A 97,967-nucleotide genomic window follows, 5' to 3' on the forward strand; every position below is an offset into this window, starting at 1 on the left:
GGATAGGGGCGGGGTGCGGGCAAGACAAGCCGCTCGCCGTTTCGTGATGCGGACGGGGTCGAAGTCTCGTCGAGCGACTTCGTCTTCTTCTCGCGGCTGCGAGGAGCGATGAGCGACCTTGCAGGAATTTACAATGCGGGGACAAGCAGGGATAAGGCGACGATGATCCTGCTGCGCCCGTTCCTCCTGCTTCTGCTTCTTGTCCTGCCGGTCGCGGCCGAGGACCTGTCGGCCCTGGCCAAGGTGAATCCGCTGCGGTCCGGGATCGTGGCCACGGGCGACGGCGGGCTGGAGCTGAAAGTGGCGCTGAGCCAGCCGGTGCCCTGGCGGTTGCGGCTGATGGACAACCCGCCGCGGCTGGTGATCGACGCGCGCGAGATCGACTGGCGCGGGGTCGAGGCGCTGGCGGTGGTGCGGCCCGGCGTCTCGCTCCGGGCCGGGGCCTTCCGGCCGGGCTGGTCACGGCTGGTGCTTGAACTCGCGGGGCCGCTGAAGGTCGTGAGGGCCGAGATGGTGACGGGCGAGGAGCCACGGATCGACCTGGCGCTGGTGCCCACCGATCCCGCCAGCTTCGCGCTTGAGACCGCGCGGCCGGACCTGCCGGACTGGGCCCTGCCCGAGGCGACCGATCTGGTGCCCCCGCTGCCCGCAGGCGGCGGGCCGCTGGTTGTGGTGCTCGATCCCGGCCATGGCGGGATCGATCCGGGGGCCGAGCGCGAGGATCACAGCGAGGCCGCCCTGATGCTGACCTTCGCGCGCGAGCTGAAGGAGGCCTTGGTCCGCGACGGGCGCTTCCGTGTCGTGCTGACGCGCGAGGAGGATGTCTTCGTGCCCCTGGAAACCCGCACCTCCATCGCGCGCGAGGCGGGGGCGGATGTGTTCCTGTCGCTCCACGCCGATGCCCTGGCCGAGGGCGATGCGCAGGGGGCGACCGTCTATACGCTGGCGGAGGACGCCTCGGACGAGGCCTCGGCGGCGCTGGCGGAACGGCATGACCGCGACGACCTTCTTGCGGGCGTCGACCTCAGCGATCAGGACGACGTGGTGGCCGAGGTGCTGATGGACATGGCCCGGACCGAGACCCAGCCCCGTGCCGAGCGGCTGGCCGATGCCATCGTGGCTGCGGTCAAGGGGGTGGAGATCAGGATGCACCGCCACCCGCACCAGTCAGGGGGATTTTCGGTGCTGAAGTCCCCTGACATTCCCTCTGTGCTTCTGGAAGTGGGGTTCCTGTCCTCGGACCGGGACTACCGGCGGCTGGCCGACCCGGCCTGGCGGGCCAGGCTGGCCGGGGCACTGGTTCAGGCGCTGGGGACCTGGGCGGGGGAAGACGCGTCCCTGCGTGCGGCAGCGCCCTGACACCCGCGAAAGCCTGCCTGAACAGGAATTCGTGAAGGCCGAAGCCGGGGCCAAGGTTTTGACGCGGGGCCGCGTCTGGTATACTGCGGGGGCGCAAGCGAAAAGGGGCTGCGGGTGCTGAGGTTTGTCGGAAACGTTCTCGGGGGCCTCTTCTCGGCGGTGACGCTGGGGCTGATCTTCGCCGCCCTGACGCTGGGCGGCATCTTCTACATGTATTCCCGCGACCTGCCCAGCCACGAGAACCTGGCGCAATACACGCCCGCCACGATCAGCCGGATCTACTCCGGCGAGGGGCGGATCATCGACGAATTCGCCCAGGAGCGGCGGCTTTTCGTCGCGTCGGAGGACATTCCCGACCTGGTGAAGCAGGCCTTCATCAGCGCCGAGGACAAGAACTTCTACCACCACCACGGCTATGACACCCGCGGCATGGTCGCCGCCCTGATCGAGGCGGTGAAGTCGCGCGGCGAAAGCATGCGGGGGGCCTCGACCATCACCCAGCAGGTGATGAAGAACTTCCTTCTGGACGGCAGCCGGTCGGTCGAGCGGAAGATCAAGGAGATCATCCTGGCCACCCGGCTGGAACAGACGCTGTCCAAGGACAAGATCCTGGAACTGTATCTGAACGAGATTTTCCTGGGCAAGAATTCCTACGGCGTGGCGGCGGCGGCGCAGACCTATTTCAACAAGCCGCTCACCGACCTTGCCCCGCACGAGGCGGCGATGCTGGCGGCGATGCCGCAGGCGCCGGGCAAGTATGATCCGGTGACGAACAAGGAACGGGTGACCGAGCGGCGGAACTACGTGCTGCGCGAGATGTGGCAGAACGGCTATATCGACGAGGCGACCTATCTGTCGGAGAAGGAGATGCCGCTGCGCTCGGTGCAGAACGGCGATTTCGAGGCCTTCCGCGACGCGCTGCCGCCCCGCGACTATTTCACCGACGAGATTCGCCGCCAGCTCTCCGGTGTCTTCGGCGAGGAGGAATTCTTCTCGGGCGGCTTGACCATCCGCGCCACGGTGGACCCCGACCTGCAGAAGGCCGCCGCCGAGGCGCTGCGCAAGGGGCTGGAGCAATATGACCGCAACGCGGGCGTCTGGCGCGGCACCGGCAAGGTGCTTCCGGCCGAGGTCCTTGCCTCGGAAGAGGGCTGGCGCGCGGCGCTGGCCAAGGTCGAGGTGCCGCGGGACGTGCCCAGCTGGTTTCCGGCGGTGGTGCTGGACGTGGGCGAGAAGGATGCCCGCATCGGCATCGAAGGGGTGATGGACGACGAGGACGGCCATTTCATCCCGGCCGAAGACGTCACCTGGGCAAGGAAGCGCCAGGCGGACGGGACACTGGCCAAGAAGGCCAAGGTGGCCGGCGACCTCGTCTCGGTCGGCGATGTGGTGCTGGTCCGCGCCGTCACGAACGATGACGGCACCTTCAAGCGCTGGTCGCTGCGCCAGGTGCCGGAAGTGCAGGGCGCCTTCATGGCGATGGACGTGAACACCGGTCGGGTCCTCGCGATGCAGGGCGGGTTCAGCTACCAGGATTCGGTCTTCAACCGCACCACCCAGGCCACCCGCCAGCCGGGGTCGAGCTTCAAGCCCTTCGTCTATGCTGCCGCGCTGGACAGCGGGTTTACCCCCGCCACCATCGTCGTCGACGCGCCGATCGAGATCGAGACCCCCCAGGGCCTCTGGACGCCGAAGAATGCCTCGAACCGGTTCTACGGGCCGACGCCCTTGCGCACCGGGATCGAGCAGTCGCGCAACCTGATGACCGTGCGGATCGCGCAGGAAATCGGGATGCAGACCGTCGCGGGCTATGCCGAACGCTTCGGGGTTTATGACCGGATGGGCCCGTTCCTGGCCAATGCGCTTGGTGCGCAGGAGACCACTTTGTTCAAGATGGTCGCGGCCTATGCCATGTTCGCCAACGGCGGCGAGCGGGTGGAGCCCACGCTGGTCGACCGGGTGCAGGACCGCTTCGGCAAGACCATCTACCGGCATGACCAGCGTGTCTGCGAGGATTGCGCCCAGCCCGAGCTTGCGCCGGGCGAGGGGGTGCGGATCGACTCCAACCGCGAGCGCGTCATGAACGCGATCACCGCCTACCAGCTGACCAGCATGATGGAAGGCGTGGTCAAGCGCGGCTCGGCAAGCCGGTTGCGCCTGCCGGTGCCGATCGCGGGCAAGACCGGGACGACGAACGACGCCAAGGACGTCTGGTTCATCGGCTATTCCTCCAACATCGTGGCGGGCTGCTACATCGGCTACGACCAGCCGAAGACCTTGGGCGAAAGTGCCTTCGGCGGCACCCTTTGCGTTCCGGTCTTCCAGGACTTCATGGAGGATGCGATCAAGAAATACGGCGGGGGCGCGTTCAAGGTTCCCCCCGGCGGCTATTTCCGCAAGATCGACCGCTTCACCGGCCAGCCGCTGCCCGATGATGCCTCGGGTGACAATGTGATCGCCGAGTACTTCCGCGAGGGCGAGGATGCGCTGATCGGCCTCGGTCTGGTGGTCGACGGTGGCTTCGCGATGGGCGAGAACCTGCCGCTCTTCGCCTATGGCGAGGGCGAGGGCGACGTGGACCAGGGCAAGACCGTCACCAACTCGGAAGGCGAGCGGGTGATCGTGCCGAAGAAGGCCGACTTCGGCACGGTGTCGTCGGGCGGGCTGTATTAGGGTCAGTCTTGAATTGTCCGGTGATTTGCCGTACATTTCCCGGCGCAGGAGAGACACCATGACCCAGACCACCCGCTCCGAACGGATCGAAGCCCGCACCACGCCCGACACACTGGCCATCGTCCGACGCGCGGCTGAAATCCAGGGCCGTTCGATCAGCGAGTTCGTCGTATCGGCGGCAGAAGAGGCGGCGCGCAAGGCTCTGGAAGAGGTCCATGTTCTGCATCTGTCTGCCGCAGACCAGCGGCTGTTTGTCGAATTGCTGCTGAACCCGCCGCCTCCCAACGAGGCCATGCTGCGCGCATTTGAGCATCATCGCCGCCTGATCGGTCCGGTTTGACCGCCGACCCCTTCCTTATCCTGCCGCTCGACGGACGGGCGCGGGGCGGGTTCGACTGTACCAGCGATCCGCTTACCCGCTATTTCCACACCCAGGTCACGCAGGACATCCGGCGGCGGATCGCGGCCTGCTTCATTGCAGTGCATCAGGCCTCAGGTGCCATTGCCGGATTCTATACCCTGTCGGCGACAGACATCCCGCTGACCGATGTTCCCGCCGATCTGACCCGGCGACTGCCGCGCTATCCAACGCTTCCAGCAGCAAGACTGGGGCGGCTGGCCGTGGATCGCCGCTTCACCGGGCAAAAGCTCGGCGCGGCGCTTCTCGCCAATGCGGTTGTGCGCGCGGCAGTCAGCGAGGTGGCGGTCTTTGCGATGATCGTCGATGCCAAGGATACCGCAGCCGAGGCATTCTATCGCCGTCACGGATTTGTGGCCTACGGCTCGGCACCGCACCGGTTGATCGCCCCGCTTTCGGCGCTGTTGCCGCCCGGCTAAGAACCGCCCCGCACCCTTGCCCGTGCGCGGCCTTCGCTTTATGACCGCGCCCGAGAACCCATCAGGACCGACCCATGCGCGCCGAAACCCAAGGCAATGTCGATGCCATCGAAAAGACCCTGAAGCTTCTGGCGCAGCGGATGGATTGGGAGACCGCGCCGCACCGGCTGGAAGAATTCGATGCGATGATCGAATCCCCGGACCTGTGGAACGATCCGGCCAAGGCGCAGAAGCTGATGCGCGACCGCCAGTCGCTGATGGATGCGGTAGCGGGCTACAAGCTCCTGTCGGGGGGCCTGAAGGACAACGTCGAGCTGATCGAGCTGGGCGAGATGGAAGGCGATGCCGAGATCGTCTCCGAGGCCGAGAAGGCGCTCGCCGACCTGGTCAAGGTCGCCGAGGAGAAGGAACTCGAGGCACTGCTCGACGGCGAGGCCGATGGCAACGACACCTTCCTGGAGATCAACGCAGGCGCGGGCGGCACGGAAAGCTGCGACTGGGCCTCGATGCTGGCGCGGATGTATGTCCGCTGGGCCGAAAAGCGCGGCTTCACGGTCGAATTGCAGTCGGAAAGCGAAGGCGACGGCGCGGGGATCAAGTCGGCGTCGTACAAGATCAGCGGCAAGAACGCCTATGGCTGGCTGAAGACAGAGGCCGGGGTGCACCGTCTTGTCCGCATCTCGCCCTATGACAGCGCGGCGCGGCGGCATACCAGCTTCTGCTCGGTCTGGGTCTATCCGGTCGTTGACGACAACATCGAGATCGAGGTGCAGGACAAGGACATCCGCATCGACACCTTCCGGTCCTCGGGCGCGGGCGGCCAGCACGTCAACAAGACCGACTCCGCCGTGCGGATCACCCACTTCCCCTCCGGGATCGTGGTCACGTCCAGCTTGAAATCGCAGCACCAGAACCGCGACATCGCGATGAAGGCGCTGAAGTCGCGGCTCTACCAGCAGGAACTGGACAAGCGGAACGCCGCGATCAACGAGGCGCATGAGAACAAGGGCGATGCGGGCTGGGGCAACCAGATCCGCTCCTATGTCCTGCAGCCCTACCAGATGGTGAAGGACCTGCGGACGGGGCACGAGACAAGTGACACGCAGGGCACGCTGGACGGCGATCTCGACGGGTTCATGTCGGCGACGCTGGCCTTGAACGCCAGCGGCAAGAAGCGCGGCGAGATCGCGGACGTCGACTGACCTCGTCGAAGGGCGTTCTGGACAGCCCTTCGTCCACAAGTATGCTTGGGGGCAACATTGGACCCTCCATATGCGCTGCTTCCTGTTTCTCCTCTTCGCCTGCGCTGCCCCCGCCACCGCGCAGGAGGTTCTGGTCGACACCTGCGCCGTGGATGCGGCGATTGCCTGCCCGGTCGAGGTCGTTCTCTCCGGGCTTGGAATGATCGACGGCGATCCGGTCGTTACCGGGCCAGACCGCCTGACCTTCGTTGCACTTGATCGGGACAAAACCGAGCAGGCTTTCGCAGTGGATGTCTCGCTGACCGACGGTCGCGTCCTGAGTAAGATTCCGCTGGGTCAGGCTCGGGAAAATACCATGTCTTTCTACTGGCTGGTTGCCCAAAGGGCGCAGGGATTCCTGGTGTTCGTCCTGGAAAATGAGCGTGATCGCGTCCTAGTCTTCTATGACGCGAACGGTGTTCCCCAATCAAGAATGCCTGAAATCCGACCGAAGGGCTGGCCCTACGAGCTGACGATGGCCAGCGCGCTCATGCTGCTTGGCTATCAGAATATCCTGAAGTTCGACGGCGAGGCGCTGCAGGGCCGTGTTGGTCGCTTTGATCTGCGGCTGACCGCCTCTGACAGCAGGCTGGAGGTCGTCGAACAAGGTGCAATCGATGACGGACAGACCTTCGAGGATTACCTGAGCGGACGCCTGGCACCGCAGATCGCAGAAGTGGGTGCTGAAACCGTGCATGTCGAAGGTCAGTTGTCGGTTGTCACGACCCGTGAGTCACGGAAGTCTCCCTCACGCCTTTTCCTGCGGAGGGAAGACGGGAGCGAAGTTGCCATCGAACAGACGACAGAGCTGGATCCGAAGAACCGTCCCAACTACTTCATGGCCAGACTTTCCCCGGACGGTCGATATGTTGCGGTGGGGCGGTACGTCAAGAAGAATGGCGGTCTGTTCATTCTGGATACGACCACTGGTGAAGCCCTGTTTCGGGCACGTGTCCGATCGTGCTGGTCATCAGGCCTGCGCTGGCTTCCGGAGGGGCGGCTTGCCCTACTATGCTTTATCCGTGACGGCATCCATGTCGTCGTCTTCGACCCCCATCTGCCGCGCTAGCCTGCAAAACCCTTGCCTGACGCTTATCGTCCCGCTTAACAATCAGGCATGACCGTCACCCATCCGCCCGCCGCGCCCGAGATCAATGAGGTCGATGCCTCGGACCTGCGGGCAAGCCTGGCGCTCGGCTGGCAGGATTTCCGCCGCGCGCCGCTGCTCGGCCTCGCATTCTCGGCGGTCTATGTGCTGGGCGGCTGGCTGATCGCCTGGGCGATGATGGCCAAGGGCCAGGTCTGGTGGACGCTGCCCGCCAGCGCCGGGTTTCCGATCCTCGGCCCCTTCATCGCCTGCGGCTTCTACGAGATTTCCCGGCGGCTGGAGGCGGGGGAACCGCTGGTCGCCCGCGAGGTCTTTGGGGTGATCTTCCGCCAGAAGGACCGCCAGATCCCGGCCATCGCGGCGGTGATCGTGGTCTATTTCCTGTTCTGGAACTTCCTATCGCACATGATCTTCGCCCTCTTCCTCGGCAATGCGGTGATGACCAACGTCTCCTCCTCGCTCGCGGTGTTCCTGTCGCCGCAGGGGCTGGCGATGCTGGCCTTCGGCACCTTGGTGGGGGCCGCTTTCGCGACGCTGCTCTTCTGCCTGACGGTGGTCAGCCTGCCGATGCTTCTGGACCGCGAGGTGGATTTCGTCACCGCCATGCTGACCAGCTTCGCCCTGGTGCGGGAGAACCCTCTGGTGATGCTCGGATGGGGGGCGCTGATCGCGGCCTGCCTGTTCCTGGGGATGCTGCCGGGGTTCCTGGGCCTGTTCCTCGTGCTGCCGCTCTTCGGCCATGCGAGTTGGCACCTCTACCGCCGCGCGATCACCTGACGGGGCGGGCGACCAGCAGGGCCAGCACCGCAGCCAGCGCGGCCATCAGGCTTGCGGTCAGCGCGACCGCGCCGAAAGCGGCGCCGGTCGCGGCCAGATGCGCGGGGGTGTCGCCGGTGATGCCGAAGCCGGGGGCGCCGGTGCCATAGGCCGTCGCCGCGATCCGGCCCTGCAAGGCGATGGCGATCAGCCCCGCTACCCGCGCCACCGCATTGTTGACGCCCGAGGCCGCGCCCTGTTCGCCATCCTCCGCCCCCTGCATCGCCGCCGCCGTCAGCGGCGCGACGACCAGACCCAGCCCCAGTCCCGCCAGCGCCGTACAGGGCACCACATGGCTCCAGAACGCCCCGAGCGGCGCAAAGACCCAAAGCCCGGCATAGGCCGCAGCCACCAGCGCCGAGCCGGTGGCCATCAGGGGACCCGCGCCCCAGCGGTCGGCCATCCGGCCCGCCGGGGCGGACAGAACCCCGATCAGGATCGAGATCGGCAGGAAGGCCGCCGTCACCTCCAGCGGTGTCACCTTCCAGGCCGAAACCGCCGTCATCGGCAGGTAGAACATCACCCCGTTCAGCGCGAAGTAGAGGACGAAAGTCACCAGGTTCGTCACCGCGAACACCCGGTTTCGGAACAGGCCCAGCCGCAGCATCGGGGCGGGGGCCAGGCTTTCCCAGATCAGGAAACCGGCAAGACTGGCAAGCGCCGCAAGCGCGACCCAGGCCGGGGCCGTCGCCTCGGTCAGCACCCAGGCCATCAGGCCCAGCCCCAGCGTTGCAAGGCCCGCACCGGGCAGGTCGACCCTGACCCCGGGCTTGCCGATGTCACCCGGCGTGCGGCCCCGGATCAGCCACAGCGCGGCAAGGCCCAGGGGCAGGTTCAGCGCGAAGACCAGCCGCCAGCCGATCTCGCCGCCCCAGGTGACGAACATGCCGCCCAGGACCGGCCCCAGCGCGGTGGTCAGGGTCGAGGCCGCGGCCCAGAGCCCCAGCGCCCGGCCGCGCTCGGCGCGCGGATAGGCGCGCGAGACCATCGCCATCGACCCCGGCACCATCAGTGCCGCGCCGACCCCCTTCACCGCGCGGGCGGCGATCATCTGTTCGGGCGTCAGCGCCGCCGCGCAGGCCAGTGACCCGCCGACGAAGATCAGGATTCCCAGCGAGAAGATCCGCGCGATCCCGAAACGGTCGCCCGCCGCCCCCCCGACCAGCACCAGCGCGGACAGCGACAAGAGGTAGGCCGCGTTGATCCACTGTGCCTCTTGCAGGCTCGCCCCCAGCGCCGCGCGCATCGCGGGGGTGGCGATGGAAGTCACCGACGAGTCGATGAACCCCATCGACGAGGCCAGGATCGCGGCCCAGAGGATGATCCGCCGATCAGCCTCGGCACAGAAGGAAACGGGCACCGGAGTGCCCTCCGATGCCCGCAGGATGGTCATGTCGGGACAGGCTTATTCGGCGTCGCCAGCGGCGGCCGGTGCGTCCAGCCGCACCGTCCCGGCCGGGCGGCCATTGGCCAGCGGATCTTCCTGACGCTGCACCGAACCCTCGAAATGCGCGCCGGACTCGATGGCGATGGTCTTGTGGATGATGTCGCCCTCGACCCGCGCGGTCGAGGTCAGGCGGACCTTGAGGCCCCGCACCCGACCGATCACCCGGCCGTTGACCACGATGTCGTCGGCAACGATCTCGCCCCGGATGGTGGCGCTTTCGCCGACGGTCAGAAGATGCGCGCGGATATCGCCTTCAACGGTGCCCTCGACCTGGATGTCGCCCGTGGTGCGCAGGTTGCCGACCACCGTCAGGTCGGACGACAGGACCGAGGCCCCTGCCTTGCCTTTCGGGGCAGAGGGGGTGAAATCCATGCTGGGCTTGGTCATCGGGCTCTCCGGGGCTTTGGGCTTCTCGGCCTCGGCCTTGGGGCCCGGCTCGTTGATGCGGCTCTTAGAAAACATTCTTCGCTGCCTTTATGAAGGTCATCGGATTGATTGCGGCCCCGCCGAGACGAATCTCGTAGTGGAGATGCGTGCCAGTGGACCGGCCTGAGTTGCCCATATCACCGATCCGGTCGCCGCGCGATACCCTTTGTCCGACCTCGACGCGGATCCCGGACAGGTGGCCGTAGCGGGTCTCGACACCGAACTCGTGCTGGATCTTTATCAGCCGGCCATAGCCGTTTTCCCAGCCGGCATAGGTGACGGTGCCGTCGGCTGTGGCGTAGATCGGCGTGCCATAGGCGCCCGCCATGTCCTGCCCCTCATGCCGACGCGAGCTGCCGTTGAACGGGTCGTTGCGGTTGCCGAAGCCGCTGGTGTAGCGGACGGCTTCGCGCACCGGCATCGCGAAGGGCAGCCGGAAGGCGGCGATGCGGTACATGTTCATCTTGTCGAGCCCGGTCAGGATCGCGTTCGCGCGCAACTCCTCCGGCGAGGGGGCCGCACCCGAGGTCGAGAAGGTGATCGGCGTCAGCGGCCCGCCCTGGCCCGAATAGCCCTCGCGCACCGCGCCGATCAGGTCGTCGGGCGACATGCCCGCCTCGCGGAACATCTTGTCCAAGGGTTCGACCGAGACGGTCAGCGCCTCTTCCAGCTTGGTGAAGATGGCATCGTTGCGCAGTTCCATCGCTTCCTTGGCGTCGGCGATCAGCTGGGCTTCCTCGCGGGCTTCCTCGGCACTGGCGAGAACGTCGTTGCGCTCCTCCGCTGCATCGCCAAGCGCTCCGGTCAGGAATTCCAGCGTGGCGAGCGTGTCCTGCGCGCGGCCCATCTCGGTCGCGACGCCGGACTGGCTGTTCAACGCCAGCGTCACCCGCTCGGCCTCGCCGCGGGCAGTGTCGCGGTCCTTGATGGTTTCGCGCAGCGTGTCCTGGATCGCCTCGATCCCGGTTTCCAGCTCGCGCCGCCGGTCCTCCGAGGCAAGCAGGCGTTCCTGCATGTCGGAAACCTGGGTCAGCGCGATGTTGAAACGTTCCTGGGCGCGGGCGGCTTCCTCGGCCCGAAGGTCGCGGTCGGCGGACAGCGCATTCAGCCGTTCCTCGTAAAGCGCCTGCTGGCGGACCGATTGTTCGCGCGCCGATCCGGCGCCGATCGAGTCCATCATGATCAGCGCGGTGGCGACGATGGTCCAGGACAGTCCCAGCGTACCGCCGACCAGCGCGATGATCTGGGTGGCGGGCCTGAGGCGGATGAACCGGGTCTCGGTGTCGGATTTCAGGAACAGGCGCTGTTCGGGGAAGTGCCGTTCCAGGCTTTGATGGAACCGATAGGCGAGGCGATTCAGCACGTTGGGGTCATCCGTTCATAGCCTTGGCAGTGGCTTCGCTACGTTGCCCCAAGGCGGCTGGCCCCGGGCTCGGACCTGATTATCCACCCCGTTTCAGGGTCGCAACAATTTTGACCATATCCGGGGTTTTTCCGCGCGGGACATGGAGTTTATCGGCAAGAAACCGCCGATTACCCAGCGTCCTCGGCGAGCGGCCAGTAGAAGTCGGGCGGCAGGCCTGCGTCGGCGCGCTTTTCCTCGTTGAAGGGGGGCTTCAGAGACCCGTGAAAATAGCGGCGGACGCGGGCGTGAAAGACCTCTTTCGGATCGGTCCCGTCGCGCCCGCAAAGCCAGTTGAACCATTTGGAGCCATAGGCGACGTGGGAGACCTCCTCGGCATAGATCACCTCCAGCGCGGCCAAAGCCTGCGTCTCGCCGTGCTTGCGGAAAAGGTCGATCATGCCCGGGGTGACGTCGAGGCCCCGCGCCTCCAGCACCATCGGCACCACGGCGAGGCGGCCAAGCAGGTCCTGCGCGGTGTCTTCCGCCGCGCGCCACATGCCGGCATGGGCGGGCAGGGCGCCGTAATGGCTGCCCATCGCCTCCAGGCAATCGCAGATCAGGTTGAAATGCTTGGCTTCCTCGTCGGCCGCCTTCACCCAGTCGTCGTAGAAGCCCAAGGGCATCGGCTGGTCGGCGAAGCGGGCGATGATGTCCCAGTGCAGGTCGACGGCGTTCAGTTCGATATGCGCGACCGCATGCAGAAGTGCCGTCCGCCCCTCGGGCGAGCCGGGGCGGCGGCGGGGCACATCCCTCGGGTCGAGGAGTTCCGGTCTTTCCGGCCGGGCCGGTTGCAGCGGCGGCTCGGCCCCTCCGATGGGCAGGGGTTGGCCCGCGGCGCGCGCGGCGAACCAGCGGGCGGCATGGGTCCGGCCAAGCGCGGTCTTCGCGCGCCCGTCGGCGGTGGTCAGCACCTCCACCGCCATCTCTGCCAGAGACGGCATCACGCGCCGTCGCCCCGGCCCGCAATTCTTCTGCGAAGAACTGTGAACGGTCGATCTTTCGCAGAAAAATCATGCATCTGCATCACAACGCCTGCGCCGCGGCCAGCACCTCGTCGGCATGGCCCTTCACACTGACCTTGTTCCAGACCCGTGCCACCTTGCCCTCGCCGTCGATCAGAACCGTCGTGCGCTCGATCCCCAAGTAGGTCCGGCCATACATGCTCTTCTCGCCCCAGACCCCGTAATCCTCCGACACATGCCCCGCCTCGTCCGAGGCCAGGATGATCCCCAGCCCATGCTTGCGGCAGAACTTGTCGTGGCTCTTCACGCTGTCCTTGGAAAGCCCGATCACCGTGGTCCCCGCCGCGGTGAAATCGGCCAGGCGGGCGTTGAAATCCTGCGCCTCCAGCGTGCAGCCGGGCGTGTCGTCCTTCGGGTAGAAATACAGCACTACCTTTCCAGGCCGGAGCGCCGAGAGCGTCACGCTCCCGCCTCCGTCGCGCGGAAGGGTGAAATCGGGGGCGGTCTGTCCTGCGGAAATCATGGGCGGCTCCTTGCCTTGCGATGCATTGTGACTATGCATCTGGTTGCCTTCGCGCAAAGATAAAGGCAGGGAAAGCGCAAATCATCCCCCGGTGGGATGAAGGGTATGCAGCGGGGCGCCAGGCGCAGGATGAACGACCAGTCGGCGGGCATGGAAGACGGGCATCTCCCCGTTGCCGCGCCGGGGCGACCCGAGCCCTTGATCCTGACTGATGCAATCGCCCCGGCTCCGACCCGGGCCGAGGCCCGGCGGGTCCGCCGCGGCCGGGGCCGGATCAGCCTGACCGTGATCCTGACGCTGGTCCTCCTGACGCTGGGCTTCGGCTATCTGACGCTGGCCTACACCGGCAAGACCCTGCGCCTGCCGACCTGGACCGTGGCCGAGATCGAGGCGCGGGTGAACGCGGGCCTGGAGGGTGCGCGGCTGCCGAAGGGTGCGGCGGTCTCGCTCGGCGGGGTCGAACTGGCGGTCGACAGCGATTTCGTTCCCCGCTTCCGCATCGAGGACATCCGCCTGATCGAGGACGACGGCCGCTCGCTCCTCGCGCTGCCCGAGGCGCGGGTGGCCTTCGACCCCAGGGCGCTCATGACCGGCAAGATCCGCCCCTCCGACATCCGCCTCTCCGGCGCGCGGCTGGCGGTCCGGCGCGATGTCACCGGCCGTATCGACCTTGGGTTCGAGGGGCGCGGCGTGGGGCCGAAAAGCTCCTCCGAAGTGCTGGCCGCGGTCGAGAGCCTCTTCGCCAGCCCCGCGCTCGCCTCGCTCTCCCGGATCGAGGCCGAGGGGCTGACGCTGGTCCTCACCGATGACCGTGCAGGGCGGACCTGGCGGGTGGGCGACGGACGGTTGGCCATCCAGAACGGAGAATCCGCGATTTCCGCCGAACTGGGGCTCACACTCCTCGACGGGACCGAACCCGCGCAGGCGGTGCTGACCGTCGTCTCCGACAAGGGGGCAGAGACCGCCCGCCTGACCGCAAGGGTCGACAACATCGCCGCGACCGACCTGGCCGCGATGGCCCCGCCGCTCGCCTTCCTCGCCTTCGTCGATGCGCCCATCTCCGGCGCGCTCGATGCCCGGCTGGGCGCGGACGGCAAATTCGCCGGCCTGACCGCCCGGCTTGGCCTCGGTGCCGGCAGCCTCGCGCCGGGCAAGGGGACGCGGCCCATCGCCTTCGACCGGGCCGCGATGGCCCTTTCCTACGACCCCGCGACCGCCCGGATTGCGCTGGCCGACCTTTCCGTCGAAAGTCCTTCGCTGCGGCTGAAGGCCCGCGGCCACGGCGACCTTCTTGCCTCTGGTGGCGGCGCCCTGCCGACCGGGGCCTTGCCCGACAGCATCCTCGCCCAGATCGCCTTCCAGGAGGTGATGGTCGACCCCGAGGGCCTGTTCGAGGAACCGATCCGCTTCGGCCAGGGCGCGCTGGACCTGCGCCTGCGGTTGCAGCCCTTCCGGCTGGACATCGGCCAGCTGGCGCTGATCGAGGGCGACGAACGCCTGCTCCTCTCGGGCCAGGTCGCGGCCGAGGAAGCTGGCTGGGGCGGCGCGCTGGACCTCCGGCTGAACCAGATCGATGCTGAACGCCTGCTGAAGGTCTGGCCGGTGGCCGCCGTGCCCAGAACCCGCCAGTGGTTCGCCGAGAATGTCGGCCAGGGTCGCATGACCGACGTGCAGGCGGCCCTTCGGCTGGAACCCGGCGGGCAGCCGCAGTTCAACCTCGCCTACGAATTCGCTGATACCGAGGTCCGCTTCGTCCGCACCCTTCCGCCGATCCTGAACGGGCGGGGACATGCCACGCTGGACAACAAGACCTATACCGTTGCGCTGGACCAGGGCCATGTCATCGCCCCCGAGGGCGGGCGGATCGAGGCCGACGGGACGGTGTTCCAGATTCTCGACATCACCCAGCGCCCGGCGACGGCCAAGGTCGACCTCGTCACGAAGGCCAGCCTGACCGCCACGCTTTCGCTTCTCGACCAGCCGCCGTTCAGCTTCTTCTCCAAGGCGGGGCAACCCTACAACCTGGGCGACGGGCGGGCCGAGCTGACCGCGAGGATCCTGATGCCGATGAAGCCGAAGATCCCCTTCGAGGAGCTGAGCTTTACCGTCTCCGGCACGATCCGCGACCTGACCTCGCCCGCGCTGGTGCCGGGCCGCATCCTGACCGCGCCCGAGGTGAAGGTCGTGGTCGATACCGACGGCTTGCAGCTGTCCGGCAAGGGGATGCTGGACAAGATGCCCATCGACCTCACCTACCTGCAAGGCTTCGGCCCGGAACAGAAGGGCCGGGCGCGGGTCAACGGGACGGTCATGCTCTCCGACGCGGTGCTGCGTGACTTCGGGGTGGCCCTGCCCTCAGGTTCGGTCAAGGGCGAAGGCCCGGCGGCGATCGACGTGGCGCTGGTCAAGGATGAACCGCCGCAACTGACGCTGACCTCGACCCTGTCGGGACTTGCCCTGCGGCTCGATGCGCTGGGATGGTCGAAACCTGCGAAGACCAGGGGATCGCTGGACCTTGAGGCCCGGCTCTCCTCGCGGCAGCCGGTGGTGGAGCGTCTGGTGCTGAAGGCGCCGGGGCTGGAGGCGCGGGGCAGGATCACCACGCGCGACGGCGGGGGCCTCGATGCCGCCGTCTTCGACCGGGTGGTTGCGGGCAACTGGCTGGATGCGCCCGTCACCCTGACCGGCACCGGCAACGGCGGGATGGACGTGGCATTGACCGGCGGCACGCTCGACATGCGCCGGATGCCGGAGACCAAGGGCGGGCCGGGCGGCGGCGGGCCGATCTCCGTCCGGCTCGACGCCCTGCGCATCTCCGATGGCATCCGCCTGACCGATTTCCGGGGCGAGTTCGGTTCGCGCGGCGGCTTCAACGGGCGTTTCTCGGCCGGGGTGAACGGCAATGCCCTGATCTCCGGGGTCGTGGCGCCGGCGGAAGGCGGCAGCGCCGTCCGCATCACCTCGGAAAACGCAGGCGCGGTGATGGCCGCCGCAGGGATCTTCGACAAGGGCCGGGGCGGCGACCTGGACCTGACGCTCTTCCCGCGCGGACCCGAGGGCGAATACAACGGCAGCGCCAGCTTCACCCGCCTGCGGGTGCAGGGGGCCCCCGCTCTGGCCGAACTGCTGTCGGCGGTCTCGGTCGTGGGTCTTCTGGAACAGATGAACGGCGAGGGGCTGGCCTTCAACAATGGCGATGTCAAGTTCATCCTGACGCCCAAGGCGGTGGAGATCACCCAAGGCTCCGCCGTCGGCGCCTCGCTTGGCATTTCCTTCGCCGGGCTTTACCTGAACGGCTCTGGGCGGATCGACCTTCAGGGGGTGATCTCGCCGATCTATCTCCTGAACGGGGTGGGGCAGGTGTTGACCCGCAAGGGCGAGGGGCTGTTCGGCTTCAACTATCGCGTAACCGGCACGACGGACAATCCGAACGTCTCGGTCAACCCGCTGTCGCTGCTGACCCCCGGCATGTTCCGCGAGATCTTCCGCCAGCGCCCGCCGAACCTGAAGGACGCCGAAGGGGGCGGGGAATGAAGCTCTCCGATTTCGACTTCGACCTGCCCGAGGCGCTGATCGCCACCCGCCCGGCCAAGCCCCGCCCCTCGGCGCGGCTTCTGCTGGCCGAGGGCGACCGGATCAGTGACCGGCGGGTCAGCGATCTGACGGACATCCTGCGCCCGGGCGACCGGCTGGTGCTGAACAACACCAAGGTCCTGCCCGCCCGCCTCTTCGGCACCCGGAGCCGCGGCGACGCTGTCGCCAAGGTGGAGATCACGCTTCTGGAACCCCGCCCGACCGGCTGGCGCGCGCTGGCCAAGCCCCTGCGCAAGGTGCAGGTCGGCGAGGTGATCCGCTTCTCCGACCGCCTCTCTGCGGTGGTGGCTGCGAAGTCTGAAACCGAACTTCTGCTCGCATTCACCCTGACCGGTGCGGATTTCGATGCCGCCCTCGCCGAGGCCGGGGTCATGCCGCTCCCGCCCTATATCGCCGCGAAGCGGGCCGCCGATGACCAGGACCGCACGGACTACCAGACCGTCTTCGCCCGCCACTCCGGCGCCGTCGCGGCGCCCACGGCCTCGCTCCATTTCGACGAAGACCTGCTGCGTGCGCTGGCCGCGAAGGGCGTCGACTTCACCGAAGTCACCCTCCATGTCGGCGCGGGCACCTTCCTGCCGGTCAAGGTCGAGGACGTGACCACCCACCGGATGCATGCCGAATGGGGCCGGGTGACGGCGGCCGCGGCGGAGGAGATCAACGCGACCAGGCGGGCAGGGGGACGGGTGATTCCCGTCGGCACCACCGCGCTGCGGCTGATCGAAAGCGCGGCGGACGAAAATGGGCTCCTGCATCCGTTCGAGGCCGAAACCGATATCTTCATCTATCCCGGCCACCGCTTCCGGGTGACGGATGCCCTGATGACCAACTTCCACCTGCCCAAGTCGACGCTTCTGATGCTGGTTGCGGCGCTTATGGGCAAGGCGCGGATCGACCGCATCTATCAGCATGCTCTGCGCCACGAGTATCGTTTCTTCTCCTACGGCGACGCCTCGCTTCTGATCCCGGAAAGCCCCCGATGCTGAGAGTCCTCTTCCATTCCTGGCCGCTTCTCACCGGGGTCATGCTCCTGATGGTGGGCAACGGGGTGCAGGGCTCGCTCCTCGGCATCCGCGGCACGCTCGAGGCATTCGACACGCTGGAACTGTCGGTCGTCATGTCGGCCTATTTCCTCGGCTTCCTCGTCGGCTCGCGGCTCGCCCCCGGCATGATCCGCCGCGTCGGCCATGTAAGGGTCTTCGCGGCGCTCGGCTCGCTGATCTCGGCGGTGCTGGTGCTCTATCCGATGCTGGTCGAATGGCAGATCTGGGCGCTGATGCGGGTCATCATCGGCTTCGGCTTTGCCGGCATCTACATCACCGCCGAAAGCTGGCTGAACAACACCGCCACGAACGAGACGCGGGGCCAGGCGCTCTCGCTCTACATGATCGTGCAGATGCTGGGCATCGTTGCCAGCCAGGCGCTCCTCGCCGCCGGAGACCCGTTCGGCTACGATATGTTCCTGATCCCCTCGGTCCTCGTCTCGCTGGCTTTCCTGCCACTCCTCCTTGCCGATACGCCCGCGCCGACCTTCGATTCCACCGCCCGCCTCGGCTTCCGCGAGCTGTTCCACATCTCGCCCCTCGGCTGCGTCGGCATGCTGATCTCGGGCGGTGTCTTCTCGGCCATGTTCGGCATGGCCTCGGTCTGGGGCACGCTGAGCCTGCTGTCGGTCAAGCAGATCGCGCTTTTCACCTCGGCGCTCTATGTCGGCGGGCTCGCGTTGCAATATCCGGTGGGCTACCTGTCCGACCGGATGGACCGGCGCAAGATCATGCTCTGGCTCTCCGTCATCGCCGCCCTGGTGCTGGCGGTGGCAACCATCTTCGCCCTGCCGTTCTGGGCGCATCTGATCGTGGCCGCGCTTCTCGGCGGGATCACCTATCCGATGTATTCGCTGCTGATCGCCTATACCAACGACTTCCTCTCCAAGGACCAGATGGCCGCCGCTTCGGCCGGGCTGATCTTCCTGAACGGCTTCGGCGCGATCTTCGGCCCCCTTGTCACCGGCTGGCTGATGGGGGTGGTCGGCACGCGGGGCTTCTTCCTGTTCATGTTCCTGCTCTACACCGCGATGGTGGGCTACACGCTCTGGCGGATGAGCCGCCGCGCCGCTCCGGCGCATACCGGCGGCTTCCGTGGCGTGGCGCCGACTGCCTCGACACTCGCCACCGTTGCCGTGCTGGAAAGCGCGCCCGATCTCGGCCCCTCGCCCGAGCCGCCGAAAGGCTAAAGGTTGCGCCGCAGGGACTTGCCTGTCAGTTTGGCCCAAACAGACAGGGGAGGCCGCGATGTCGGACCCGATCGAGGTTCTGGAATTCTGGCTGCACGAGGTTGGCGCGAAAGGTTGGTATCAGGGCGGGGACGAGATCGACAATCTCTGCCGCGACCGGTTCGCCGACCTCTGGCAGGCAGCGCGTGAGGGGGGGCTCGACCATTGGGTCGACGGCACCGTCGGCACTCTCGCCTATCTGATCCTGACCGACCAGATCCCGCGCAACATCCACCGAAACACCGCGCTCGCCTTCTCGACCGACCCTCTGGCCCTGGCGGCGGCCCGCAAGGCGGTGGAGGCGGGCTGGGACCTGAACGCCCCCGAACCCGAGCGGCAGTTCTTCTACATGCCCTTCGAGCATTCCGAGAACGCCGAGGACCAGGCCCTCGCCATCAAGCTGATGACGGAGCGATTGGCCTCGGACCCAGAACATCTGCTGCACGCCCGCGCGCACCAGGCGGTGATCCTGCGCTATGGCCGCTTCCCCACCCGCAACGCCGCGCTCGGCCGGGATTCGACACCCGAGGAACAGGCCTATCTCGATCAGGGCGGCTATCAGGCGCTGGTCAAGGCGTTGAAGGAAAGCCATGCATCCGGCGCATAGGCCCACGGCAACCCCAACGTTGCTTGAGGTTTCCAGATAGTTTAATGGCAAACTACTTTTTCTGGAGGAGGGAAAGATGGCTGCCCAAAGCTTCGACGTTATCGTGATCGGTGCCGGACCGGGGGGCTATGTCGCCGCCATCCGCGCCAGCCAGCTTGGCCTGAAGGTCGCCATCGTCGAACGCGAGCATCTGGGCGGCATTTGCCTGAACTGGGGCTGCATCCCGACCAAGGCGCTCCTGCGCAGTGCCGAGGTCTTCCACCTGATGCACCGCGCCAAGGATTTCGGCCTCAAGGCCGACGGGATCGGTTTCGACCTGCCTGCCGTGGTCGCGCGGTCGCGTGGCGTGGCCAAGCAGCTGTCGGGCGGCATCGGCCATCTGATGAAGAAGAACAAGGTCTCTGTCTTCATGGGCGCGGCGACGCTTCCGAAGAAGGGTACGGTCAGCGTCAAGACCGACAAGGGAACCGAAGAACTGGCCGCGAAGTCGATCATCCTCGCCACGGGCGCGCGCGCGCGGGAACTGCCGGGGCTGGAAGCCGACGGCGATCTGGTTTGGTCCTACAAGCATGCGCTGGTCGCGACCCGGATGCCGAAGAAGCTCTTGGTGATCGGCTCCGGCGCGATTGGCATCGAATTCGCCAGCTTCTTCAACACTCTGGGTGCCGATACGACGGTGGTCGAGGTGATGGACCGCATCCTCCCGGTGGAGGACGCCGAGATCAGCGCTTTCGCGAAAAAGGCTTTCATCAAGCAGGGGATGAAGATTCTTGAAAAGGCTGCGGTCAAGAAGCTGGACCGAAAGCCGGGGCAGGGCGTCACCGCTCATATCGAGCAGGACGGCAAGACCACCACGCAGGACTTCGACACGGTGATTTCCGCGGTGGGCATCGTCGGCAACGTTGAAAACCTCGGGCTGGAAGCGCTCGGCGTGAAGATCGACCGCACCCATGTGTTGACCGACGAATTCTGCCGCACGGGGGTCGACGGCCTTTACGCCATCGGCGACATCGCGGGTGCGCCGTGGCTGGCCCACAAGGCCTCGCACGAGGGGGTGATGGTTGCAGAGCTGATCGCGGGCGGGCATCCGCATCCGATCAAGCCGAATTCTATCGCGGGTTGCACCTATTGTCAGCCGCAGGTCGCCAGCGTCGGCCTCACCGAGGCCAGGGCGAAAGAGGCGGGCTATCAGATCAAGGTCGGCCGCTTCCCCTTCATCGGCAACGGCAAGGCCATCGCCCTGGGGGAACCCGAGGGCATGGTGAAAACCGTTTTCGACGCCAAGACGGGGGAGCTTCTGGGCGCCCACATGATCGGCGCGGAAGTGACCGAGCTGATCCAGGGTTACGTTGTCGGCCGCACGCTGGAGACCACGGAAGAGGACCTGATGAACACCGTCTTCCCGCACCCGACCCTCTCCGAGATGATGCACGAAGCCGTGCTCGACGCCTACGGACGCGCGCTCCACATCTGATGCGCTGGCTGAACCGGGTCGTGATGCAGACGGCCAGCCGGGACTGGATTGACAGTCTCGGCCCCGAGCGGCTGGACGTGGTCGAGCTTTCGGGGAAGTGGGGCGAAAGCTTCCGGTTCCGCAGCTATCGCAGCCTGCAGTTCCGCAAGTTCGACCCCTGTCTTGGACCGCTGAGGGACGAGGCCGGAAAGGTCGTCCGCTTCGACCTGATCCTCGCCAACCAGGTGTGGGAGCATGTCGACCGCCCCCATGCCGCCACCCGCAACATCTGGCGGATGCTGCGCCCCGGAGGCTGGTTCTGGCTCGCCGTACCGTTCTTTGTGCCCTACCACGGCGCGCCGGTGGATTGCTCGCGCTGGTCTGCGCGGGGGCTGAAGAACCTGCTGGTCGAGGCGGGGTTCGAGCCTGACCGGGTGCAGTCGCATCAATGGGGCAATCGCCACGTCGCCGTCCGCAACCTGGAACTCCCCTGGCCGCCGGAGTATCGCGAGGGCGACGACCTCACCAACGACCCGGACTTCCCCGTCGTCTCCTGGGCAATGGCGCAGAAGACCTGATGCCTCCTGCGTCGCGCCTTCGGCTTCTCGTCGGAGGGGCCGGGCGAGGAGCGACGAAGTCGACGACGAGCGGTTTTCCAGAAGTTAAGATTTCCCTAATCTCCGCGACCAAGATATTGAAAATAAATGAGGATACGAGAATGTCCACTGTGGACACTCCTCTGGCATCCCACCCCTTTTCCCGCTACGAATGGCCCCATGCGCCCGTTGCCCCCCATGCTCATCGTCCTCCTCCTCTGGGCCGCCGGTCTCGGCGCCGCCGCCCAGTTCGGCAAGATTTCGATCCTGTATGAGACCCTGCGCGCCAGTTACGGCGGGAACGGAGAGGTCGCCCTCGGCCTCGTCGTCTCCATCGTCGGCATGGTCGGCCTGATCTTCGGCACCACCGCCGGACTGCTGGTCGCCCGCATCGGCCCCCGCCGCGCCATCCTGGCAGCCCTCGCCGCCGGGGCTGCGATGTCCGCCCTGCAAAGCCTGATGCCCGCCTACCCGCTGATGCTCGCCTCCCGCATCGTCGAGGGCGCGAGCCACCTGACCATCGTCGTCGTCGGCCCCACGATGATCGCCGCGCTGGCCCCCGAACACCGCCGCCCGCTCGCCATGACCATCTGGTCCAGCTTCTTCGGCGTGACCTACACCATCCTCGCCCTCATCGGCCCCCATGTCGCGCCCACCGGCCTCTTCCTCGGCCACGCCGCCTATATGGCCACCCTCGCCGTGATCCTCGCCCTGACCCTGCCGTCCGACCCGCGCCACAGCCACCCCCCGCTCGGCAACCTTCTCGCCCAGCACGCGGCGATCTACCTCTCTCCCCGCCTCGCCGCCCCGGCGATGGGGTTCTGCTGCTACACCTTCCTCTACGTCGCCATCCTGACCCTGCTCCCCCCGGAAACCCCCGAGACCCACCGCGCGCTGATCGCCGCCGGGATGCCGCTTGTCTCCATCGTCGTCTCGCTGACTCTGGGCGTGAGGCTCCTCGGTCGGATGTCCGCCGTCCGCCTGGTCCAGTCCGGCTACGCCGCCGCCATCCCCGGCTTCCTGCTGCTGTGGCTCACCTGGGGGCAGGGGGCCGGAATGGTGGCCGGAGGCTTCCTCCTCTCCGCTGCGCTGGGGATCGTCCAGGGCGCGAGCTTCGCCTCGATCCCGGAACTCAACGCCAGCCCCGAGGACCGCGCCCGCGCCGCCGGGGCGGTGGCGCAGCTGGGGAATCTGGGCACCACGACCGGCACCCCGGTGCTTGCCGCGCTTCTCGCGAGCGCCGGTCCCCCCGGCCTGACCCTGGCCGCCGTGCTGTTGTGCCTTGCGGGGATCGCGGTGCACCAGTTGCAAGCCCGCAGGCGGGCGCGGCGGTTCGACTGATCCGCAGGATTGACGTTCGTTCCCTTTTCGTTCACAAATTCTGGTTGGAGACTCGGTCGAGACGCACTATCTCTGGCCAGCGGCTCCAGGGGTTCGACATGGCGGAACAGAAGTTCATCGAAGTGCGCGGGGCGCGCGAGCATAACCTGAAGGGCGTGGATGTCGCGATCCCGCGCGATCAGCTCGTGGTGATCACCGGGCTGTCGGGCTCGGGCAAGTCCAGCCTCGCCTTCGACACGATCTATGCGGAAGGCCAGCGACGCTATGTCGAAAGCCTGTCGGCCTATGCCCGGCAGTTCCTCGACATGATGGGCAAGCCGGATGTCGACCATATCTCCGGTCTCTCGCCCGCCATCAGCATCGAGCAGAAGACCACCTCGAAGAACCCGCGCTCCACTGTGGGAACGGTGACGGAGATCTACGACTACCTCCGCCTGCTTTTCGCCCGCGTCGGCACGCCCTATTCGCCGGCCACCGGCCTGCCGATCACCGCGATGCAGGTGCAGGACATGGTGGATGCGGTAATGGCGATGGAGGAAGGGACGCGGGCCTACCTGCTGGCGCCCATCGTCCGGGACCGCAAGGGCGAATACCGGAAGGAGTTCCTGGAGCTTAGGAAGCAGGGCTTCCAGCGGGTGAAAGTCAACGGCGCCTTTCATGAGTTGGAGGAGCCACCCACGCTGGACAAGAAGTTCCGCCACAACATCGACGTGGTGGTGGACCGGATCGTCGTCCGCGAAGGGATCGAGACCCGGCTTGCCGACAGCTTCCGCACCGCGCTGAACCTGGCCGACGGGATCGCGGTCATCGAACTGGCCGATGCGAAGGAAGGCGAGGAGCCGACCCGCATCACTTATTCCGAGAAATTCGCCTGCCCGGTCAGCGGCTTCACCATCGCCGAGATCGAGCCGCGGCTTTTCAGCTTCAACGCCCCCTTCGGCGCCTGTCCGGTCTGCGATGGCCTCGGGGTGGAGCTGTTCTTCGACGAACGTCTGGTCGTGCCCGACCAGAACCTGACGCTGCTGCAAGGGGCCATCGCGCCCTGGGCCAAGTCGAAGTCGCCCTACCTGACGCAGACGATGGAGGCCTTGTCCAAGCACTATGGCTTCAACCTGAAGGCCAAATGGAAGGACCTGCCCGAAAGCGTGAAGGAGTTGTTCCTGCGCGGCTCGAACGGTGAGGAGATCGAGTTCCGCTATGACGAGGGCGGGCGCGTCTACCAGGTGAAGCGGGTCTATGAGGGGATCATCCCGAACATGGAACGCCGCTACCGCGAGACCGACAGTGCCTGGTCCCGCGAGGAGATGGAGCGCTACCAGTCGAACCGCGCCTGCGGGGCCTGCGGCGGCTACCGGCTGAAGCCCGAGGCGCTGGCGGTGAAGATCGCGCGCCTGCACATCGGGCAGGTGGTGCAGATGTCGATCACCGAGGCTTTCGCCTGGGTGGAGGGCGTGGCGGCGACTCTGACCAAGCAGCAGAACGAGATCGCGCGGGCGATCCTGAAGGAAATCCGCGAACGCCTTGGATTCCTTGTGAATGTCGGCCTCAACTACCTGACGATGAGCCGCGCTGCTGGCACCCTGTCGGGCGGGGAATCGCAGCGGATCAGGCTGGCGTCACAGATCGGGTCGGGGCTGACCGGGGTGCTTTATGTGCTGGACGAGCCGAGTATCGGCCTGCACCAGCGCGACAACGACCGGCTGCTCACCACGCTGAAGAACCTGCGCGATGCGGGGAATACGGTGCTGGTGGTGGAGCATGACGAGGATGCGATCCGCGAGGCGGACTATGTCTTCGACATGGGGCCGGGGGCCGGGGTGCATGGCGGGCAGGTGGTCAGCCACGGCACGCCTGCCGAGGTGGCAGCGGACCCGGCGAGCCTGACGGGGCAGTATCTTTCCGGCACGCGGGAGATCGCGGTGCCGAAGGTGCGGCGCAAGGGGAACGGCAAGAAGCTGGTGGTCGTCGGGGCGACCGGAAACAACCTGAAAGAGGTCACGGCAGAGTTCCCGCTGGGCAAGTTCGTCTGCGTGACCGGCGTGTCGGGCGGCGGCAAGTCTTCGCTGACCATCGAGACGCTCTACAAGACCGCCGCCATGCGCCTGAACGGCGCGCATGAGACGCCCGCGCCCTGCGAGACGATCAAGGGGTTCGAGCATCTGGACAAGGTGATAGACATCGACCAACGTCCCATCGGGCGGACTCCGCGCTCGAACCCGGCGACCTATACCGGGGCCTTCACCCCGATCCGCGACTGGTTCGCCGGTCTGCCGGAATCCAAGGCGCGCGGCTACGGGCCGGGGCGGTTCAGCTTCAACGTCAAGGGCGGGCGCTGCGAGGCCTGCCAGGGCGACGGCGTGTTGAAGATCGAGATGAACTTCCTGCCCGACGTCTATGTCACCTGCGAGACCTGCAAGGGCCATCGCTACAACCGCGAGACGCTGGAAATCAAGTTCAAGAACAAGAGCATCGCCGACGTTCTTGAGATGACATGCGAGGACGCGCGCGAGTTCTTCCAGGCGGTTCCGGCGATCCGCGAGAAGATGGACGCGCTGGTCGAGGTGGGCTTGGGCTATATCAAGGTCGGCCAGCAGGCGACCACGCTCTCGGGCGGCGAGGCGCAGAGGGTGAAGCTTTCGAAGGAGCTGTCTCGCCGGGCGACGGGACGGACGCTCTATATCCTCGACGAGCCGACCACGGGCCTGCATTTCGAGGATGTGAGGAAGCTCTTGGAAGTGCTGCATTCCCTTGTGGAACAGGGCAATACGGTCGTGGTGATCGAGCACAACCTTGACGTGGTGAAGACCGCCGACTGGGTGATCGACATCGGCCCCGAAGGCGGGGATGGCGGAGGCGAGATCGTCGCCACCGGCACGCCCGAGGATGTGGTCAAGGTCGAGACCAGCCACACTGGCCGCTATCTGAAAGACCTGCTGAAACCGCGGCGGCTGGCGGCGGAGTAGCCCTAGTTCAGAACGCGGTCGAGGATGCGGACGGCCTCGATCACCACAAGCGCATCGCGCGCCACCCTCAGGATCTGGTTGTCGACCTGCATATACCTGCTGCCGTCGCGATAGTCGCGCAGGTGCATCCGCTCCCATTCGGCGCGCGGGATCAGCACATAGTCGCCGCGAATCCGGTCGCCTTCGTGCCAGTCGTGGTGCGAATGGTGCCGGTCGTGGTCGTGCTCTTCCTTGTGGCCGCGATCATCGTCATGCCATTTCTTCGCTTGACCGGGCGGCACGCAGGGCACCGCCTTCTTGGCAAGCCCGGGCGGGCAGCCTTTGTCCTTCGCCTCGACCGGGGCGGCCAGGACGGCGGCAAAGCTCAGCGTGGCGGCAAGGACAAGGCGCAGCATGGCAGACTCCCCGTGGCAGGTCAGGGCGTCAATGCCGGAAGGCCCCGCTGGGTTCCAGACACGATTTCGAGACGCGCTGATTCGTGCTCAGGTTTTTTTTGAATCATTTTCAAAAAAAGCGGAAAAATCATATCTCGGAACGCCGGATTGTCGGATCGGTCCGCGAGGTTCAGCATCCCGGCCGTGACCCGCATAACAAAGCGCAACCGGGCACAGGTCGTGGCAGCACCCGACCCAACCGAAAAGGGACAGCGATGCAACTCAACAACCCGTCACCCTCGCTTTACAACGAGGACCTGGCACCCGCCACCGAGCGGAAATGGGGTGCCTTTTCCATCTTCAACGTCTGGACGTCGGACGTGCATAGCCTCTGGGGCTATTACCTGGCGGCGAGCCTGTTCCTGCTGTGCGGGAGCTTCCTGAACTTCGTGCTGGCCATCGGCATCGGCTCGCTGGTGATCTATGTGCTGATGAGCCTGGTCGGCAATGCGGGCGTGCGCACCGGCGTGCCCTTCCCGGTGCTGGCGCGGTCGTCCTTCGGCACCTTTGGCGCCAACGTCCCCGCCATGGTGCGGGCGATTGTCGCCTGCTTCTGGTACGGCGCCCAGACGGCGGCGGCCTCCGGCGCGCTGGTTGCGCTCCTGATCCGCAGCCCCGGCATGCTGGAGTTCCACCAGACCAGCCACTTCCTTGGCCATTCCACGCTGGAGGTGATCTGCTACTTCGGCGTCTGGCTGGCGCAGCTGCTGATCATCCAGAACGGGATGGAAACCGTGCGCAAGTTCCAGGACTGGGCGGGCCCGGCGGTCTGGCTGATGATGCTGATCCTGGCCATCTACCTCGTGGTCAAATCCGGCACCTTCTCGTTCGGCGCCGAGATTCCAGAAGACGTCCTGTTGCAGGCGACGGCGGCGGCGGGCGTGCCGGGGGCACCGGGCAGCGCGACCGCACTGATGGCGGTGGCGGCGACCTGGATTACCTACTTCGCGGCGCTCTACCTGAACTTCTGCGACTTCTCGCGCTATGCCACCGATGAGGCGGCGCTGCGCAAGGGCAACCTCTGGGGCCTGCCGGTCAACCTGCTGGCCTTCTGCCTGGTCGCGGGTGTCACCACCACGGCGGCCTTCACCGTCTATGGCGAGGTCCTGCTGCATCCCGACCAGATCAGCGCCAAGTTCGACAGCTGGTTCCTGGCGCTGCTGGCGGCGCTGACCTTCACCGTCGCGACGCTGGGCATCAACGTGGTGGCGAACTTCGTCTCGGCGGCCTTCGACATCTCGAACACATTTCCCGCGAAGATCAGCTTCAAGGGCGGCGGCGTGATTGCCGCGCTGATCGCGCTGGTGCTGTACCCCTGGGCGCCCTGGGAAACCTCGGCCACGACCTTCGTGAACTTCATCGGGTCGACCATGGGACCGATCTTCGGGATCATGATGGTGGACTACTACCTGATCCGGAAGGGAAAGCTGGACGTGAACGCGCTCTACCAGGAAAACGGCGAGTTCCGCTTTGACGGCGGCTTCCACGGCAAGGCCTTCATCGCGCTGGTGATCGGCATGCTGTTCTCGTCGATCCTGCCGACCTTCACCTCGATCCTGCCGAGCTGGTGGGGCCTTTACGGCTGGTTCTTCGGGGTCGCGATCGGCGGCGGAGTGTATTTCGCGCTTCGCAGCGGGGCCCGCGCGGCCTGAGAAACGAAAAGGGCGGGGGAAACCCCGCCCTTCTTCCTTGCGCTGCGCGCCAGGTCAGTCCAGCGCCTTGAAGTTCAGCGCGGCCCCGTCCTTGATGCCGCTGAACCAGCGCGCGGTGACGGTCTTGGTCTTGGTGTAGAAGCGGAAGGCATCCGGCCCGTACTGGTTCAGGTCGCCGAAGGCCGAACGTTTCCAGCCGCCGAACGAGAAGTACGAAAGCGGCACCGGGATCGGGAAGTTGATCCCGACCATGCCCACGTTCACCCGGCTGGCGAAATCGCGCGCGGTGTCACCGTCGGCGGTGTAGATCGCGGTGCCGTTGCCGTATTCATTGTCCATCACCAGCTTCAGCGCGTCGTCGTAGGACTTCGTCCGCACCGTCGTCAGCACCGGGCCGAAGATTTCCTGCTTGTAGATATCCATCTCGGGGGTGACGTTGTCGAAGAGGGTCGGGCCGACGAAAAAGCCGTTCTCATAGCCCTGGATCTTCAGGCCCCGCCCGTCGACCACCAGCTTCGCGCCCTGTTCCACGCCCGAGCCGATCAGGCCCAGGATCCGGTCCTTCGACGCCTGGGTGATGACGGGGCCAAAATCCACGTCGTTGCCTGCGGTATAGGGGGCAACCTTCAGCTTCTCGATCCGGGGAACCAGGCGTTCGATCAGGGCGTCGGCGGTCTTGTCGCCCACCGGCACCGCGACCGAGATCGCCATGCAGCGTTCGCCCGCCGCGCCATAGCCTGCGCCGACCAGCGCGTCCGCCGCCTTGTCCATGTCGGCGTCGGGCATGATGATCATGTGGTTCTTCGCACCACCGAAGCATTGCGCGCGCTTGCCGTTCGTCGCCGCGCGACCGTAGATGTACTGCGCGATCGGGGTCGAGCCGACGAAGCCGACGCCCTGGATCACCGGATGATCGAGGATGCCGTCCACCACCGTCTTGTCACCGTTCACCACCTGCAGCACGCCATCCGGCAGGCCCGCTTCCTTCAGCAGTTCCGCGAGGAAGAGCGAGGTCGAGGGCACGCGCTCGGACGGTTTCAGGATCATCGCATTGCCCGAGGAAATCGCCGGGCCGATCTTCCACAAGGGAATCATCGCCGGAAAGTTGAACGGCGTGATTCCGGCAACGACGCCAAGGGGTTGGCGGATGGCGTAAAGGTCGATGCCGGGGCCGGCGCTGTCCATCGCTTCGCCCTTCAGCATGGCAGGGGCGCCCATGCAGACCTCGATCACCTCAAGCCCGCGCTGCACGTCGCCCTTGGCGTCGGGGATGGTCTTGCCGTGTTCGCGGGCGACCATCTCGGCGAGCTTCTCCATGTTGGCGTTGATCAGTGCGCCGAAGGCCATCATCACCCGCGCGCGGCGCTGCGGGTTGGTGGCGGCCCAGCCGACCTGGGCCTTCGCGGCCTCCTGGATCGCATGGTCCAGCTCGCCCAGCGTGGCCAGCGCGACGCGGGCCTGCACTTCGCCGGTGGCCGGGTTCATGACATCGGCGAAGCGGCCCGAGGTGCCCGCGACGCGCTTACCGTTGATCCAGTGTCCGATCTCTTGCATGGAATCCCTCCTATGGTCGCAGGCCTTTTATCCTTGCACAAACGCCAGACAAAGCGGCAATGTGTCAAAAGGGTTTTGCAAGAATGCAGACCTCCTCGTCGCATTTCATGCGCTCTTCGGGGAGGACGACGAGAAGCACAGCGCACGAGGAGTTTTTCGTGGACTGGGACGACCTGCGCGTGTTCCTTGCGGTGGCGCGGACCGAAAGCCTGTCGGCGGCGGGCAAGCGGCTGAAGATCGACCCGGCCACCGTGGGCCGCCGCATCGCAAGGCTGGAAGAGGCGACGAAGGCGCGGCTCTTCACCAAGTCGCCGCAGGGTTACGCCCTGACCGAAGAGGGCGCGCGGCTGATCCCGCATGCGGAAACCGCCGAACGGGCCGCGCTCGGGGCCGAGGAAAGCCTCTCCGGCCCCGGCGGACTGACCGGGCTGATCCGGCTTGGCGCGCCGGACGGCTGTGCGAACTACCTCCTGCCGCAGGTGCTGGCCCGCATCTGTGACGCCAATCCGGGGCTGGAGGTGCAGATCGTGGCGCTGCCCCGCGTCTTCAACCTGTCGAAGCGCGAGGCCGATATGGCCATCGCCGTCAGCCGACCCGAGGCCGGGCGGCTGACCGTGCAGAAGCTGACCGATTACCGCCTGCATCTGGCCGCGAGCCGCGACTATCTGGCCAGCGCTCCCCCGATCCGCAGCCCGCAGGACCTGGTCCCGCATCGGATCGTCGGCTATATCCCCGACCTGATCTTCGACAAGGAACTCGACTACCTGGCCGAGATCGGCATCGGCCCGGCGACGCTCAGCTCGAATTCGGTTTCGGTGCAGCTCAACTGGCTGCGGCACGGGGCAGGGGTCGGCGTGGTGCACGATTTCGCGCTGCCTGCGGCGCCGAACCTCACCCGGATCCTGACCGGCCAGGTCAGCCTGACCCGCAGCTTCTGGCTGATCCGCCATGAAAGTGACACCCGGCTGGATCGGCTGAACCGCTTTGCCGACCAGCTGACGCGCGAGGCCCGGGCCGAGATGGCGCGGCTGGAAACCGCGCTTAGGCAGGACGAAAAGCCGCGCTTGACAGAATCCCCTTTCCGGCCCGACGCTTGACCTCCGGTCAGAGGGAGGGGCCGTCCCATGCTCGTACAGCAGATCCTCGCATCCAAGGGCGACCAGAACGTGATCACTGTGGCGCCCGGCAGCACGGTCCAGGAGGTCGCCGAGCTTCTGTCCTCGAAACGCATCGGGGCGGTGATCGTCTCGGCGGACGGCAAGACGGCCAAGGGAATCGTGTCCGAGCGCGACATCGTGCGCGAGCTGGGCAAACGCGGCTCGGCCTGCCTGGGCGACAAGGTGGAAAGCCTGATGACCGCGAAGATCGTGTCCTGCACCCGGGCCGAGGGCACCGATGCCGTGCTTGGCCGGATGACCGACGGCCGCTTCCGCCACATGCCGGTGATCGAGGAGGGGCAGATGGTCGGCCTCATCTCCATCGGCGACGTCGTCAAGGCCCGGCTGATGGAACTGGCGGCGGAAAAGGACGCGCTGGAAGGCATGATCAAGGGCTTCTGACGTCGGAAATGCGCTTGCACCGGCGCGCGCAATATTGTTGCGTGCGCGGGTCAGCAGGCGTCGAGGGGTGATCCATGCGCATCGGGCTTTATCCGGGAACCTTTGACCCGATCACTCTGGGCCATACCGACATCATCCAGCGCGCGATGGCCCTGGTCGACCGGCTGGTGATCGGGGTGGCGATCAATCGCGACAAGGGGCCGCTCTTCACCCTGGAAGAGCGAGTGGCGATGGTCGAGGCGGAATGCGCGGCCATTACCGCCAAGACCGGGGGAGAAATCATCGTCCACCCGTTCGAGAACCTGCTGATCGACTGCGCGCGCGACGTGGGCGCCGGGATCATCATCCGCGGCCTGCGGGCGGTGGCGGATTTCGAGTATGAATTCCAGATGGTTGGCATGAACCGGGCGCTGGACTCCAGCATCGAGACGGTGTTCATGATGGCCGATGCCCGGCGGCAGGCGATCGCCTCGAAGCTGGTGAAGGAAATCGCGCGGTTGGGGGGCGACGTGTCGAAATTCGTCCCGGCCCCGGTCGTGGGCGCGCTGGCCGACAAATACGCCTGACATGCAAAAGGGGCCCGAAGGCCCCCGCATCAACCGGCGCTGGTGTCGCGCTCAGGCCGCCTTGCCGTAGACGGATTCGCGAGCAAGGCGCTCGGCGTCGCCCGGGTAGATCCCGAGGTCCAGCGCGATGTCGGCGGGCAGGTTGGCAATCTCGTTGCGGGTCTGGCGATACAGCACATAGTTCGCCGCAGCGGTCTTCAGCATTTCATACACATTGATCATTTTCATCATCCTTCTTCATCGGCGAGTGGTCTGCTTTTCCTTCTCGCAAGATGAAGAATAGGATCGACCGTTAGCGACAACAACGCCCATTGCTGCGGTGCGGCATTGCATTCACTGCATAGCTTTCGGGCATGAAAAAGGCGCCCGTAGGCGCCTTTCTTATGAACTTTCAACAGGTTCAGATCAGCTTGCCCATCGCGACGGCTGTATCAGCCATGCGGTTCGAGAAGCCCCATTCGTTGTCATACCAACTCAGGATCGACACGAAGGTTCCATCCATCACCTTGGTCTGGTCCATGTGGAACACGCTGGAATGCGGGTCGTGGTTGAAGTCCGAGCTGACCAGCTTCTCGTTGGTATAGCCGAGAATGCCTTTCAGTGGCCCGTCCGCCGCCGCCTTGATCGCGGCATTCACCTCCTCGACCGAGGTTGCGCGCCTGGCGATGAACTTCAGGTCCACCACGCTGACATTCGGCGTCGGCACGCGCATCGCGAAGCCGTCAAGCTTGCCCTTCAACTCGGGCAGGACCAGACCCACCGCCTTGGCCGCGCCGGTCGAGGTCGGGATCATCGACAGCGCCGCAGCGCGGGCGCGGTAGAGATCCTTGTGCATCGTGTCCAGCGTCGGCTGGTCGCCGGTATAGCTGTGGATCGTGGTCATCATGCCCTTCTCGATCCCGATGGCGTTGTTCAGCACAAAGGCCACGGGCGACAGGCAGTTGGTGGTGCAGGAGGCGTTCGAGACGACGATGTCGTCCTTCGTCAGCGTCTTGTCGTTCACTCCATAGACGATGGTCTTGTCGGCGCCCTCGCCGGGAGCGCTGATCAGCACACGCTTGGACCCGTTCTCCAGATGCGGCAGGCATTTTTCCTTCGAGGTGAAGATGCCGGTGCATTCCATGACGATGTCCACGTCGCCCCAGGGCAGGTCGGCCGGGTTCTTCAGCGCCGTCACCCGCATCGGCCCGCGGCCCACATCGATGGTGTCAGCCCCCGTCGTCACCGTCGCCGGGAACTTGCCATGCACCGAATCGTAGCGCAGCAGATGCGCATTGGTCTCGACCGGGCCGAGATCGTTGATCGCGACGACCTCGATGTCGGTACGACCGGACTCGATGATGGCGCGCAGGATGTTGCGCCCGATCCGTCCGAACCCGTTGATGGCAACCTTCACGGCCATGACTCTTCCTCCGAAGCTGGGACCCGTATACCGATAGCGCTAACAATGACATATCGCCGGGAAATGCAACCGCAGTTTGACGCGGTCAGCGCCAGAAAGCCACCCATTCGATCAGGTCGAGAAACTTGCGCACCAGAAAGATCAACGCCGCCCCGCCGTTCAGGGCGAGGTCGGCGATGATCGCGGCCACAAGGACCAGTCCGATCCAGAATGCGATGCGATTGGTCAAGACGGCCCTCCCAGGGGCCGCCCTGGCCCGGATTACTGCGCGAGGCGCCCCATGACGCCGGCCACATCGGCCATCCGGCAGGAGAAGCCCCATTCGTTGTCATACCACGCCAGCACCCGAACGGAACGGCCCGCGACCTTGGTCTGGTCGGGCGCGAAGATCGACGATTGCGGCGTGTGGTTGAAGTCGATGGACACCTTCGGCTCGGGATCATAGGCCATGACCATGCCCATGTAGCCTGCACAGGCTTCCCTTACGATTTCGTTCACATCGGGCACCGTCACCGACTTCTCGGCGATGAAGGTCAGGTCCACCGCGCTGACATTGGGCGTCGGCACCCGGATCGCGCTGCCTTCCAGCCGCCCCGCCAGTTCCGGCAGCACCTCGCCGATGGCCTTGCCCGCGCCGGTCGAGGTCGGGATCATCGCCATCGCCGCCGACCGCGCGCGGTAGAGGTCCTTGTGCCGCCGGTCCAGCGTCGGCTGGTCGCCGGTGTAGCTGTGGATCGTGGTCATGATCCCGCTCTCGATCCCGATGCTGTCGTTCAGCACCTTGGCCAGTGGCGCGAGGCAGTTCGTCGTGCAGGAGGCGTTCGAGACCACCTTGTGCTCCGGCAGCAAGCTGCGGTGGTTCACCCCGTAGACCACGGTCAGGTCCGCGCGTTTCGCCGGGGCCGAGACCAGCACCCGCTTCGCTCCGCGCCCCAGATGCACCGCAGCCTTGTCGCGGTCGTTGAACTTGCCGGTGCATTCCAGCACCACATCCACGCCCTGCCAGTCCAGCTCTTCCGGGTTATAGGTCGACATCATCCGGATCGGCCCGCGGCCCAGATCCATCCCGTCTTCCGTCACCTTCACCACGCCGGGAAAGCGGCCATGCACGCTGTCGTAGCGCAGGAGGTGGGCGTTCGTCTCGACCGGGCCGGTGGCATTGATCGCCACCACCTGCACGTCGTTGCGGTTCGATTCCGCGATATGGGCCAGCGTGCAACGCCCGATGCGGCCGAAGCCGTTGATGCCGACAGTCACGGTCATGAACACGTCCCTTTGCTGATGCTTGTCCAAGGCCTTAGCCGGTCCATGACAGTATGCAAGGCGGAAAGCGACGCCTTTTCAGGATGTTAGCGCAATCTTCGCCTGTTTGCGCTAACCCAGCCTGCTGCCACTGCATCGCTTTGCCGAATCCCGCGTTTCCCGCTACATCCACGGTTGCAGGTAGGATGGGGCAGGGCATGAGCGGACTTCTCGCACTTCTAGACGACGTGGCGGCCATCGCCAAGGTGGCGGCGGCGTCCATCGACGATGTGGCGGCGGCGGCGGCCAAGGCGGGGACCAAGGCCGCGGGCGTGGTGATCGACGATGCCGCCGTGACGCCGAAATACGTCCATGGCTTCTCGGCTGACCGGGAACTGCCGATCATCTGGCGCATCTCGCTCGGCTCGCTGAAGAACAAGCTGATCATCCTCTTGCCTGGCCTTCTGGCGCTGGACTATTTCGCGCCCTGGGCGATCACCCCGCTCCTGATGCTGGGCGGGGCCTACCTGTGTTTCGAGGGGGCGGAAAAGCTGGTCCATGCCTTTGCCCCCCATGCCGACCACGAGGTCAGCGAGGATTTCGACACCAAGGACCCGAGTCATCTGGAAGAGGAAAAGGTGGCAGGCGCGATCAAGACCGATTTCATCCTGTCGGCCGAGATCATGACCATCGCGCTCGCCACCATCGAAAGCCCCAGCTTCTGGCTGCAGGCGGTGACGCTGGCGGTGGTCGGCACGCTGATCACCGTCGCGGTCTATGGCGCAGTGGCGCTGATCGTGAAGATGGACGACCTGGGCCTGCACCTGGCCGCCACGGGCCGGACCAGCGGGGGTAGGGCGCTTGGCCGGGGGCTGGTGCTCGCGATGCCGAAGCTGATGGCGTTCCTGTCCACCGTGGGCACGGCGGCGATGCTCTGGGTCGGCGGCAATATCGTCATTCACGGGCTTGAGGTCACGCATCTCTGGGCCTGGCCCTACCAGACGATCCACCGCATCGCCGAGGCTGCCGCCCATGCCGTGCCCGCCGCCCAGGGCTTTGTCGAATGGCTGGTGACGGCGGCGCTGGACGGGGTCTTCGGGCTTGTCCTGGGGGTGATCCTGATCCCGGTCGCGACCCGGGTGATCGGCCCGCTCTGGGCCACTGTCACCGGCAAGAAGGCTGCTGCACACTGACGGAACCCCGGCTGCCCGTCCGGCGTTGATCCGCCGGAACAGGAGGTGGCCCATGGACCGCAGCGATTTCGCAGCCTGGGAAGAACGCGTGCGGGCCCGCGCCGACCAGCTCTGGCGCGAGGCCGGGCGACCGGACGGCGGCTCGAAGGCCTATTTCGCCGAAGCCCGCGAGCTGATTGCCATCGAGGAAGTGCCGCCCCCGACGCTCGACCCGGAAGAGGCAGCCGAGCCGGTGGTCGAGGAAGCGTCGATCCAGGGCAACCTGGGCGAATTTCCGACGCTGACCGACCAGGGCGAGGAGCAGACCTATCCGCAGGCCGACGACGATGGCCCGCGGCTGTCGGACGGCGATGCTTCGGAGGACGGCGGCGTTTTGCCCTCTGAGGAGGAACCGGACGAAGACCTGCCCGAGGTCAGTCTGGCCGACGCCGATGTCACCTCCAGTTCGCTCAACGCCGAAGACGACCCGCCGAACGACGACCTGAACGACGACGGCGTTCCGGATGCCGAGGATATTGACGACGAGGTCGAGGGCGAGATGCCGCCGGGCGACGAATACGAGGACAGCGCGCCGCCGCGCTAGCCCCTGGATAGAGACGAGCCGGCCAATAACAAGTCCAAAAATTTTCTAGAAAATTTTTGGACTTGTGCGATCACGACTGATCGATCTGCACCAGCGCCAGCCGCTGCGCCAGCGCCGAGACGAGGTCGGTCCGTGTCACGATCCCTACCACGCGCGGGCCTTCGACCACCGCCACCGCCTCGGCCCCGCCATCGGCCAGCAGCGGCATGATCGCGCCGACGGGCGTGTCCGGCGCGATGCGGGGGGTGTCGGTCTCCATGATCTCGGCGGCCTTCGGGGGCCGTTTGCGGTGGCTGTCGATCAGATGCGCGAAGGCGCGGATCAGGCTGTGATGCTGGCGGAAGGCATCCTCGCGCGCACGGCGGATCAGGTCGATCTGGAAGATCAGGCCGAGAAGCCGCTCCTCCTCGCCCACCACGGGCAGCGAAGTGAAGCCGCGGTTGCGGAAGATATCGGCAACCTGGCTCAGGGGCGCCTCCGGCCCCACCGTCACCAGATCGCGCGACATGATGTCGGCGGCGGTGAACCCCTCCATCCGCCGGGCGGCGGCGGCCTGTTCCGCCGCGCCCACCAGCCGGGCCAGGTCGGCGACCCCGACGTTCGAGGATTGCCGGAAATCCTCCAGGATCGTCGCCAGTTCGGCGGGGTCGAGGCCGATGCGTTCCTCCGGCTTGGGGTCGATGGTGCCATGCGGCCCCGGCTGGGCGGGTTGGCGGAACGGGTAGACCCGGCCCACAGCGCGGTTCCACGGGATGCCGATCGCGACCAGGAGGCAGGACCCGGCCAGGATCGGCGCCAGGATGTGCACCCACTCGGCCTTTTCCCCAAGTGCCACCAGCAGCGCCACCGCGCCCCCCGGCGGGTGCAGGGCGCGGGTGCCAAGCATGGTCACGATCGCCAGCGGCACCGCCAGCGGCACCGCCCAGCCGAGATGCGGCAGCGCGGTGATCACGGCAAGGGCCACCAGCGCCGAGAGCGTGTTGCCCATCACCACCGACCAGGGCTGTGCGAGCGGGCTGTTCGGCAGCGCGAAGACCAGTACCGCCGAGGCCCCGAGAGGCGCGATCAGCCCGCCGATCCCGAGGCTCCACAGCGCAAGTCCCGCCAGAAGCAGCCCCAGCCCCGCGCCGAAGCCGGCGCGCACCAGGTCGACCAGCTTCGGCCCGCCCATCGCCGGGGCGAACCCGCGCCATCCCACCATTGCTCACCTCCCGTCGCGGCGAAGACTGCCGCGCCCGCCTGCAATCGAAAAGGCCGCCTACGACAGGCGGCCTTCCGTTTTCGCCATCGGGCGCGTCATTCGCCCGCAATGGACTCAGAGCAGCGCCTTCACCTTCGCCACGGTCGCCTCCGCCGTGATCCCGAACTCGGCATAAAGCCGCTCCATCGGGGCCGAGGCGCCGAAGCTCGATATCCCCACGAACCCCGCCTTCGCCTCGCGGCCCCGCTCGCCCAGAAGCCAGCGGTCCCAGCCCTGCCGCACGCCCGCCTCGACCGCCACGCGCACCGGACCGGCGGGCAGAACGCGCTTGCGCCAGGCCTCGTCCTGCGCCGCGAACAGTTCCATCGACGGCATCGAGACGACACGGGTGCCGATCCCCTCCGCCTCCAGCGCGTCGCGGGCCTTCAGCGCGATCTCCACTTCGGAACCCGTCGCCATCAGGATCACCTGCCGCCGCCCTGTGGCTTCCGCCAGCACATAGCCGCCCTTCGCCACCATGTTGGCGCTGCTATGCGCCTTGCGCACCGCCGGAAGGTTCTGCCGCGACAAAGCCAGCACCGTGGGCCGGGTCTTCTGGGTCAGCGCAATCTCCCAGGCCTCGGCGGTTTCCACCAGGTCGGCCGGGCGGATCACCAGCGTGTTCGGCGTGGCGCGGCTGATCGCCAGATGCTCCACCGGCTGGTGCGTCGGGCCATCCTCGCCCAGGCCGATGCTGTCATGCGTCATCACATAGACCACCGGGACCCCCATCAGCGCCGACAGCCGCATCGAGGGCCGGGCATAGTCGGTGAAGCACATGAAGGTCCCGCCATAGGGCCGCACCCCGCCATGCAGCACCATGCCGTTCATCGCCGCCGCCATGCCATGCTCGCGGATGCCGTAATAGACATAGCGGCCCTTGCGATCCTCGGGGGTGAACACCCCCAGGTCCGCCGTCTTGGTGTTGTTCGATCCCGTCAGGTCGGCCGATCCCCCGATGGTCTCCGGCATCACCGGGTTCACCGCCGCCAGCACCTTCTCTGATGCCGCGCGGGTGGCAAGCTTAGGCAGGTCGGCGACCGCCTGCTTCTTCACCGCCCGGATCGCCGCGCCCAGCTTCGCCGGAGCTTCCAGCGCGAAGATGCGGGCGAACTCGGCCTGCTTGGCGGACGAAAGCGCCGCAAGCCGCGCCTCCCACTCCGCCCGGGCCTTCGCCCCGCGCAGGCCCAGCCCCTCCCACCAGGTCTTGATCTCCGCGGGCACCTCGAACGGCCCGCCCTTCCAGCCATAGGCATCCTTCGCCGCCTGCAACTGCGCCTTGTCGGTCAGGGCACCATGGCCCTTCGAGGTGTCCTGCGCCGCATGGCCGATGGCGATATGCGTCTTGCAGGCGACCAGCGCCGGGCGGGGCGAGGCCTTCGCCGCCGTCAGCGCCCGGTCGATATCCGCCGGATCATGCCCGTCGCACTCGAACACATCCCAACCGGAGGCCGCGAAGCGCGCCTTCTGGTCGGTCACGTCCGACAGGCTGACCTTGCCGTCGATGGTGATCCCGTTGTTGTCCCACAGCACGATCAGCCGCGACAACTGCTGCTTGCCCGCCAGACCGATCGCCTCCTGGCTGACGCCCTCCATCAGGCAGCCGTCACCCGCGATGACCCAGGTATGATGGTCCTGCACCTTCGCCCCCCAGCGCGCGCGCAGGTTTTCCTCGGCGATCGCGAAGCCGACAGAGTTGGAAATCCCCTGGCCCAGCGGCCCGGTCGTCGTCTCCACTCCCGCGACATGGCCGTATTCCGGGTGTCCTGCCGTGATCGAGCCCCATTGCCGGAAGGCCTTGATCTGGTCCAGCGTCATGTCCTCATACCCGGTCAGGTACAAAAGCGCATAGATCAGCATCGACCCGTGGCCCGCAGACAGGATGAAACGGTCGCGGTCCGGCCAGCGCGGCGCTTTCGGGTCGAACTTCAGATGCTTCTCGAACAGCACCGTCGCCACATCGGCCATGCCCATCGGCATCCCCGAATGGCCCGAATTCGCGGCGGCGACCGCATCCAGCGCCAGGGCGCGGATCGCGGTGGCGCGCATCCAGTGGTCGGGGTTCTGCTGGCGAAGGGTCTGGATGTCCAAGGCTGGGTTCCTTTGGCTGGGCGTGGCAACAGGGTTGCCAGCCTCCTACCCACCGCGACCGGCAAGATCAAGCTTGCTGCCCAAGGCCTTGGGAAGAAAGGCCGGTCGCCTTTGCGGGGTTTCGCGCTAAGATCGACTGCGACCGGGGGCAGGGCGATTCGCCCATGCTTCCGCCAATGACGGGCGCAGGGACAGCGTCCGGGGTGCAAGGGGTAAGGGATGCAGGACATAACCGAGCTGGAGAAGCGGATCACCACCGCGCTGGAACGGATCGGCAAGGGGGTCGACCGGCTGGCCGCGCAGCCCCGGCAGGCCGCTGCCAGTGCCGCACCTGCCGCCGCGCCCTCGGATTCGGCGCTGCGTGCCCAGCTCGAGGAAGAGAAGTCGCTCACCGCCCAGCTTCAGGCCCGGCTCCGCGCCGCCAAGGACCGCGAGGCGAAGGGCGACCTGCAGGAAAAGGTTGACCGCCTGACGCAGGAGCTGGACGTGCAGGGGCTGGAACTGCAACGGATGCGCCGGGTGAACGCCTCCCTGCGTGAACAGCTGGAGGCCTTGCGCACGGCAGCCGCCGCGGGCGCGACCGAACCCGGCCTGATCAACAAGGCGATGGCCGCCGAGCTTGAGGCCCTGCGCGCCACAAGGCTCAGCGAGATGGCCGAGATGGACGAGATCCTCGCCGCTTTGGAACCCCACCTCACGGAGGCCGGCAATGCCTGAACTCGAAGTCACAATCGGCGGTCGTCCGTTCCAGGTCTCCTGCCAGCCCGGTGAAGAGCATTTCCTGCGCTCCGCTGCGGGGATGCTGGACGCCGAAGCCGCGCCGATCATCGCCCAGCTGGGCCGTCTGCCCGAGGCGAAGATGCTTCTGATGGCGGGGCTGATGCTGGCCGACAAGACGGCGGCGGTGGAAGACGAGCTTCGCACCCTGCGCGCCCGCATGGCGGAACTCGAAGCCCGTCCGGTGGCAACCCGCGACGTGGCCGTGATCCCGCCGCAGGTGAACGAGACGCTGGCCGAAATCGCCGCCCGGGCTGAAGCGATGGCCGCCCGCGTCGAAGAACAACTGCGCGCATGAGGGCGGCTCTGCTTCTCGCGCTTTTGCCCTCTGCCGCGGCGGCGCAGGAATTCACCGCCGACCGTTATCTCTGCGACCGTGGCGTCGAGGTGCCCGCCACCTACATCAACGGCGCAGACCAGGGCCTTGTGGTGATCCATGTCGACGGCCAGCAGATCACGCTGATCAATGAACCCGCCGCCTCCGGTGCCCGCTACGGCTGGCCTTCGGACGGGTCGAACTATGTCTGGTGGACGAAAGGCGACGAGGCGACGCTTTCCTGGAAAACGCCCGAGGGCGAGACGCCACTTCTCACCTGCGCCATCGCCCCGTAGCGTGGGTGAAACCCACCATCCCGCCGCTTCAAATCAGGCGTTGGCTTCACGAATCTTGTCCGCCGCTTCCTTGTCGAAGGCCACGCCCTTCGCTTCAAGCAGCTGGTCCAGCTCGCCCGACAGCGTCATCTCGGTGACGATGTCGCAACCGCCGACGAATTCGCCCTTCACGTAAAGCTGCGGGATCGTCGGCCAGTCGCTGAAATCCTTGATCCCCTGGCGAATCTCGGCATCGGCCAGCACGTTCACGTCCTGGAACTCGACCCCCATGAAATTCAGGACCCCCGCCACGCGGGACGAGAACCCGCATTGCGGCATCATCTTGGTGCCCTTCATGAACAGCACCACATCGTTCTTCGTGATCGTCTCGCGGATTTGGTCCTCGGCGCTCATCGCCTGATCTCCTGTTCGTCGTCTTCGCTGACGTGATAGCTGGCCGCGCTGCGCTGCGCCAGATAGGCCGCCATGCGCGCCTCGGATTCCCGGGTTGCGGCGCGGCGCTTCTCGAACTCGTGATCCACCGACTCGGGCAGGCCGCGCTTGCGGCGGCTGCGGCCCTTGAGGATGGTGACGATCCCCACCAGCGGCAGGATCGCCGACACCAATCCGCCCAGTCCCGCACCCGTTGCCATTCCGGTTCTCCCGCGTTCTCAGACCAGCCCCAGGTCCCGTCCCACGACATAGGCAGCCGCGACGGTCCCGACAAGGATCATCACCGTGAAGGGCAGCCGCAGGCCGGGCCGGTCGGCTGTCATCCGGGGCAGACGCAGCAGCGCGAAAAGCAGGAGCACAAGGATCGCGCCATGCAGGACCAGGTTGAAGGTGACATACCAGTCCGGCTCCGCCTCGACGATCTCGCCAGGTCCGGGCCGCCCCAGATATTCCATCGCCGCGATGAAGACCGAGGCGCCGGACATGACCGTGGCCCCCATCCGTTCCTGTTTTGCCTGCGCCTCGGACATGGCTCACTCCTTCTTGCCGGAGGGGACGAAGATATCTGCAAATTCCTGCGGGTCGGTGGTCACATGATAGGCATGCGTCACCTTGTTGAACGGCCCGTCGCGACCGATGTCGGTGACGATCAGCCGCGCCTGCTCGTTTGGCTGCACACCCAGTCGTTGCCTGGGTCGGTTGCGTTTCGAGCGCTCGTGCAGGACGAGGACAGGCAGGAGGACCGCCAGAGCGATGCCAAACGTCACCCAGAAGGTGAGTGACGCAAAGATGCTCACTCCGGCGCCTTGGTCGTCAGCGCCAGCGCGTGCAATTCGCCCTGCGCGCCGTCCATCTTGCCCTTCAGCGCCGCATAGACCGCCCGCTGCTGCTGCACCCGGTTCAGGCCCCGGAAGCTTTCGTCGATCACCTCCGCCGCGAAATGCGCGCCGTCGTCGCCCTGCACGCTGATCTTCGCCTTCGGGAAGGCCTCCCGGAGCAGGGCTTCGATGTCGCGGGCTTCGATGGGCATGGAGGTCTCCTTGTTCAGGACAAACCTAGGCCCGGTCCGGAAGGGGTTCAAGGGATTCCCATTCTTCCCGCAGGATGCCGTAAAGCATCACATCCACCACCCGCCCCAGCGCCGGGCGATACCAGTGCCGCCGGAGCCGCCCCTCCAGCGTGAAGCCCGCGCGCTCATAGGTCTTGATCGCCCGGGGGTTCTCCGACGAGGCATCCAGCCAGACCCGCGCTGCCTTGAGCGTGCCGAAGCCATGGCCCAGCAGTGCCCGCAGGAAGACCTGCCCCTGGCCGCCACCCGTCGCCACCAGCGCCAGCCGCCGCAGCTCCACCGCGCCCGAGGGATCACCCACCCCGCACCAGAGCGCGAAGCCCGCAGGCACGCCCGACACCTCCCAGATCAGCAGCCGCGCCGCCGGATCGGCGAGATAGCCCGCCAGCGCCGCCTCACCCTCATCGGTGATGAAGGGCGCATTCTCCGGCTGGCCGGCAAGGCCCCGGATAAACCCGAAATCCGCCGAAGTCGCCGGGCGCAGCATCAGACCCCGACCGCCGCCGCGAAGGCCGAACGGTAAAGCCCCGACAGCTCCGCCATCGGCGCGCTCTCCATCCCGAACGTCACCTTCTCGCCGCCGAACTTGCCCACCTGAGCCACCTTGACCCCGCCCGCCGCCGCCATGAAGGCAGCCAGATCCTCGGCCCGGATCGCCACCAGATAGCGCGCCTGATCTTCGCCGAAGAGCTGCCCGATCTCGCCGGTCTTCAGCACCAGCCCGATTCCCGCGCCCTCCGCCATGCGGAACGCCGCCAGCGCCAGCCCGCCGTCGCCCAGGTCCCGCGCGGCGCGGACGCGCTTGCGGTTGGCCAGCAACGCCTTGGCCGCATTCGCCTCCAGCGTCAGGTCCACCGGCGGCGGCTCGCCCGCCTCGATTCCGAAGGCTTCGGCCAGCAGCGCCGACTGCCCCAGATGCCCCCGCGTCTCGCCGATCACCACCGCGATGTCGCCGTCCTGCGGCTGGCCCGCGATCAGATCACCCGCCTGCATGATCCCCACCGCGCCGATGGTCGGAGTCGGCAGGATGCCGGACCCATCAGTCTCGTTGTAAAGCGAGACGTTCCCCGACACGATCGGCATGTCCAAGGCCTTCACCGCCGCCCCGATCCCCTCCAGCGCGCCAACGAACTGCCCCATGATCTCGGGCTTTTCCGGGTTGCCGAAGTTGAGGTTGTCGGTCGTCGCCAAGGGCCGCGCGCCCACCGCCACGAGGTTGCGATAAGCCTCGGCCACCGCCTGCTTGCCGCCCTCGAACGGGTTCGCCTTCACATAGCGCGGTGTCACGTTCGAGGTGAAGGCCAAGAGCTTGCCCGTCCCATGCACCCGCACCACGCCCGCCCCTGCGCCAGGGGGCAGCACCGTATCCGCGCCGACCTGGCTGTCGTATTGCTCATAGACCCAGCCCTTGTGGGCATGGCTGGGCGATCCGATCAGCGCCTTCAGCGCCGCAATCGGGGTGATCGCAGGCAGGTGCGGCAAGGGTGCCGGGGCGGGGGAGGGGACCCAGGGCCGGTCGTACTCCGGCGCGCTGGACGACAGCTTCGACAGCGGAATGTCCGCTTTCACCTCATTCCCGTGCAGGATCAGGAAGCGATCTTCCGGGATCGTCTCGCCGACGATGGCGAAGTCGAGGTCCCATTTGACGAAGATCGCCCGCGCTTCCGCCTCCATCTCGGGCTTCAGCACCATCAGCATCCGTTCCTGAGACTCGGACAGCATCATCTCATAGGCGGTCATCAGGGTTTCGCGCTGCGGCACGTCATCGAGTTGCAGCTTGATGCCAAGCCCGCCCTTGTCGCCCATCTCGACCGCCGAACAGGTCAGCCCCGCCGCGCCCATATCCTGAATGGAAATCACCGCGCCAGACGCCATCAGCTCCAGACAGGCTTCAAGCAACCGCTTCTCGGTGAAGGGGTCGCCCACCTGCACCGTCGGGCGCTTTTCCTCGATGGTATCGTCGAACTCGGCGCTGGCCATCGTGGCCCCGCCGACGCCATCGCGACCCGTCTTGGCGCCGAGGTAGACCACCGGCATCCCCACGCCACTTGCCGCCGAATAGAAGATCTTGTCGGTATCGGCCAGACCGGCGGCAAAGGCGTTCACCAGACAGTTGCCGTTGTAGCTGCGATGGAACCGCACCTCACCGCCCACCGTCGGCACCCCGAAGGCATTGCCATAGGATCCCACGCCCTCGACCACGCCCTTCACAAGATGCGCGGTCTTGGGATGCGAGGGCAGGCCGAACGACAGCGCATTCATCGCCGCAATCGGCCGCGCGCCCATGGTGAACACGTCGCGCAGGATGCCGCCCACGCCCGTCGCCGCGCCCTGATGCGGCTCGATGTAGCTCGGATGGTTGTGGCTCTCCATCTTGAAGATCACCGCCTGCCCGTCGCCGATATCGACGACCCCCGCATTCTCGCCCGGCCCGCAGATCACCTGCGGTCCCGTGGTCGGGAGCTTCTTCAGATGGATCTTCGACGACTTGTAGGAACAGTGCTCGTTCCACATCGCCGAGAAGATGCCAAGTTCGGTGAACGAAGGCTGCCGCCCCAGAATGCCCAGAAGCCGCTTCCATTCATCGGGCTTGATCCCGTGGCTGGCGACGAGGTCAGGCGTGATGGCGGGCTCTTGCATGGCATCCCCTCTGGCGGCTTGGGCGCCTCATAAGGGAAAGGTCAGCGAAGGGCAAACCACCGCAACCTGAAGCGCTCTAAAATTTTTCGACGAAAAATTTTAGAGCCGCGGGTGTCGCGATGTCGAAATCGCCCCTGCTTGCGCGTCCTTGGCATACTCTCGATCCGAAACCGGCCAGCAAAGGAGACCGCGATGCAATACATGGCCCTGATCTATACCGACCCCGCCCTGACCCCGCCGATGGGCAAGGCGATGAATGACGACTATTTCGCCTATACCCGCCGGGTGAAAGATGCCGGGGTGATGAAGGCGGGCGACGCGCTGCAGCCCGTCACGACCGCGACCTCGGTCCGGGTCCGCGACGGCAAGGTGGAGACCATCGACGGCCCCTTCGCCGACACCAAGGAACATCTGGGTGGCTATTATCTGCTCGACTGCGCCGATCTCGACGAGGCGCTGAAATGGGCGGCGCAGATTCCGGGGGCGAAGTACGGCACCATCGAAGTGCGCCCCATCGTGGTCTTCGGGTGAACCGAGTCGCCCGTGCCAGCGTCGCGCTTGACAGGGTGATGCGCGAGGATTGGGGGCGGTGCCTTGCCGCCCTCATCGCCCGCTTTCGTGACTTCCAGCTGGCCGAGGATGCCTTGCAGGAGGCTCTCGCAGCTGCAGCGCAGCATTGGGGTCACAGCAGAGTTCCGGACAGGCCGCAGGCATGGCTTCTGGCCGTCGCCGGGCGCAAGGCCGTCGACCGGCTGCGACGCGGAAAGCGTGACGGGGCAGGGGCTGCGGCCCTTGCCGTTCTTGCAGCCGACCCCGTCGAGGAGGAGGCAGAGATGATCCCTGACCACCGGCTGCGCCTGATCTTCACCTGTTGCCACCCGGCGCTGGCGCCCAAGACCCGCGTGGCCCTCACCTTGCGCACCTTGGGCGGGCTGACCACCGGCCAGATTGCCAGCGCCTTTCTCGACAGCGAAATTGCGATGGGCCAGCGCCTGTCCCGCGCCAGGGCCAAGATCGCGACGGCGGGAATCCCGTTCAAGCTGCCCGAACCCGAGGATTTGCCCGAAAGGTTGAACTCCGTCCTGACGGTCGTCTACCTGATCTTCAACGCCGGCTACACCGCTGGTCCCGGACACGACCGCGATCTCTGCGATGAGGCGATCTTCCTGGCGCGCCTCCTGAACCGGTTGCAGCCCGCGACGGCCGAGGTCGAAGGCGCGCTTGCGTTGCTTCTCGTGACCCACTCACGCCGTGCCGCGCGGGTGGTGGAGGGGGTCAGCGTGGCGCTGGCCGACCAGAACCGCACGCTGTGGAACCGGCCCATGCTGGACGAGGGACAGGAGCTTCTGGATCAAGCGGTTGGGCGCAGAAGCCCCGGCCCGTTCCAGATCAAGGCGGCCATAGCCGTGCTTCACAGCCGGGACCCACCGGACTGGCCCCAGATCGCTGCACTTTACGCCGGGCTTCTTTGCCACGAACCAACTCCGGTCGTCCGCCTGAACCACGCCGTCGCGCTGGCCGAAACCGGCGCCCTGTCCGAAGCTCTTGAAAGGCTGGGCGCCCTGTCCGATGCGCTCGCTGACTACCAGCCCTTCCACGCCGCCCGGGCCGAGCTTCTGGTCCGCGATGGCCAGATCGCCGCCGCGCTGGCCGCCTATGACAGGGCCATCGAGCTTGCACCGTCTCCCGCTGACGCGGCCTTCCTGACCCGTCGCCGCAACCGGCATCTGAGTTGAGCAAAAAAAAGGCCGAGCTTCCGCTCGGCCAAGTCCAACAGGGAGGTACGAAGGGGCGAGAGCACGCTCATCGCCGCTTCGAGGCTTCAAATAGTGCCCCATGCTTGCGCAAACAAGTCTGGAATGCCCGACGTTTGGGCATTGCCGTTATGCAGATGCTGCATGGCAGCATTTCAGGCCGCCGCTTCCTCGGTCTGCCGCCGCCGGAAGGCCATGATCTCTTCGGTCACGAAATCCCGGAACGCCGCCACGCGCTTGGAATGTCGCAACTCCTCGGGATAGGCCAGGAACACCGGCACCTCGCCGCTTTGCACATCCGGCAAGACACGGACCAGATTGGGGAAATCGTCGGTCAGATAGTCGGGCAGCACCCCGATCCCCAGGTGGTTCAACACCGCCTGCAACACGCCGAAATAGTTGTTCACCGTCAGCGTCGACGGGATGTCATGCGTCATCAGCTCCGCCACCAGCGAGGCCCCCGCCGCCACCTGCGGCGTCCCCGCGTGCTGCGCGATCAGCCGGTGACTGCTGAAATCATCCATCGTCTCGGGCGTGCCATGCGCCGCCAGATATTCCGGCGTCGCGAAAAGCTGCATCCGGATCTGCATCAGCCGCTTGCGGATCAGGTCGGCCTGCGACGGCTCCTTCATCCTTATCGCCACGTCCGCCTCGCGCATCGGCAGGTCCAGAACCCGCTCCTCCAGCATCAGGTCGATCTTCAGCGCCGGGTATTTCTCATAAAGCCGTGCCAGCCGCGGGGCCAGCCACAGCGTCCCGAAGCCCATCGTCGTCGTCACGCGAAGTTCGCCGAAGACCTCGTCCTCGCTGTCCCTGATCCGCGCCGCCGTCGCATCCAGCCGCCGCACCATCTGCTGCGTCGCGTCGAACAGCAGCTCGCCCTGTTCGGTCAGGATCAGCCCCCGCGCATGGCGGTGGAAGAGCGTCACCGCCAGGCTTTCCTCCAGCGCCCGGATCTGCCGGCTGACCGCCGATTGCGACAGGTGCAGCACGTCACCCGCATGGGTCAGGCTGCCCTTCTCCGCCACGGCGTGAAAGATCCTCAGCTTGTCCCAATCCATCCCGTCACCCTCTTTCAAACCCGAAGCACATTACCACGAGCCATGCTTCTGGTGAAAACCTGTTCTGATGTAAATGCCGTGACAGGGCGAAAAAGCCCGCCCCGATGTCGCAGGTCTTCCGAAACCGGGCCGCTCTGCCTATGATGCGACCGGAAAGCGGGCAGGATGACCCGCGCGCAGGCGAAAGGGCAGGAGATGGCGGTCGGAATCTTCGATTCGGGTCTGGGCGGTTTGACGGTTCTGGATGCCGTCGCGCGGCGCCTGCCCGACATCCCCTTCGTCTATTTCGGCGACAACGCCCATGCCCCCTACGGCGTCCGCGACCCCGACGACATCTTCGCGCTGACCTGCGCGGCCACCGAACGCCTCTGGGCCGAGGGCTGCGATCTGGTCATCCTCGCCTGCAACACCGCCTCCGCCGCCGCGCTGAAGCGGATGCAGGAGACCTGGGTGCCGGCCGACAAGCGCGTCCTCGGCGTCTTCGTGCCGCTGATCGAGGCGCTGACCGAACGGCAGTGGGGCGACAACTCGCCGCCCCGCGAAGTGGCCGTGAAGCACGTCGCCCTCTTCGCCACCCCCGCCACCGTCGCCTCCCGCGCCTTCCAGCGCGAACTGGCCTTCCGCGCCATCGGCGTCGACGTCGAGGCGCAGCCCTGCGGCGGCGTGGTCGATGCCATCGAACAGGGCGACGAAATCCTCGCCGAAGCTCTCGTCCGCTCCCATGTCGAGGCGCTGAAACGCCGGATGCCCAGGCCCGAGGCCGCGATCCTCGGCTGCACGCATTACCCCCTGATGGAAAAGATCTTCGCCGAGGCACTGGGGCAGGGGGTCAAGGTCTATTCGCAAGCCAATCTTGTGGCCGAAAGCCTCGCCGACTACCTGACCCGCCGCCCGGAGTTTCATGGCACCGGCACGCAGTCGAAATTCCTGACCACCGGCGATCCGGCGTCCGTGTCCAACAAGGCAACGCAATTCCTGCGCCGGAAGATCACGTTCGAGGCCGCGTGAGCGGTGGGCGGGAAACTCGCCTACCAATGTCCCCCGTAGGATGCGTGATTTCACGGACGACCCCTCCCGCCTTGACAATTTTCTGTAGTAACATTAAATGGACATAGAGTTCGACGAAGCCAAGCGCCTGCTTACCTTGTCCGAACGCGGTCTCGACATGATGCATGTTGCGCGTGTGTTCGAAGGGCCGCACATGACGATGGAAGATCGGCGCAGGGACTACGGCGAAGCCCGCTACAATACCGTTGGCTATCTGGACGGCAGGATGGTGGTGTTCGCCTGGACCCGCCGCTTCGCAAGCCTGCGGGTAATAAGTCTGAGGAAAGCAAATGCCCGAGAGCAAGCAACCTTTGGTCCATCCCTACGATCCGGACACATATGGTGACGCCGCCTTCGATCCCGTGGATGACGTGCCCGACCTCTCCACCCCCTATTGGATCGAGCAGTTCTCCAAGGTGAAGGTCCAGCGCGGCCGCCCTCTCGCAGCAGCACCCAAGATTTCCACCACCATCCGCCTCGACCCCGAAGTGATCGCCCATTTCAAGGCCGACGGACCCGGCTGGCAGTCCCGCATCAACGAGGCCCTGCGCAAGGCGGCCGGTCTCTGAATGCTGCCGCTTGCCGATCACCGCGCCGCGCGACTGGCGGCGCTCACCGCTCCCGATGGCTGGCTGAACCTCGTCGCCCGGATCGAGCTTGCCCCCGGCCATCATCACGTCGGTGCGGCGCAGGAGGTGCAGCTTCCCTCTGGCCCCGACCTGCTCGGCGCACTCGACCTGACCCCGACCGGCGCCAGCTTCGCCCGACCGGGAGAGGCGCCACAGCCGTTCCAGCCGGTCCCCGACGCCTTCCCGCAGCTTCGCGTCGACCCGTTCCTCCTGGAAATCCACACGGTCGACGGCACCCCGGCGCTCCGCATCCGCGACCTGTCGCAGCAGCCGACCATCACGCTGCGGTATTTCCCTGACGATCCGGATTGGATCATTCGCGCGAAATGGGAAAGCCTCGCCCCGGAAGCCGCTGAAATCGCGATGAAAGACGGCTCCACCGCGGCCGTCACCGTGACCCACCGCGCGACCTTCCGGCACCAGGGCAGGACCATCACCCTGACGCCGACGCATGTGAAATCCGGCAAGCCGATGTTCGTCTTCCGCGACGCCACCGCGGGCGAGACCTACCCGGCCTGCCGCTTCCTCTTCGGCGAGCACCCTTCGGACGGCGAGATCACCCTCGACTTCAACCGCGCCATCTCGCCGCCCTGCGCCTTCACCGATTTCGCGATCTGCCCGCTGCCGCCACCCGGCAACATCCTGCCCTTCCGCATCGAGGCGGGCGAACTGGCCCCGTGACCACACGGGCCATGATGTCAACCCAAATGTAGGTCGGGGCTTGCCCCGACTCTCCCGCCATCACCCCCGCATCGCTCCGTAGGCAAAGCGATAGGCCAGCGCCACACCGCCCGCGCCGCCGACCACATTTCCCAGCGTGACCCAAAGCAGGTTCGCCGCGACTCCGGCCCAACTGGTCTCCGACCCCGCCCAAAGCCCCGCCGGGAACAGGAACATGTTCGCCACCGAATGCTCCAGCCCCAGCGTCACGAAACCCGCGACCGGCCAGAGCACGCCCAGGATCTTGTCCGTTGCGGACCGCGCCGCGAAACTCAGCCAGACCGCAAGGCAGACCAGCGCATTGCACAGCGCTCCCCGCACGAAGGCCTCCACCGGGGGCAGCGCGGCCTTCGTGGCCGCCGCCTTGGCCGCAACCGCGCCCATCGGCCCATCCAGGAGGCCCGACAGCCCGAAGGCCAGCGCAAGGCCCACCGCGCCGATCAGGTTGCCGACGTAGACGATCCCCCAGTTCCGCAGCAGCGCCCCCGGCGTGATCCGCCGGTCCACCGCCGCCATCACCATCAGAGCATTGCCGGTGAACAGCTCGGCCCCGCCCACCGCAACCAGGATCAGTCCCAGCGAAAAGACCACCCCACCCAGCACGCGCTGCGGGCCGAATCCCGGGTCCGCTCCTGCCATCGCCATGCACCAGAAGGCCGACCCAAAGCCGATGAAGGCTCCCGCCAGCATGGCCAGCGTGGCCATCCGGTGCAGGGGCAGCGCCGCCTTGGCGACCCCCGCCGTCTCGATCAGCGCCGCGATCTCGGCAGGCTTGTAGGCATCATGACTTTCTGTCGGCATTGGGGCCTCCCTCCGGGCGCAGCATAGCCCGTCGCGGCGCCCGGAAAAGCGAAAAGGCATGCCTTGGAGCATGCCTTTTCAAACCTTTCGAATTCCTTAACGTTCGCAATCAAGATATTGATTTTGCGTAGAAATCAAGAAATGTCCACCGTGGACAGTCAGTCCTTCGCGCGCTCGACATAGCTGTCATCATCAGTGTTGATCACGATCCGCGTGCCCGGCCCGATATGGGGGGGCACCATGACCCGCAGCCCATTCGAGGTCATCGCCGGCTTGTAGGACGACGAGGCCGTCTGCCCCTTCACCACCGGCTCGGTCTCGGTGATCTCGACGGTGATCTTCTGCGGGACTTCGAGGGCGATCGGAACCCCGTCGAAGGTCTTCACGTAGCAGCGCATCCCTTCCTGGAGGTAGGGCTTGTTCGCCCCCATGATGTCCTCGGTGACGACGACCTGTTCGTAGGTGGTCGGCTCCATGAAGTGGAACCCCTCGCCGTCTTCATAGAGGTAGTCATACTCCCGCTCGTCGACGGTGGCCTTCTCGACCATCTCGGTCGTCCGCCACCGCTCGGAGACCTTCACCCCGTCCGAAATCCGCCGCATGTCGACCGAGGTCGTGGGCGTGCCCTTGCCGGGGTGGAAGTTCGAGGCGGTGAGCACGACGTAGAGTTTGCCGTCCATCTCGACGACGTTGCCCTTGCGCAAGCTGGAGGCGATGACTTTCAAAGGTCTGGTCCTTGTGAATGGGGGCCTGGTCCCCTAGACCGGCCTTTGCCCGCGCGCCCTAACCCATCCCAACCGGAAATTCCAGATGAATCCCGCATCCCCTTGGTGGACGCCCCGCGTTCACGGCGACCGTCGTCCGCTGCTTTTGACCCGCAACCGCATCCAGGCGGCGATCCGGGGCTGGCTGGCGGGGGAGGGCTTCACCGAGGTCGATCCCGCCGCGCTGGCGATCAGCCCGGGGAACGAGGCACATCTGCACGGGTTCCGGACCGAGGTGATCGGGAATGACGGGGTGGGGCGGACCATGTATTTCCACACTTCGCCTGAGTTCGCGATGAAGAAGCTCTTGGCGGCGGGGGAGCGGCGAATCCATGCCTTCTCCCACGTCTGGCGGAACCGGGAGCGGGGGGTGCTGCATTCGCCGGAGTTCACGATGCTGGAATGGTATCGGGTGGGTGAGGGATATGAGACCTTGATGGTCGATACGGTCGCCTTCCTTCGCCTCGCGGCGCGGGAGGCGGGGGCCGCGATCCTGCGGTTCCGGGACCGGGCCTGCGATCCGTTTCTGGAGCCGGAGCGGGTTTCGGTGGCCGAGGCCTTCGCGGCCCATGCCGGGGTGGACCTGTTGGCCTCGATCCGGGGGGACGGGACGACGGATGCGGGGCGGCTCGGGGCCGAACTGGACCGGATCGGGGTCAGGCGTGCTTCGGATGATACTTGGTCGGACATGCTGAGCCGGGTGTTGTCGGAAAAGGTGGAGCCGAAACTGGGGCTGGGGCGGGTGACGATCCTGGACCGCTATCCGGCGGCGGAGGCGGCGCTGGCGAGGCGCGTGCCGGGGGATGCGCGGGTGGCGGAGCGGTTCGAGGTCTATGGCTGCGGGGTGGAACTGGCGAACGGGTTCGGGGAACTGACCGACGCGGGCGAGCAGCGGCGACGGTTCGAGGCGGAGATGGCCGAGAAGGCCCGGGTCTACGGGGAGAGCTATCCGCTGGACGAGGATTTCCTGGCTGCGCTGTCGATCATGCCCCCGGCGGCGGGGATCGCGATGGGGTTCGACCGGGTGGTGATGCTGGCCACGGGCGCCCCCCGGATCGAGGAGGTGATGTGGACGCCGGTGCCGTGATCTGTCCACGGTGGACAGAAATGGAGACTTTTGAAATCAATGGCTTGGCTGCGGACGTTAGGGGTTTCTTAGGGTTCTAGCGTCGTCCCCCCACCCCCGGCCCCTCTCCACGGAGGGGGAGGGGAGGCGCCTGGCGCATCTTGCGGTTTTGTCGGGATGCGATGTGCCTGGCTTTGCCCTCGGAGCCTCCGGCGGGGATATTTGCGCCAGTATGAAAGGCTGTGAGGGGGGCGGGTGCGGGCGCCTCCGGCGGGGATATTTAGGGCAAAGATGAAAGGCTGACGCCGGAATTGTGCCGGTTACGCCCAGTGGTCTTGCATTGGGGGCGTGAGGGGCGCAAAGAGGGCGCGTTTCGTTTGCAGGGAAACCCATGCCATGACCCATCGCATCGCCATCCTCGGGGCCTCGGGCTATACGGGCGCCGAGCTGGTCCGCCTGATCGCGACGCATCCGTCGATGCAGATCGTAGCGCTGTCGGCGGACCGCAAGGCGGGGATGGCGATGGCGGAGGTGTTTCCGTTCCTGCGGCATCTGGACCTGCCGAAGCTTCAGAAGATCGACGAGATCGATTTTTCCAATGTGGACCTGTGCTTCTGCGCGCTGCCGCATGCGACGACGCAGGAGGTGGTGGCGAAGCTGCCGAAGAACCTGCGGATCGTCGACCTGTCCGCCGACTTCCGGCTGCGCGATCCGACGGAATACGAGAAATGGTATGGCCAGCCGCATACGGCGGTGGAGATCCAGAAGGAGGCGGTCTACGGGCTGACCGAGTTCTACCGCGAAGAGATCAAATCCGCGCGGCTGGTGGCGGGGACCGGGTGCAATGCGGCGACGGGGCAGTTCGCGCTGCGGCCCTTGATCGCGGCGGGCTGCATCGACCTCGACGATATCCTGATCGACCTGAAGGCCGGGGTTTCGGGGGCCGGGCGGTCCTTGAAGGAGAACCTGCTTCACGCGGAATTGTCCGGGGGGACGCATACCTATTCGGCGGGCGGCAAGCACCGGCATCTGGGCGAGTTCGACCAGGAGTTCTCCAAGATCGCCGGGCGTCCCATCCGGGTGCAGTTCACGCCGCATCTTCTGCCGATGAACCGGGGCATCCTGGCCACGGTCTATGTGAAGGGGGATGCGAAGGCCGTGCATCAGGTGCTTGAAAAGGCTTATGAAAGCGAGCCCTTCCTGCAGGTGCTGCCCTTCGGCGCGCTGCCCTCGACCCGCGACATCGCGGGGTCGAACTTCTGCCATCTGGGGGTGATCGGCGACCGGGTGCCGGGGCGTGCGGTGGTGGTGGCCGTGCTGGACAACCTGACCAAGGGGTCCAGCGGACAGGCGATCCAGAACGCGAACCTGATGCTGGGGCTGCCGGAGTCGGAAGGGCTGATGCTGGCGCCGGTTTTCCCGTGAGGGGCGCCGGGCTGAAGCCCGGCCTACGGGTCTTGTCCCTTGATTCTGGTCAAGGCGCGCCCACCTTGGACGTGGCATAGGCCGGGCGTCGGCAAGGGATGCAAGCGATGAGTGGCAAGCAGGAGTTCCGGGGTCTGAAGGGCCTGAAGAAGCAACGGCGCATCCAGGTGATTGCGCTGGCTGCGGTGGCGCTTCTGGGGGCGACGGGGCTTGTCGGCTATGCGATGCGCGACGGGATCAACTATTTCCGCAGCCCGAGCCAGGTTATGACCGAGCCGCCACGCGAAGGCGAGACTTTCCGGATCGGCGGGCTGGTCGTCGAGGGGTCTATCAAGCGCGGCGAGGGGACGGAAGTGGCCTTCGCGGTGACGGACACCAATGCCACCGTGCCTGTGCGTTATACCGGGGTTCTGCCGGACCTCTTCGGCGAGGGGCAGGGAATGATCGCGCTTGGCAAGATGGAAGGCGATACCTTCGTTGCGACCGAAGTGCTGGCCAAGCATGACGAGACCTACATGCCGAAGGAAGTGGTCGACGCGCTGAAGGAGCAGGGCGTCTACGTCGACCCGAACGCCAAGCCCGCCAGCTGAGCGCGCGCTGCGGCAGGGCGGCGTTAAGGCTGGCCTGCGAGGCTTGCCCCCGAGTTGAAGGGGGTGCCCATGCCGAATGTCCGGGAGATTGCCGAAGAGATCGTGGTCCGCGAGGGGGGCTTCGTGAACGACCCGGACGATCCGGGGGGTGCGACGAACCACGGGGTGACGATCGGGACGCTGCGGCGGCTGGGGATCGACGTGAACCGGGATACGCGGATCGACGTGGTCGATGTGAAGGCCTTGTCGCAGAAGCAGGCGGTGGAGATCTACCTCAAGTACTATTTCGAGGTGCCGGGGATCGGGGCCTTGCCGGAGCCGGTGCAGGCCTCGGTCTTCGATATGTATGTGAATGCAGGCGGCAATGCGGTGAAGATCCTGCAGCGACTCGTGACCGACATGGGCTTTCCCTGCGAGGCGGATGGCGAGATCGGGCCGCAGACCATTCGCGCGGCGCAAGGAGCGTTCGAGGCGGCGCCGTCGCATCTGGTCGATGCTTACGGGATCGCGCGGCGGAACTATTATTACGCTTTGGCGGACAAGCGGCCGGCCAGCCGAAAATATGCCCGGGCGAAGGATGGCGGCAAGGGCGGCTGGATCAGGCGGGCCGAGGCCTTCATCGCGCCGAAGTATCATCTGACGGCGGCGCAGCACGCGGCGCGGGTGGCAGCATGGGCGTGATCGGCAAGCTGATCGGTTCTCCGGCGGCGGTAAGCGCGCTGGGCGAGGCGGCGCAGGGGGTGGCGGAGGTCTTCCTGCCCTCGGCGACGAAGAAGATGGAACTGTCGGCCGAGGCGCAGATGGCGGCGCTGCGGCAGCTGGGGGAGGAGTATCAGCACCCCGCGCTGAGCTGGTTCGACCGGCTGGTGAACGGGCTGAACCGGTTGCCGCGACCGTTTCTGGCTTTCGGGACGCTGGGGCTGTTCACCTATGCCATGGTCGACCCGGAGGCCTTTGCCAGGCGGATGGTGGGGCTGAATGCGGTGCCGGAGCCGCTGTGGTGGCTTCTGGGCGCCATCGTGGCGTTCTATTTCGGGGCGCGGGAGACGCATTATTTCCGCTCGCGCGGGGTGGTGTCGCCCTTTGCGGCAGGTGGCGCGGCGGAGGAGAATGCGGCGCTGGAGGACTGGCGGCAGGGGTGATCCCCCTGCCTCTTCTTGACCTCTGACCGGGCCTCTGGCATGGCCTTTGGCATCAGAGGATGTGATCAAATGAACCTGTTCGCCGATATCCGTGAGCTTGTGGTGGCCGAGCTTGAGGCGCTGATGGCCTCGGGCGGGTTGCCCTCGGGGCTGGACCTTGCCGGGGTCGCGGTGGAGCCGCCGCGCGATGCGGGGCATGGCGAGATGGCGACCAATGCGGCGATGGTGCTGGCGAAGCCTGCGGGGATGCAGCCCCGCGCGATTGCCGATGCGCTGGCGGCGCGGCTGATGGCGGACCCGCGCGTGGCGGGGGCGGATGTGGCGGGGCCGGGGTTCCTGAACCTGCGGCTGCAGCCTTCGGCCTGGCAGGGGCTGGTGCGGGACGTGCTGGAGCAGGGGGAGGCATATGGCCGGTCCGCGCTGGGGCAGGGGCGCCGCGTGAACGTGGAGTTCGTGAGCGCCAACCCGACGGGGCCGATGCATGTGGCGCATGCGCGGGGGGCGGTGGTGGGGGATGCGCTGGCCTCGCTCTTGGACTTCGCGGGCTATGCGGTCACGCGGGAGTATTACATCAACGATGGCGGGGGGCAGGTCGACGTGCTGGCGCGGTCGGCCTATGAGCGCTATCGCGAGGCGAACGGGTTGTCGCCCGAGATCGCAGAGGGGCTTTATCCGGGGGATTACCTGATCCCGGTGGGCGAGGCGTTGAAGGCCATGCATGGCGACCGTTTGCTCGATATGCCGGAGAGCGAGTGGCTGGCGGAGGTGCGGGTCTTTGCCACCGACATGATGATGGCGATGATCCGGCACGACCTCGCGGCTCTGGGCGTGGAGATGGATGTCTATTCGTCCGAAAAGGCGCTGTACGGGACGGGCCAGATCGAGGCGGCGCTGGAGCGGCTGAAGGGCCTGGGGCTAATCTATACCGGCGTGCTGGAGCCGCCGAAGGGCAAGGCGCCGGAGGATTGGGAGGCGCGGGAGCAGACGCTGTTCCGGTCGACCGCGTTCGGGGACGACCAGGACCGGCCGGTGCAGAAGTCGGACGGCTCTTGGACCTATTTTGCGCCGGATATCGCGTACCACTGGAACAAGGTGGAGCGCGGGTTCGACGAGCTGATCAACATCTTCGGGGCGGACCATTCGGGCTATGTGAAGCGGCTGAAGGCGGTGGTGGCGGCGCTGTCGGAGAACCGGGTCAGCCTGGATATCAAGCTGATCCAGCTGGTGAAGCTGCTGAAGGGTGGGCAGATCGTCAAGATGTCGAAGCGGGCGGGGACTTTCGTCACGCTCCGCGACCTGATCGACGAGGTGGGGCCGGATGTCGTCCGCTTCGTCATGCTGACACGGAAGAACGACGTGGCGCTGGACTTCGACTTCGACAAGGTGACGGAGCAGTCGAAGGACAACCCGGTTTTCTATGTGCAATATGCCAATGCGCGGGTGAACTCGATCCTGCGCAAGGCGCGCGAGGCGGGGCTGGATGTGAGCGATGCCTCGCTTTCCGCCGCGCATCTGGCGCATCTGGGGCACGAGGCCGAGATGGGCGTGATCCGCAAGCTGGGCGAATGGCCCCGGCTGGTGGAGATTGCCGCCAAGGGGCACGAGCCGCACCGGGTGGCCTTCTACCTGTATGAACTGGCGTCGGACTTTCACGGGCTCTGGAACCGGGGCAACGAAGACGACAGCTTGCGGTTCCTCCAGGGGGATACCGCAAAATCTCAGGCGAAAATCGCCCTTGCCCGGGCCGTGGGCGTTGTTATTTGCGCAGGCCTTGGTATCCTTGGCGTGACTCCGGTCGAGGAAATGCGCTGACGAAACGGCGCCCCGCCGGGCATGAGGCGTGAATGCGAGGGGCGGATCAACCACCCCGCAGGCAGGGGCAGCAGATGGCGGACGCGGATCATGATTTCGGCGGCAGCTTCTCATCCGAGAGGCAGGCACCGCGACGGGGTGCCCGGGATGCTGCGGCTGCCGACAAGCTGCAACGGAAGGTCAACCTTGCCGGTGGCCTGACCTCGTTGGCGCTGGTCGTGGGCCTTGGCGTCTGGGGCTACAAACTGGCGGTGCGCGATGTGAACGGCGTGCCGGTCATTCAGGCGCTGGACGGACCGATGCGGATTTCGCCCGCCGATCCGGGGGGCGAGGTCACCGACAACCAGGGCCTTGCGGTGAACACGGTGGCCGCGGTGGGGATTGCCGCCCCGCCGCCGGAAAAGCTGGTGCTGGCCCCGCGCCCGGTCGAGCTTGCGCCCGAGGATACGGCGGGTCTGGGCGGTGCGCCGATGCCGGGCCTGTCCGAAGCTTCGGCTCCTTCGACCGCGTTGACGGCAGATGCCGATCTGGCGCTGGCAGCGGACCCGGCGACCGAGAGCGCCAACCCGACCGAAGTCGCGGTCGATGCGGCCCTCGCCGAGGCGCTGGGGGAAGTCCCCGGTGATGTGGCGATGGTCGATGATGTGACATTGGCCGAGGAAATGGCCGAGGCTGCACCCGAGGGGGCGATCACCGTCTCGCCCCGTCCGAAGGCCCGGCCCGGCGCGCGCGAGGCTGTTGCGGCGGCTCCGGCGGAAGCGGTGGCGATGGCCGCAGTGAGCGAGGTGGACCCGGCGACGATTGCCCCCGGCACAAGGCTGGTGCAGTTCGGCACCTTCGACACCGCCGAGGAAGCGCGGGCGGAATGGATGCGCCTGCAAGGCCGGTTCGGCGAGCTGATGGCGGAAAAGGCGATGGTGGTGCAGCCGGCGGAAAGCGGCGGGCGCACCTTCTATCGCCTGCGCGCGCATGGCTTCGAGGGCGAGGATGACGCGCGGCGCTTCTGCTCGGCCTTCGTCAGCGAGAATGCGGTCTGCATTCCGGTGCCGCAGAAATGACCGTGGGTCGCGGCGCCGTGATCTTCGGCTGCGCCGGGCCGAAGCTTCTGCCCGAGGAGCGCGCGTTCTTTCGCGAGACCGATCCGTTCGGCTTCATCGTCTTTGCCCGCAACATCGAGGACCCGACGCAGTTGCGGCGACTGACGAGCGACTTGCGCGAGGCGGTGGGCCGGGATGCGCCAGTACTGGTGGATCAGGAGGGCGGACGTGTGCAGCGGCTGCGCGCGCCGCATTGGCGCGAATGGACGCCGCCCTTGGATACGGTGGACGGGGCGGGGTCGCTGGAGGCGGCAGAGCGGGTGATGCGGCTGCGCGCCATGGTGATGGGGGCGGAACTGGCCAACGTCGGGATCGACGCCGACTGCATCCCGACGCTGGACGTGGTGCGGACCGGGACGCATCCCTTTCTGATGAACCGCTGCTACGGGCGCGACCCGGTGACGGTGGCGCGCATCGGGCGGGCGGTGGCCGAGGGGCTGATGGCGGGCGGCGTGCTGCCGGTGATGAAGCACATGCCGGGGCATGGGCTTTCCCACGTCGATACGCATCATGATTTGCCGACGGTGGATGCAAGCCATGAGGAGCTGACGGCGGTGGATTTCGCGCCGTTCCAGGCGCTGAACGACCTGCCGATGGCGATGACGGCGCATCTGGTCTTTGCGGCGCTGGATGCCGGACGGCCTGCGACCCAATCCCCGGAGATGATCCGGGTGATCCGGGAGGAGATCGGGTTCAGGGGCCTCCTCATGTCGGACGACCTGAACATGCAGGCGCTGTCGGGCACGCTGGCCGAACGCACGGCGCGGACGATCGCGGCGGGGGTGGACATCGCGCTCCACTGCAAGGGCGACATGGCCGAGATGGTTTCGGTTGCTGGGGCGGCGGGGGTGATGGGGCCGGAGGCTCTCAAGCGGGCCGAGGCGGCGGTCGCGGCGCGGCGGCCTGCGACGCTGGACGTCGAGGCGGCGCTGGCAGAGCTGGCGCATGGCTGAGGCAGACTGGGACCAACCCGAGCGCATCTCGCCCGAGGACCGGCTGGCCGCCGAGGCGCTGATCGTCGACGTGGACGGGTTTGAAGGGCCGCTGGACCTTCTCCTGACGCTGAGCCGCACGCAGAAGGTGGACCTGCGGAAGATTTCCGTCCTGAAACTGGCCGAGCAGTATCTGGGCTTCGTCGAAAAGGCGCGGACGCTGCGGATTGAGCTGGCGGCGGATTACCTGGTGATGGCGGCCTGGCTCGCCTTTCTGAAATCGCGGCTGCTGTTGCCGCCGGAACCGGGCGACGAGGGGCCAAGCGCCGAGGACCTGGCGGCGCATCTGGCCTTCCAGCTGGAACGGTTGCAGGCGATGCGGGATGCCGCCGCCCGGCTGATGGGGCGCGACCAGCGGGGACGAGATTTCTTCGCGCGTGGGGTGCCGGAAGACCTGACGCATCACCGCAAGGTCAGCTATACGGCAACGCTGCTGGACCTGATGCGCGCCTATGCGCAGATCAGGACGAAGGACGAGTTCCGGCCCTTTGTGCTGGATCGGGAGCATGTCTACACGATGGAACAGGCGCTGGAGCGGATGCGGGGGCTGATCGGCTATGTCGGCGACTGGGCCACGCTGGTGAGCTTCCTGCCGGACGGCTGGGACGCGACGCCGATGGCGCGGCGGTCCTCGCTGGCCTCGCATTTCGCGGCGGTGCTGGAGATGGCGAAGCGGGGCCAAGTGGTGCTGCGGCAGGGCGAGACCTTCGCGCCCATCGAATTGCGCCGGAAGGAGGGGTGATGCCCCAGGACGAGGAAGACAGCCTGTTCGACGCTCCGCCGATGGGCGAACAGGAGCGGATGGTGGAGGCGATCCTCTTTGCCAGTGCCGAGCCGGTGACGCTGGCCGAGCTGGAGGCGCGGATGCCGCATGGCGCGGACCCGGCGGAGGCGCTGGTGCATCTGAAGCGGCGCTATGAGGGGCGGGGGGTGAACCTGGTGCACGTGGGCGACGCCTATGCCTTCCGCACCGCCGCCGACCTTGGCTTCCTGATGCGGCGCGAGACGGTGGAGGTGCGGAAGCTGTCGCGCGCGGCGATCGAGACCTTGGCGATCGTGGCCTATCATCAGCCGGTGACGCGGGCGGAGATCGAGGAAATCCGGGGGGTTGCGGTCAGCCGGGGGACGGTGGATCAGCTGATGGAGCTGGAATGGATCCGGCTGGGGCGGCGGCGGATGACGCCCGGCAGGCCGGTGACGTTTGTGGTGACGGAGACGTTCCTCGACCATTTCGGCCTGGAATCGGCGCGCGACCTGCCGGGGTTGAAGGAGCTGCGGGCGGCGGGATTGCTGGACTCGCGGCCCCTGCCGGGGCAGGCTGCGACGGCGGACGAGGACGAGGAAGCCCAGGTCGGGCAGAGCGAGTTGTTCGAGGACTGAGGAGGCGGGGATGAACCTGAACGGCCTTTTCAACATGCTGGCGAAGATGCTCGTTCGCAGCGCCATGGATGCTGGAGTGGACTATGCCGCACGGCGGGGCAAGCCCGAGGCGGAGATGACGCCGGAGGAACGCGAGCAGGCGAAGAAGGCTCGGGATTTGGCCTCGCGGGCAAAGCAGGTGCAGAAGGTTACTCGCCGGCTGTGGCGCTGAAGCCGCAGGGTCGGGCGAGGCCCAGCGAGGCCAGCGTCCGCGACAGGGGGTCGGGCAGGGCGAGGCCGGGCTGGATGTAGAGGCCGGTCTTGAGGCGGTCATCGAGCCGCGTCATCCATGTGACCGTCAGGAAGGGCGCAGGCGGCGGGCGCGAGAGGTAGGGGTCGACCGAGCCCAACGCGCCGCCGACGAAGGCTTGCAGGCTGTCCGACAGGGCATCGACCTCGGCGCGCGACGCCCGCCAGCGCATCGGCTCTGGCCCCGGCATCCCGGCTCCGGTGACCTGCACCAGGCTGATCCAGCCGTCCGACAGGGCGAAGGTGCAGAAGACGGCGTGATCGGGCGAGGCATCGGGCCAGACCTCGAATGTCAGGCGGTTGGCATCGGCGGGCGGACCCGCGATCATCGCGGCAAGGCACAGCGCTAGTGTCCAGCGAGCCCGCATCGACGCCCTCCCTCGGGGTCTGCGCGCGGGTCAGCATAGCACGAAATGGGTGTCAGGCCGAGCGGAACTGTTTGGCGAGCTTCAAGCCCTGGCCCTGGTAGTTCGAGGCGATCCCCGCGCCATAGAGGGTTTCGGGGCGTTCGGCCATGCGTTCGTAGACCAGGCGGCCCACGACCTGCCCATGTTCCAGTACGAAGGGGGCTTCGTGGCAGCGCACCTCCAGCACTCCACGGGACCCCGCGCCCCCGGCGGCGGCGTGGCCGAAGCCGGGATCGAAGAAGCCCGCGTAGTGGACGCGGAATTCGCCGACCATGGCGAGGTAGGGGGCCATCTCGGCGGCATAGTCGAGGGGGATCGTCACCGCCTCGCGGCTGACGAGGATGTAGAAGGCGCCGGGGTCGAGGATGATGCGGCCGTCGGTGGTGTGCAACTCCTCCCAGAAATCGGAGGCGGGGTAGTGGCCGATCCGGTCCAGATCGACGACGCCGGTATGCGGCTTGGCGCGGTAGCCGACGAGGGTGCCGGTGGCGGGCTTCAGGTCGACGGAAAAGCCGAGGCCTTCGGAGATCACCGCCTCGCCTGACACCAGCGGGTCGGCGGCGTGCAGCGCGGTCAGTTCGGCGTCGGTGAGGACCGCCTGTCCCCGGCGGAAGCGGATCTGGTTCAGCCGCTGGCCCTCGCGGACGAGGACCGAGAAGCTGCGCGGGCAGACCTCGGCATAGAGCGGGCCGGTATAGGCTTCGGGGATGCGGTCGAATTCCACGCCGCCGTCGGTGATGGTGCGGGTCAGAAGGTCGAGTCGGCCGGAGGAGCTTTTGGCGTTCGCCACGGCAGTCACGCCAGGGGGCAGGGCCAGCCGTTCGGCCAGCGGGATGACGTAGACGCAGTTCTTCTCCAGCACCGCGCCTTCTGCGAGGTTCACCTTGTGCATGGTGAATTCGTCCAGTCGTTCCTGCACCGTCCGGCCATGCCCTGCCAGGAACGAGGCGCGGACGCGGTAGGCGACGGGACCAAGCCGCAGGTCGAGGCTGGCGGGCTGAATCTGGTCGTCGCGGATGGCGGGCGCGGCGGCTAGTGCGCCGTCAGTGATCAGCTGGCGCAGGGCCTGCGCGGGCAGAACTCCGGATGTCATCGCATTCCCCCGCGGGCTGGATATGAAACCGCCCGCGCTGCCATGGGGCAGGCGGGCGGGTTTTCGATGGTCGGGCCGGAGAGATTCGAACTCTCGACCTCCCGCCCCCCAGACGGACGCGCTAACCAGGCTGCGCTACGGCCCGACACGGGGGGATACATACCGATATTCCGGGCCGGGGCAAGCGGGAAAGCGCATGGAGGCGTCAGCCGATGCCGCCTTCGGCCCGCGCGGCCAGCCGGGCGCGCAGCGCGGCCAGCCGCCGGGCGATTTCGGCCAGCTCTCGCCGGTTCCCGGATCCCGAATTGCGCGGCAAGGTCCTGATCATACTGGCAAAAGTAGTGTCGGTGCGCAGGGTGGGCTTCTTCGGCGGCATCGTGCGGGCGAGAGCCGGGGGCGCGTCGAAGGCCTGGTCGAAGAGCGGCAGGGTGCTTTGTTCGACCGGCGCCCGGGCGGGCCGTGATGGCGGTGCCGAGACGGCTTCGGGCTCGGGGTCGTCGATGGCGATGAAGCCGGCTTCGGGAACCTCGATCTCCGGCGCCTCGACTGCCGCCGCAGGCGGGGCGATCAGATCCTCGACGCTGACCGAATCGTCGGTCAGCCCGGCGACATGGCGCACGCCCTGGTCGCGCAGGATCTTCTGCACCCCGCGGATCGTCAGGCCTTCGTCATGCAGAAGCCGCTTGATCCCGGTGAGGAGCGCCACATCGGAGGGGCGATAGTAACGCCGCCCCCCGGCGCGTTTGACCGGCTTGATCTGCGGAAAGCGGCTTTCCCAGAAGCGCAGCACATGCGCGGGGGTGTCAAGCGACTCGGCAACCTCGCTGATGGTGCGGAAGGCGTCGGGCGACTTGTCCATCCGCCGTCCTTAGCGCTTCTTCCCGGCGGCCACGCGATCCTTCATCAGATGCGAGGGGCGGAAGGTCAGGACGCGGCGAGGCGAGATCGGCACTTCCTCGCCCGTCTTGGGGTTGCGACCGACGCGGGCGGTCTTGGCGCGGACCGAAAAGGTGCCGAAGGAGGAAATCTTCACCGTCTCGCCCGAGGCGAGCGCGTCGGACATATGTTGCAGGACCGCTTCGACGAGATTGGCAGATTCGTTTCGGCTGAGGCCCACTTCACGAAACACGGCTTCGGAAAGGTCCATCCGGGTCAGGGTCTTCTCGCTCATCTCGTCCCCCACGAGTTGTTGTGGCGCGAGGATGGGCCGGATGGATTTACGAGTCAATATCAAGCACTTGGGAAGCGCCGTTAAAGGCGATTACCAGCGCAGGACGACCGAGCCCCAGGCAAGGCCGCCGCCGATGGCCTCGGTCACTACAAGATCGCCCGGCTTGATCTGGCCGCGCGCCTTGCCGACGGACAGGGCGAGGGGAATCGAGGCGGCGGAGGTGTTGCCGTGATCCTGCACGGTGACGACGACACGCTCCATCGGGACCTGCATCCGTTTCGCGGTGCCCTCGATGATGCGGATATTGGCCTGGTGCGGGACGATCCAGTCGACATCTTCTGCGGTCAGCCCGGCCTTGTCCAGCGCGGTATGCGCAGTTTCGGCAAGCTTTTCAATGGCATGGCGGAAGACTTCCTTGCCTTCCATCACCAGATGCCCGGTCGTCCCGGTCGAGGTGCCGCCATCGACGTAGAGGATATCCTTGTAGCGCCCGTCGGAATTGAGGTCGGTGGCGAGGATGCCGCGGTCGTTGCTGGTGCCCTGGCCCTCGACCGCTTCCACCACGACGGCACCAGCGCCGTCACCGAAAAGGACGCAGGTGGTGCGGTCGTTCCAGTTCATCAGGCGGGAGAAGGTCTCGGCCCCGATCACCAGCACACGGGCCGCCTGGCCGGAGACGATCAACGCATTGGCATTGGCCATGGCGAAGACGAATCCGGCGCACACGGCCTGGACGTCGAAGGCGAAGCCCTTGGTGATCCCCAATGCGGCCTGCACCATGGTGGCGACCGAGGGGAAGGTGAGGTCGGGGGTGGAGGTGGCGACGATGATGGCATCCACGGCGTCGGCCTCGATCCCGGCGTCCGACAGGGCGGCGATGGCGGCACGGGTGGCGAGGTCGCTGGTCAGCTGGCCCTCGGCGGCGAAATGGCGGCGCTCGATGCCGGAGCGTGAGCGGATCCATTCGTCCGATGTCTCGACGATGGTTTCGAATTCAGAGTTGGGGACGACGCGGTCGGGCAGGTAATGCCCGACGCCCCTGACTGCGGCGCGTATCATTCGGAAGGATTGCCTCCGGTCCCGGCCTTTTCGGCCCCCACTTGCGCATCCTGCCCCGCGACTTCGGCGGATGCAACCCGCGCGGCGAGCCGTTCCAGGAAACGGACTTGTGCCAGCTGGTAGGCAAGGCCGATGGCGGCAGCGATCCCGGTCGCATCGGCGGAACCGTGCGATTTGACCACGGTGCCGTTCAGGCCGAGGAAGACGCCGCCGTTCACACGGCGCGGGTCGATCCTGAGTTGCAGCCGTTTCAGCGCGCCACGGGCCAGCAGCGCGCCGAGCTTGGCCAGCAGGGTCGAGGTCAGGGTCTGCTTCAAGAGATCGCCGACCAGCCGCGCGGTGCCTTCGATGGCTTTCAGGGCGACATTGCCGGTGAAGCCGTCGGTCACGATCACGTCGACCCGGTCGGAGAGGATGTCGGTGCCCTCGACGAAGCCCACGTAGTCGAAACTGCCCGCCTCGGCACTGCGGGAGAGCAGGGTGTTCGCCTCTTGCAGCTCGGCCCGGCCCTTGTGCTCTTCGGTGCCGACGTTCAGGAGGCCGACGCGCGGGCGGGCGATCGCGAGGCCGTTGCGGGCGTAGGAGGCGCCCATGAAGGCGTATTGCAGAAGGTCGGCGGGGTCGGCCTTCACGTCGGCGCCCATGTCGAGCATGACGTTGGTCTTGCCGGGCGTGGGTGTCGGGAAGAAGCTGGCGATGGCGGGCCGGTTCAGGCCGGGCAGCTTGCGCAGCCGCAGCATCGACACCGCCATCAGCGCGCCGGTGTTGCCGCAGGAGACCGCCGCCGCCGCCTCGCCATCCTTCACCGCATCGATGGTTGACCACATCGAGGTGCCCTGCCCGTGGCGCATGACCTGGGCGGGCTTGTCCTCCATCGTCACCACGCGTTCGGCATGGCGGAGCGTCACGCGCGAGGCAAGGTCGGGGTGCCGGGCGAGGAGGGGGCTGAGTGCGGCCTCGTCCCCGTGCAGGATCACGTCCATGCGGGGATGGCGGGTCAGCGAATCGACCAGGCCGACAACGACGGCTGCCGGCCCGCGATCGCCACCCATGGCGTCAACTGAAATGACTACGCGCTCGGGAGCCGTGGCAGACGCAGACGCATACTCGGGTCCGGTGGCCATGGGTCAATCGCGCGGGGCGTGGCTTACGCCGCGTCCTCGTCGATGTCGACTTCGCGCGCCATCGAGACGACTTCGCGCGAATCGTAGTGGCCGCAGGCGCTGCACACATGGTGCGGACGCTTCAACTCGCCACAGTTCGGGCAGTCGTTCGGATTGGCAGCGACCAGCGCGTCATGCGCACGGCGCATGTTGCGGCGGGATTTCGTGGTGCGGTTCTGCGGGACAGCCATGTCTCAACCTCGGGCAGTGGGGACATGCGCCCCGGATTTCCTTTGCGATTTCAGCGCGATCCTGCCAGATTCGGCAATAGGGAACGGATGCTGTCTCGCAGCTTGAATGAGGCGCGGAACATACTCGGATTTCGGGTCGGCGCAACCCCCTTTTCGCGGGTACTGTAAGGGCATGAGCGGGCGGTCACTCATCCCCCTCCGATCCCGGTTCGCCCTTTGCCGCAAGCTTCGCCGCAAGGCCTTGCAGGCCGGCGAAAGGCTTCAGATCGGCGTCGGTCAGGGGCGTCACGCCATCTGCCGCGTGCAGCCCGTCCGCAAACTCCGCCCCCGGCGCGCGGGGGTAGAGCGGCAGGGCGAGGGCTAGCGCCTCGGCGGCGATCTCGGCAAGGTCGATCACCTCGGGCATCGGCTCGACGCTGTCGTCCTCGGGCATCTCCACCTCGTCGCCTTCGGGCGTCTCCAGCCCCGCGACAAAGCGGCGGCGGACGGGTTCGGAGACTTGCGCCGGAACCGGGGCCAGCGTGATGCCGCAGGCCTGGTCGGCTGCCGCAGTCAGGGTCGCGTCCAGCACCAGCTCGTCACGCCCCGCCGGGCGAATCTCGCCGGTCAGCTCCAGCCGGTAGAGCGCGATCAGCCCAAGGTCCTCGGCCAGGGCGGCGCGTTCCCCGGCATCGGGGCGATAGCTGAACCGCGTGGGCTTGCGCGGGCTGAGGCCGCCGGCGCGGAAGCGGGTGGGGCGGGAGATGTCTGCGTTGGTCATGTCACGCTTTCCGGGAACTGCGGCCCGAGGCCCGGGTGCGGCGTTCCATTCTTGTGCAAGGGGCTGATCATCTGATATCCCGATTGCCAAGGGTTTTGAAGAACCCGCTTCGGCAGATGATGTTTCAGCGGGACATGAGGGCAGGCATGGCAGATTTCCGGTTGTCGCGGTCGTTCCTGGCGGCCTGCCAGGTGTCGCGCAAGCAATGCCTTATGCTGGCGCTGGTTGCCTCGGTCGCCGCCTGCGCGCCGGTCTACCGCAACCACGGCTATGTTCCCAGCGAAGACGAACTGGCGCTGGTCGAGGTGGGCACCGACACGCGCGAGACCGTTGGCCAGAAGATCGGGCGACCCTCGACCTCGGGCCTTCTGAACGATGTCGGCTGGTTCTATGTGCAAAGCCGCTACCGCCATTTCGGCCCGCGCGAGCCGAAGGAGGTCGACCGTCAGGTGTTGGCGGTGACCTTTAACGAGGCGGGGACGGTCGAGAATATCGCCCGCTACGGGCTGGAGGATGGCCGCGTGGTCGAGATCTCGCGCCGGGTCACCGAGACCAACGTGAAGGGCCTGTCCTTCATCCAGCAGATCCTGGGCAACTTCGGCCGGGTCGACGCGGGCAGCCTGCTGGCGGACTGATCCGCTCACTCCTCCGGTTGGAAGGTCAGCGCGACCCCGTTGATACAGTAGCGCAGGCCCCCCCGGTCGCGCGGTCCGTCGGGGAAGACATGGCCCAGATGCGCGGCGCAGCGCGGGCAGTGCACCTCGGTCCGGACCATGAAATGGCTGCGGTCCTCGGATTCTTCCACCGCCTCGGGCGCGATCGGCGCTGTGAAGCTGGGCCAGCCGCACCCCGACTCGAACTTGTCCTCCTGCTCGAAGAGCGGCGCGCCGCAGCACACGCAATGGAAGGTTCCCGCCTCTTTCGGGAAGCCGGGATGCGAGAAGGCGCGTTCCGTCCCGTGCTGCCGCGTCACCCGGTAGGCGGCTTCGTCCAGTTCGGCCCGCCATTCGGCATCGGTCTTCTCGATCTTGTCCATGCTGCGTCCCCTGTTCGGATATGCGATAGATAGGACGTCACGGCGCGGGGGAAAAGGGCGTGGAGCCATTGGGGAAAGGCGGAATGGTGGCGCGGCTGGCGCAGGGGGCGGCGGACATGCGCCGCGTCATGACCTTCCGCCGGGCAGCCTTTCCGCGTGTCGCAGGCGAGGAGGAGGACGCTCAGGACGCCCTTTCCGCCCATGTGATGGTCGAGGGCGAGGGCGGGCTGCTGGCTTATTTCCGGGTCATGCTCTTCGGCTGGGGGGCCGGGCTGGAACTGGGCTATGTGGCGCGGTTCTACGATGTCGGGCCTCTGGCGGGCTATGCGAGGCCGGTCGCGGAGATGGGGCGGTTCTGCGTGGCGCCCGGCGGGGTGCATCCGGATGTGCTGCGGCTGGCCTGGGGCGCGATGACGCGGCTGGTCGACGAGGGGCAGGCGGGGTTGATCGTGGGGTGTTCCTCGTTCCGGGGGGCCGACTGGACACGGCACCGGGCGGGGCTTGCATTGCTGGCGGAGGAGTTCGTGGGGCCTGCAGAGCACTTGCCGGGTCGGAAGGCGGCGGAGATGGTCGACTATCCGGCGCTTGTGGGGCCGGTCACGGACCGCAGGGCCTCGCTCGCCGGGTTGCCGCCGCTGTTGCGGACCTATCTGGGGATGGGGGGCTGGGTCTCGGATCACGCTGTGGTGGACCGGGAGCTGGACACGCTGCATGTCTTCACCTGCGTGGAGGTCGACCGGGTGCCCCCGGCGCGGGCAGCGAGCCTGCGGGCGGTGGCGGGGTAAGTGTCCACGGTGGACATTTTCAGATACTCAAGAAGATTCAATATCTTATGAGTTTTCGTTAGGGTGGTGTTAAGGGTTGCGCCGGACGGTTATCCCCCGCCATATACAGCCTTGATCTCCGCTCCGATGGCATAGGCTTCGGCTTCCACCGCCTGATGGTCGGTGACGTAGCGCCGGGCGAAGTCCATCAGGCCCCAGCGGCGAAACTGTTCGACATGCTTCACCTCGTGGCCCCAGAGGGCGATGTTGGTCTGGGCGTCCCCGGCGTCGTGGAAGATGATCGTGTCGATGGCGGTGACGGCAGTGGCGTCGCTGTAGCGCATCGAGAGGGACTGGATGGTGGCGTCCTCGGCTACGCCGACGCGGTATTCGATGCTGTCGAGGAGGTCGGCGGGATACCAGGCGAGAAGGGCTTCGCGAATCCGCGGGGGCATGGGTTCCGTGCCCTGCGCCCAGGCGGCGTCGCGGGAGGCGACCAGCGCGTTGGCAAGCGCGGTGGCGGCGATCTCGATCCCGGTCTCGAATGCGGCGTTTGGGTCGAGAAGGCCCTGGGCCTGCGGGGCCGTCGCGGGGAGGGCCGCGAGGCAGAGGAGAGCGGCAAGCTTCAGGGGGGCACGTCTGCGGCGCATGGGCGAAGGGTGCCAAGGATGGGAGCGGGGATCAACGGGGAGAGGGGGCGGGTGACGGAAAGGTGAGGGACGCGCGGGGCGGGGACGGTTGCCATGATGAGCGCGTGCCGCGCGAAGTCCTTTTGTCTCGCGGTTTTGCGTGAAGGACGCAAAACCGCTCGGGCATGCCTCCGGCGGGGATATTTGGGCAAATGTGAAAGGCAGCGCGGCCCGCGGGGTCACGTCACCGTATAGGTCAGGCAGATCACCGTCGCCCCGATCCGGTCGCTACCCGAAAGCTGCATCGGCGGGCGGGGGCCGGCAAAGAAGGGCTTGCCGGAGCCGAGCGCGACAGGATGCAGGACGAGCTGGTATTCGTCCATCAGGCCCCAGTCGGCGAGGCTTTGCGCGAGGATCGTGCCGGAAACGTCGACCTGCCCCGGAAGGCGGTCCTTCAGGCTGCGGACCGTCGCCTCGATGTCGGAGGAGATCAGCGTGGCGTTCGGCCCGACTTCAGTGAGGGTCTGCGAGACGACCCATTTCTTCTGCGCCCGCCAGGCCGCAGCGAATTCGCGCCTGGCGTCGTCCCAATCCGGCTGGTCGGGTTCCCAATAGCGCATGAGGTCATAGGTCTTGCGACCGTAGAGGCTGTTCGGGGTCCGCTTCACTGCCAGGGTCCAGTGGCGGAACACGTCGGCGTCGGGCGCCATCCTGTCATGATCGACATAGCCGTCGAGCGAAACGTTCATGCTGGACACGAATCGTGCCATGTCTGCCTCCTGTCGCCTTGCGCTGCCCGCCCAGTCTGGGGGATCGGCGGAGGGGAAACCACCTTAACCTTGCAGGTGTCCGGTTGACTGTATCGCAATCGAGATACATGCTGGCGGTTGAGGAGACGAAAGATGCCAGCCCAGACATCCATGATTCATGTCCGTGTCGATGACCGCTTGAAAGCGAAGGCGACCGATGCCCTGGCGGGGGTGGGGCTTACGCTATCGGACGCGGTGCGCATCCTGTTGACCCGTGTTGCCGCCGAGGGGGGCCTGCCTGCCGGGCTGACAGCCGATCCCGATGCCTATGATGCCTGGTTCCGGGCAAAGGTGCAGGAGGCGCTGGAGGATGCTCGACCGGTGACGCCTCAAGATCAGGTGATGCAGGAAGCGCGGGATCTGATCGGCAAGAAACGCCGTGCCTGATCCGGTCTGGAAGGACGCGGCGCGGGCGGACCTGCTGGCGATCATCGACTATATATCGGACGACAATCCGGACGCGGCATTGGCTTTGCTGGACGAGGTCGAGAAGAGGGTCGCGCGCCTTGCCCAACAGCCCCGCAGCGGACGACCGGGCCGGATGAGTGGCACCCGCGAACTGGTGGTCCAAGCCAACTACATCGTCGTCTATGCCGAAGCGGAGGACAGGGTGACGGTGCTGCGCGTCTTGCACGCTGCCCGGCAATGGCCCTGAGCCAACGGGCGCGACCTTGTCGCGCCCCGTCTTGATCAGCCCCGGCCTCTCCGTCCACCCCGCCGTCCACCCGCCGCCTGGCTGGCTGCCGCCGAAGCATCGGCGAAGCTGAGGCCCCCTTCGACCGCTTCCAGCACCTTGGCGAAGCGGATCCATTCGCCGCCGTTCGCGTCATGGTTCATCAGGAAGTTGGCGGCGCGGATCGCCTCCATCTCTTGCTGGCGGACGGGATTCATGATGGCCGAGGTCATGCCCGCGCCGATGGCCATCGGCAGGAAGGCGCCGTTGATGCCGTGGCGGTGGGGCAGGCCGAAGGAGATGTTCGAGGCGCCGCAGGTGGTGTTGACGCCCAGCTCCTCGCGCAGGCGGCGGACCAGCGCGAAGACCTGCTGACCGGCCGAGCCCATCGCTCCGACGGGCATGACCAGCGGGTCGACGACGATGTCATGCGCGGGAATGCCATGATCGGCGGCGCGTTCGACGATCTTCTTCGCCACGGCGAAACGCACGTCCGGGTCCTGGCTGATGCCGGTGTCGTCGTTCGAGATCGCCACAACGGGGACGTTGTACTTCTTCACCAGCGGCAGGACGAGTTCCAGACGCTCTTCCTCGCCCGTTACCGAGTTCAGAAGCGGGCGGCCTTCGCAAGCCATCAGCCCGGCCTCAAGCGCGCCGGGGACCGACGAGTCGATGCAGAGCGGCACGTCGACGGTCTGCTGCACGATCTCGATCAGCTTCTTCATCAGCGGCGGTTCGACAAAGTTGTTGTCGGCATAGCGCGGGTCGACTGCCATCTTGTTGGTGAAGACCGCGCCCGAGTTCACGTCGAGGATCGTCGCGCCGCAGGCCACCTGTTCCAGGGCGTCCTTGATCACGGTCTCGAAATTGTCGGACTCCATCTCGGCGGCAAGCTTCTTGCGGCCGGTGGGGTTGATGCGCTCGCCGATCACGGCAAAGGGCTCGTCAAAGCCGATGATGACGGTTTTCGTTTTGGATTCAACGACAGTGCGAGTCATTCTTAAACCTTGTTCTGAGCTTTTCAGCCTTGGGCGGTTGCGCTGGCGGGAACGCCCGAGGCGCCGCCGTTTTCGGTGACCCACTGGGCATTGGTCTTGATGCCGCCGAGCGGGAAGAAGTGCACCTGTTCGATGCCGAAGCCGGGGTTCGCGGTCTTGTGGGCGGCGAGGCCTTCCAGCACTTCGGTCGGCTCGTAGGGCAGCAGCAGCTTGGTCACGTCCATCGCGCGCTTCTGCAACACGCGGAGCGAGGGGCCAACGCCGCAGGCGATGGCGAACTTGATCAGCGTTTGCAGCTTGGCGGGACCGGCGATGCCGATATGGACCGGCAGCTTCACGCCTTCGGCCTGGAGGCGGTTCACCCAGTCGATCACCGGCTGGGCCTCGAAGCAGAACTGTGTGGCCATCGCCATCTTGGCGTCGGTGCGTTCCATGAAGGCGGATTTCCAGCGGGCGGCTTCCATCACCATGCGGTCGGAACCATCGGGGTCGATGTCCTTGTTGCCTTCCGGGTGGCCCGCGACGTTGAGACGCTGAAAGCCGTCGAAGGCGCCTGATTCAAGGAGTTGCATCGAGGTCGAATAGTCGCCGACCGGCTGGGCAACGCCGCCGGCGAGGAGGAGGCCCTGCCGGACGCCCACGTCCTTGTAGCGGGCGACCCAGTCAAGAAGCGTGGCCTTGTCCTTGATGATCCGGGCCGGGAAGTGCGGCATCACGTCGAAGCCCTCGGCGCCGATGCGCTTCGCGGTGGCCACCATGTCCTCGATCGGCGTGCCGTCGATATGGGCGATGTAGACGCGGGTGCCTTTCGGCAGGATGGCGCGGAAATCCTCGACCTTTTCGGCGGTGCGGGGCATGACCTCGATGGAGTAGCCCTTCAGGAACGGCTCCAGCGACCCGGTGGCGGGGACGGCTTCTTCCTTGCGGCGGAAATTGAACAGGGCCATGACGGTCTCCTTGATGGTCATGATGGCTTCAGGCCTTGGCCCAGCCTTCGGCGTCGATGAGCCGCTTCAGCGCAGCGGTATCAAATTCGGCTTCCAGGCGGGCGGCCTCGGCGGCGGCGATGGCGTCGGGCTCGCCCTCGATCTCGCCCACCACGGCCTTGCGCCATTCGGCGAGGTAGCTGTCGGTGTCGCGCGCGCCGACCTTCATGGCGCAGCGGTCGATGGCCTGTTCGAAGCGCTCGGAGAGCTGGACCTTGGACCCGCGCCGACCCTTGCCGACGATGACCTGGGCCGGAATGTCGCGCCAGTAGACGACGGTGACTTCGGCCATGATCCAGTGATTCCTCTTGCTCGGTTGACCCACTTGATACTGGCCGATCTCCGACAGCCGGTGTCGGTTTTCGACATGGCAAGGGATGGATACGACTCTGTCGTGGGAAGTTAAACAGGGTCGACAGCGTATGCCAGCAGGGGCGGGCTCAGAAATCTTCATCAAGGATATGACGGCGGCGACAGGACAAAATGAAACCCGGCTTCCAGGGGGAGGCCGGGTCCTGTCACGAGGACTGGCTGCGCTGGATCACCAGCGGAAGTTGGCCCCGAGCTTGAACTGACCGAACGAGACATCGGTGAAGCATTCGAAACCGCAAGTGTCCGGGATTTCCAGGCGCCCGAGGTCGTTGTGCAGATAAGCGACTGAGGGATTGGTTCGTCACGTTCTATCATCATGAATGTGAATATGTAAGCTTGAGCCGGGGCGCGGACCGAGAGATGCGGGATGGGTGGTGGCCGGTTTGTCACACGGCTTGCACCGCACCGGGTTCCCGACTACCCTGATCCCAACCACAGATGGAGGGCGGTCATGACGCCCATGCGTCCCCGTAGGGCGGACGCGACAGACGCGCAGGTCGAGACGCTGTCCGGTGTTTCCCGCGTGGATGAGCCGTCAGCCCTGCAAGGCCCGGGATCGGCGCCGCTGTATGCAGCGCTTGATCTTGGCACGAACAGTTGCAGGATGCTGATTGCCCAGCCGTCGGGCAGTCAATTCACGATTGTCGACAGCTTCTCGAAGACGGTGCAGCTTGGGGTCGGGCTGGAAGCCTCGGGCCGGTTGTCGCGGTCGTCGATGGGCCGCACCATCCAGGCGCTGCGCATCTGCGAGCGGAAGATCGACAAGCACGGCGTTCGCCGGATGCGGCTGGTGGCGACCGAGGCCTGCCGCCGGGCGCGGAACGCGAAGGAGTTCATCCGCCAGGTGCGACGCGAGACCGGCCTGGCGCTGGAAATCATCGCACCGGAGGAAGAGGCGCGCCTGGCGGTGATTTCCTGCGCACCGCTGGTCAACCCCTCGACCGAGCAGCTTCTGGTGGTGGATATCGGCGGCGGATCGACCGAGCTGGTGTGGATCGACCTGAGTGCGGTGCCGCCTTCCGAGCGTCCAAGGGCGATCATGCGGCTGCACATGGGCTTCGACGCCCAGGGCGAGGGCGCGGTGGCGCGGGTGGTGGACTGGATCTCGGTGCCGCTGGGGGTGGCGACGCTGAAGGACCAGTTCATCGACGTTGACGACGATGCCGCGCGCTTCGCGCTGATGAGCTGGTTCTTCGAGGAGAATCTGGCGAGCTTCAGTCCCTACAATGCCGAGAACCCGCGCGAAGGGTTCCAGATCATCGGGACCTCGGGCACGGTGACGACGGTCGCGGCGTCGTTCCTGAACCTCAAGCGCTATGACCGGACCAAGGTGGACGGGTTGCAGATGACCTCGGACCAGATCGACCTGGTGATCCGGGAATATCTGGCGCTGGGGCCGGAGGGGCGGCGGACCGACCCCCGGATCGGACGCGATCGCCATGCGCTGATCATGTCGGGGGCGGCGATCCTTCAGGCGCTGATGCGGGTCTGGCCCACGGACCGCTTGTCGGTGGCGGACCGGGGGCTTAGGGAGGGGCTTCTTTACGCGCAGATGAGCGCGGATGGTGTTTTGGCGGACGGGCCCTATACATGACGGAAAAGCCGAATTCGGGGCGCGGCCAGCGCGAGCTGCGGGTCAGGGTGAAGACCGCGAAGGGGCGGAAGCTTTCGTCGACCCTGTGGCTGGAGCGGCAGCTGAACGATCCCTACGTCAAGCGGGCGAAGCACGAGGGCTATCGCGGTCGGGCGGCCTTCAAGATCATCGAGCTGGACGACAAATACGGCTTCCTGAAGCCCGGGGCGCGGGTGGTGGACCTGGGCTGTGCGCCGGGCGGCTGGTGCCAGGTGGCTGTGGTGCGGGTGAATGCGCTGTCGCAGAACCCGAAGAAGCCGCAGGGAACGGTATTGGGGGTCGACTTGCAGGAGGTCGAGCCGATTGCCGGGGCGGAGCTGCATCAGCTGGATTTTCTGTCCGATGACGCGGACGAGAAGGTGAAGGCCTGGCTGGGGGGCCGGGCCGATGTGGTGATGTCGGACATGGCGGCGGCGGCCTCGGGCCACAAGGCGACGGACCATCTGCGGATCGTGGCGCTGGTCGAGGCGGCGCTGGCCTTTGCCTTCGATGTGCTGGAGGACGGCGGCACCTTCGTTGCCAAGGTGCTGGCGGGTGGCGCGGAGAACGAGATGCAGGCGATGCTGAAGCGCAACTTCCGCAAGGTGGCGAACGTGAAGCCGCCGGCGAGCCGGGCCGACAGTTCGGAGAAATTCGTGGTGGCGATGGGCTATCGCGGGCGAGAGATCGCGGGTGGGGCGGGGGAAGTCTAAAATTTTTCTAGAAGAATTTTAGACTTGCGTGGTGCGGTGCCCCGAAAATGAAAAAGGCGCCCGAAGGCGCCCTGTTTCAGGAAGGTCCGCGCCTCAGCCGCCCCAGCTGCGGACCGGGCCGCAATCCATGTGCACGAAGTTCGACCGCGAATACTTGCCGACGCCGCCCGCCGAGCAGGCCGCAGCCGCCTTGGCCATCTGCCCGACCGAGCGCGATTGCAACCGCAGATCGGCCGCCTGGCCCTTCATGTGCAGCGAATTCTTGGCGACGCCCTTGGAATGCGACCGCAGCATGGCGTTAGTCTTGGGCGAGCGGTAGCCCGAGAGCAGCATGTAGGGTTCGTTCACGTCCATCAGCCGATGCGCGGCGGCCATGATGTCGAAGTTGCGCGGGTCCATCTTGACGACGTCATCTGTCCGCCAGTCGCGCATGAAGTTGTTGATTTCCTTGACGACTTCCGGGATGTATTCGCCTTCGATCCAGTAGATCGTGTCGATGCTTTCGCCGGTGCGACCCGAATACATGCGGATTCTGCGGATGTCGCCTGCGCCCTTGAGAAGCCCGAACGCGTTGGTGTAGGTCGGTGCCGCCACCAGTGCCGTCGCCGCGAACACACCAAGAAGTCCGCGCCGCGAGACGCTGTTAAGCTGAAGGTCCGTCATTCTAACGTCTGTCCCCGTGCTGTCTTCGACTGCCGTTTCGCAGCGTTTGTGCAACTTCTTCCCCAAGTGCAGCATTCTTATTGCACAAGTCGAATCGAAGCCCAAGCGCCGATTGTCCACCTCGCGGGCAGCACAACCTGAATCGGCAAATTTTTGCTGAACGCCAAGGAAATGCCGACAGTGTGGTGCTTCTGCATCGGTTTCGGCGACGACTGTTGCCCCCGGAGACACAGTTAAGCATCGGAATCTGCGGAATCAGCTTTGTGAATGGACAGGGCTTGCAGAGATGCGAAAACATGGCACGAAAGCTTCAAGCTATTGAGATAGAGGGTCGAATGCATTTCCCCGTCCTGCGCAAGTTGCCCTGCCGCCCGGCGCTTGTGTCATTGTCGCTGGCCCTTGTCCAAAGCCTGGCGCCTGCCGCCCAGGCCGAGAGCACCTCCTTCACGCAGTCGCTTGCCGCGAGCGCCTCCTCCGATGCGGCGATTGCCGAGTGGTACCGCACGACGGGCTACGACACGCTCTGGACCGGCGCCGATGACGCGGCGCGGCGCGAGGCGCTTCTGGCGGCGCTGGCGACGGCGCAGGACCATGGGTTGCCGGTCGCGCGCTATGACGTTGCGGCGCTGGTGCGGGACCTGCGCGCCGCCGAGACCGAGGGCGACAGGGGCCGGGTGGAAGTGGCGATGACGCGGGCCTACCTGGCCTGGGCGCATGACCTGACCTCGGGCGCGCTGACCCCGAAAGAGGTGGATGCAGGCATCGTCCGCGAGATCAATGTGATCGAGCCGCAGGTGCTGCTGAGCCGGATCGCCAAGGGCGACCCGGAGGCGGTGCTGGCCTGGCTGGAGCCGAGGTCAGTGCAATACCTGCAACTGATGAAGGCCAAGCTGGGACTGGAAGCGCAGATCGCTGCGGGCGGCTGGGGCGAGACGGTGCCCGCGGGTTCGGTGCTGCCGGGCGACACCGGCCTCGCGGTCATTGCGCTGCGCGACCGGCTGGTGCGGATGGGATATCTGGCGCCGACGGCGGTGGCGAGCTACGACCGCGGTCTCCAGGCGGCGGTGACGGCGTTCCAGCTGAACCACGGGCTCACCCCCGACGGTGCGGCGGGCGAGGGCACGGTGGCCGAGATCAACATCGGCCCGGAAGAGCGGCTGGAATCGGTGATCGTGGCGATGGAGCGGGAACGCTGGATGCACATCGACCGCGAGGCGAAGCATGTCTGGGTCAACCTGCCGGATTTCCGGGCGAAGATCATCGAGGGCGGCAAGACCATATTCGAGACACGGGTGGTGATCGGGAAGAACGTGCCCGACCAGCGCAGCCCCGAATTCTCGGACGAGATGGAGCATATGGTGATCAACCCCTCCTGGGGGGTGCCGCGGTCGATCATCGTCAAGGAATACCTGCCGCTTCTGCAACAGAACCCCAATGCGGTGGGGCATCTTCAGGTGGTGGACGGGCGGGGCCGGGTGGTATCGCGCGGGTCGGTCAACTTTGCCGCCTACAATGCGCGCAACTTCCCCTATGCGCTGCGCCAGCCGCCCTCGGACGGCAATGCGCTGGGGAAGGTGAAGTTCATGTTCCCGAACCAGTACAACATCTATCTGCATGATACGCCGTCGAAGTCGCTCTTCGACAAGGAAGTGCGGGCCTACAGCCACGGCTGCATCCGCGTGGCGGACCCCTTCGACCTGGCGCATGAGCTGCTGTCCTGGCAGACCGACAATGCCGAGGCCGAGTTCGAGGCGGCGTTGAAGACGGGGCGCGAGACGACGGTGAAGCTGAAGCAGTCCTTGCCGGTGCACCTGGTCTATTTCACCGCCTATCCCGACACGAAGGGACGGATCACCTACCGCCGCGACATCTATGGGCGGGATGCGGCGCTGTGGGAGGCGTTGCGGGCCGCCGGGGTGGAACTGGCGGGCGTTCAGGGCTAAATCTGGGGCGCAAGCTGCCGGGGGAGCCATGGGCCACAGGATCGGGGATATCGCGAAGGCCTTGGGGGCCGAGGCCGAGGGCGATCTGGACCTTGTGGTGACGGGCGCCTCGGAGCCGCAGGCGGCGGGGCCGGACCAGCTGGCGCTGGCGATGGACCCGCGCTACGCCGATGGGATCGGCAAGGGCCGGGCGCGGGCGGCGGTGGTCTGGCCGGGGGCGGACTGGCGGGCGATGGGCCTCATGGCCGCGATCTTCGCGCCGCGCGGGCGGCTGGCAATGGCGGGGCTGACGCGGCTGATGGACCCTGGGCCTGCGATCGCGCCCGGCGTGCATCCGATGGCGGTGGTGGACCCGACGGCGCAACTCGGGCAGGGTGCGGCGGTCGGCCCCTTCGTGGTGATCGGGGCGGGGGCGGTGGTCGGGCCGGGCGCTCGGATCGCTTCGCATGTTTCGATCGGGGAAGGCGCGCGGATCGGGTCCGGAGCGCTGATCCTGCAAGGCGCGCGGATCGGCGCACGCGTGACCATCGGCGACCGCTTCATCTGCCAGCCGGGCGCGGTGATCGGGGCGGACGGGTTTTCCTTCGTCACGCCAGAGAAATCGGGCGTCGAGGAGATCCGCGAGACGCTGGGATCGCGTGCGGAAATCCGCGACCAGACCTGGACGCGCATACATTCTCTTGGGGCCGTAACCATTGGGGATGACGTCGAAATCGGCGCGAACGCCTGCATCGACCGGGGCACGATCCGCGATACGGTGATCGGGTCGGGGACCAAACTCGACAACCTTGTCCACATCGGCCACAACGTCCAGGTCGGGCGTGACTGCCTGTTGTGCGGGCAGGTTGGCGTGGCCGGGTCGGCCCGGATCGGCGACCGGGTGGTGCTGGCGGGGCAGGTGGGCGTGAACGACAATATCTTCGTCGGCGATGACGTGATCGCCGGGGGCGCGACGAAGATATTCACCAATGCACCGGCGGGCCGGGTGCTGCTGGGCTATCCGGCAGTGAAGATGGAGACGCATGTGGAAATCCAGAAGGCACTGCGTCGCCTGCCGCGGCTGGCGGGGCGGGTGACGGCGCTGGAGAAGGGCGACTAGGTGGAGCGGGCGGAGATCGAGGCGGCGGTGATCGCGATCCTGGCGAAGCAGTTGCTGCTTCCGCCGGGCGAGATTTCACCGGACGCGCGGATCGACGAGCTGGGGCTCGATTCGCTGGGCAAGGTCGAGGCGATCTTCGCGATGGAGGAACGCTTTGGCATCCATGTCCCGTTCAACGCCAATGCACCGGACCAGCCGGAGTTCGATTTCTCGACCGTGGGCGGCGTGGTGCGGGACGTCGAGGCTCTGATCGCGCACAAGGGATGAGACGGGTCGTCATCACCGGCATCGGCACGGTGAATGCCCTGGCGCAGGACGTGCCGGGCACCTTCGCGGCCTTTCGCGCGGGGCGTTGCGGGATCGGGCCGCTGACCTTCCGCGATGCGGAGCGGTTGAGCATCCGCATCGGCGCCGAACTGCGGAACTGGCGTCCGGAGGCCAGTTTCTCGGCGAAGGACTTGCCGCTTTACGACCGGGTGACGCAATATGCGCTGGTCGCCGGAGCCGAGGCGGTGGCGATGGCCGGGCTGCCCATGGGGCTGGGGCCGCGCGGGGGCGTGATCCTGGGCACGGCGGCGGGCGGCATCCAGACCTGGGAGGAAAGCTATCGCGCGGTCTTCGCCGAAGGCCGGAGCCGCGTCTCGCCGCTGGTGGTGCCGCGGCTGATGCTGAATGCCCCGGCCTCGCATCTGTCGATCCGCCATGGGCTGACCGGGCCGGTGCTGGCGGTCTCTTCCGCCTGCGCCAGCGCCAATCATGCGATGGGTCTGGCCTTGCAGCAGATCCGGGCCGGGGCGGCGGATGTGATGCTAACCGGGGGCGCCGAGGCGATGCTGTGCTTCGGCGGGGTGAAGGCCTGGGAGGGGTTGCGGGTGCTGGCGCCGGATGCCTGTCGGCCCTTCAGTCTGGGCCGCAGGGGCATGGTGATCGGCGACGGGGCCGGGGTGCTGGTCTTCGAGGCGGAAGAGCACGCAAGGGCGCGGGGGGCCGTGCCGCTGGCCGAGGTCGCGGGTTTCGGGATGACGGCGGACGCGGCGGATATCGTCGCGCCGAACGTGGCGGGGGCGGCGCGCGCGATGCGGGCGGCGCTGCGCGATGCCGGGATGGCGCCGCAGGACCTGGGCTATATCAACGCGCATGGTACGGGCACGCTGGCCAACGACCGGGCGGAAAGTGCTGCGATCCTGGAGGTTTGCGGCGTGGCGCCGCCGCCGGTATCGTCGACCAAGGCGATGCATGGCCATGCCATCGGGGCGACCGGCGCGCTGGAGGCCATCGCCTGCGTGCAGGCCCTGCGCGAGGGTCTCTTGCCGCCGACGCTGGGATTCGAGGCTGCCGATCCCGACTGCCCGCTGGATATCGTGGCACTTCACGCGCGGCCGGCGCGGGTGGAGGCGGCGCTGTCGAACGCCTTCGCCTTCGGCGGGCTGAACGCGGTGCTGGCGTTCCGCCGGGCCTGAACGAAACGGGCCGGCCCTTGCGGACCGGCCCGTGTTGTTCCGGGGGAAGCCGCGCTCAGGGAGCGGCGGGGGCGGCTGTACCCGCTGCCGCTGCGGCGGCATCGGCCTTGTCGTTCGCGGCGGCCACCGCGTCATACCCGGCGGTGAAGCCCTTGAGCGACAGGGCCAGCTCGACCTTTTCCTCGGGCGCGACGAAGGGAACGATGGTTATCACTGCATTGCCGCCCGATTTCAGGGCTGTGACCTCTTCGGCGGTAAAGCCGATGCGGGCGACGCAGCCGATCCCGGTGCAGAAGGTGAAGGGATAGACCTTGCCCTTGCCGCCGTCGATCTGCAAGGTCATGCCCGCAGGCAGCAGGGTCTCCAGTGGCGCGACGAAGGTAGCGCCGGCGACCGCCGGCCCCTGCGACCCTTTCGGCAGGTTGAACATCGTGAACTCGGCGACCGAGCCACCATCCTTGTCCTTGAGGAGAAGGTAGAGCTGACAGGGATCGACGCCGGATTCGGTGTGGACGCATTTCTGTTCCCAGGCCTCGAAGCTGGCGGCGGTGTAGCTGCTGCCCGGACCATCGGCGGGGGCACCCACTTCCTGGCCCGTGGGATATTCGGTGTTGGTGGAGGCCGCATCAGCTGCCGGGGCCGCTTCCTCGGTTGCGGGGGCTTCCCCGGTCTCCTGCGCCATGACGGGCGCGGAGAGTGCGAGGATCAGGGCAAGCGCGGTGCTCGTGGTCTTTGCCATTTCGACATTTCCTTTGGTCGGTCGATTGTCTGGCGGGTCTCTAGCACGGGGCTTGGCGCAAGTCAGGTGAGAAAAACGTGTCTGGCAGGCTTCTGCCCGGGGACGGCAGCGCAATGAAAAAGGGCCGGTAGCACCGGCCCTTTTCGCATCTTGTTTTTGCTCCCTGTCGGACTGGCCGACTTCATGGGTTGGGACGCTACGGTGGAAACTACGGCCCGTCAACGGGTTCTTTTGCGGAACAAGGCAGAAAAAAACCGCGCCTTTTCAAGGGCGCGGCCAGTTGACAGGGAGGAAGTCACCGCCAGACCCGCGAGAGTGCCGGGTCTGGCCTCTTGAGTCTGGCAGAATGAAGTTAACACTGTATGTTTGATCCGTTCGGTGGCGGGAGATGGGCAGCGCGGGCGGCTCAACCCAGGGTTATGAGAGGCCAAGGTGACGGAACAGGCGACAGCGGCGGACAGCATTTTCGTGGGCGGCGGCGGCGAGGGTTATGGGCTGCCGCAGCGGCTTTTACTGAAGTACGGCAATCGGCACGGGCTGATCGCGGGGGCGACGGGCACCGGCAAGACGGTGACATTGCAGGTGCTGGCCGAGGGCTTCTCGGCCTCGGGTGTGCCGGTGTTCATGGCCGACGTGAAGGGCGATCTGGCAGGGATCGCGGCTTCGGGGTCGGCGGAGGGCAAGCTGCACGAAGCCTTCGCCAAGCGATCGGCGCAGATCGGGTTCGACCTGCAGTACCGGGCCTTTCCGGTGATCTTCTGGGACCTGTTCGGTGAGAAGGGCCATCCGGTGCGGGCGACGGTGGCGGAGATGGGGCCACTTCTGCTGTCGCGGCTGCTGGAACTGTCCGAGCCGCAGGAGGGCGTGCTGAACGTGGCCTTCCGGCTGTCCGACGAGGAGGCGTTGCCGCTGCTCGACCTGAAGGATTTGCAGGCGCTCTTGACCTTCGTGGCCGAGAATGCCGAGGCGATTTCGGCGCGCTATGGGCTGGTGTCGAAGGAATCGGTCGGGGCGATCCAGCGGCGGCTTCTGGTGCTGGAGAACGAGGGCGGCGGGGGCCTCTTCGGCGAACCGGCGCTGGACCTCATGGATTTGATGACGGTCGATGCCTCCGGCGCGGGGCGGATCAGCATCCTGGCGGCGGACAAGCTGATGAACTCGCCGCGGCTTTATGCGACCTTCCTCTTGTGGCTGCTGTCCGAGCTTTTCGAGACGCTGCCCGAGGTGGGCGACCCGGACAAGCCGAAGCTGGTGTTCTTCTTCGACGAGGCGCATCTGCTGTTTACGGACGCCCCGAAGGCCCTGATCTCCAAGGTGGAACAGGTGGCGCGGCTGATCCGGTCGAAGGGGGTGGGGGTCTATTTCATCACCCAGAACCCGGCGGATGTGCCGGACACGATCCTGGGACAGCTGGGCAACCGGGTGCAGCACGCGCTGCGGGCCTTCACGGCGAAGGACCAGAAGGACCTGGCGAAGGCGGCCGAGACCTACCGGCCGAACCCGCGCTTCAAGATCGACGAGGCGATCCGCGATGTGGGGACCGGGGAGGCGGTGACGTCGCTTCTGGAGGCGAAGGGCGTGCCGGGGGTGGCGGAGCGCACGCTGGTGCGGCCGCCCTCCAGCCAGCTGGGGCCGCTGGATGCGGCAGCACGGGCGGCGGTGATGGCGGGGTCTCCGGTCAAGGGCAAGTACGACCAGCCGCTCGACCGGGAAAGCGCCTTCGAGAAGCTGCGGGCGCGGGCCGATGCCGCGGCGAAGGATGCGGCAGAGCTGGAAGAGCGCCAGGCCGAGGAGAAGCGCGAGTTTGAACGGGCCCGGCGCTACGATGCCGACGGTTATGGCGCGGACAAGCCGAAGCGGACGAGTTCCTCCAGCCGGTCGGATTCCATCGGCACGGCCTTTGCGAAAAGCTTTGCCCGGCAGTTGGGGACCAAGTCGGGTCAGGCGCTGGTGCGCGGCATTCTGGGCTCGATCTTCGGGAAAAGATGACCTCAGGGCGTTGAGAAGTGATCCGTAATCGTCATAGTTAGCGCAAACGCGAGGAGGCAGCGATGAAACGGTCACGCATCAACGACATCATGCGCGCGGCAGATGACCTGATCCGCCATCACGGCTTTGTGCTGCCGCCTTTTGCCAGCTGGTCGCCGGAGGCGTTCAAGGCGCGGAAGGATGCCAGCGCGATCATCGAGGCGCGCTGCGGCTGGGACATCACCGACTATGGCCAGGGCCGGTTCGACGAGATGGGGCTGTTTCTTTTCACCCTGCGCAACGGACGGCTGGCCGATCTGCAACGCGGCGGGGGCATGTGCTATGCCGAGAAGCTGCTGATCTCGCGCCAGGACCAGCTGTCGCCGATGCACACCCATGTCATCAAGGCCGAGGACATCATCAACCGGGGCGGTGCGACGCTGGTGGTGGAGCTTTACGGGTCGGACGACCGGGGCGCCTTTGCGGCGGACAAGGGTGGCATGGTGCGCTGCGACGGGATCGAAACGCCCTACGGGCCGGGGACGAAGCTGCGGCTTGCACCGGGGGAAAGCGTGACGCTGATGCCCGGTGACTGGCATGCCTTCTGGGGCGAGGGAGGCGATGTGCTGATCGGCGAGGTGTCGACCGTGAACGACGACCTGACTGACAATATTTTCCGCGAACCCATCGGCCGCTTTGCCGAGATCGACGAGGACGAGGCGCCCTGGCACCTTCTGGTCAGCGACTATGACCGCTGGCTGAAGTGACGGTCCCGGAATGACAGAAGGGGCGCCGCCGGGCGCCCCTTCTGCTTTTCCGTGGGCCGGATCAGTTCCCTGGCGGGCAGACGCCGTTCACCAGCGCGACCTTGCAGGCCGGCGCGGTGGCAGCGGGCTCAGCCGCAGGGGCCGTGGTGGTGGCCGCCGGAGCCGGGCTCGCCGGAGCGACGGCGGGGGTCACCACGGGCGCGCCGGTGGTGATCGCGGGCGGCGGCAGGACCTTCAGCGCAGGCACGGCACCGGCGGGGACCACCACCTCGGCCTTCGGCTTGGCGGCGACCTTCGGCGCAACGGGTGCCGGGATATGCAGGCCCTTCGGCATCTCGCCGGAGGCGGTCAGCACGATGACCTTCTCGCCGCCCTTGACCCGGCTGTAAAGGTCCAGCACGTCCTGGTTGATCATGCGGATACAGCCGGACGAGGCGTTGCGGCCAATCGACTGCCATTCTGGCGTGCCGTGGATCCGGTAGCCATAGTCGCGCCCGCCGGAGGTCAGGTAGATGGCGCGGGCGCCGAGCGGGTTGGTCGGGCCGCCCGGCTGGCCGACTTCGTCGAACTTCGCCAGCTCGGGCTTGCGGGCGATCATTTCCTTCGGCGGAATCCAGCGGGGCCAGGGTTTCTTCTCGGCCACGATGGCCTCGCCCGACCATTCGAAGCCGGACTTGCCGACCGCGATGCCGTAGCGGATCGCCTTGTTCTTGCCGAGCACATAGTAGAGCAGCTTGGTCTTCGGGTTGATGATGATGGTGCCGGGGGCCTGATCGGTCTCATAGGCGACGACCTGACGCCGATAGGCTTCCGGGATCTTCTCGACCGGCAGCGCAGGAATTGCGATTCCGGCGTCCATCGTGGCGACATAGACATTCTCGCCCGATTTGGGCAGCGGCTGGGTCGAGGCGGTGGGACCGGCGGCCGGATCGACGCAGGCGGCAAGGAGCGCTGCGGCGAGGAGGGCGGGGCTCAGGCGGAGAAAGCGACGGGAAGTCTGAAGCATAAAATCATCCACACTTTTTCGACCCGCCGACAGGATGGCGCAGGCCCATTGCCGCGCACGCTAGACGAGTGCGCCGGGCAGGTCAAACCGTGCACGGTTTTGAATGCGATCACGGGGCCGTGAAAATGGCTGATTTCCAAGGCATAGTTGCCCGCGTGCCGCAGATTCCGGCACGCGGGCGGCCTTGTCAAAGCTCGGTGCGGACTGCCCAAAGCTCGGGGAAGAGCTCAACATCCAGCATCCGGCGCAGGTAGGAGATGCCGGAGGTGCCGCCGGTGCCGCGCTTGATGCCGATGACGCGGGCCACGGTGGTCAGGTGGTTGAAGCGCCAGCGGCGGAAGTAATCCTCGAAATCCACCAGCTTCTCGGCCAGTTCATAGGCCTGCCAATGCGCGCCCGGGTCGCGGTAGATGACCTCCCACATCGCCTGGACGCCGTCATGCTGGGTCCAGGCCTGGCGCAGGTCGCGGGTCAGCACGTCCCTGGGCACAGGCAGGCCGGCACGGGCGAGGTGGCGCAGCGCCTCGTCATAAAGCGTCGGGCGGGCAAGTTCGGCCTCCAGCTTCGCCATCAGGTCGGGGCGGTGGGCGTGCGGCTTCAGCATGGCGAGGTTGCGGTTGCCGACGGCATATTCGATCAGCCGGTACTGCCAGGACTGGAAGCCCGAGGACTGGCCAAGCGCTTCGCGGAAGGTGGTGTAGTCCGAGGGCGTCATGGTGCGAAGGACGTCCCAGGCGTTGTTCAACTGCTCGAAGATGCGGGCGACGCGGGCGAGCATCTTGAACGCCTCCTGCGCGCGGTCGGCGGCGATCATCCGGCGCGCGGCGTCGATCTCGTGGAGGGCGAGGCGCATCCAAAGCTCGGAGGTCTGGTGCTGGATGATGAACAGCATCTCGTCATGCGCATCGCTGAGGGGGGTCTGCGCGGCGAGGATGCGGTCGATGTGCAGGTAGTCACCATAGGACATGCGGCCGTCAAAGGCCATCTGGGCACCGTCTTCGGCAGGGTTGTAGGGGGTGGCGGTCATGTTTTTCTCCATCTTGAAAAGGGGTTTCAGGACAGGAGAACGGCCCTTCGGTTCAGGATCGAAAGGTTGCCCATCCGCCGCCAGAGGGCGACCCAGCCGGCGGGGCGGCAGAGCGGCGGGAGCCTCAGTTGCCGCATGGCAGGCCCAGGGCGCGGCAGGTATCCGGCGACAGGCGACGGTCGGGATCGTCGGGCATCGCGACGCCCATGCCGCCATTCCAGCTGAGAATGGCCCAGCCAAAACCCGCGTCCTCGGCCGCCTTGCGCTTGGCGCTGATGAAGGCGTGATACCATTCCATCGGCTGTGGCACCTCGTCGGGCGTGTGCAGCGCGCCGAATTCCCCAAGCAGCACACGGTCGCGCGGAATGCCATGGGCGTCCGCCCAGGCGGCGGCGCGGGTGATCTCTTCGTTGACGGCGCTTTCCGGCGTGTCTGCATATTCCTGCACGATCCGGGCGATCACCTCGGCGTCCGCCGTCCCTTCCGCCGCCTCCATGCGTGCGACGGCGGATTTTGTGACCTCTGCGACGATTTCCGGCGTAATCAGCGAGGGCGGAAAGGGGACACGGGTAATATACTTGAGCGGCGGGTCGATCCAGACGGCCCCCTGGTGAGTGAAAGTGAAGGGCGCGTAGCTGTGGAAGGTCCAAAGGACATTGTCGTCCTGAATCAGCGACGGATCGAGCGAGGCCAGGGACGCGGCCTGGCCCCAGCAGGCGCCGGTCAGGATCAGGGTCAGGTCGGGTGCCCCCCTGCGGGCGGCGGCGTGCAGCCGGGCCTGCATGTCCGGCCATTTCGGCGGGGCTCCCGCGTAGACGCCGTCGCAGTCGAAGACGGGTTCGTTCAGAAGTTCCAGCGCCACACGGTCGGCAGGAAGATCGGACAGCCGCGAGGCGATATGTCCGACAAGGGCGACGTAGTCGGGAAACTGATCGCCGACGATGCTCTCGGCGCCGCCGATCTCATCACCGCGCGGAATGGGATGAAGATCGACGATCACCTTCAATCCGGCATCGAGCGCCAGGTTGGTGGCGGCGCCCATCCCGTCGATCATGCGGTCCTGGTCGGGACCGGGTCCGTAGACCAGCGCGGGTCCGGGGTCGAGCGGCAGGCGGATGAAGTCAAAACCTTCGTCGGACAGCGCCTCGAACATCGCCGGGGTGACGTGACGAAGCCAGTCGGGAAAGACGGCCAGCGCCTCCGGGTCCGCCATCAGTTCGGCGATCGTCCCCCAGTTGGTCCATTGCTCGGCGTTGACCCCGCGTTGCAGGCGAAGCGTATCTGCCGGGGCGACCGAACCGGCGACCACGAGCAGTGCGGCGAGGGCAAGGACGCGATGGTGGACCATGCGGGCTTTCCTTCGGTTCAGGTGACGCGGGCGCGGGCCTTGAACTCGGGCTTGTCCCAGCTGCCGTAGTCCATGATCTTCGCCAGAACGGAAACCGCGCGGGCGACGTCGTCTTCGTCGATGTAAAGCGGCGTGAAGCCGAAGCGCAAGATGTCGGGCGCGCGGAAGTCGCCGATCACGCCCTCTGCGATCAGGGCCTGCATGATGGCATAGCCTTCGGGGTGACGGAAACTGACCTGGCTGCCGCGCATCAGGTGCGACCGGGGCGTGGCCAGGTGCAGCATGGGTGCGCGAGTCTCGATCCCCTTGATGAACTGGTCTTGCAGGCGCAGCGACTGGGCGTGGACCTCGCGCAGGTCGACACCCTCCCAGACATCGAGCGCGGCGTCCAGCGCGGCCATTTGCAGGATGGGGGGCGTGCCGACGCGCATCCGCTCGATTCCGGCGCCGGGGCGGTAGGAGAGGTCGAAGGCGAAAGGCGCTTCATGGCCGAGCCAGCCGGAAAGGGCGGGGCGCGCCGTGTCGGCGTGGCGGGGGGCGACATAGATGAAGGCCGGGCCGCCGGGGCCGGAGTTGAGATACTTGTAGGTGCAGCCCACCGCGAAATCGGCCTTTGCGCCGGTCAGGTCAACCGGGAGGGCGCCGGCGCTGTGGGCCAGGTCCCAGACGGTGAGCGCCCCCATCTCATGTGCGCGCCGGGTGATGTCGGCCATGTCGTGACGGCGGCCGGTGCGGTAGTCGACCTCGGTGATCATGGTGACGGCGACGCTGTCGTCGATGGCGGACATCACCTCTTCCGGCGCGACGGTCTTCAGCCGGTATTGCCCGCCAAGGGTGCGGCACAGGCCCTCGGCCATGTAGAGGTCGGAGGGGAAATTGCCGGTGTCGGAGAGGATGACCTTGCGCTTGGGGTTCATCTCGAGCGCCGAGGCGAGCGCCTGGTAGACCTTGATCGAGAGCGTGTCTCCCAACACGACGCTGCCCGCCGGTGCGCCGATCAGCCTGCCGATCCGGTCGCCCAGCACGGCGGGCTGCGCCATCCAGCCGGCCTTGTTCCAGCCGCGGATCAGCATCTCGGCCCATTCGTCGCGCATGACTTTCTCCATCCGCGCGGGGGCGGATTTCACCATCGGGCCCAGCGAGTTGCCGTCGAGATAGATCACGCCTTCGGGCAGGTGGAAGTGAGCTTTGGTGGCGGCAAAGTCGATGGGCATGAGCGCGTCCTTCGGGGTTTGCCGAGTTATGCGGCGGTGGGCAAAAAATTTCAAGCTTGAAATTGTTGCGGGCCAGCCGTGTCGCTTCCGGTTGAAAGAGTGCCGCAGGGGAACATTTGTCCGGCTTCCTGGCTTGCAGCCGGAGGACCGAGCGTCTAGAGGAGCCGAAATGGAGGTCCCCGGTTGCGTTCCTTCCTGCATGAGATTGACATCCCGCCAAGCTGGCTGGTGCTGCACGTCGGCGCGGCTTGGGTCCTGTCGCTGGTGTCCCCGCCGATGTTTGGTAGCCTGGCGCGCGCGCTGGGGTCGGTTCTGGTTGTTGTCGGTGCGCTTGTGATGGGCGCGGCTGTCGCGCAGATGACCCAGGCGCGGACCACCGTCATCCCGCGCCGTGATCCGCAGGCCCTGGTGACGTCCGGGGTATTCGCCCTGTCGCGGAATCCGATCTATCTCGCCGATGCCGTGATCCTGACCGGGGCGATCCTCTGGCTGGATGCCGTGCTTGCGTTGCCTTTGGTCTTCAGCTTCGTCTGGCTGATCCAGACCCGCTTCATCCGCGACGAGGAAATCCGCCTGACCGAGGCTTTCGGGCCGGAGTTCGATCTCTGGGCCGCGCGCACGCGCCGTTGGCTGGGGCGGAAATGACGCGGCGGCGGGCGGAAAAAGTAGAGTTTGAAATAATGTTGCGCAATGCTATGTGCGTCGGGTCGGTTTATGACCGCGCAGGCAAGATCGGGGGACCAGGGTGAAGATAGGCGCTTTGACGGAAGTGTTTCCCGGCGAGAACCGGGTGGCGATGACGCCGGATTCGGCCATGCAGCTGGCGAAGCTGGGACATTCCTCCTGCATCCAGTCGGGGGCGGGGGCGAAGGCGGGCTTCTCGGACGCGGCCTATGCGGCGGCGGGCGTCGAGGTGCTGCCGGATGCGGCGGCGGTGATCGCGGCGGCGGATGTGATCGTCAAGGTGCGGGGGCCGGATGCGGCAGAGCTGTCGCGGCTTCAGGACGGGCAGACGCTGATCAGCTTCTTCTGGCCCGCGCAGAACGCCGAGCTTCTGGAAGCGGCGGCAAAGAAGAACCTGACCATCGTCGCCATGGACATGGTGCCGCGGATCAGCCGCGCGCAGAAGATGGATGCGCTGTCGTCGATGGCGAACATCGCGGGCTACCGTGCGGTGATCGAGGCCGGGTCGAACTTTGGCCGCTTCTTCACGGGGCAGGTCACGGCGGCGGGCAAGGTGCCGCCGGCGAAGGTGCTGGTGGTGGGGGCAGGCGTTGCCGGTCTTGCGGCGGTCGGCACGGCGACGTCGCTGGGGGCGATCGTTCACGCCTTCGACGTGCGACCGGAAGTGGCGGAGCAGATCGAATCGATGGGGGCGAATTTCGTCTTCCTCGACTTCGCCGAACAGCAGACGGACGGGGCGGCGACGGGGGGCTATGCGGCCCCGTCGAGCCCGGAGTTCCGCGAGGCGCAACTGAAGAAGTTCCGCGAGCTGGCGCCGGAGATGGATATCGTCATCACCACGGCGCTGATCCCGGGGCGTCCCGCGCCGAAGCTCTGGACCGAGGACATGGTCGGGATGATGAAGCCCGGCAGCGTCATCGTCGACCTTGCGGCGGAGCGTGGCGGCAACTGCGACCTGACGGTGCCGGACCAGAAGATCGTTACCGACAATGGCGTGACCATCGTGGGCTACACCGATTTCCCCAGCCGGATGGCGACGCAGGCCTCGACGCTTTATGCGACCAATATCCGCCACATGCTGACCGACCTGACGCCGAAGAAGGATGGCGTCATCGCGCACAACATGGAGGATGACGTGATCCGGGGGGCGACGGCAGCGCATATGGGGGCGGTGACCTATCCGCCGCCGCCGCCGAAGGTCGCCGCCATCGCGGTGCAGAAGCCTAAGGAGAAGGCGCGCGAGCTGACGCCGGAAGAGCGCCGGGCGAACGAGGTCGCGGCGTTCAAGGCGCAGACGCGGAGCCAGGTGGGCCTGCTGGCCATTGGCGGCGGGCTGATGCTGCTGGCGGGGCTTTACGCTCCGGCCAGTTTCATGAGCCACTTCATCGTCTTCGTGCTGGCGGTCTTCGTTGGCTTCCAGGTGATCTGGAACGTCTCGCATTCCCTGCACACGCCCTTGATGGCGGTGACGAACGCAATCTCGTCGATCATCATCCTGGGCGCGCTGATGCAGATCGGGTCGGGGTCGTTCCTCGTGATCCTCCTCGCGGCGCTGTCGGTCTTCATGGCCGGGATCAACATCTTCGGCGGCTTCATGGTGACGCGCCGGATGCTTGCCATGTTCCAGAAGTCGTAAGGGGGCCGTCATGGAATTCGGATTTACCACGGCGGCTTACGTCGTTGCAGCGGTCCTGTTCATCCTCTCGCTCGGGGGGCTTTCGGGCCAGGAAAGCGCCAAGCGCGCGGTCTGGTATGGGATCGTCGGCATGGCGCTGGCGGTTGCCGCCACGCTCTACGGGCCGGGCTTCGGGCTGTGGTGGCTGTCGGTCCTGCTGATCGCTGGCGGCGGTGCGATTGGCTGGATCGTCGCGCAGCGGGTGCAGATGACCGAGATGCCGCAGCTGGTGGCGGCGATGCACAGCCTTGTCGGCCTTGCGGCTGTGTTCATCGGCTTCAACACCCATATCGAGTTGGTCCGGGTGACCGGGATGGATGAAGCCGCCCGCGCCGCGCTGGACGGGTTTGCGGCGGTTGTCGCCCACAAGACCGGCGTCGAAGTGTCGATCCTGCGGGTCGAGACCTTCCTCGGTATCTTCATCGGGGCGGTCACCTTCACCGGATCGGTGATCGCCTTCGGCAAGCTGGCGGGTAAAGTCGACGGCAAGGCGAAGAAGCTGCCTGGCGGGCATCTCTTGAACGCATCGGCGGCGATCATTTCGATCGTCTTGCTGGCGGTCTACCTGCAGTCGGGCTCGACGCTGGCGCTTCTGGGCATGACGGCGGCCGCGCTTTTCATCGGCTATCACCTGATCATGGGGATCGGCGGGGCGGACATGCCGGTCGTCGTGTCGATGCTGAACAGCTATTCCGGCTGGGCGGCGGCGGCGATCGGGTTTTCGCTGTCCAACGACCTCCTGATCGTGGTCGGCGCACTGGTCGGTTCCTCGGGGGCGATCCTGTCCTACATCATGTGCAAGGCGATGAACCGGAGCTTCATCTCCGTGATCCTGGGCGGCTTCGGTGGCACCACGGGCCCGGCGATGGAAGTCACTGGCGAGCAGATCGCGATTGATGCCGAGGGTGTGGCGGCAGCGCTGAACGATGCGGATTCGATCATCATCATCCCGGGCTACGGCATGGCGGTGGCGCAGGCGCAGCAGTCGGTCAGTGAGCTGACCCGGAAGCTGCGGGCCAAGGGCAAGACCGTCCGCTTCGCGATCCACCCGGTGGCGGGGCGGCTGCCGGGGCACATGAACGTGCTCCTGGCCGAGGCGAAGGTGCCCTATGACATCGTGCTGGAGATGGACGAGATCAACGAGGACTTCCCGGAGACCGACGTCGCCATCGTGATCGGGTCGAACGACATCGTGAACCCGGCGGCGCAGGAGGACCCGAATTCGCCCATCGCGGGGATGCCGGTCTTGGAATGCTGGAAGGCGAAGCAGGTCTTCGTCTCGAAACGGGGGCAGGGGACCGGGTATTCGGGGATCGAGAACCCGCTCTTCTACAAGGAGAACACCCGGATGTTCTATGGGGACGCGAAGAAGTCCCTCGACAGTCTTCTGCCGATGATCGAGTGAAAGCCGGGCGGGGCGGGCATTGTCCGCCCCGCCTGTCCACGGTGGACAGATTTTCGGACCGTGGAAAATCAATGGCTTATCTGCGGGCTTTAGGGGTTGGTTAAGCCCTGCCCGCGGACAGGTTCTGCTCCCCGATTGGGCGTTCGGCGCCAGATCTTCCCCCGGCTGGTCGGCGATTGGGCAACACCGGGGCGGCATACCCTGGTATTCCGGTATTCTGCTGGAACCGGCGCGAGGCTGGCCTTACCTCTCGGCGGGCAATCCCTGAGGACTTCGATGCCGATCCCCGACCATCCGCTCCGCTATGCCACCGTGAACGAGTTGCACGCGCGGCCCTTCCCGTCGCTGGAGGTGCCCTCGACGGCGGTCTATGTCGCGATCAAGGAGCCGGTGCAGGCGCAGAACCGGGACCGGGGGGCGGACCTGGCGCATCTCTTGGCACTCTTGGACCGGCATGGCAGCGCGCATCCGCAACCGGGGGCGACGCATTTTTCAGGGCCGATCGGGCGGGCCGAGCTGAAATGGGAGAGCCATACCGAGTTCGTGACCTACTCGGCCTTCACCAAGGGCGTCTCGGCGCGACCCTTCGATCCTGCGGAGGCAGAGGTGCTGCCCGAAGACTGGCTGGGGGCGGCGCCGGGCAAGCGGCTGACATCGGTCCTGATCCGGGTGGAACCGATGCCGGAGAGCGACGAGGCGCTGCTGGCGCGGCTGGACGAATGGTTCGTGCCGGAGAGCCTGGCGGTGAGCCGGGTGGTCGACGGCGCGGCGGTGGTGGCGGGGGATTTCCGCATCGACCCTGCGGGGCATATGCGCTTTGCGGTCTTCGTGGCGCCCGGCACCGGACCGCGGCGGGTCGGACGGATCGTGCAGCGGCTGTGCGAGATCGAGACCTACCGGGCGATGTCGATGCTGGGGCTGATGCGGTCGCGCGACCTGTCGGCGCGGCTGAATGCGCTGGACCCGAAACTCTCGGCGCTGGTCTCGGGGCTGGACAGTGCCGAGCCGGCACCAGAGGCGGCGCTGCATGAGTTGCTGACCATTTCGGCCGAGCTGGAAAGCCTTGCGGTGCAGTTCTCCTTCCGCTTCGGGGCGACCGCGGCCTATGAGGCCATCGTCACCCAGCGGATCGAGGTCTTGCGTGAAGTGCGCATCCAGGGCCGCCAGACCTTTGGCGAGTTCATGATGCGCCGCTATGACCCGGCGATGCGGACGGTGAAATCGGCGGAAAGCCGGTTGGCCGCGATGGCGGACCGGGCGGAACGGGCGGCGGAATTGCTGCGGACGCGGGTGGATGTGGAGCGGTCGGCGCAGAACCAGCGGCTTCTGGAAAGCATGGACCGGCGGGCGGACCTGGCCTTGCGGCTCCAGCACACGGTCGAGGGGCTGTCGGTGGTGGCGATCAGCTATTACGCGGTCAGCCTTGGGTCATACCTGCTGAAGCCCGCGGCCCATGCGCTGCACATCGGCCCCGAGGCACTGCTGGCCGGGCTGGTGCCTGTGGTCGTGCTGGGCGTCTGGCTGATGGTGCGGCGGATCAGGAACCGGCTGCACTAGCGGACGGCTCCTCGTTCGCCTTCGGCTTCTCGTCGCGGGCCCCTTGCGAGGAGCACCGAAGGTGACGACGAGCGTTACCGGCCCCGGATGCGGGGGTCGAGGGCGTCGCGCAACCCGTCGCCGATGTAGTTCACGCTGAGAACCGTGAGCGAAATCGCGACGCCGGGCCAGATCACCCGCTCGGGGTAGACCTGCATGTACTGCAATCCGTCATAGAGAAGCCGCCCCCAGGTCGGGAAGTCGGGCGGGAAGCCGAGGCCGAGGAAGGAGAGAACGGATTCGGTGATGATCGCCTCGGCCACGCCGAGCGTCGCGGCGACCATGACCGGAGAGACCACGTTCGGCAGGATGTGGCGGCGGATGATCCGGTTCGGTCGCGCGCCGATGGAGCGGGCGGCAAGGACATATTCGCGTTCCTTCAGTGTCAGAACCTCGCCCCGGACGATGCGTGCCGTGGCCATCCAGGACGTAATGCCGATGGCGAAGACGATCAGCGTGAAGGCGCCAAGCTCGGGTCCGATGAGTCCGGCGATCCGGTCGCGGAAAAGCATGACCATGACCAGGAGGAGCGGGATGAGCGGCAGGGCGAGGAACATGTCGGTCAGCCGCATGAGCGGGCCGTCGAGGCGGCGGAAGTAGCCGGCGAGGGTGCCGATGAGGGTGCCGAAGACGATGGCGATGACCATCGCGACCATGCCCACCGCAAGCGAGACCCGGCCCGCGAGCATCATCCTCAGGAGGAGGTCGCGGCCGAGCTGGTCGGTGCCGAACGGCGCGCGCAGGGACGGCCCCTGGTTCTTCATGCGGATCGTGTCGGACAGCCGTTGCGGCGGATCCCAGACCAGAGGGCCGAGCAGGACGAAGATGATGAGCAGGCTGAGCACGATCAGCCCGAAGAGCGCCCCCTTGTGGGTGCGGAACTGCTGCCAGATCGCCCGGTTCTGGCTGACGGGCTTGGGCGGGGTGGAGGTCGCGTCAGTCATAGCGGATCCGGGGGTCGAGGAAGCCGTAGAGGATGTCGGCGATCAGGTTGAAGAGCACGATCAGCACGGCGAAGATGAAGGCGAGCGTCTGCACCATCGGAATGTCGTTGGCGTGGATCGCGCCGATCAGGGCTGCGCCGATGCCGTTCACCCCGAAGAGATTTTCGGTGATGATCGCGCCCCCGAAGATCGAGGGTATGCCGAGCGCGATCACGGTGATGACGGGGATCAGCGAGTTCCGCAGGACATGCTTCAGGACGACGGTGCGCTCGGTCATGCCCTTGGCGCGGGCGGTGCGCACATAGTCCTGCGTCATGTTGTCGAGCATGGACGACCGCATGTAGCGGCTGATGGCGGCGGCATTGGCGAGGCCGAGCGTCATCACCGGCAGGGCCATCTGCTTCACCTGTTTCAGGAAACTCTCCCAGTCATGCACCACGAGCTGGGTGTCGTACTTGGTGGGGAACCAGCCGAGCCAGACCGCGAAGATGATGATGAAGAGCGTACCGGAGAAGAAGGTGGGCACCGAGAAGCCCAGCATGGCGAAGAGCGTACCGCCCTGGTCGAAGAACGAGTACTGGCGGTAGGCGGAGTAGATGCCGATGGGCAGCGCGATCAGGATGCCGACCAGATAGGCGGTGCCGATCACGGTCAGGGTCTGCGGCAGGCGCTGGCCGATGATGGTGAAGACGGGGCTGCGCGACTGCCAGGACAGGATGCGCTGTTCGCCCTCGACGAAATGGGTGCCGGACCAGCCGTCGAACAGGGTCATCGGCTCGACCCAGAAGAACTGGCGCAGCCAGAGGAGGTAGCGGAAGAAGACGGGCTGATCGGCGCCGAGCGCCTCGATCATCTTCTGGCGGACGTCGGGGGGCACGGTCAGCGGAATTTCGGACATGGGCGAGCCGGGGGCGAGATCTACCAGCAGGAAGATCACCAGGCTGATGACCAAAAGCGTCGGGATGGCCAGCAGAAGCCTGCGAAGCGTGAAGGTGAGCATGGCGGCTGCGCCCCGGATCGGTGGGAAAGAAGCTGCGGGGCCGGGTCGCCGGCCCCGCAAGGGGTCAGGTCACTTCACGCGGAACCAGTCCGCGACGTTCCACAGTTCCGAGTCCCAGGCGTTGATCTGCACGCCGCCAAGGGAGTTGGAATGCGCCGAGAGCGTGCCGCGGTGAACCAGCGGCACCACGATCATCGAGTCCTTCGTCACCATGTCGTTCAGCTTCTTGGCGATGTCCTGCCGCGCGGCCATATCGGTCGTGGTCGCCATCGAGGCATAGAGCGCATCGTATTCCGGGGTGCAGAAGCGGTTGATGTTCTCACCCTGCCACTGGCTTTCCGGGGTCGGCGCGTTCTTGCACTGGTACTGGCCGAGGTAGCTTTCCGGGTCGGGCGACTCGGAGTTGTTGGCATACATCTCGACGTCGGCATAGAACTTCTGGAAGGTGTCGGGCGAGCCCGGGTCCCCGCCGAAGAAGACGCCCGGGTCGATGGCCTTCAGCTCGACCTCGACGCCAAGCTCGGTCCACCAGTCCTTGATCAGCGCCTGGAAGTCCTGACGGATCGGGTTGACGGTGGTCTGGTACAGGATGTGCAGCTTCTTGCCATCCTTGTCGCGGATGCCGTCGCCGTCGCTGTCGGTCCAGCCGGCTTCATCGAGCAGCGCCTTGGCGCCCTCCATGTCCTGCGCGATGCAGCCCTCGTTGTCCGAGGCCCAGCCTTCCGGTCCGGGGATCACGTTGCAGGTTGGTCTGCCGCCTTCGCCATAGCCGACCTCGACCAGGATGGAGCGGTCGATAGCCTTGGACAGCGCTGTCCGCACCTTGATGTCCGACAGGATCGGGTGGGGGTGCTTGGCGGTCGCGCGCTCACCCTCCGGCAGGGCCGGGTCGGGGTCGGTCGTGTTCATTTCCAGCCGCTCGACCAGGGTGCCGAAGGCAACGACGAACTCGCCCTTGCCGGCAGCCTTCATCGAGGCCTGGGTTTCGGGCGGAATCTGGGTGTTCCAGGCATAGTCGAATTCGCCGGTCTCCATCACCGCGCGGGCCGAGCCTTCGGCATCGCCGCCGCCCTTGATCACGGCGGTCGCGAAGGCGGGCTTGGCCGGGTCGCGGTAGTTTTCGTTCATCGCCATCGACACGGTGTCGTTGACGGTGAAGCCGGTGACCTTGAACGGTCCGGTGCCGATCGGCATGTTGTTGGCGTCGGTGCAGGTGGGCGCGGCGGCGCCGAGGCAGGCTTCGAACTGGGCCTTCTGCAGGACCGGCGAGAGCGCAGAGACGAAAGCGGTGTAGGGGTTGGCCTTCGGTCCGGTGAACGTCACCTTGATCGTCGCCGGATCGACCGCCTCGACCGAGGCGATGCCTTCGTATTTGGTCGCCTGCGAGCAGCCGCCTTCGGGATGGGTGCAGTATTGCCAGGTGAAGACCGCGTCATCGGCGGTGACGGGGGTGCCGTCCGACCATTTCAGGTCCGGCAGCAGTTTCCAGGTGATCGAGGTCATGTCGGCCGACACGCCGCCGTTTTCCAGCGTCGGGATTTCCGCGGCCATCTTCGGCACCAGCACGCCTTCGGGCGTCAGGCCGGCAAGAGGCTCCAGGACCATCGACGAGGCATAGATGTCCTTGGTCCCGCCCGAGAGGTAGGGGTTCATGATCGACACGGCCTGCGGGAAGGTGAGCTTCACCTCGCCGTCGGTGCCGCGATCGGCAAAGGCCGCGGGGGCAAGCCCCATCACGGCCACTGCGCCCAGAAGG

General features: G+C 66.5%; 103 protein-coding genes and 1 tRNA gene. 57 read left to right on the forward strand and 47 right to left on the reverse strand.

Features of this window, described 5'->3' with window-relative positions; genetic code table 11:
* Positions 1-162 precede the first annotated feature (162 nt).
* From JNJ68_RS14380 to JNJ68_RS14410, 7 genes are all read left to right on the forward strand, one after another.
* Positions 163-1,359 (forward strand): N-acetylmuramoyl-L-alanine amidase, encoded by a 1,197-nt coding sequence (locus JNJ68_RS14380; protein ID WP_294983087.1) that lies wholly within the window; start codon positions 163-165, stop codon positions 1,357-1,359.
* A 114-nt stretch (positions 1,360-1,473) separates the two neighbouring features.
* On the forward strand, positions 1,474-4,032 hold the full coding sequence (locus JNJ68_RS14385) for a PBP1A family penicillin-binding protein (protein ID WP_294983088.1): 2,559 nt from the start codon (positions 1,474-1,476) through the stop codon (positions 4,030-4,032).
* Between the two features lie 58 nt (positions 4,033-4,090).
* Positions 4,091-4,372: a DUF1778 domain-containing protein gene (locus JNJ68_RS14390; protein WP_294983090.1), complete on the forward strand. Its 282-nt coding sequence runs from the start codon at positions 4,091-4,093 to the stop codon at positions 4,370-4,372.
* Entirely contained in the window at positions 4,369-4,869 is a 501-nt protein-coding gene (locus JNJ68_RS14395) for a GNAT family N-acetyltransferase (RefSeq protein WP_294983091.1), read from the forward strand. Before JNJ68_RS14390 ends, JNJ68_RS14395 begins: the two co-directional genes overlap by 4 nt.
* Before the next feature lie 74 nt (positions 4,870-4,943).
* Entirely contained in the window at positions 4,944-6,071 is a 1,128-nt protein-coding gene (gene prfB, locus JNJ68_RS14400) for a peptide chain release factor 2 (protein ID WP_294983093.1), read from the forward strand.
* Positions 6,072-6,141: 70 nt separating this feature from the next.
* Positions 6,142-7,179, forward strand: a complete 1,038-nt coding sequence (locus JNJ68_RS14405; protein WP_294983094.1) for a hypothetical protein — start codon at positions 6,142-6,144, stop codon at positions 7,177-7,179.
* A 48-nt stretch (positions 7,180-7,227) separates the two neighbouring features.
* On the forward strand, positions 7,228-7,995 hold the full coding sequence (locus JNJ68_RS14410; protein WP_294983096.1) for a DUF2189 domain-containing protein: 768 nt from the start codon (positions 7,228-7,230) through the stop codon (positions 7,993-7,995).
* On the opposite strand, the gene JNJ68_RS14415 is transcribed toward JNJ68_RS14410, so the two are convergent.
* From JNJ68_RS14415 to JNJ68_RS14435, 5 genes are all read right to left on the reverse strand, one after another.
* The gene (locus JNJ68_RS14415; protein WP_294983097.1) at positions 7,988-9,394 is read right to left on the reverse strand and encodes an MFS transporter; all 1,407 of its coding nucleotides are present in this window, start codon (positions 9,392-9,394) and stop codon (positions 7,988-7,990) included. The genes JNJ68_RS14410 and JNJ68_RS14415 overlap by 8 nt on opposite strands.
* 45 nt (positions 9,395-9,439) lie before the next feature.
* A complete protein-coding gene (locus JNJ68_RS14420) occupies positions 9,440-9,943 on the reverse strand; it encodes a polymer-forming cytoskeletal protein (protein WP_294983099.1) in 504 nt (167 codons plus the stop codon).
* Complete coding sequence (locus tag JNJ68_RS14425) at positions 9,933-11,270, reverse strand: M23 family metallopeptidase (RefSeq protein ID WP_294983101.1); 1,338 nt, start codon at positions 11,268-11,270, stop codon at positions 9,933-9,935. The genes JNJ68_RS14420 and JNJ68_RS14425 overlap by 11 nt, the downstream gene beginning before the upstream one ends.
* 170 nt (positions 11,271-11,440) lie before the next feature.
* Positions 11,441-12,253, reverse strand: a complete 813-nt coding sequence (locus JNJ68_RS14430) for a ferritin-like domain-containing protein (RefSeq protein ID WP_294983103.1) — start codon at positions 12,251-12,253, stop codon at positions 11,441-11,443.
* Positions 12,254-12,335: 82 nt separating this feature from the next.
* Positions 12,336-12,797 (reverse strand): peroxiredoxin, encoded by a 462-nt coding sequence (locus JNJ68_RS14435; RefSeq protein ID WP_294983105.1) that lies wholly within the window; start codon positions 12,795-12,797, stop codon positions 12,336-12,338.
* A gap of 129 nt (positions 12,798-12,926) precedes the next feature.
* Between JNJ68_RS14435 and JNJ68_RS14440 the strand changes: the two genes are divergently transcribed.
* The 8 genes from JNJ68_RS14440 (at position 12,927) to uvrA (ending at position 25,623) form a co-directional block, all read left to right on the forward strand.
* The gene (locus tag JNJ68_RS14440; protein ID WP_294983106.1) at positions 12,927-16,331 is read left to right on the forward strand and encodes a DUF3971 domain-containing protein; all 3,405 of its coding nucleotides are present in this window, start codon (positions 12,927-12,929) and stop codon (positions 16,329-16,331) included.
* Complete coding sequence (gene queA, locus JNJ68_RS14445; protein WP_294983107.1) at positions 16,328-17,377, forward strand: tRNA preQ1(34) S-adenosylmethionine ribosyltransferase-isomerase QueA; 1,050 nt, start codon at positions 16,328-16,330, stop codon at positions 17,375-17,377. Before JNJ68_RS14440 ends, queA begins: the two co-directional genes overlap by 4 nt.
* Positions 17,371-18,624: an MFS transporter gene (locus tag JNJ68_RS14450; RefSeq protein ID WP_294983108.1), complete on the forward strand. Its 1,254-nt coding sequence runs from the start codon at positions 17,371-17,373 to the stop codon at positions 18,622-18,624. The genes queA and JNJ68_RS14450 overlap by 7 nt, the downstream gene beginning before the upstream one ends.
* A 58-nt stretch (positions 18,625-18,682) precedes the next feature.
* Entirely contained in the window at positions 18,683-19,270 is a 588-nt protein-coding gene (locus JNJ68_RS14455) for a DUF924 family protein (RefSeq protein WP_294983109.1), read from the forward strand.
* 76 nt (positions 19,271-19,346) lie between these two features.
* Positions 19,347-20,744: a dihydrolipoyl dehydrogenase gene (gene lpdA / locus JNJ68_RS14460; RefSeq protein WP_294983111.1), complete on the forward strand. Its 1,398-nt coding sequence runs from the start codon at positions 19,347-19,349 to the stop codon at positions 20,742-20,744.
* Positions 20,744-21,301, forward strand: a complete 558-nt coding sequence (locus JNJ68_RS14465; RefSeq protein WP_294983113.1) for a methyltransferase domain-containing protein — start codon at positions 20,744-20,746, stop codon at positions 21,299-21,301. The genes lpdA and JNJ68_RS14465 overlap by 1 nt, the downstream gene beginning before the upstream one ends.
* A 216-nt stretch (positions 21,302-21,517) precedes the next feature.
* Positions 21,518-22,660, forward strand: coding sequence for an MFS transporter (locus JNJ68_RS14470; protein WP_294983114.1), 1,143 nt, complete (start codon positions 21,518-21,520; stop codon positions 22,658-22,660).
* Between the two features lie 98 nt (positions 22,661-22,758).
* Positions 22,759-25,623, forward strand: a complete 2,865-nt coding sequence (gene uvrA / locus JNJ68_RS14475; protein ID WP_294983116.1) for an excinuclease ABC subunit UvrA — start codon at positions 22,759-22,761, stop codon at positions 25,621-25,623.
* A gap of 2 nt (positions 25,624-25,625) precedes the next feature.
* Here the strand turns inward: uvrA and JNJ68_RS14480 are convergent, their stop codons facing one another.
* Positions 25,626-26,018, reverse strand: coding sequence for a hypothetical protein (locus JNJ68_RS14480; RefSeq protein ID WP_294983119.1), 393 nt, complete (start codon positions 26,016-26,018; stop codon positions 25,626-25,628).
* A 254-nt stretch (positions 26,019-26,272) separates the two neighbouring features.
* Here JNJ68_RS14480 and JNJ68_RS14485 point away from each other — a divergent pair, with 254 nt between their 5' ends.
* Positions 26,273-27,709 carry an NCS1 family nucleobase:cation symporter-1 gene (locus tag JNJ68_RS14485; RefSeq protein WP_294983120.1) on the forward strand — a complete coding sequence of 479 codons (1,437 nt, stop codon included), beginning with the start codon at positions 26,273-26,275 and terminating at the stop codon, positions 27,707-27,709.
* A gap of 54 nt (positions 27,710-27,763) precedes the next feature.
* On the opposite strand, the gene JNJ68_RS14490 is transcribed toward JNJ68_RS14485, so the two are convergent.
* Entirely contained in the window at positions 27,764-29,263 is a 1,500-nt protein-coding gene (locus JNJ68_RS14490) for a CoA-acylating methylmalonate-semialdehyde dehydrogenase (RefSeq protein WP_294983121.1), read from the reverse strand.
* 158 nt (positions 29,264-29,421) lie between these two features.
* On the opposite strand from JNJ68_RS14490, the gene JNJ68_RS14495 reads away from it, so the two are divergent.
* The 3 genes from JNJ68_RS14495 to coaD all read left to right on the forward strand — a co-directional run bounded on the left by JNJ68_RS14495 (position 29,422) and on the right by coaD (position 31,388).
* Positions 29,422-30,360 carry a LysR family transcriptional regulator gene (locus JNJ68_RS14495; RefSeq protein WP_294983123.1) on the forward strand — a complete coding sequence of 313 codons (939 nt, stop codon included), beginning with the start codon at positions 29,422-29,424 and terminating at the stop codon, positions 30,358-30,360.
* Between the two features lie 27 nt (positions 30,361-30,387).
* Entirely contained in the window at positions 30,388-30,822 is a 435-nt protein-coding gene (locus tag JNJ68_RS14500) for a CBS domain-containing protein (RefSeq protein ID WP_294983125.1), read from the forward strand.
* Between the two features lie 74 nt (positions 30,823-30,896).
* Positions 30,897-31,388, forward strand: a complete 492-nt coding sequence (coaD, locus tag JNJ68_RS14505; protein WP_294983126.1) for a pantetheine-phosphate adenylyltransferase — start codon at positions 30,897-30,899, stop codon at positions 31,386-31,388.
* 51 nt (positions 31,389-31,439) lie between these two features.
* On the opposite strand, the gene JNJ68_RS14510 is transcribed toward coaD, so the two are convergent.
* The 4 genes from JNJ68_RS14510 to gap (JNJ68_RS14525) form a co-directional block, all read right to left on the reverse strand.
* Positions 31,440-31,616 carry a hypothetical protein gene (locus JNJ68_RS14510; protein WP_294983127.1) on the reverse strand — a complete coding sequence of 59 codons (177 nt, stop codon included), beginning with the start codon at positions 31,614-31,616 and terminating at the stop codon, positions 31,440-31,442.
* A gap of 172 nt (positions 31,617-31,788) precedes the next feature.
* The gene (gap, locus tag JNJ68_RS14515) at positions 31,789-32,790 is read right to left on the reverse strand and encodes a type I glyceraldehyde-3-phosphate dehydrogenase (protein ID WP_294983129.1); all 1,002 of its coding nucleotides are present in this window, start codon (positions 32,788-32,790) and stop codon (positions 31,789-31,791) included.
* 85 nt (positions 32,791-32,875) lie between these two features.
* Positions 32,876-33,019, reverse strand: a complete 144-nt coding sequence (locus JNJ68_RS14520; RefSeq protein WP_294983131.1) for a hypothetical protein — start codon at positions 33,017-33,019, stop codon at positions 32,876-32,878.
* 32 nt (positions 33,020-33,051) lie between these two features.
* Positions 33,052-34,053: a type I glyceraldehyde-3-phosphate dehydrogenase gene (gene gap / locus JNJ68_RS14525; protein WP_294983133.1), complete on the reverse strand. Its 1,002-nt coding sequence runs from the start codon at positions 34,051-34,053 to the stop codon at positions 33,052-33,054.
* 197 nt (positions 34,054-34,250) lie between these two features.
* Here gap (JNJ68_RS14525) and JNJ68_RS14530 point away from each other — a divergent pair, with 197 nt between their 5' ends.
* Both JNJ68_RS14530 and JNJ68_RS14535 read left to right on the forward strand, forming a co-directional pair.
* Positions 34,251-35,225, forward strand: a complete 975-nt coding sequence (locus JNJ68_RS14530; protein WP_294983135.1) for a DUF808 domain-containing protein — start codon at positions 34,251-34,253, stop codon at positions 35,223-35,225.
* Positions 35,226-35,277: 52 nt separating this feature from the next.
* Positions 35,278-35,808: a DUF2934 domain-containing protein gene (locus JNJ68_RS14535; RefSeq protein ID WP_294983137.1), complete on the forward strand. Its 531-nt coding sequence runs from the start codon at positions 35,278-35,280 to the stop codon at positions 35,806-35,808.
* 70 nt (positions 35,809-35,878) lie between these two features.
* Here JNJ68_RS14535 and JNJ68_RS14540 read toward each other — a convergent pair whose 3' ends face one another.
* Together JNJ68_RS14540 and tkt are read right to left on the reverse strand one after the other, a co-directional pair.
* Positions 35,879-37,009 carry an HPP family protein gene (locus JNJ68_RS14540; protein WP_294983139.1) on the reverse strand — a complete coding sequence of 377 codons (1,131 nt, stop codon included), beginning with the start codon at positions 37,007-37,009 and terminating at the stop codon, positions 35,879-35,881.
* 114 nt (positions 37,010-37,123) lie between these two features.
* The gene (gene tkt / locus JNJ68_RS14545) at positions 37,124-39,139 is read right to left on the reverse strand and encodes a transketolase (protein WP_294983141.1); all 2,016 of its coding nucleotides are present in this window, start codon (positions 39,137-39,139) and stop codon (positions 37,124-37,126) included.
* Between the two features lie 219 nt (positions 39,140-39,358).
* Between tkt and JNJ68_RS14550 the strand changes: the two genes are divergently transcribed.
* The 3 genes from JNJ68_RS14550 to JNJ68_RS14560 are packed head-to-tail and all read left to right on the forward strand — an operon-like array spanning position 39,359 to position 40,528.
* The gene (locus JNJ68_RS14550) at positions 39,359-39,856 is read left to right on the forward strand and encodes a hypothetical protein (RefSeq protein WP_294983144.1); all 498 of its coding nucleotides are present in this window, start codon (positions 39,359-39,361) and stop codon (positions 39,854-39,856) included.
* On the forward strand, positions 39,849-40,214 hold the full coding sequence (locus JNJ68_RS14555; RefSeq protein ID WP_294983145.1) for a cell division protein ZapA: 366 nt from the start codon (positions 39,849-39,851) through the stop codon (positions 40,212-40,214). Before JNJ68_RS14550 ends, JNJ68_RS14555 begins: the two co-directional genes overlap by 8 nt.
* The gene (locus JNJ68_RS14560; protein ID WP_294983147.1) at positions 40,211-40,528 is read left to right on the forward strand and encodes an MliC family protein; all 318 of its coding nucleotides are present in this window, start codon (positions 40,211-40,213) and stop codon (positions 40,526-40,528) included. The genes JNJ68_RS14555 and JNJ68_RS14560 overlap by 4 nt, the downstream gene beginning before the upstream one ends.
* 33 nt (positions 40,529-40,561) lie before the next feature.
* Here JNJ68_RS14560 and grxD read toward each other — a convergent pair whose 3' ends face one another.
* Genes grxD through purL form a run of 7 tightly spaced genes read right to left on the reverse strand, consistent with a single transcriptional unit; the run spans position 40,562 to position 44,669 of the window.
* Positions 40,562-40,921 (reverse strand): Grx4 family monothiol glutaredoxin, encoded by a 360-nt coding sequence (gene grxD, locus JNJ68_RS14565; RefSeq protein ID WP_294983150.1) that lies wholly within the window; start codon positions 40,919-40,921, stop codon positions 40,562-40,564.
* Complete coding sequence (locus JNJ68_RS14570; RefSeq protein WP_294983152.1) at positions 40,918-41,160, reverse strand: hypothetical protein; 243 nt, start codon at positions 41,158-41,160, stop codon at positions 40,918-40,920. The genes grxD and JNJ68_RS14570 overlap by 4 nt, the downstream gene beginning before the upstream one ends.
* A gap of 18 nt (positions 41,161-41,178) precedes the next feature.
* Positions 41,179-41,490 carry a hypothetical protein gene (locus JNJ68_RS14575; RefSeq protein WP_294983153.1) on the reverse strand — a complete coding sequence of 104 codons (312 nt, stop codon included), beginning with the start codon at positions 41,488-41,490 and terminating at the stop codon, positions 41,179-41,181.
* A 3-nt stretch (positions 41,491-41,493) separates the two neighbouring features.
* Positions 41,494-41,757, reverse strand: a complete 264-nt coding sequence (locus tag JNJ68_RS14580) for a hypothetical protein (protein WP_294983155.1) — start codon at positions 41,755-41,757, stop codon at positions 41,494-41,496.
* Entirely contained in the window at positions 41,754-41,990 is a 237-nt protein-coding gene (locus tag JNJ68_RS14585) for a BolA/IbaG family iron-sulfur metabolism protein (RefSeq protein ID WP_294983158.1), read from the reverse strand. The genes JNJ68_RS14580 and JNJ68_RS14585 overlap by 4 nt, the downstream gene beginning before the upstream one ends.
* A 25-nt stretch (positions 41,991-42,015) precedes the next feature.
* A complete protein-coding gene (locus JNJ68_RS14590) occupies positions 42,016-42,516 on the reverse strand; it encodes a GNAT family N-acetyltransferase (protein WP_294983160.1) in 501 nt (166 codons plus the stop codon).
* The gene (gene purL / locus JNJ68_RS14595) at positions 42,516-44,669 is read right to left on the reverse strand and encodes a phosphoribosylformylglycinamidine synthase subunit PurL (RefSeq protein WP_294983161.1); all 2,154 of its coding nucleotides are present in this window, start codon (positions 44,667-44,669) and stop codon (positions 42,516-42,518) included. The genes JNJ68_RS14590 and purL overlap by 1 nt, the downstream gene beginning before the upstream one ends.
* Before the next feature lie 192 nt (positions 44,670-44,861).
* Between purL and JNJ68_RS14600 the strand changes: the two genes are divergently transcribed.
* Together JNJ68_RS14600 and JNJ68_RS14605 are read left to right on the forward strand one after the other, a co-directional pair.
* A complete protein-coding gene (locus JNJ68_RS14600; RefSeq protein WP_294983163.1) occupies positions 44,862-45,200 on the forward strand; it encodes a YciI family protein in 339 nt (112 codons plus the stop codon).
* A 38-nt stretch (positions 45,201-45,238) separates the two neighbouring features.
* Complete coding sequence (locus JNJ68_RS14605) at positions 45,239-46,405, forward strand: DUF6596 domain-containing protein (RefSeq protein WP_294983164.1); 1,167 nt, start codon at positions 45,239-45,241, stop codon at positions 46,403-46,405.
* A 173-nt stretch (positions 46,406-46,578) separates the two neighbouring features.
* Here JNJ68_RS14605 and JNJ68_RS14610 read toward each other — a convergent pair whose 3' ends face one another.
* Complete coding sequence (locus tag JNJ68_RS14610) at positions 46,579-47,484, reverse strand: LysR family transcriptional regulator (RefSeq protein ID WP_294983166.1); 906 nt, start codon at positions 47,482-47,484, stop codon at positions 46,579-46,581.
* 195 nt (positions 47,485-47,679) lie between these two features.
* Here JNJ68_RS14610 and JNJ68_RS14615 point away from each other — a divergent pair, with 195 nt between their 5' ends.
* From JNJ68_RS14615 to JNJ68_RS14630, 4 genes are all read left to right on the forward strand, one after another.
* Entirely contained in the window at positions 47,680-48,492 is an 813-nt protein-coding gene (locus JNJ68_RS14615; RefSeq protein WP_294983256.1) for an aspartate/glutamate racemase family protein, read from the forward strand.
* A gap of 160 nt (positions 48,493-48,652) precedes the next feature.
* Positions 48,653-48,877, forward strand: a complete 225-nt coding sequence (locus tag JNJ68_RS14620; RefSeq protein WP_294983258.1) for a BrnT family toxin — start codon at positions 48,653-48,655, stop codon at positions 48,875-48,877.
* Positions 48,822-49,100, forward strand: coding sequence for a BrnA antitoxin family protein (locus tag JNJ68_RS14625; RefSeq protein ID WP_294983168.1), 279 nt, complete (start codon positions 48,822-48,824; stop codon positions 49,098-49,100). Before JNJ68_RS14620 ends, JNJ68_RS14625 begins: the two co-directional genes overlap by 56 nt.
* Positions 49,101-49,841, forward strand: a complete 741-nt coding sequence (locus JNJ68_RS14630; protein ID WP_294983170.1) for a DUF1684 domain-containing protein — start codon at positions 49,101-49,103, stop codon at positions 49,839-49,841. It begins immediately after the preceding gene.
* Positions 49,842-49,901: 60 nt separating this feature from the next.
* On the opposite strand, the gene JNJ68_RS14635 is transcribed toward JNJ68_RS14630, so the two are convergent.
* Both JNJ68_RS14635 and efp read right to left on the reverse strand, forming a co-directional pair.
* Entirely contained in the window at positions 49,902-50,681 is a 780-nt protein-coding gene (locus tag JNJ68_RS14635; RefSeq protein WP_294983172.1) for a formate/nitrite transporter family protein, read from the reverse strand.
* Between the two features lie 158 nt (positions 50,682-50,839).
* Positions 50,840-51,406, reverse strand: coding sequence for an elongation factor P (gene efp / locus JNJ68_RS14640; RefSeq protein ID WP_294983174.1), 567 nt, complete (start codon positions 51,404-51,406; stop codon positions 50,840-50,842).
* Positions 51,407-51,491: 85 nt separating this feature from the next.
* Between efp and epmA the strand changes: the two genes are divergently transcribed.
* The 11 genes from epmA to JNJ68_RS14695 all read left to right on the forward strand — a co-directional run bounded on the left by epmA (position 51,492) and on the right by JNJ68_RS14695 (position 61,160).
* Entirely contained in the window at positions 51,492-52,532 is a 1,041-nt protein-coding gene (gene epmA / locus JNJ68_RS14645; RefSeq protein WP_294983176.1) for an EF-P lysine aminoacylase EpmA, read from the forward strand.
* A gap of 375 nt (positions 52,533-52,907) precedes the next feature.
* Positions 52,908-53,936: an N-acetyl-gamma-glutamyl-phosphate reductase gene (gene argC, locus JNJ68_RS14650; RefSeq protein ID WP_294983178.1), complete on the forward strand. Its 1,029-nt coding sequence runs from the start codon at positions 52,908-52,910 to the stop codon at positions 53,934-53,936.
* 107 nt (positions 53,937-54,043) lie between these two features.
* On the forward strand, positions 54,044-54,526 hold the full coding sequence (gene ccmE, locus JNJ68_RS14655) for a cytochrome c maturation protein CcmE (RefSeq protein WP_294983180.1): 483 nt from the start codon (positions 54,044-54,046) through the stop codon (positions 54,524-54,526).
* Between the two features lie 69 nt (positions 54,527-54,595).
* Positions 54,596-55,207: a holin-associated N-acetylmuramidase gene (locus JNJ68_RS14660; RefSeq protein ID WP_294983182.1), complete on the forward strand. Its 612-nt coding sequence runs from the start codon at positions 54,596-54,598 to the stop codon at positions 55,205-55,207.
* Positions 55,198-55,668, forward strand: coding sequence for a holin family protein (locus tag JNJ68_RS14665; RefSeq protein WP_294983183.1), 471 nt, complete (start codon positions 55,198-55,200; stop codon positions 55,666-55,668). Before JNJ68_RS14660 ends, JNJ68_RS14665 begins: the two co-directional genes overlap by 10 nt.
* A gap of 69 nt (positions 55,669-55,737) precedes the next feature.
* Positions 55,738-57,480 (forward strand): arginine--tRNA ligase, encoded by a 1,743-nt coding sequence (gene argS / locus JNJ68_RS14670; protein WP_294983186.1) that lies wholly within the window; start codon positions 55,738-55,740, stop codon positions 57,478-57,480.
* A gap of 74 nt (positions 57,481-57,554) precedes the next feature.
* Entirely contained in the window at positions 57,555-58,538 is a 984-nt protein-coding gene (locus tag JNJ68_RS14675; protein WP_294983188.1) for an SPOR domain-containing protein, read from the forward strand.
* Positions 58,535-59,530, forward strand: a complete 996-nt coding sequence (locus JNJ68_RS14680) for a glycoside hydrolase family 3 N-terminal domain-containing protein (protein WP_294983190.1) — start codon at positions 58,535-58,537, stop codon at positions 59,528-59,530. The genes JNJ68_RS14675 and JNJ68_RS14680 overlap by 4 nt, the downstream gene beginning before the upstream one ends.
* Positions 59,523-60,311 (forward strand): ScpA family protein, encoded by a 789-nt coding sequence (locus JNJ68_RS14685; RefSeq protein ID WP_294983192.1) that lies wholly within the window; start codon positions 59,523-59,525, stop codon positions 60,309-60,311. Before JNJ68_RS14680 ends, JNJ68_RS14685 begins: the two co-directional genes overlap by 8 nt.
* Positions 60,311-60,949 (forward strand): SMC-Scp complex subunit ScpB, encoded by a 639-nt coding sequence (scpB, locus tag JNJ68_RS14690; RefSeq protein ID WP_294983193.1) that lies wholly within the window; start codon positions 60,311-60,313, stop codon positions 60,947-60,949. The genes JNJ68_RS14685 and scpB overlap by 1 nt, the downstream gene beginning before the upstream one ends.
* Before the next feature lie 10 nt (positions 60,950-60,959).
* Entirely contained in the window at positions 60,960-61,160 is a 201-nt protein-coding gene (locus JNJ68_RS14695; protein ID WP_294983195.1) for a hypothetical protein, read from the forward strand.
* On the opposite strand, the gene JNJ68_RS14700 is transcribed toward JNJ68_RS14695, so the two are convergent.
* From JNJ68_RS14700 to JNJ68_RS14740, 9 genes are all read right to left on the reverse strand, one after another.
* On the reverse strand, positions 61,138-61,605 hold the full coding sequence (locus JNJ68_RS14700; RefSeq protein ID WP_294983196.1) for a hypothetical protein: 468 nt from the start codon (positions 61,603-61,605) through the stop codon (positions 61,138-61,140). The genes JNJ68_RS14695 and JNJ68_RS14700 overlap by 23 nt on opposite strands.
* A 52-nt stretch (positions 61,606-61,657) precedes the next feature.
* Positions 61,658-62,737 carry a 2'-deoxycytidine 5'-triphosphate deaminase gene (locus tag JNJ68_RS14705; RefSeq protein ID WP_294983197.1) on the reverse strand — a complete coding sequence of 360 codons (1,080 nt, stop codon included), beginning with the start codon at positions 62,735-62,737 and terminating at the stop codon, positions 61,658-61,660.
* 67 nt (positions 62,738-62,804) lie between these two features.
* A tRNA-Pro gene (locus JNJ68_RS14710) sits at positions 62,805-62,882 on the reverse strand.
* A gap of 60 nt (positions 62,883-62,942) precedes the next feature.
* Complete coding sequence (locus JNJ68_RS14715) at positions 62,943-63,596, reverse strand: MerR family transcriptional regulator (protein WP_294983198.1); 654 nt, start codon at positions 63,594-63,596, stop codon at positions 62,943-62,945.
* Positions 63,597-63,605: 9 nt separating this feature from the next.
* Complete coding sequence (ihfA, locus tag JNJ68_RS14720) at positions 63,606-63,920, reverse strand: integration host factor subunit alpha (protein WP_294983260.1); 315 nt, start codon at positions 63,918-63,920, stop codon at positions 63,606-63,608.
* A gap of 78 nt (positions 63,921-63,998) precedes the next feature.
* The gene (locus JNJ68_RS14725; RefSeq protein WP_294983199.1) at positions 63,999-64,967 is read right to left on the reverse strand and encodes a beta-ketoacyl-ACP synthase III; all 969 of its coding nucleotides are present in this window, start codon (positions 64,965-64,967) and stop codon (positions 63,999-64,001) included.
* On the reverse strand, positions 64,964-66,091 hold the full coding sequence (gene plsX, locus JNJ68_RS14730; RefSeq protein ID WP_294983200.1) for a phosphate acyltransferase PlsX: 1,128 nt from the start codon (positions 66,089-66,091) through the stop codon (positions 64,964-64,966). The genes JNJ68_RS14725 and plsX overlap by 4 nt, the downstream gene beginning before the upstream one ends.
* A gap of 23 nt (positions 66,092-66,114) precedes the next feature.
* Positions 66,115-66,321, reverse strand: coding sequence for a 50S ribosomal protein L32 (rpmF, locus tag JNJ68_RS14735; protein ID WP_294983202.1), 207 nt, complete (start codon positions 66,319-66,321; stop codon positions 66,115-66,117).
* 184 nt (positions 66,322-66,505) lie between these two features.
* Entirely contained in the window at positions 66,506-67,081 is a 576-nt protein-coding gene (locus JNJ68_RS14740) for a YceD family protein (protein ID WP_294983203.1), read from the reverse strand.
* 146 nt (positions 67,082-67,227) lie between these two features.
* Here JNJ68_RS14740 and bamE point away from each other — a divergent pair, with 146 nt between their 5' ends.
* Positions 67,228-67,716 carry an outer membrane protein assembly factor BamE gene (bamE, locus tag JNJ68_RS14745; protein ID WP_294983205.1) on the forward strand — a complete coding sequence of 163 codons (489 nt, stop codon included), beginning with the start codon at positions 67,228-67,230 and terminating at the stop codon, positions 67,714-67,716.
* 5 nt (positions 67,717-67,721) lie between these two features.
* Here the strand turns inward: bamE and msrB are convergent, their stop codons facing one another.
* Positions 67,722-68,117, reverse strand: a complete 396-nt coding sequence (msrB, locus tag JNJ68_RS14750) for a peptide-methionine (R)-S-oxide reductase MsrB (protein WP_294983206.1) — start codon at positions 68,115-68,117, stop codon at positions 67,722-67,724.
* 83 nt (positions 68,118-68,200) lie between these two features.
* Here msrB and JNJ68_RS14755 point away from each other — a divergent pair, with 83 nt between their 5' ends.
* Positions 68,201-68,902: a GNAT family N-acyltransferase gene (locus JNJ68_RS14755; protein WP_294983208.1), complete on the forward strand. Its 702-nt coding sequence runs from the start codon at positions 68,201-68,203 to the stop codon at positions 68,900-68,902.
* A gap of 89 nt (positions 68,903-68,991) precedes the next feature.
* Here JNJ68_RS14755 and JNJ68_RS14760 read toward each other — a convergent pair whose 3' ends face one another.
* Entirely contained in the window at positions 68,992-69,531 is a 540-nt protein-coding gene (locus JNJ68_RS14760; RefSeq protein WP_294983209.1) for a DUF4157 domain-containing protein, read from the reverse strand.
* Positions 69,532-69,749: 218 nt separating this feature from the next.
* On the reverse strand, positions 69,750-70,280 hold the full coding sequence (locus tag JNJ68_RS14765) for a dihydrofolate reductase family protein (RefSeq protein ID WP_294983211.1): 531 nt from the start codon (positions 70,278-70,280) through the stop codon (positions 69,750-69,752).
* A 132-nt stretch (positions 70,281-70,412) separates the two neighbouring features.
* On the opposite strand from JNJ68_RS14765, the gene JNJ68_RS14770 reads away from it, so the two are divergent.
* Both JNJ68_RS14770 and JNJ68_RS14775 read left to right on the forward strand, forming a co-directional pair.
* Positions 70,413-70,706, forward strand: coding sequence for a type II toxin-antitoxin system RelB/DinJ family antitoxin (locus JNJ68_RS14770; RefSeq protein ID WP_294983212.1), 294 nt, complete (start codon positions 70,413-70,415; stop codon positions 70,704-70,706).
* Complete coding sequence (locus JNJ68_RS14775) at positions 70,699-70,974, forward strand: type II toxin-antitoxin system RelE/ParE family toxin (protein ID WP_294983213.1); 276 nt, start codon at positions 70,699-70,701, stop codon at positions 70,972-70,974. Before JNJ68_RS14770 ends, JNJ68_RS14775 begins: the two co-directional genes overlap by 8 nt.
* A gap of 35 nt (positions 70,975-71,009) precedes the next feature.
* Here JNJ68_RS14775 and JNJ68_RS14780 read toward each other — a convergent pair whose 3' ends face one another.
* From JNJ68_RS14780 to JNJ68_RS14790, 3 genes are read right to left on the reverse strand one after another with little or no spacing between them, the layout of a single operon-like run.
* Complete coding sequence (locus JNJ68_RS14780; RefSeq protein WP_294983215.1) at positions 71,010-71,990, reverse strand: methyltetrahydrofolate cobalamin methyltransferase; 981 nt, start codon at positions 71,988-71,990, stop codon at positions 71,010-71,012.
* A 23-nt stretch (positions 71,991-72,013) separates the two neighbouring features.
* A complete protein-coding gene (locus JNJ68_RS14785) occupies positions 72,014-72,937 on the reverse strand; it encodes a methylenetetrahydrofolate reductase (RefSeq protein ID WP_294983262.1) in 924 nt (307 codons plus the stop codon).
* A gap of 28 nt (positions 72,938-72,965) precedes the next feature.
* A complete protein-coding gene (locus tag JNJ68_RS14790; RefSeq protein ID WP_294983217.1) occupies positions 72,966-73,268 on the reverse strand; it encodes a virulence factor in 303 nt (100 codons plus the stop codon).
* Between the two features lie 531 nt (positions 73,269-73,799).
* Between JNJ68_RS14790 and JNJ68_RS14795 the strand changes: the two genes are divergently transcribed.
* The gene (locus tag JNJ68_RS14795) at positions 73,800-74,942 is read left to right on the forward strand and encodes a Ppx/GppA phosphatase family protein (protein WP_294983218.1); all 1,143 of its coding nucleotides are present in this window, start codon (positions 73,800-73,802) and stop codon (positions 74,940-74,942) included.
* Entirely contained in the window at positions 74,939-75,673 is a 735-nt protein-coding gene (locus tag JNJ68_RS14800) for an RlmE family RNA methyltransferase (RefSeq protein ID WP_294983220.1), read from the forward strand. Before JNJ68_RS14795 ends, JNJ68_RS14800 begins: the two co-directional genes overlap by 4 nt.
* A 93-nt stretch (positions 75,674-75,766) precedes the next feature.
* Here JNJ68_RS14800 and JNJ68_RS14805 read toward each other — a convergent pair whose 3' ends face one another.
* Complete coding sequence (locus tag JNJ68_RS14805; RefSeq protein WP_294983222.1) at positions 75,767-76,336, reverse strand: DUF882 domain-containing protein; 570 nt, start codon at positions 76,334-76,336, stop codon at positions 75,767-75,769.
* A gap of 335 nt (positions 76,337-76,671) precedes the next feature.
* Here JNJ68_RS14805 and JNJ68_RS14810 point away from each other — a divergent pair, with 335 nt between their 5' ends.
* The 4 genes from JNJ68_RS14810 to JNJ68_RS14825 are packed head-to-tail and all read left to right on the forward strand — an operon-like array spanning position 76,672 to position 80,838.
* Positions 76,672-78,279, forward strand: a complete 1,608-nt coding sequence (locus tag JNJ68_RS14810; RefSeq protein ID WP_294983223.1) for a L,D-transpeptidase family protein — start codon at positions 76,672-76,674, stop codon at positions 78,277-78,279.
* A 28-nt stretch (positions 78,280-78,307) separates the two neighbouring features.
* Complete coding sequence (lpxD, locus tag JNJ68_RS14815) at positions 78,308-79,378, forward strand: UDP-3-O-(3-hydroxymyristoyl)glucosamine N-acyltransferase (RefSeq protein ID WP_294983225.1); 1,071 nt, start codon at positions 78,308-78,310, stop codon at positions 79,376-79,378.
* A complete protein-coding gene (locus JNJ68_RS14820; protein ID WP_294983227.1) occupies positions 79,379-79,645 on the forward strand; it encodes a phosphopantetheine-binding protein in 267 nt (88 codons plus the stop codon).
* Positions 79,642-80,838, forward strand: coding sequence for a beta-ketoacyl-[acyl-carrier-protein] synthase family protein (locus JNJ68_RS14825; RefSeq protein WP_294983228.1), 1,197 nt, complete (start codon positions 79,642-79,644; stop codon positions 80,836-80,838). The genes JNJ68_RS14820 and JNJ68_RS14825 overlap by 4 nt, the downstream gene beginning before the upstream one ends.
* 55 nt (positions 80,839-80,893) lie before the next feature.
* Here JNJ68_RS14825 and JNJ68_RS14830 read toward each other — a convergent pair whose 3' ends face one another.
* Positions 80,894-81,577 carry an invasion associated locus B family protein gene (locus JNJ68_RS14830; protein WP_294983229.1) on the reverse strand — a complete coding sequence of 228 codons (684 nt, stop codon included), beginning with the start codon at positions 81,575-81,577 and terminating at the stop codon, positions 80,894-80,896.
* A gap of 432 nt (positions 81,578-82,009) precedes the next feature.
* Here JNJ68_RS14830 and JNJ68_RS14835 point away from each other — a divergent pair, with 432 nt between their 5' ends.
* Both JNJ68_RS14835 and JNJ68_RS14840 read left to right on the forward strand, forming a co-directional pair.
* Entirely contained in the window at positions 82,010-83,566 is a 1,557-nt protein-coding gene (locus JNJ68_RS14835) for a helicase HerA-like domain-containing protein (RefSeq protein WP_294983231.1), read from the forward strand.
* Between the two features lie 62 nt (positions 83,567-83,628).
* On the forward strand, positions 83,629-84,312 hold the full coding sequence (locus JNJ68_RS14840; protein WP_294983232.1) for a D-lyxose/D-mannose family sugar isomerase: 684 nt from the start codon (positions 83,629-83,631) through the stop codon (positions 84,310-84,312).
* Between the two features lie 61 nt (positions 84,313-84,373).
* Here JNJ68_RS14840 and JNJ68_RS14845 read toward each other — a convergent pair whose 3' ends face one another.
* The 4 genes from JNJ68_RS14845 to kynU all read right to left on the reverse strand — a co-directional run bounded on the left by JNJ68_RS14845 (position 84,374) and on the right by kynU (position 88,907).
* On the reverse strand, positions 84,374-85,318 hold the full coding sequence (locus tag JNJ68_RS14845) for a L,D-transpeptidase (RefSeq protein ID WP_294983233.1): 945 nt from the start codon (positions 85,316-85,318) through the stop codon (positions 84,374-84,376).
* A 187-nt stretch (positions 85,319-85,505) separates the two neighbouring features.
* Positions 85,506-86,345, reverse strand: a complete 840-nt coding sequence (kynA, locus tag JNJ68_RS14850; protein ID WP_294983235.1) for a tryptophan 2,3-dioxygenase — start codon at positions 86,343-86,345, stop codon at positions 85,506-85,508.
* A 124-nt stretch (positions 86,346-86,469) separates the two neighbouring features.
* Positions 86,470-87,693 (reverse strand): cellulase family glycosylhydrolase, encoded by a 1,224-nt coding sequence (locus JNJ68_RS14855; protein ID WP_294983237.1) that lies wholly within the window; start codon positions 87,691-87,693, stop codon positions 86,470-86,472.
* A gap of 17 nt (positions 87,694-87,710) precedes the next feature.
* Positions 87,711-88,907, reverse strand: coding sequence for a kynureninase (gene kynU, locus JNJ68_RS14860; protein ID WP_294983238.1), 1,197 nt, complete (start codon positions 88,905-88,907; stop codon positions 87,711-87,713).
* Positions 88,908-89,090: 183 nt separating this feature from the next.
* Between kynU and JNJ68_RS14865 the strand changes: the two genes are divergently transcribed.
* The 4 genes from JNJ68_RS14865 to JNJ68_RS14880 all read left to right on the forward strand — a co-directional run bounded on the left by JNJ68_RS14865 (position 89,091) and on the right by JNJ68_RS14880 (position 94,228).
* A complete protein-coding gene (locus JNJ68_RS14865; protein WP_294983240.1) occupies positions 89,091-89,552 on the forward strand; it encodes an isoprenylcysteine carboxylmethyltransferase family protein in 462 nt (153 codons plus the stop codon).
* A 100-nt stretch (positions 89,553-89,652) separates the two neighbouring features.
* Positions 89,653-91,227: a Re/Si-specific NAD(P)(+) transhydrogenase subunit alpha gene (locus JNJ68_RS14870; RefSeq protein ID WP_294983242.1), complete on the forward strand. Its 1,575-nt coding sequence runs from the start codon at positions 89,653-89,655 to the stop codon at positions 91,225-91,227.
* Positions 91,228-91,237: 10 nt separating this feature from the next.
* A complete protein-coding gene (locus JNJ68_RS14875) occupies positions 91,238-92,671 on the forward strand; it encodes an NAD(P)(+) transhydrogenase (Re/Si-specific) subunit beta (protein ID WP_294983244.1) in 1,434 nt (477 codons plus the stop codon).
* A 276-nt stretch (positions 92,672-92,947) separates the two neighbouring features.
* Complete coding sequence (locus tag JNJ68_RS14880) at positions 92,948-94,228, forward strand: DUF3422 domain-containing protein (RefSeq protein WP_294983245.1); 1,281 nt, start codon at positions 92,948-92,950, stop codon at positions 94,226-94,228.
* A 74-nt stretch (positions 94,229-94,302) separates the two neighbouring features.
* Here the strand turns inward: JNJ68_RS14880 and JNJ68_RS14885 are convergent, their stop codons facing one another.
* The 3 genes from JNJ68_RS14885 to JNJ68_RS14895 all read right to left on the reverse strand — a co-directional run.
* The gene (locus tag JNJ68_RS14885) at positions 94,303-95,211 is read right to left on the reverse strand and encodes an ABC transporter permease (protein ID WP_294983247.1); all 909 of its coding nucleotides are present in this window, start codon (positions 95,209-95,211) and stop codon (positions 94,303-94,305) included.
* Entirely contained in the window at positions 95,204-96,211 is a 1,008-nt protein-coding gene (locus JNJ68_RS14890) for an ABC transporter permease (RefSeq protein ID WP_294983248.1), read from the reverse strand. Before JNJ68_RS14890 ends, JNJ68_RS14885 begins: the two co-directional genes overlap by 8 nt.
* 69 nt (positions 96,212-96,280) lie before the next feature.
* Positions 96,281-97,967 (reverse strand): peptide ABC transporter substrate-binding protein (locus JNJ68_RS14895; protein ID WP_294983249.1); only part of this gene is annotated, 1,687 nt, incomplete at its 5' end.

The organism is Tabrizicola sp. (assembly GCF_016793705.1).
In the GTDB taxonomy this organism is placed as follows: Bacteria; Pseudomonadota; Alphaproteobacteria; order Rhodobacterales; family Rhodobacteraceae; genus Tabrizicola.

What these genes read in the sequence shown, in the direction of transcription:
- JNJ68_RS14380 (WP_294983087.1), top strand. Translation starts at nt 163, where the DNA reads ATGATCCTGCTGCGCCCGTTCCTCCTGCTTCTGCTTCTTGTCCTGCCG.
- JNJ68_RS14390 (WP_294983090.1), top strand. Translation starts at nt 4,091, where the DNA reads ATGACCCAGACCACCCGCTCCGAACGGATCGAAGCCCGCACCACGCCC.
- prfB (WP_294983093.1), top strand. Translation starts at nt 4,944, where the DNA reads ATGCGCGCCGAAACCCAAGGCAATGTCGATGCCATCGAAAAGACCCTG.
- JNJ68_RS14405 (WP_294983094.1), top strand. Translation starts at nt 6,142, where the DNA reads ATGCGCTGCTTCCTGTTTCTCCTCTTCGCCTGCGCTGCCCCCGCCACC.
- JNJ68_RS14410 (WP_294983096.1), top strand. Translation starts at nt 7,228, where the DNA reads ATGACCGTCACCCATCCGCCCGCCGCGCCCGAGATCAATGAGGTCGAT.
- JNJ68_RS14420 (WP_294983099.1), bottom strand. Translation starts at nt 9,943, where the DNA reads ATGTTTTCTAAGAGCCGCATCAACGAGCCGGGCCCCAAGGCCGAGGCC.
- JNJ68_RS14430 (WP_294983103.1), bottom strand. Translation starts at nt 12,253, where the DNA reads ATGCCGTCTCTGGCAGAGATGGCGGTGGAGGTGCTGACCACCGCCGAC.
- JNJ68_RS14435 (WP_294983105.1), bottom strand. Translation starts at nt 12,797, where the DNA reads ATGATTTCCGCAGGACAGACCGCCCCCGATTTCACCCTTCCGCGCGAC.
- JNJ68_RS14440 (WP_294983106.1), top strand. Translation starts at nt 12,927, where the DNA reads ATGAACGACCAGTCGGCGGGCATGGAAGACGGGCATCTCCCCGTTGCC.
- queA (WP_294983107.1), top strand. Translation starts at nt 16,328, where the DNA reads ATGAAGCTCTCCGATTTCGACTTCGACCTGCCCGAGGCGCTGATCGCC.
- JNJ68_RS14450 (WP_294983108.1), top strand. Translation starts at nt 17,371, where the DNA reads ATGCTGAGAGTCCTCTTCCATTCCTGGCCGCTTCTCACCGGGGTCATG.
- JNJ68_RS14455 (WP_294983109.1), top strand. Translation starts at nt 18,683, where the DNA reads ATGTCGGACCCGATCGAGGTTCTGGAATTCTGGCTGCACGAGGTTGGC.
- lpdA (WP_294983111.1), top strand. Translation starts at nt 19,347, where the DNA reads ATGGCTGCCCAAAGCTTCGACGTTATCGTGATCGGTGCCGGACCGGGG.
- JNJ68_RS14465 (WP_294983113.1), top strand. Translation starts at nt 20,744, where the DNA reads ATGCGCTGGCTGAACCGGGTCGTGATGCAGACGGCCAGCCGGGACTGG.
- JNJ68_RS14470 (WP_294983114.1), top strand. Translation starts at nt 21,518, where the DNA reads ATGCTCATCGTCCTCCTCCTCTGGGCCGCCGGTCTCGGCGCCGCCGCC.
- uvrA (WP_294983116.1), top strand. Translation starts at nt 22,759, where the DNA reads ATGGCGGAACAGAAGTTCATCGAAGTGCGCGGGGCGCGCGAGCATAAC.
- JNJ68_RS14480 (WP_294983119.1), bottom strand. Translation starts at nt 26,018, where the DNA reads ATGCTGCGCCTTGTCCTTGCCGCCACGCTGAGCTTTGCCGCCGTCCTG.
- JNJ68_RS14485 (WP_294983120.1), top strand. Translation starts at nt 26,273, where the DNA reads ATGCAACTCAACAACCCGTCACCCTCGCTTTACAACGAGGACCTGGCA.
- JNJ68_RS14490 (WP_294983121.1), bottom strand. Translation starts at nt 29,263, where the DNA reads ATGCAAGAGATCGGACACTGGATCAACGGTAAGCGCGTCGCGGGCACC.
- JNJ68_RS14500 (WP_294983125.1), top strand. Translation starts at nt 30,388, where the DNA reads ATGCTCGTACAGCAGATCCTCGCATCCAAGGGCGACCAGAACGTGATC.
- coaD (WP_294983126.1), top strand. Translation starts at nt 30,897, where the DNA reads ATGCGCATCGGGCTTTATCCGGGAACCTTTGACCCGATCACTCTGGGC.
- JNJ68_RS14510 (WP_294983127.1), bottom strand. Translation starts at nt 31,616, where the DNA reads ATGAAAATGATCAATGTGTATGAAATGCTGAAGACCGCTGCGGCGAAC.
- gap (WP_294983129.1), bottom strand. Translation starts at nt 32,790, where the DNA reads ATGGCCGTGAAGGTTGCCATCAACGGGTTCGGACGGATCGGGCGCAAC.
- gap (WP_294983133.1), bottom strand. Translation starts at nt 34,053, where the DNA reads ATGACCGTGACTGTCGGCATCAACGGCTTCGGCCGCATCGGGCGTTGC.
- JNJ68_RS14530 (WP_294983135.1), top strand. Translation starts at nt 34,251, where the DNA reads ATGAGCGGACTTCTCGCACTTCTAGACGACGTGGCGGCCATCGCCAAG.
- JNJ68_RS14535 (WP_294983137.1), top strand. Translation starts at nt 35,278, where the DNA reads ATGGACCGCAGCGATTTCGCAGCCTGGGAAGAACGCGTGCGGGCCCGC.
- JNJ68_RS14540 (WP_294983139.1), bottom strand. Translation starts at nt 37,009, where the DNA reads ATGGTGGGATGGCGCGGGTTCGCCCCGGCGATGGGCGGGCCGAAGCTG.
- JNJ68_RS14550 (WP_294983144.1), top strand. Translation starts at nt 39,359, where the DNA reads ATGCAGGACATAACCGAGCTGGAGAAGCGGATCACCACCGCGCTGGAA.
- JNJ68_RS14555 (WP_294983145.1), top strand. Translation starts at nt 39,849, where the DNA reads ATGCCTGAACTCGAAGTCACAATCGGCGGTCGTCCGTTCCAGGTCTCC.
- JNJ68_RS14560 (WP_294983147.1), top strand. Translation starts at nt 40,211, where the DNA reads ATGAGGGCGGCTCTGCTTCTCGCGCTTTTGCCCTCTGCCGCGGCGGCG.
- grxD (WP_294983150.1), bottom strand. Translation starts at nt 40,921, where the DNA reads ATGAGCGCCGAGGACCAAATCCGCGAGACGATCACGAAGAACGATGTG.
- JNJ68_RS14570 (WP_294983152.1), bottom strand. Translation starts at nt 41,160, where the DNA reads ATGGCAACGGGTGCGGGACTGGGCGGATTGGTGTCGGCGATCCTGCCG.
- JNJ68_RS14575 (WP_294983153.1), bottom strand. Translation starts at nt 41,490, where the DNA reads ATGTCCGAGGCGCAGGCAAAACAGGAACGGATGGGGGCCACGGTCATG.
- JNJ68_RS14585 (WP_294983158.1), bottom strand. Translation starts at nt 41,990, where the DNA reads ATGCCCATCGAAGCCCGCGACATCGAAGCCCTGCTCCGGGAGGCCTTC.
- JNJ68_RS14590 (WP_294983160.1), bottom strand. Translation starts at nt 42,516, where the DNA reads ATGCTGCGCCCGGCGACTTCGGCGGATTTCGGGTTTATCCGGGGCCTT.
- purL (WP_294983161.1), bottom strand. Translation starts at nt 44,669, where the DNA reads ATGCAAGAGCCCGCCATCACGCCTGACCTCGTCGCCAGCCACGGGATC.
- JNJ68_RS14600 (WP_294983163.1), top strand. Translation starts at nt 44,862, where the DNA reads ATGCAATACATGGCCCTGATCTATACCGACCCCGCCCTGACCCCGCCG.
- JNJ68_RS14605 (WP_294983164.1), top strand. Translation starts at nt 45,239, where the DNA reads ATGCGCGAGGATTGGGGGCGGTGCCTTGCCGCCCTCATCGCCCGCTTT.
- JNJ68_RS14610 (WP_294983166.1), bottom strand. Translation starts at nt 47,484, where the DNA reads ATGGATTGGGACAAGCTGAGGATCTTTCACGCCGTGGCGGAGAAGGGC.
- JNJ68_RS14615 (WP_294983256.1), top strand. Translation starts at nt 47,680, where the DNA reads ATGGCGGTCGGAATCTTCGATTCGGGTCTGGGCGGTTTGACGGTTCTG.
- JNJ68_RS14620 (WP_294983258.1), top strand. Translation starts at nt 48,653, where the DNA reads ATGCATGTTGCGCGTGTGTTCGAAGGGCCGCACATGACGATGGAAGAT.
- JNJ68_RS14625 (WP_294983168.1), top strand. Translation starts at nt 48,822, where the DNA reads ATGCCCGAGAGCAAGCAACCTTTGGTCCATCCCTACGATCCGGACACA.
- JNJ68_RS14630 (WP_294983170.1), top strand. Translation starts at nt 49,101, where the DNA reads ATGCTGCCGCTTGCCGATCACCGCGCCGCGCGACTGGCGGCGCTCACC.
- JNJ68_RS14635 (WP_294983172.1), bottom strand. Translation starts at nt 50,681, where the DNA reads ATGCCGACAGAAAGTCATGATGCCTACAAGCCTGCCGAGATCGCGGCG.
- epmA (WP_294983176.1), top strand. Translation starts at nt 51,492, where the DNA reads ATGAATCCCGCATCCCCTTGGTGGACGCCCCGCGTTCACGGCGACCGT.
- argC (WP_294983178.1), top strand. Translation starts at nt 52,908, where the DNA reads ATGACCCATCGCATCGCCATCCTCGGGGCCTCGGGCTATACGGGCGCC.
- ccmE (WP_294983180.1), top strand. Translation starts at nt 54,044, where the DNA reads ATGAGTGGCAAGCAGGAGTTCCGGGGTCTGAAGGGCCTGAAGAAGCAA.
- JNJ68_RS14660 (WP_294983182.1), top strand. Translation starts at nt 54,596, where the DNA reads ATGCCGAATGTCCGGGAGATTGCCGAAGAGATCGTGGTCCGCGAGGGG.
- JNJ68_RS14665 (WP_294983183.1), top strand. Translation starts at nt 55,198, where the DNA reads ATGGGCGTGATCGGCAAGCTGATCGGTTCTCCGGCGGCGGTAAGCGCG.
- argS (WP_294983186.1), top strand. Translation starts at nt 55,738, where the DNA reads ATGAACCTGTTCGCCGATATCCGTGAGCTTGTGGTGGCCGAGCTTGAG.
- JNJ68_RS14675 (WP_294983188.1), top strand. Translation starts at nt 57,555, where the DNA reads ATGGCGGACGCGGATCATGATTTCGGCGGCAGCTTCTCATCCGAGAGG.
- JNJ68_RS14680 (WP_294983190.1), top strand. Translation starts at nt 58,535, where the DNA reads ATGACCGTGGGTCGCGGCGCCGTGATCTTCGGCTGCGCCGGGCCGAAG.
- JNJ68_RS14685 (WP_294983192.1), top strand. Translation starts at nt 59,523, where the DNA reads ATGGCTGAGGCAGACTGGGACCAACCCGAGCGCATCTCGCCCGAGGAC.
- scpB (WP_294983193.1), top strand. Translation starts at nt 60,311, where the DNA reads ATGCCCCAGGACGAGGAAGACAGCCTGTTCGACGCTCCGCCGATGGGC.
- JNJ68_RS14695 (WP_294983195.1), top strand. Translation starts at nt 60,960, where the DNA reads ATGAACCTGAACGGCCTTTTCAACATGCTGGCGAAGATGCTCGTTCGC.
- JNJ68_RS14700 (WP_294983196.1), bottom strand. Translation starts at nt 61,605, where the DNA reads ATGCGGGCTCGCTGGACACTAGCGCTGTGCCTTGCCGCGATGATCGCG.
- JNJ68_RS14705 (WP_294983197.1), bottom strand. Translation starts at nt 62,737, where the DNA reads ATGACATCCGGAGTTCTGCCCGCGCAGGCCCTGCGCCAGCTGATCACT.
- JNJ68_RS14715 (WP_294983198.1), bottom strand. Translation starts at nt 63,596, where the DNA reads ATGGACAAGTCGCCCGACGCCTTCCGCACCATCAGCGAGGTTGCCGAG.
- JNJ68_RS14725 (WP_294983199.1), bottom strand. Translation starts at nt 64,967, where the DNA reads ATGATACGCGCCGCAGTCAGGGGCGTCGGGCATTACCTGCCCGACCGC.
- plsX (WP_294983200.1), bottom strand. Translation starts at nt 66,091, where the DNA reads ATGGCCACCGGACCCGAGTATGCGTCTGCGTCTGCCACGGCTCCCGAG.
- rpmF (WP_294983202.1), bottom strand. Translation starts at nt 66,321, where the DNA reads ATGGCTGTCCCGCAGAACCGCACCACGAAATCCCGCCGCAACATGCGC.
- JNJ68_RS14740 (WP_294983203.1), bottom strand. Translation starts at nt 67,081, where the DNA reads ATGACCAACGCAGACATCTCCCGCCCCACCCGCTTCCGCGCCGGCGGC.
- bamE (WP_294983205.1), top strand. Translation starts at nt 67,228, where the DNA reads ATGGCAGATTTCCGGTTGTCGCGGTCGTTCCTGGCGGCCTGCCAGGTG.
- msrB (WP_294983206.1), bottom strand. Translation starts at nt 68,117, where the DNA reads ATGGACAAGATCGAGAAGACCGATGCCGAATGGCGGGCCGAACTGGAC.
- JNJ68_RS14755 (WP_294983208.1), top strand. Translation starts at nt 68,201, where the DNA reads ATGGTGGCGCGGCTGGCGCAGGGGGCGGCGGACATGCGCCGCGTCATG.
- JNJ68_RS14760 (WP_294983209.1), bottom strand. Translation starts at nt 69,531, where the DNA reads ATGCGCCGCAGACGTGCCCCCCTGAAGCTTGCCGCTCTCCTCTGCCTC.
- JNJ68_RS14765 (WP_294983211.1), bottom strand. Translation starts at nt 70,280, where the DNA reads ATGGCACGATTCGTGTCCAGCATGAACGTTTCGCTCGACGGCTATGTC.
- JNJ68_RS14770 (WP_294983212.1), top strand. Translation starts at nt 70,413, where the DNA reads ATGCCAGCCCAGACATCCATGATTCATGTCCGTGTCGATGACCGCTTG.
- JNJ68_RS14780 (WP_294983215.1), bottom strand. Translation starts at nt 71,990, where the DNA reads ATGACTCGCACTGTCGTTGAATCCAAAACGAAAACCGTCATCATCGGC.
- JNJ68_RS14785 (WP_294983262.1), bottom strand. Translation starts at nt 72,937, where the DNA reads ATGGCCCTGTTCAATTTCCGCCGCAAGGAAGAAGCCGTCCCCGCCACC.
- JNJ68_RS14790 (WP_294983217.1), bottom strand. Translation starts at nt 73,268, where the DNA reads ATGGCCGAAGTCACCGTCGTCTACTGGCGCGACATTCCGGCCCAGGTC.
- JNJ68_RS14795 (WP_294983218.1), top strand. Translation starts at nt 73,800, where the DNA reads ATGACGCCCATGCGTCCCCGTAGGGCGGACGCGACAGACGCGCAGGTC.
- JNJ68_RS14800 (WP_294983220.1), top strand. Translation starts at nt 74,939, where the DNA reads ATGACGGAAAAGCCGAATTCGGGGCGCGGCCAGCGCGAGCTGCGGGTC.
- JNJ68_RS14805 (WP_294983222.1), bottom strand. Translation starts at nt 76,336, where the DNA reads ATGACGGACCTTCAGCTTAACAGCGTCTCGCGGCGCGGACTTCTTGGT.
- JNJ68_RS14810 (WP_294983223.1), top strand. Translation starts at nt 76,672, where the DNA reads ATGCATTTCCCCGTCCTGCGCAAGTTGCCCTGCCGCCCGGCGCTTGTG.
- lpxD (WP_294983225.1), top strand. Translation starts at nt 78,308, where the DNA reads ATGGGCCACAGGATCGGGGATATCGCGAAGGCCTTGGGGGCCGAGGCC.
- JNJ68_RS14825 (WP_294983228.1), top strand. Translation starts at nt 79,642, where the DNA reads ATGAGACGGGTCGTCATCACCGGCATCGGCACGGTGAATGCCCTGGCG.
- JNJ68_RS14830 (WP_294983229.1), bottom strand. Translation starts at nt 81,577, where the DNA reads ATGGCAAAGACCACGAGCACCGCGCTTGCCCTGATCCTCGCACTCTCC.
- JNJ68_RS14840 (WP_294983232.1), top strand. Translation starts at nt 83,629, where the DNA reads ATGAAACGGTCACGCATCAACGACATCATGCGCGCGGCAGATGACCTG.
- JNJ68_RS14845 (WP_294983233.1), bottom strand. Translation starts at nt 85,318, where the DNA reads ATGCTTCAGACTTCCCGTCGCTTTCTCCGCCTGAGCCCCGCCCTCCTC.
- kynA (WP_294983235.1), bottom strand. Translation starts at nt 86,345, where the DNA reads ATGACCGCCACCCCCTACAACCCTGCCGAAGACGGTGCCCAGATGGCC.
- JNJ68_RS14855 (WP_294983237.1), bottom strand. Translation starts at nt 87,693, where the DNA reads ATGGTCCACCATCGCGTCCTTGCCCTCGCCGCACTGCTCGTGGTCGCC.
- kynU (WP_294983238.1), bottom strand. Translation starts at nt 88,907, where the DNA reads ATGCCCATCGACTTTGCCGCCACCAAAGCTCACTTCCACCTGCCCGAA.
- JNJ68_RS14875 (WP_294983244.1), top strand. Translation starts at nt 91,238, where the DNA reads ATGGAATTCGGATTTACCACGGCGGCTTACGTCGTTGCAGCGGTCCTG.
- JNJ68_RS14880 (WP_294983245.1), top strand. Translation starts at nt 92,948, where the DNA reads ATGCCGATCCCCGACCATCCGCTCCGCTATGCCACCGTGAACGAGTTG.
- JNJ68_RS14885 (WP_294983247.1), bottom strand. Translation starts at nt 95,211, where the DNA reads ATGACTGACGCGACCTCCACCCCGCCCAAGCCCGTCAGCCAGAACCGG.
- JNJ68_RS14890 (WP_294983248.1), bottom strand. Translation starts at nt 96,211, where the DNA reads ATGCTCACCTTCACGCTTCGCAGGCTTCTGCTGGCCATCCCGACGCTT.